This is a genomic window from Pelomonas sp. Root1444, from assembly GCF_001426885.1.
Taxonomy (GTDB): domain Bacteria; phylum Pseudomonadota; class Gammaproteobacteria; order Burkholderiales; family Burkholderiaceae_C; genus Pelomonas.
The window spans coordinates 1-112,935 of record NZ_LMFP01000010.1 but is presented as its reverse complement, the minus strand read 5'-3'; the positions used below and the strand labels follow the sequence as shown (position 1 = coordinate 112,935).

The following is a 112,935-nucleotide window of genomic DNA, read 5'->3' as shown; positions in this document are numbered from 1 at the left end:
CCGGCCTGCTCCCCTTTCTCTGGTTCCTCGCCATCGTCGCGCTGATCCCCGTCGCGCTGTGGCTGCTCAAGCGCACGCCCATGGGTGGCGCGGCCGCGGCCGGCGTGCTGCGCGTGGTGGCTCAGCTACCGACTGCGCCCAACCAGCGCCTGCTGGTCGTCGAAGTCGGCCAGGGCGACGACCGCCGCTGGCTGGTGCTGGGCGCCACGGCGCAGAACATCACGACGCTGCACGTGATGCCGCCGCAGGCCGAACCCGTGCCGCCGGCCACGTTCGCCAAGCTGCTCAGCAAGGAGCGGGGCCAGGAGAACACCCGTGAGGCTTAAGCCGCTGCTCGTCGCCGCCGCGCTGTTCTCGGCGGGCACGGTCCTCGCGCAAGGCCAGACACCGCCGCCGGCCACGCTGCCGCTGCTGGTCGGCCAGGGCGCCGGGGCCAGCTATTCGGTGCCCATCCAGACGCTGCTGTTCTTCACGGCGCTGGGCTTCCTGCCTGCGGTGCTGCTGATGATGACGGCCTTCACGCGCATCGCCATCGTGCTGAGCCTGATGCGCCAGGCGCTGGGCACGCAGGCCGCGCCGCCCAACCAGGTCATCGTGGGCCTGAGCCTCTTCCTGACCTTCTTCGTCATGAGCCCGACGCTGGACAAGGTCTATGCCGACGCCTGGCAGCCCTACAGCGCAGGAACGATCCAGTTCGACGAGGCCTTGAAGCGGGCCGAGGTGCCGATGCGCGGCTTCATGCTCAAGCAGACGCGCCAGGCCGACGTGGCCCTGTTCTCGCGCCTGGCCAAGGTGGACCCCAGTGTCAAAGCGGAGGACGTGCCTTTCAAGGTGCTGGTGCCGGCCTTCGTGACCAGCGAGCTCAAGAGCGCCTTCCAGATCGCCTTCCTGATCTTCATTCCCTTCCTCGTCATCGACATGATCGTGGCGAGCGTGCTGATGAGCCTGGGCATGATGATGCTGTCGCCGGTGCTCGTCGCCCTGCCCTTCAAGCTGATGCTGTTCGTCCTGGCGGACGGCTGGAACCTGTTGCTCGGCTCGCTCGCCGCAAGCTTCGTCACCTGATGAACTTGCGAGACGGATCGAGCGTAGCGCGTAGCGCTGTCCCCAACCGATTGAGACCTATGGACGCACAACAAGTCTTCACTTTCGGCCAGCAAGGCCTCTACATGATGATGCTCGTGGCCGCGCCCATCCTCATCGTGGTGCTGCTCGTCGGCGTGGTCATCAGCATCATCCAGGCGGCGACGCAGATCAACGAGGCGACGCTGTCCTTCGTGCCCAAGGTCATCGCCGCCGTGCTGACGCTGGCGGTGGCCGGGCCGTGGATGATGACGACGCTGGTGGAGTACATCCAGCGCACGTTGATGACGATTCCGTCGGTGGTGGGGTGAGCGGGCCCCTCGCCCAGCCTCGCCTCGCTGAACGCGGGCGTGCCTGGTCGGTCCCCCGAGGGGACGGCGATGCTTGCGGTAGTGGGCCGCAAGCACATCGCCACGACGGGCCGGCTTGGGAGCGGCGCGGCGCTCGGCCCGAAGCCGCATGCATGGCGCACAGCTGACATGTTCTCCGTCACCGAATCCCAGCTTCTGGAGTGGCTGAACCCGCTCCTGTGGCCGTTCATCCGCACGCTGGCGCTGTTCGCCGGCATGCCCACCTTCAGCCAGCGCAGCGTGCCGCTGCGCCTGCGCATCGGCCTGGCCCTGTTCATCTCGGTCGCCGCACAGCCGTCGCTGCCACCGATGCCCGTCACGCCGCTGGACTCGCTGCCCGCATTGACGCTGCTCGTCGCCCAGCAACTGCTGATCGGCCTGGCGATGGGCTTCGCCGTGCGCATCGTGTTCGCCGCGTTGGAGTTCGCGGGCGAGATCATCGGCCTGCAGATGGGCCTGAACTTCGCCGGCTTCTTCGACCCCAGCACCGGCGCCCAGGGCACCGCCAGCGCGCGCTTCTTCGGCAGCATGGTGGCCTTCCTGTTCATCACGATCAACGGCCACCTGCTGCTGATCAACGCGCTCATCCAGAGCTTCCACGCCTTCCCGGTCGGCGGGGAGCCGTTTGCCTTCCTGCGCGTGGCCACGCCTCAGCAATGGGGCGCGGAGATCTTCAGCATCGGCCTGTGGATCGCGTTGCCGCTGATCACGATGCTGATGTTCGTCAACCTCGTGCTGGGCGTCATCTCCCGCGTCGCGCCGCAGATCGGCGTGTTCTCGGTCGGTTTCCCGCTGACGGTCAGCGTGGGCCTGATCGGCATGGTCGCGACGCTGCCGCTGATGCAGACGCCGTTCACCGTGGCGCTGGAGCGTCTGCTGGCCGCGTTCAGCTGATCGCCGGCCGGGCGCAGCGCCGGCGGATGCCAGGCACCGGGCGAGGGCGGCCCGCGACAAAGCGAAGGTTTGCAAGGAACGCGTTCGCCCACCCCTCATCGATCACCGCCGCCCGATACACCCGCGGCGGCGGGGCGCTCACTGTCCGCCAGCGGCCGGGGAATGGCATCGCCGGCCTGGCGGCGCCGGAAAAGCGCGGCGCGGGCCAGCAACAGGGTGGTCACCGGCGCCGTGATGGACAGCAGGATGATGATGGCCCACACCTGCAGCGACAGGCCGGACCCGTGCACCGAGAAGTGCACGACAAAGCCAGCCGCGACCAACCAGGCCGCAAGGGTGGACGCCAGGGCCGGCGCATGCATACGCGTGAAGAAGTCCGGCAGGCGCCACAGGCCGAGGGCAGCGACGAGCACGAGGCAGCCGCTGGCCAGCAGCAGCGTCGCAACGATGAGGTCGCTCATTCGATCACCTCGCCGCGCAACAGGAACTTGGCCAGCGCCACCGAGCCGACGAAGCCGAACAGCGCCATCAGCAAGGCGGCCTCGAAATACATGCTGCTGTCGTAGCGGATGGCCAGCACCAGCATGATCAGCAGGGCCACGACGAACAGGAAGTCCAGCGCCAGCACGCGGTCCTGTGCGCTCGGGCCGCGCATCAGGCGCAGCAGGCCCACCACCATCGCCAGCCCATAGAGCACCAGCGTGACGGTGATGGCGATGGCGAGAAGGGGGCTCATTCGAAGATCTCCCGCAGCGGCTGCTCGTAGCGCGACTTGAAGTGGGCGATGAAGGCGGCCTCGTCGTCGAGGTCGAAGACGTGCAGCAGCAGCGCGCTGCGGTCGGGCGCCAGTTCCGACCAGACGGTGCCCGGCACGACGGTGGTGATCATGGCCAGGGCCGCCAGCGCCTGGGGCTCGCGCAGGTCCAGGGGCACGACGACGAAACGGCTCCGCGGCGACCGCGCACCGGCACGCAGCACGCCGCGGCCGACGTCCAGCGCCGACATGACGACATCAGCGCCGACATGCAGGATCAGCCGCGCGAGCACGCGGGGCTGATGCAGCGGGCCGGCAGCCGGCCGCAAAGGCGCCAGCAGCACCGGCATGGCCAGCGCGACGACGGCGCCCAGCAGCAGCGGGCCCGGGCCGAGCGGCGGGTTCAGCAGCAGCCAAAGCGCGAGCAGGCCGGCGGACAGCAGCGGCGCAGGCAGCCAGCGCTTCATGGCGGCGCTCCTTCGGCAACACCCGGCACCGGGCGGGCGGCAAAGACGGCGTCGATGTAATGCTGCGGCCGGTGCAACGCCTGCGCCGTGGCGCGCGCATAGGCCAGCGCGGGCTCGCCACACACGACGAGCCCCGTGCAGGCCGCGAGCAGCAGGGCGATGGGCACGCATTCGGTGACGCGCAGCCGCGGCGAGGGCCGGTTCTGCGGCGCCCAGAAATGGCGGATGCCCACGCGCATCAGCGCCGTGGTCGCGAGCAGCCCCGAGACGATGAGCAGGACGAACAGCGTTCGCCCCGCGACCGTGCCTTCGCCCGGTGCCAGGTCAAGCAGCGCGGACAGCATCGCCAGCTTGCCGATGAAGCCCGACATCGGCGGCAGCCCGGCAACCACCAGCGTGCACAGCAGGAAGGCCAGGCCGAGGAAGGCCAGCGCCGCGGGAATGGCGCGGCCGATCAGCGCCTGTTCTTCATCGTCGAGGTTAGCGTCGCCAGGCGCCGGGGCGTCGCTGAAGTGCGGCAGGTCGTCATCGTCGTCCGACCGCGGTGCCAGCTCGACCTGGCGCGCCCGCTCGATCAGTTCGACGAGCAGGAACAGCGCGCAGCCGGCCAGCGTCGAGCTGGCCAGGTAGAACAGCGCACCGGCACTGAGGGCCGGCGCGTCGAAGCCGGTGGCGGCGAGCAGCGTGCCCGAGGAGGCGATGACGCTGAAGCCGGCCAGCCGGTCCAGCCGTTGCGAGGCCATCATGCCCAGCGCGCCGAAGGCCAGCGTCACCAGCCCACCCCAGACCAGCACCTCGCCGCCGAACAGCGCCCACGGCCCGGCGCTGGCGGGAAAGCACAGCGTCCACAGCCGCAGCACGGCATAGACGCCGACCTTGGTGAGGATGGCGAACAAGGCGGAGACCGGCGCGCCCGCCGCGGCATAGGCGGGCGGCAGCCAGAAGTTCATGGGCCACACGGCCGCCTTGGCCAGGAAGGCGATGGACAGGATGGCGGCACCGGCGCCCAGCAGGCCGCGGTCGCTGTCGGGGACCTGGGACAGCTTCTGCGCGATGTCGGCCATGTTCAGTGTGCCGGTCACGCCGTAGATCAGCGCCACGCCGATCAGGAAGAGCAGCGAGGCCACGAGGTTGACGGCGATGTAGTGCAGGCCGGCCCGCACGCGGTCGCCCCCGCCACCGTGCAGCAGCAGGCCGTAGGACGCGGCCAGCAGCACCTCGAAGAAGACGAACAGGTTGAACAGGTCGGCGGTGAGGAAGGCGCCGTACAGGCCCATCAGCTGCAGCTGGAACAGCGGATGGAAGTGCACGCCGGCGCGGTGCCAACGCGCCAGCGAGAACAGCAGCGCCGCGAGGCCCGCGCCGCCGGCCAGCACCATCATCAGGGCCGAGAGGCGGTCGACGACCAGCACGATGCCCACGGGCACGGGCCAGTTGCCGGGCAGGTAGACGCCAAAGGCCGTGGCGGCGTCGCGCTCGTTGACCCACAGCAGCAAGGCCACCGCCAGCAGCAGCCCGGCCAGCGTGGACGTCAGGTTGAGGGCTGCGGCCGCCACCCGCCGCTTGTCCCCGAGCAGCAGCAGCGTGGCCGCCGTGGCCAGCGGCAGCAGCACGGGCGCGATGATGAGCTGCTGCATCGGCAGGGCCGCCCACCCGCTCATTGGTGCACCCTTCGGCCTGCGGCCTGTCCCGCCAAGCGGGAGCGAGCTTGCTTGGGGCGGCCCGGCGCGGCGCTCATGGCCGCTCCTCCTGGCCATCCACGTGGTCGCCGCCGCTCAGGCCGCGCAGGGCAAGCAGCAACACCAGGAACAGGGCCGTCGTGGCAAAGCCGATCACGATGGCCGTCAGCACCAGGGATTGCGGCAGCGGGTCGGTGTAGTGGTGCAAGTCTGCGGCGAGGCCGGGCTTGACGATGGGTTCCTTGTCGACGGACAGGCTGCCGACGCTGAAGATGAAGAGGTTGACCGCATACGACAGCAGCGACAGGCCGATCAACACCTGGAAGGTCCGCGGCCGCAGCAGCAGCCAGACGCCGGCACTGGCGAGCACGCCGATGGCCAGGGAGATGACGATTTCCATCAGCGGGCTTCCCCGGCGGCGGACGTGTTGGCCGGCTTGCGCCGCACGCGCAGCGACTGGTGAGCCAGCGACGTGAGCAGCAGCAACGTCGACCCCAGCACCACCGCAAACACGCCGAGGTCGAACAGCGCTGCCGTGGGCAGGTGGATCAGCCCGATGCCGGGCAGCGTGACATGCGCGGTATGCGTCGTGAGGAAGGGATGGCCGACGACCAGCGCGCCCGCGCCGGTGGCCAGCGCAATCAGCAGCCCGATGGCGATCCAGCGCGGCGGCTGCAGCGGCATGCGGTCCTCCACCCAGCGGGTGCCGCCAACCATGTATTGCGCGATGAAGGCGATGGCCATCACCAGGCCTGCCACGAAGCCACCGCCGGGTTCGTTGTGGCCGCGCATGAAGAGGTGGAAGGCAAACACGCCCGCCACCGGCAGCAGCAGTTGCACGAGCACCGCGGGCACCAGCAGATAGCCGGTGGCCGCGTCGCTGGTGTCGGGCCGGTCCGGCAGGTCGCTCTGCTCGCCTTCGGGAACGACGCGCTGCTGCGGTGGCCGCCCGATGACCTCGCGCGGCGGGCGAAAGCGCCGCAGCAGCGCATACACGGTCAGGCCGACGATGCCGAGCACCGTGATCTCGCCGAGCGTGTCGAAGCCGCGGAAATCGACCAGCATCACGTTGACGACGTTGGTGCCGCCGCCCTTGGGCAGCGCCTGCTCGATGAAGAAGGGCGAGATGCTCTGCGGCGCCTGGCGCGTCAGCATGGCATAGGACAGCGCGGCCAGGCCGGCGCCGACGAGCAGCGCCAGCACGAAATCGCGCCCGCGGCGCCACTGCGCGCGGCGGCGTGTGCGGGGATCGTCCTGCTCCCTCCGCCTGGGCAGCCAGCGCAGGCCCAGCAGGAAGAGCACGGTGGTGACGACCTCCACGGCCAGCTGGGTCAGCGCGAGGTCGGGGGCGGAGAACCACGCAAAGGTCAAGCACATCACCAGCCCGGTGACGCTGAGCATCGCCAGCGCGGCCAGGCGGTGGAACTTGGCCTGCCAGGCCGCGCCGACGGCGGCGGCGCCGCCGATCAGCCACAGCAGCACGAACTCGGGCGTGACCGGCACGCGGGCCCGATCGCCCCAGGCCAGCGGCACGACGAGGGCCGAGCCGAGGGCAGTCGCACCGGCGATGACCAGCATCCACAGCAACTGCGGCTGCAGGCGGCGGGTGCTCGCCAGGCGCAGACCGCGGCGTGCGAGGGCCGTCGCCAGGGCAAGCGCGCGCTCGAAGAGGCGCTTGCCGTCCAGCCGGTGGATCAGGGGCGTGCTGCGCAGCGCACGCGCCTTGAAGCGGGCCGCAAAGCGCCGGTAGATGACGATGCCGCCGGCCAGCGCCACCAAGCTCATCAGCAGCGGCGTGTTGAAGCCATGCCAGACCGCCAGGCTGTAGGCCGGCAAGGTGCTGCCGACGACGGGCGCCGCGGCAACGGCCAGCACCGGGCCGACCGACCAGGCCGGCGCGCTGCCCACCACGACGCAGGCCAGCACCAGCAGTTCGACGGGCACGCGCATCCAGTGCACCGGCTCGTGCGCCTGGCGCGGCAGCCCCTGGGCCGGCGGGCCGAAGAACACGTCATGCCCGAAGCGCAGCGAATAGACGACGGCGAACACGCCTGCCAGCGTGGCGGCCAGCGGCAGGCCGAACTCCACCCAGGGATGCGCGCTGATGAACACCGTCTCCGCAAAGAACATCTCCTTGGACAGGAAGCCGTTGAGGAGCGGCACCCCGGCCATCGCTCCGCAGGCCACGATGGCCAACGTGCCAGTGATGGGCATGCTTCGGAACAGCCCGTCCAGCCGCCGCATGTCGCGCGAGCCGGTCTCGTGGTCGATGATGCCGACCGACATGAAGAGCGACGCCTTGAAGGTGGCGTGGTTCATCATGTGGAACACCGCGGCGACGGCGGCGAGCGGGCTGTTCAACCCCAGTAGCAGCGTGATCAGGCCCAGGTGGCTGATCGTGGAATAGGCGAGCAGCCCCTTCAGGTCGTTCTGGAACATCGCGGCATAGGCGCCGAGCAGCAGCGTGACCAGGCCGGCGCCGCCGACGATCCAGAACCATTCGTCCGTGCCGGCCAGCACCGGCCACAGCCGCGCGAGCAGGAAGACGCCGGCCTTCACCATCGTGGCCGAATGCAGATAGGCCGACACGGGCGTCGGCGCCGCCATGGCATGGGGCAGCCAGAAGTGGAAGGGGAACTGCGCGCTCTTCGTCAGCGCGCCCAGCAGCACCAGCACCAGCGCGGCGGGGTAGAGGGCGTGGCCGCGGACGACGTCGCCCGCCTTCAGCACGGCGTCGAGTTCGTAGCTGCCGACGATATGTCCCAGCAGCAGCACACCCGCCAGCAGCGCCAGGCCACCGGTGGCCGTGACGGTGAAGGCCATGCGCGCGCCGCGGCGCGCGTCCTGCCGGTGGTGCCAGTAGCCGATCAGCAGGAAGGAGAAGACGCTGGTCAGCTCCCAGAACAGCACGAGTTGCAGCAGGTTGCCGGACACCACGACGCCCAGCATGGCGCCCATGAAACCGAGCAGCAGCGAATAAAAGCGCGCCGCCGGGTCCTCTGGCGACAGGTAGTAGCGGGCGTACATCACCACCAGCACGCCCATGCCGGCGACCAGCATCGCGAACATCCACGCGAAGCCGTCCAACCTCACCACCAGGTCCAGCCCCAGGCTGGGCAGCCAGACCAGGCGTTCGGACACGACGCCGGCGTCGCGCACATCCGGGTACAGCAAGGCCAGCGGCACGGCGACCGCCAGGGCCACCAGCGCCGCCCAGGTCGATTCGATGTTGCGCGCCCCGGTCGGCAGCAGGGCCGCCACGGCGCTGCCCACGAAGGGCAGCAGGAGCAGAAGCAGGAGGGACATGCGCCGCAGTCTACGGAGTCATGGACGCCTGCCGCCGTAGCAAGGCCAGGAAGGCTAGTAAGGCAGGCGCGGCAGGATGCCGGGCAGGTCCTGCATCCAATGGGTGCCTGCCGAGGCCTTGCCGTGGGGTGCACGCCGGTTGAGCAGGAAGGCCGCCTTCGGCGTCGCCCTTGGCGGCGGCACGATCAGCATGTCGCAGGCGGACTCGGCCAGCACCTTGCCGCTGACGCTGCCGAGCAGGAAGGCACCCAGCGTCGATTGGCCGTTCTTGCCGGCAATGATCAGGTCCGGGCCGAGCGTGCGAGCGAGTTGCAGCGTTGCGATGTCCGCCGGGCCGCGGCCCACCGAGAAGAACAGCGGCCGGGTGTCCACGCCGAGCCGGGCGAGGGAGCGCCGCATGCGGGCGAGGGTGCCGGCTTCCTCGCGCGCCACGACATCGAGGATGACGGCGCGTTCCACGCCGGCGCGGCGCAGCATGGATTCCATGAAGGAGTCGGCGGCGTGAAAGACATGCGTTCGCGCGCCGCCCGCCATCGCCATGCCGACCTGAGCGGCGGCGTCGGAACCGGGGGTGAAGTCCAGCGCCAGCAGCGCCTTGCGGTAGCGCGCGTCGGCGGGCTTGCGAACCACCAGCACGGGCTGCCGACCGACCCGCAGCATGCGTTCCACCGTCCTGCCGACCCGCAGGGTTCCCAGCCGGCCGTGGCCGCGGCGCCCCAGCACCACGAGGTCGACATGTGCAGCCGCCTGCACCAAAGCCTGCAGCGGGTCGCCGACCTTGACCTCGACGGTGGCCGTCACGTCGTAGGCGCCCGCGATCTCGACCGCGACGCGACGCAGTGCAGCACGCGCCAACGCGGCCTTCAGGTCGATGTCCGCCAGCGGCGTGAACCATTCGCGCAGCGGCCTGCAGGCCGGCTCCTTCAGCACATGCAGGATGTGCAGGCCGGCACCGTGCTGATGCGCCAGCAGCGCTGCACGCCGGACGGCGTTGTTGCCATCGATAGAGAAATCGGTGGCGACCAGGATGGCGTTGAAAGGAGTCATCGTCTTGCCCTCAAAGTCGTAAGCATTGAATGGGTGCGGCCAGCCGCCGGGTCACCTTGAGCGCGTCAAGGGGTCCACGGCAAGAAGGTCGGCGGTGCTCGGCGAATGCGCCGAGGTCGGCAGCGGCAGCTAGGCCGCGTAGTCGCCGCTCGCCTCGGGCTGGAAGAGGATGGCCAGCACCACCGCGGCCTTCAAGTCACCGGTGGGGGTGGACCATTCGGCGGTGCCGCCCGCCCGCAGGCCGAGCAGCGCGGCGCCCACCGGTGACAGCACCGACACGCGGCCCAGTGCGGGCTCGGCGTCGGCGGGGTAGCAAAGCGTCAGCGTCGATCGCTGGCCGGTCTGGGGGTCTTCGACCAGCACTTCGGACCCCATGGTCACCACATCGGCAGCGACTTGCCGCGAGGGCACGATGGCACAGGCGTCCAGCAGGTCGCCAACGGCCTGCAATTGCGCCGGGAGCCGGTCGCCGGTCGCATCGCGGCGCAGCAGGTTCAACAGGCGGACGTGGTCCAGTTCAGTGAGCGTTCGCTCGAGGGCCATTGCTTCCATGAGGCGTTCTCCAATTTGCGGCCTGCCTCTCGACGAGAGGCGGCACGCCACCGCGCGGGCTGAGGGCCCGGCGATCTGAAGTTGCGCAAATGGGGTGAAGGTGATCGCCGGGCTCAGTGATGTGCGGCCGGCTGTCGGATAGTTGCCAGCATGCCGGTGTGCCTGCGAGGCACGCGCGCTCGGCACGTGCAAGCACGGTGCAGGGCGCGGCTCGGCGCGGCAATGGCATGGATGGAACACATGCCCTGAAGTCTATAGACGACGGCCTTGCGCGCAAACCGGCTTCAACAAGTCGCACTGAAGTGTGGGCGTATTGGATTCAGGTCGACTGAGCTTCCGGATTCCCGAAGTCCCTCTCAGCCGGAGCCTGCTTCCATGCGTGCCGACGCGTCGCGATCATCCCGGGTCGACTTGGAGGGTCCAATGACTTCTTTGACTCTTTCGCTGGCCATGCTGGCCTTCGTTGTCACCCTCGCGGCGTGGCACGGTCACAGGCTTCGCAATGAGCCGCGCGACGTCGCCCTGCTGGCCGTGGCGGCCGCATTGCTGGGCAGCGGCTCAGTGGCGTCGGCCGTCGGTTGAGCCCATCGCCAAGCGGCGCTGCCGCCTGAGCGAACACTGCGAGCGGCAGTTCCTACTCTCAGGCCTCTCGCAGCGCCGTCGTCACCGGCAGCGACGCCGCCCGCACCGCGGGGAACAGCCCGCCGACGAAGCCGATGGCCAGCGCCCACTTGATGCCTTCCCACAGCAGGGCCGGCGACACGGCCAGGTTGAAGCTCAGCTTGCCGACCGAGCCGGCCGCCATCGTCGAGGCCTCGAAGCCGTTGAACAGCAGCCAGGCGATGAAGCCGCCGATCAAGCCGCCCACCAAGGCCAGCAGCGTGGTCTCCAGCATCACCGCGACGACCACCGGCAGGCCACGGAAGCCGATGGCGCGAAGCGTGGCGATCTCGCGGGCCCGGGCCGCGACGGCCGCGAACATCGTGTTGAGCGCGCCGAACACCGCACCCACCGCCATGATGGTGCCGACCGTGATGCCGATGATGCGCAGGATCTTGGTCATCTGCTCGGACTGCTTGGCGAAGAAGTCCAGCGTCGTGCTGGCCGTGACCTTGAGCTGCGGGTTGCCTTCCAGTGCGGCCTTGAAGTCCTTGAACGCGGCCGCGCTGGTCAGCTTGACGGTGGCCGAGTTGCGGCCGCTGCCGCGCTGGTAGGTGTCGTTGACGACATTGGCGTCGGCCCACAGCTCGGACTCCATCGCGTCGCCCGACGCGAAGATGCCCACCACCGTCCAGGGCTGGTTGCCCAGCTTGAGCGTGGCGCCCACCGTCAGGCCGGCGAACTGCCGCACCGCACCCTTGCCGACGACCAGCTCGCGCAGGCCCGGCTGGAATTGCCGCCCCTCGACGATCTTGACATTGGGTCGCACCGCGAACGCCGCGGCGCTGACGCCGCGCACCTGGGCGCTGCCTTCCTCGCCCGCCTTGGCGCTCTTGACCGGCAGGTTGGCGGCCACCACCGTTTCAGCCGAGACGATGGGCTCGCCCTTGTCGTTGCGCGCAATGCCGGGGGTCTGCTCGATCTGCACGATCTCCTCGCGGGTGAGCGACGAGGTCACCTCCGCGGCGGATGCGCCGCGCATGACGATGGCGGTGTCCTGGCTGCCCGAGTTGCGCAGCGTCTGCGCATAGCCCTCGGCCATCGCCAGCAGTGCCACCAGCACGCCGACGACGCCGGCGATGCCGACCACGATGACGGCCGATGACCCGAGCCGCTGGCTCAGCGTGCTGATGCCGACCGAGGTCACCGAGCGCGCCTGCGCACCGCTGCGGAACAGGAACAGCCACAGCGCCAGCAGCAGCACCAGCGCGATGGCGCCCTGCCAGGGCAGCATGACCCACGCAGCCAGCACGATCAGCGTCAGCAGGATGAGGCCCAGGTTCTTCAGGAACTTCATGGTCAGGCCCTCCCTGCGAGCGCGTCGGTGATGTTCAGCCGCATGGCGTTCATGGCCGGCAGCGCGCCGACGAGCAGGCCGAACAACAGCATCAGCCCGATGCCGATGGCCCAACTCGCCACGCCCGCCGCCGGAAGATTCAGGGCGCCATTGCTGGCCGCCCCGACGGCCGGGCCGATGACGCTGGCCAGAGCCAGCCCGATGCAGCCGCCGATGAACAGCAGCAGCACCGCCTCCGCCAGCACCATCGCCAGCACGCTCTGGCCCGAGAAGCCCAGCGTCTTCAGCACGGCGATCTCGCTGGTGCGTTCGCGCACCGCCTGCATCATGGTGTTGCCCGCCAGCAGCAGCAGCGTGAAGAACACGGCACCCATGATGGACGTGACGATGAGGTTGATGTCCGCCAGCTGCTTCATCCACGCGGCCGTGGCGGCCTGCTCGGTCAGCGTGCGGGTTTCGTGGTCGGAGTTGGCCGAGATGGCGTCGATGGCCTTGGCGATGCGGTCCGCCTGGTTCACGTCCGCCACCCGGGTCACGTACCAGCCGACCTTGCCCTGGTTCCACGGTGTCGTGTCGTCGAAGTACTTCCAGTTCAGCAGGAACATCTGGTCGAACCAACCGGCCGTCTTCTTGTCGGACACATGGATGAAGCCGACGATCTTGAACGGCCAGTTCTGGCTGCCGTTCTTGTCCGGGAAGATGGTGGACTGCATCGGAACTTGGTCGCCCACCTTCCAGCCGAAGCGCTTGGCCAGGCCCTCACCGACCAAGGCGCCGTCCTTGGTCTCGGCGAAGGCCTTGCGGTGCTCGGCCGAGACTTCCATCTCGGGATAGATGTCCAGGTAGTTGGACGCGACGGCGAAGCTGAAGACCTGGTTCTCCGGCTTTTGATAGGCGCCGCCGAACCAGTTGGCGAAGGTCGTGTCCTTGACGCCGTCGATCTGCGCGATGCGCGCGCCCAGCGACATCGGCAGCAGCTGGATGAAGCTGAGCTTGGCACCGGTCTGCAGGCGCTGCGCGCCGTTGGCGCTCTGGCCCGCCTGGTCGAAGCCGACGCGCACGGCGTCCAGCAGGCCGAACAGCAGGAAGGCCGTGATGATGGACACCAGGGTCAGGAAGGTCCGCAGCTTGCGCCTGAACAGCGCCGCCCAGATGAGGTGGAGGTATTTCATGGCGAGCTCCTGCCTTTCAGGCCATCGCTTCGGCGGCGGTCACCAGGGTGCCCTTGTCGAGGTGCAGCGTGTGGCTGGCGCGAGCCGCGGCGCGCGGGTCGTGTGTGACCATGACGATGGTCTTGCCGTGCTCGCGGTTGAGCGCCTGCAGCAGCGTCAGCACGTCCTCGGCGGACTGGCGGTCCAGGTCGCCGGTGGGTTCGTCGCAGACCAGCAGCGTGGGGTCGGACACGATGGCCCGCGCGATGGACACGCGCTGCTGCTGGCCGCCCGACAGCTCGGTGGGCTTGTGCGCGGCGCGGTCGGCCAGGCCGACCAGCTGCAGTGCGATGGCCGCGCGCTTCTTGCGCTCGGCGGCCGACAGCTTGGTCAGCAGCAGCGGCAGCTCGACGTTCTTCTGCGCCGACAACGTGGGCATCAGGTTGTAGAACTGGAACACGAAGCCGACGCGGGATGCACGCCACTTGGCCAGCGCCGCGCCGCCGAGCTGGTCGATGCGCTCCCCGCCCACGGTGATCGCGCCGCCGCTGGGTGCGTCCAGCCCGCCCATCAGGTTCAGCAGCGTGGTCTTGCCCGAGCCCGACGGCCCCATCAACGCGAGGAAATCGCCCTGCTGCACATCGAGGTCGATGTGGTGCAGCACCTCCACCTTCTGCTTGCCGCGCGTGTAGACCTTGGACAGATCGCGGACTTCGATCAAAGCGCTCATGCTCATTCCTTGGACGTGACGGTTGAACCCTGCTTCAGCTCGGCGGGTGGCGAGACGACGACGGTTTCACCCGCCTTGAGGCCGGCCGTGGCCAGCTTGAACTTGCCGACATCGGCACCCAGCTGGACCGCACGCTGCTCGGCGCGACCCTCTTGCACGACGAACACGACCGCGGCGCCATCGCGCTGGGCCACGGCATCCGGCGGCACCAGCACGCCAGGCACCGGCTTGACATCCGCCTTGGGCTGGGCGGCCAGGAAACTCACACGCACGCCCATGTCGGGCACGACACGCTCGTCCTTCTTCTCCAGCGCCACGCGCACCTTGACGGTCGCCTTGCCGCGGTCGGCGCTCGGGATGACGGCCACGACGTGCGCGGGGATCTTCCAGTCGGGGTAGGCGTCCAGCACCGCCTCGCAGGGCATGTCGGGCTTGACCTGGGCGATGTAGGCCTCGTTGACGTCCACGTTCACCTCCAGCGAGTCCATGTCGACGATGGTGCCCACGCCGGTGCGGGTGAAGCCGCCGCCGGCCGACAGCGGCGAGATGATCTCGCCCACCTGCGCCGCACGGGCCGTAACGACACCGTCGAACGGCGCGCGCACGGTGGCGTAGTCGAAGTTGACGCGCGCCTGGCGCACCTGGGCCTGGGCCACCTCCACCTGACGCTGCGCGGCGTCGATCTGGGCCTTGTAGGACTTCACGGCGGTGGCGGTCTGCTCCTGGCTCTGCCGCGTCGTCATGCCGCTGGCGGCCAGCTCGGCCTGCCGGCGCGCGTCGGCCTCGGCCTGCGCCAGCTGGGCGCGCAACTGTCCCGTCGAGGCCTCGGCACTGCGCACCTGGGCTTCGGCCGCGGCCATGCCGGCCTTCAGCCCCGTGTCGTCCAGCCGCGCGAGCACCTGGCCTTTCTTGACGCGGACACCCTCGTCGATCAGCACTTCGGTCAGCGTGCCGGTCATCTGGGCCGAGACGGTGGCCATGCGCCGCGCGGTCACGTAGCCCGTGGCCTGCAGCACGGCGTTGGCCGACGGCCCTTGCCCGTTGGCGCGCACGGTCGTCGTCTGCACGGCGATGGGCTTGTTGCCGGCCCAGTACCACCACGCCGCAGCGCCCGCCAGCGCCAGCGCGACGATGGCCGCCACCACACCCCACACCCACTTCGGCGGGCCACCGCCATGGTCGTCGCGTTGCGCACCCTCGATGCGCAGCTCCTTCAGCAATCCGGTATCGATGACTCGCTCCCTGAAAATGACTGCACCAGTTTGGAACCCGGGCGCATTGTGCACAGTCAGCGCTGTCAGGCGATCCCATTTTTCGATGGGCGGTCGCCAGCGCCCGCCAATCGACGGCTGGCAGGGATGAACGGCGGATCAGCTGGCCACGAGCCCGTTGCGGATTGCGTAGACCGTCAGTTCGGAGTTGTTGGTCAGGCCGAGCTTTTCCAGCACGCGGGCGCGGTAGACGCTGACCGTCTTCGGGCTGAGCATCAGCTCCTCGGCGATGTCCGACAGCCGTTTGCCCGAGGCGATCATCACCAGCGTCTGCAGCTCGCGGTCGGAGAGCTTGTGGTGCGCCTGCTCGGTGACGGGCGTGGTCAGGCTCTCCACCAGCATCTGCGCGATCTCGGGCGTCACGTACTTGCGGCCCTGGGCTACCGTGCGTACCGCCTGCACCAGCGTGGCGGGGTCGCCACCCTTGTTGACGTAGCCGTAGGCGCCGGCCTTCAGCGCGCGGATGGCGTACTGGTCCTCGGGGTACATGGAGACGATCAGCGTGCGCACCGCGGCGCCCTCGTCCTTGAGCACGTGCAGCACGTCCAGGCCGGAGCGGCCTGGCATGTTGATGTCCAGCACCAGCACGTCACAGGGGTTGTCCTTGCCCAGCTTGTGCAGCAGGCCGCGCAGCTCGGTGTAGTCGCCTGCCTCGCCGACGACCTCGATGTCCTGCGCATCGGCCAGCGTGTCACGGATGCCGCGACGGATCAGCGCATGGTCGTCGCAGAGGATGACGCGGATCATGCGCGGCCCCAGATGGAGTTGCCGATGTCCTTGCCGAAGTCGGTGGCGTCGTCCAGGGCGTCGATGGCATCCTGTGCCAGCGGCACGGTCAGGATGAGGCTGGTGCCGTGGCCGGGCGTGCTGCTGAGGTCCACCCAGCCGCCCACCGTCGCCGCCCGCTCGTGCAGGCCGCGGATGCCGAAGGAGCGCTCCTTGGCCAGGTCGCCGGCGGCGATGCCCTTGCCGTTGTCGCAGATCTCCAGCGTCAGCACGCCGGAGTCCAGGCTGAGCTCGATGCCGACCTTGGAGGCCTGTGAATGCTTGGATACATTGGTCAGCGCCTCCTGCGCCGTGCGATAGGCCACCAGCGGCACGCCCGGTGGGAGTGCCAGGCGCTCGTCGCCGACCCGCAGGCTGGCCTCGATGCCGGTGCGGCGCTCGAAACGCGCCGTCATCCACTGCAGCGCGGCCACCAGGCCTTGCTCCAGGATGGCCGGCCGCAGGTTGTGCATGATGCGCTGGCTGGCGTCGATGGCCGAGCTGACCGTCTCCAGCGCCGCGGCCACGCGCTGGCGCACCTCGGGCTCCTGGGCATGGCGGTCGATCCAGGCGAGGTCGAACTTGAGCGCGGTCAGCGAGCCGCCGACGTCGTCGTGGATCTCACGCGCGATCGCGGCGCGCTCCAGCTCGACGCTGGTCTGGAGATGGCCGGCCAGCTCGTGCAGCCGTTGCTTGGACTTGACCAGCTCATGGTCGGCCGCAGCGCGGGCGCGCTCGTTCTCGGCCGCTTCGATGGCGTGCAGCAGCGCGGGGGCCAGGCGGTTGAGGTTGTTCTTCAGCAGGTAGTCGGAAGCGCCGTTGCGCATGGCCGCCACCGCGGTGTCCTCGCCGATTTCACCGGAGACGAGGATGAAGGGCGTCGCCAGTTGGCGAGCCTTCACCGCCTCCAGCACCTGCAGGCCGGAGAAGCCGGGCAGGTTGAAGTCCGAGATGATGGCGTCCCAGGGGCGGTCCAGTGCCGCCAGCACAGCGGCAAAGGCGTCCAGGCGCTCCAGCTCCACCCGCAGCCCGGCCCGGCCGAGCTGTGCCAGGATGAGCTGATGGTCGAGCTCGGAGTCCTCGACATGCAGCACATGCAGGATGCGTGCTGCCTGCTCCACACCAGAAGTCGTCATGGGCACACAGTATGCCGCGCCCGACGCGCGGGCCTGGCGCCACACTCAACGCACTTCAGAGCGGTAATACGGCTCGTTCTCGACACATCTCCAGATCGACACCTGCCGAAAAACGGGTGAACATGCCATGATGTATTCGCCCTGAAACAATTGACAGGGCATCTGGACAAGAAGCGGCATCCCCTCGCGGAGACACGATGCAGACAGACCCCTCCACCGCCGACCTCGATGGCGCCATAGCGCCCATGCCACTGCTGGCGGCTGCGGAGCTGCAAGACCACCTGATGACGGTGACGAACGACCTGGAGCGCCTGCAGCGCCTGCTCGACGACGCCGGCGAAACCCTGTCCACGCATTTCTACAGCGCGTCCAACCAGGCCATGTCGCTGCTCAGCGGCACCGACGGCAGCCCCGTCTCGCAGGGGCTTCAACAGATCATGCAAGACATCGCCGGCGCCATCACCGCCCTGCAATTCCACGACATGGCGACACAGTTGATCGCCCACACCAGCCAGCGCCTGCGCAACTGCGCCGACCAACTGGCCCGCGACACCTTCGGCGCGGACGACGAGGACGGCGCCGCCGTCGTCGAGATCGCGCCGCTGCGCCCCAATCCCGTCACGCAGGACGAGATGGACGCGGGCTCCATCGAGCTTTTCTGAATCCCCCCGGTCCACTCGCCCCAGGCAAAAACGTTCTCTCGGAGAAAACTCAAATGCACTCAATCCTCGCTGTCGACGATTCGGCCTCGATGCGCCAGATGGTGGCTTTCACGCTCAAGAACGCCGGCTTCAACGTGGTGGAAGCGGTGGATGGACAGGACGCCTGGGAAAAGTCCGGCACGCGCGACTTCGACCTCGTGCTGACCGACCAGAACATGCCGCGCATGGACGGCATCAGCCTGACCAAGAAGCTGCGCGAGAACCCCAAGTTCAAGACCACGCCCATCCTGATCCTGACCACCGAGTCCAGCGACGCGATGAAGCAGGCCGGCCGCGCCGCGGGCGCCACCGGCTGGCTGGTCAAGCCTTTCGACCCGGCCAAGCTGATCGAAGTGATCGGCAAGGTCATCCGCTGAAGTAGCGCGTCAGGGGAACCAGCCATGGGTGACATGACCTCCGAAGGCGCCAGCATCAGTGCCGGCATCGATCTCAGCCAGTTCTACCAGGTCTTCTTCGAGGAGGCCGGCGAGAACCTCGACAACATGGAGCAGCTGCTGCTCAACGTGAACGTCGACGCGGCGGACGATGAAGAACTGAACGCCATCTTCCGCTGTGCCCACTCCATCAAGGGCGGCGCGGCAACCTTCGGCTTCAGCGACGTCGCCGAGCTGACCCACCAGATGGAGACGCTGCTGGACAAGCTGCGCCGCCACGAGCTGCAGCCCAACGCGGCGATGGTCGACGTGCTGCTGCAGTCCGGCGACGCGCTGCGCGCCCAGCTCGGCCGCCACCAGGGCTCCGGGGCCGACCCGTTCGACACCAGCGATCTGCTGGTCAGCATCAAGAGCTTCGTCGAAGGCGGCGGCGCGCCCGCGGCCGCCGCGCCCGCACCGGCACCCAAGGTGGCGGCCGCAGCCCCGGCGCCCTCGCCTGCACCTGATGCCCCTGCGACGCCCGCCAGGCCCGGCGCGCGCCTGCTGGAGCTGCAAGTCGGCCCGCTGACCGACCTGAGCCTGGCCGACAACCTGGTCGAGCTGTTCAAGGAGATCACCGACCTCGGCAACATCGAACCGCTCGACGCCGGCCAGAGCTCCGACGGCATGCGCCGCTTCAAGGTGCTGACCAGCTCGACCGACAACGACCTGCTGGACCTCTTCACCTTCCACGTCGCGCGCGAGCAGGTCAAGCTCATCCCCCTCGGCCCCGGCTTCGGTTTCTATGACGGCGCGCCCGGCGCGCCGCCCGCCGAAGCGCCGTCCAACGACCCCGGCTACGGCTTCTTCGACGACGCCCCCGGCCTGCCCGCCGATGCCGCACCGGAGCCCGCGCCGGCCGCCGATGCCGCCCCCGCTGCGGCGACCGCGGCCATCGTGCCGGCCCGCCCCGCCGTGCCCGCCAAGACCGAGGCCAAGCCGGCCGCCGGTGGCATGGACCAGACGACACTGCGCGTCTCCATCGAGAAGGTCGACCAGCTCATCAACCTCGTCGGGGAGCTCGTCATCACCCAGGCCATGCTGGCCCAGAACAGCCGCGAGCTGGACCCGGCGATGTACCAGCAGCTGACCTCCGGCCTGGCCGACCTGGAGCGCAACACGCGCGACCTGCAGGAATCGGTGATGTCGATCCGGATGATTCCGATGTCGACCGTCTTCAACCGCTTCCCGCGCATGCTGCGCGACCTGGCCGCCAAGCTCGGCAAGAAGGTCGAGCTGGTCACGCAAGGCGAAGCGACCGAGCTGGACAAGAGCCTGGTCGAGAAGATCACCGACCCGCTGACGCACCTGGTGCGCAACAGCTGCGACCACGGCATCGAGATGCCCGACGAGCGCACCGCACGCGGCAAGCCCGAGCAGGGCACCATCACCCTCGTCGCCTCGCACCAGGGCGGCAGCATCGTCATCGAGGTGCGCGACGACGGCCGCGGCCTGAACCGCGAGAAGCTGATCAAGAAGGCGCGCGAGAAGGGCATCGACGCGCCGGACAGCATGTCCGACGCCGAAGTCTGGAGCCTGATCTTCGCGCCCGGCTTCTCGACCGCGGACGTGGTCACGGATGTCTCCGGCCGCGGTGTCGGCATGGACGTCGTGAAGAAGAACATCACCTCGCTGGGCGGCACGGTCGAGATCGACTCTGCCGAGGGCTACGGCATGAAGGTGTCCGTGCGCCTGCCGCTGACGCTGGCCATCATGGACGGCATGAGCGTGGGCGTCGGCGACGAGTGCTACATCCTGCCGCTGTCGTCGGTCGTGGAGTCCTTCCAGGTGCAGTCCAACACCATCAAGACCGTCGCCGGCTCGGGCCGCGTCGTCGAGGTGCGCGACGAGTACATGCCAGTCATCGAGCTGGAGAAGGTCTTCGAGGTGCCGCGCTTCGACTTCGAGCATGTCAGCTCCATCATGGTCGTCGTCGAGGCCGAAGGCGGCCGCGTCGCACTGCTGGTGGACGAACTGCTCGGCCAGCAGCAGGTCGTCGTCAAGAACCTCGAAGCCAACTACCGCAAGGTCAACGACGTGTCGGGCGCCACCATCATGGGTGACGGCCGCGTGGCGCTGATCCTGGACGTCGGCAGCCTGGTGCGCCGTTCGCGCCACTGAAACCATTTCAACAAACACGGAAGAGGCCCCCATGGAAGCCAGCAACGTCCCAGCCCTGCGCCAGCAAGGTGCCGTCAGCGCCAAGGCCCACGGCCCCAAGAGCGGTGAATACCTGACCTTCCGCCTCGGCTCGGAGGAGTACGGCATCGACATCCTGAAGGTCCAGGAGATCCGCTCTTACGAGCAACCCACGCGCATCGCCAATGCGCCGGACTTCATCAAGGGCGTCGTCAACCTGCGCGGGGTCATCGTGCCCATCGTGGACCTGCGCCTGAAGCTGAACTGCCCGAGCGCCGAGTACAACAGCTTCACGGTCGTCATCGTGCTGAACGTGAAGAACCGCGTCGTCGGCGCCGTCGTCGACTCCGTCTCCGACGTGCTGGAACTCAACCGCGACGCGATCAAGCCCGCGCCGGAACTCAGCGCCGCCTCGGTGGACACAAGCTTCATCACCGGCATCGGTTCGGTCGGCGAACGCATGCTGATCCTGATGGACATCGAAGGCCTGATGAGCAGCGCCGAGATGGGCCTGATGGACGCGGCCGTCGCGGCCTGACGCCCGGCCGCCATTTCTTGAACGCATCCCCGCAATGCGGCGGGGCTTGCGCAGCCTTGCCCGCTTAGGTCCTTGGAGAGTCGCATGAGCCAGCCCGTCCACTCCATCGCCCGCCAGGTGTCGGTCACCGGTGCCGTCGCAGTCGCCGTGGTGCTGCTCGGCGTCAGCCTGGTCGTCGGCACGATGCTGAAACGCTCGACCAACGAACAGGCGCAGACCTGGGTCGGCGACAAGGCTGCCTCGCTCGTCGACGCCATGCAGGCGATGGACGACGTCGCGGCCAAACAGATCCAGCGCAGCTTCGGGTCATTTCGCCAGGAGTTCGGCCCCAGCTTTGCGCTGGACGAGGCCACCGGCGAGCTGCGCGACTGGGGTCCCAAGCTCAACGGCAACTTCACGCAGGTCGACAAGTTCACTGCCGTCACCGGCGGCGTGGCCACGGTGTTTGCGGCCAAGGGCGAGGATTTCGAGCGCATCACCACCTCGCTGAAGAACGAGAAGGGCGAGCGCGCCATGGGCACGCTGCTCGACAAGCAGGGCGCGGCCTACGCGGCCGTCAAGTCCGGCAAGCCCTACACCGGCCGCGCCACGCTGTTCGGCCGCGCCTACATGACGCACTACGAGCCGATCAAGAGCGACGCCGGCAAGGTTGTCGGCATCCTCTTCGTCGGCTACGACCTCGACGCGTTCGAAGCAGCCATGGACCGCATGGCTGCCAGCGCCAAGTTCTTCCAGCACGGCGGCACCTACATCGTCACGATGCCTAAGGACCCGGCCAAGGCCCAGCTCGCGGCCCACCCGAGCGCCAAGGGCAAGCTGCTGTCCAGCGTCGCGCCGGGTTTCGAGAAACTGCTGGCCGAGCAGACCGCCAGCACCGTCGTGCTGGACGATGTGCCGGATGTGCTCGGCAACGGCCAGGGCGACAACTTCGCCGTCGCGCGAAAGAGTGAGAAGACCGGCCATTGGGTGGTCGCCCAGGTCTCGCGCAGCGAGGCCGGCGCTGCCGGGCGCAACATGCTGTGGTTCTTCGGCGGCGCACTGGCGCTGACGGCCGTGGGGCTGGGCTTCGGGCTGATGTGGATGATGCGTCGCTGGGTCGCCCAGCCGCTGGCCTCGCTGCAACGCGCCGTGGGCGCCATCGCGGAGGGCGACCTCAGCCACCCCGTCAGCAGCAACCGCAACGACGAGATCGGCGCGCTGATCCAGGACACCGAAGCCATGCGCCAGCGCCTGGCCACGACGATAGGCACGGTGCGCAACTCGGTCGACAGCATCGGCACGGCCAGCACCGAGATCGCCACCGGCAACCTGGACCTCAGCCAGCGCACCGAACAGACCGCCAGCAACCTGCAGAACGCCGCCTCGTCGATGAGCCAGCTGACCGGTACGGTGCGCCAGACGGCCGACTCGGCCCGCACCGCCAACCAGCTGGTGCAGTCCGCCGTGTCCGCCGCCACGCGCGGCGGCGAGGTGGTCGGCCAGGTCGTCACGACGATGGACGAGATCAATGCGGCCAGCAAGAAGATCGCCGACATCATCGGCACCATCGACGGCATCGCCTTCCAGACCAACATCCTGGCGCTGAATGCCGCGGTGGAAGCGGCACGTGCCGGCGAGCAGGGGCGCGGCTTCGCGGTCGTCGCGGGCGAAGTGCGCTCGCTGGCGGGCCGCAGCGCCGACGCCGCCAAGGAGATCAAGGCGTTGATCGGCAACAGCGTCGAGCGCGTCGACAACGGCGCCCGCCTGGTGCAGGCGGCCGGCACGACGATGGGCGACATCGTCTCCAGCGTGCAGCGCGTGCAGGACATCATCGGCGAGATCAGCTCGGCCGCCAGCGAGCAGAGCGAGGGCATCGCCTCGGTCAACACCTCGGTCGTGCAGTTGGACCAGATGACGCAGCAGAACGCCGCGCTCGTGGAAGAGTCCGCCGCGGCGGCCGAGAGCCTGAAGGAGCAGGCGCAGCGCCTGGTCGAGGCCGTCGCGGTGTTCCGCGTGGCAGGCAGCGAGCCCCGGCGCGCCGCGCCCGCGTTTGCCGCCCCGCCCAAGCCCGCTCCCGTCGTGCCGCGCTCGCCCGCAGCAGCCAAGGCAGTGACGGCAGCGCGCCCTGCCCCACCGGCCGCCAGGCCCTCGCCCGCGGCCGCGCCGCGGCCGGCACCGGCGCCCACGCCCGCGGCCACCGCCAGTACCGACGAAGGCGATTGGGAGACCTTCTGAACGTAAAAAAGGCCCGCTGATCGCGGGCCTTGCTTTATCGGGGCGCGGGCGTCAGACGCGTTCCGCCACCCAGCCCGCGACGCTGGCCAGCGCCGCCGCCACGCCGGCCGGCTGGGTGCCGCCGGCCATGGCCAGGTCGGGCTTGCCGCCGCCCTTGCCGCCGACCTGCTGCGCCACGAAGTTGACCAGCTCGCCGGCCTTCACCTTGCCCACGCTGTCGGCGGTCACGCCGGCCGCGATCTGGACCTTGTCGCCATCCACGGCGGCCAGCACGATGGCCGCCGTCTTGAGCTTGTCCTTGAGCTTGTCCATGGTCTCGCGCAGCGTCTTGGCGTCGGCGCCTTCGAGCTTCGCGGCCAGCACCTTCAGGCCCTTGACGTCGACGGCCTGGCCCATCAGCTCGTCGCCCTGGGCAGACGCCAGCTTGCTCTTGGCCGCGGCGAGTTCCTTCTCCAGCGCCTTGACCTGGTCCAGCACGGCATGCAGGCGGCCTTCCAGCTCGGCGGGCGCGGTCTTGAGCGTCTGTGCGGCGGACTGCACGGTGGCTTCCAACTGCTGCAGGTAGGCCAGCGCGTTGTCGCCGGTGACGGCCTCGACGCGGCGGATGCCGGCGGCCACGCCGCCCTCGGCCACGATCTTGAACAGGCCGATGTCGCCGGTCGCCTTCACGTGGGTGCCGCCGCAAAGTTCCTTGGAGGAGCCGATGGACAGCACGCGCACGTTGTCGCCGTATTTCTCGCCGAACAGCATCATCGCGCCCGACTTCTGCGCGTCCTCCAGCGCCATGACCTGCGCATTCGCGCCGGCGTTGCCGAGGATCTCGGCATTGACGATGGCCTCGATCTCCTTGATCTGCTCGGCGGTCATCGGCGCGTTGTGCGCGAAATCGAAGCGCGTGCGCTCGGCGTTCACCAGCGAGCCCTTCTGCTGCACATGCGCGCCCAGCACCTCGCGCAGCGCCTTGTGCATCAGGTGGGTGGCGCTGTGGTTCCGCACGGTCTTGGCACGGCGCTCGGCGTCGACGCGGGCGGTGAAGACGTCGCCCACCTTGACCGAGCCTTCCACCACCTGGCCGTGGTGACCGAACACGTCGGCCTGGATCTTCAGCGTGTCGGCGACGACGACGCGCGTCGTGCCGTTGCGCAGCTCGCCGGCGTCGCCCACCTGGCCGCCGCTCTCGGCGTAGAAGGGCGTGTGGTCCAGCACGATGACGGCGTCGTCGCCGGCTTGCGCCTGGTCGACCTGCGCGCCGTCGACGTAGATGGCCGTGACCTTGGCGGCCTCGACGACGAGGTCGTCATAGCCATGGAACTCGGTCGGCGCGCCGCTGTAGGCCAGGCCTTGCGCCATCTTGAACTTGCCGGCGGCGCGGGCGCGGTTCTTCTGCTCTTCGAGCAGCTCGTTGAAGCGCGCCTCGTCCACGGACACGCCGCGCTCGCGGCAGACATCGGCGGTCAGGTCGACCGGGAAGCCGTAGGTGTCGTGCAGCTTGAAGGCCGTGTCGCCGTCGACGTTGCCGCCTTTGGCGAGCGCTGCTTCGAGGATCTCCATGCCGGTCGCGATGGTCTGGAAGAAGCGCTCTTCCTCCTGCTTCAGCACGTCCGTCACACGGGCCTGGCCGGTGCGGATCTCGGGATAGGCATCGCCCATCTCGGCGGCCAGCGCGGCGACCAGCTTGTGGAAGAACGGCGTGCGTGCGCCCAGCTTGTAGCCGTGGCGGATGGCGCGGCGGGCGATGCGGCGCAGCACATAGCCGCGGCCGGCGTTGCCGGGGATGACGCCGTCGACGACGGTGAACGAGCAGGCGCGGATGTGGTCGGCAATGACCTTCAGCGACGGGCTCGTGGCATCGCAGTCGCCACCGCCGGCGGCGTCCACCGCCGACTTGGCGGCGGCGAGCAGGTTCACGAAGGTGTCGATCTCGTAGTTGGAATGCACGTGCTGCAGCACGGCCGCCAGGCGCTCCAGGCCCATGCCGGTGTCCACGCTCGGCTTGGGTAGCGGGTGCATCACGCCGTCTTCAGTCCGGTTGAACTGCATGAAGACGTTGTTCCAGATCTCGATGTAGCGGTCGCCGTCCTGCTCGGCCGAACCCGGGGGGCCGCCAGCCACGTCGGGGCCGTGGTCGTAGAAGATCTCGGTGCAGGGGCCGCAGGGACCCGTGTCGCCCATCATCCAGAAGTTGTCGGACATGTAGCGCGCGCCCTTGTTGTCGCCGATGCGCACGATGCGCTCGGCGGGCACGCCCACGGTCTTGTTCCAGATGTCGTAGGCCTCGTCGTCTTCCTCATAGACGGTGACCCAGAGCTTGTCGGCCGGCAGCTTGAAGTGCACTGTCAGCAGCTCCCACGCGTAACTGATCGCGTCCTTCTTGAAGTAGTCGCCGAAGCTGAAGTTGCCCAGCATCTCGAAGAAGGTGTGGTGGCGGGCGGTGTAGCCGACGTTGTCCAGGTCGTTGTGCTTGCCGCCGGCGCGGATGCACTTCTGGCTGGTCGTCGCGCGCGTGTAGGCGCGCTTGTCGAAGCCCAGGAACACGTCCTTGAACTGGTTCATGCCCGCGTTCGTGAACAGCAGCGTCGGGTCGTCGCCCGGCACGACAGGGCTGGACGCGACGATCTGGTGTCCTTTCGACTCGAAGAACTTCAGAAACGTCTGGCGGATCTCGGCGGCTTTCATCCCGGGGCTTCCTGGAAAGAGTCAGTGACAAAGAGGGGCGATTGTAGGGAGAGGGCTTTACCTGCCGGCAGTAGAGTGCCGGGCAATTCGACTGGAGATCCCCGATGGACGCGAATTCCCCGCTGGACGCGCTGGACAACCCCGGCCTGCTGCGCACCCAGGCGCTGATCAACGGCGATTGGGTGGGCGCCGCCGCCACCTTCGCGGTGACCGACCCCGCCACCGGCCGCGAGCTGGCCCAGGTGCCCAACCTCGGCCGCGCCGAAGCGCAGGAGGCCATCGCCGCCGCCGCCAACGCGCTGAACGCATGGCGCAGCAAACCCGCCAAGGAGCGCGCCGCCGTGCTGGTGCGCTGGCAGCAGCTGCTCGTCAAGCACGCCGACGACCTGGCCCGGCTGATGACGGCCGAGCAGGGCAAGCCGCTGGCCGAGGCGCGCGGCGAGGTCGTCTACGGCGCCAGCTTCCTCGACTGGTTTGCCGAGGAAGGCAAACGCGTCTACGGCGAGACCATCCCCACCACCGACCCGACCAAGCGCTACCTGGTGCTCAAGCAGGCCGTCGGCGTCTGCGCAGCCATCACGCCGTGGAACTTCCCGCTGGCGATGATCACCCGCAAGGTGGCGCCGGCGCTTGCCGCCGGCTGCACCGTCATCATCAAGCCGGCCGAGGCCACGCCGCTGACGGCACTCGCCGCAGCCGAGCTGGCCCAGCAGGCCGGCATGCCATCGGGCGTGCTGAACGTGTTGACGGCGGACGCGGCCCAGTCCATCGAGATCGGCCAGGTGCTGTGCGAGAGCGACGTGGTGCGGCACCTGTCCTTCACCGGCTCCACGGAGGTCGGCCGCATCCTGATGAAACAGTGCGCGCCGACGGTCAAGAAGCTCAGCCTGGAGCTGGGCGGCAACGCGCCCTTCATCGTCTTCGACGACGCCGACCTCGACTCCGCGGTGGAGGGCGCGCTGGCCAGCAAGTACCGCAACGCCGGCCAGACCTGCGTCTGCGCCAACCGCATCTACGTGCAGGCGGGCGTGTACGAGGCGTTCCTGGAGAAACTTTCGGCCAAGGTGGCGACGCTGAAGACCGGCAACGGCTTCGAGAGCGGCGTCAACGTCGGCCCGCTGATCGACGAGGCCGCCTTGCAGAAGGTGGAGGCCCACGTGGCCGACGCGATCGCGCTGGGCGCCAAGCTGCTGGCCGGCGGCAAGCGGCTGGCGACGGAAGCCGGCAACTTCTTCGAGCCCACGCTGCTGGCCGACGCCACGCCGCAGATGCTGTGCTCGCGCGAGGAAACCTTCGGCCCGGTCGCGCCGGTGTTCAAGTTCCAGACCGAGGCGGAGGCCATCACGCTGGCCAACTCGACGGAATTCGGCCTGGCCAGCTACTTCTACAGCCGCGACATCGGCCGCATCTTCCGCGTCGGCGAGGCGCTGGAGTACGGCATGGTGGGCGTCAACACCGGGCTGATCTCGACGGCCGAGGTGCCGTTCGGCGGCGTCAAGCAGTCGGGCCTCGGGCGCGAGGGCGGGCGGCAGGGCATCGAGGACTATGTGGAGGTCAAGTACCTCTGCCTGGGAGACATCCAGAAGTAGCAGTCGTCCTGCGCTCGGCACAAAAAAGGGGCCCTTGTGGGGCCCCTTTGCTTTGGCAGAGTCGCCGATGAGGCGGTCCTGCCAGTTGCTCTTTGCGATCAGAACTCGTACTTGGCCGTGATCTGCATGGCCCACTGCGATTCGCCACGGGTCTGCTTGGTCGTGTAGTCGGTCGGGTCGTTGACCGAATAAATCATCTTGCCCGTCGTCGCATCGATACCGGCGTAGTTGATCCAGCGGCGGGTGTTGCCACCGGTACCGAAGGCGACTTCGTCGACGCGGCCCCAGCGCTTGTTGACCAGATTACCGAAGTTCAGGATGTCCAGCGTCAGCGTGCCCTTCTGCTTGCCGAAGATGCCCGGGACTTCCTGGCTCACGCGCACGTCGAAGCTGTTGGTGAACTTCGAGTAGGACGTGTTGCGGCCGACCACGCCGCCCTTGCTGTCGCGCAGGCCCTTGTTGTTGTTGACGATCTCCCAGAACTTCGCCTCGGCGGCAGCGGCAGTCTGCTGCTGATAGGCAGTAAGCGCCGCGGACTGCTGAGCGGCCGGCAAGCCAGTGATGGCCGTACCGTTGACGGGCGAGCGGAACAGCACTTCACCCGAGCCGGGGGCCTTGGGGATGTAGAGCAGGTCGTTACCCGCCACGCCGTCCCCGTTCACGTCGTTGTTGAAGGTCCAGCTGTAGGGCCTGCCTTCGCGGCCTTCGTAGACAACGCCCAGCGTCGTCTTGTACTTGCCGAAGAAGGCCTTCGAGAAGTTCATCTGAGCCGAGAAGCGATCGCGGATCATCGTGGCCGAGTTGGCGGCGACTTCCTCGTTCGGATTGAAGACCGCGCGGTTCAGCCAGCCGGAATTGGCCGTCGAGGAGGTCAGGCCGCTGACTTCCGTTGCGCGGGTGCGGGTGTAGGCCACACCCCAACCGAAGCCGCCGCGGTTCGGGCCAGACAGCGACAAGGTCAGCACGTCGCCGCTGCCCTTGCTGGTGTTCTTCAGCACCGTGACGTTGTTGTACAGCTGGTTGTTCAGCGCCTTGGTTTGGCGACCGCAGGTCGTCGGGCTGGAATCGTTGCCGCCCGCGTAGCACAGCGGGTTGCGGCCGGCGGCGTTGTAGTACATCTCGCGACCATCGATCGGCGACGTCGAGGTGACGGGGCCGAGGTTCAGGTACTGGTAGTACAGACCCTTGTCGACTTCGGTGTGCAGCCATTCGGCGCCAGCCACCAGGCCGTACCACGGCAGTTCCTTGTCCAGCGCAAGGTTCATCTTCCAGACCGTCGGCTGCTTCACACCCGGGGCGACGAAGTCGACGTTGGCCGCCGGCGGATTGGTGGCAGGTAGCGGAGGTTGATTGCTCGGATCGGCGGAGAACTGGATCGTCGAGCAGGCGACGGTGCCGCTGCCGCAGGACAGGTTGGCCGTCGTGACCCCGGTGTTCTGGTACGGGTTGGTCAACCAGACCGACGCCGCGGAGCCCATGAACAGACCCACGCCGCCGCGAAGCTGCGTCTTGAGGTTGTCGACCGGGTCAAACTGGTAGTTGAAGCCAAAGCGCGGCTGCACGATCTTCTGGCCGTCCAGCGTGTAGCTGTTGTCGTAGCCAAAACCGCCACCCGCACGACCGTTCGCGAGGATGGTCGGGGCGCCTGATGCGCCCGAGTTGAACTTCGGCTTGTCGTCCGTCTGCAACATGTCCACGCGCAGGCCGCCGACAAAGCTCAGCTTCTTGCTGACCTTCCAGGTGTCCTGAAGGAAGACACCGATGTTGGACAGCGTCCAGTTTGCCGCACCGTCCTGCAGCGTGCTGCCGGCCAGCGGCATCTGCGCTTGGTAGGACGACGGCACGCCGGTGGCCCATTGCGCGACCGGATCGCTGCTGCTGAAGGTGTAGGTACCCTTGGTGTTCTGCAGGAAGGCGTTGAAGATCTGGTTGCGTTCGATATCGACGCCGGCCTTGATCTCGTGGTTGTCCAGGAACAGGTTGCCGGCGAAGAAGCCGTTGAACGTCTTGGTATGCAGGCTGTTGAAATGGCGGCTCTGCTCGGTACCGAAGACCAACGAGCGATTCCCGGTAGCGGAGCCCGCCGGTGCAGGCGTCGTCCAGGACAGCGTGACCTGCGGCAGGTTGCTGTTGTTCTTCGGGTCGCTCTTGTAATCGCGCTGCGACAGCTTCAGTTCGGTCGAGAAGTTGTCCGTCCAGTCGGCGAACCACTGGCCCACCACGGTCTCCAGCGTCTTGCTCTGGGTATACCAGTTGGACGACAACGCCAGCTGGTTGGCGGTGAAGTTCGGGAAGATGGGGTTGTCTTCGGTGGACTTCGTGTAGCGGACGTTGACCTTGTGGTTGTCGCTGACGTTCCAGTCGAGCTTCAGCAGGGTGTCCTTGGCGATCAGGTCGACGCCCGTGGGAATGCTCAAGCCGCCGATGTCAATCTTGTAGAGGCTGGATGCAAGATCCTGTGCCGCCTTGATCTGTGCCTCGGTGATGCCCACGTTGACACTGTCCGTGCCCATCGGGCCGAAGGCCGGCACGGAGCGGCTGCTCTTCAGCTCTTCGTAGCTGGCAAAGAAGAACAGCTTGTCTTTGATGATGGGGCCGCCGAGGGTGAAGCCCTTCAGGTCTTCCATGAATCCCGGCGTGCGGAAGGTGACGTTGCGCACGCGGTCATAACGGTCACCGCTGAGCTTTTCATCGCGATAGGCGTAATAGACGCTGCCGGCAAACTCATTGGTACCCGACTTCGTCACCGCATTGATGTTGGCGCCGGTGTAGCCCTGTTGCGTGACGTCGTAGTTGGAGATATTGACCTGGACCGCCTGGATGGCGTCGATGGAAATCGGCTGCTTCAGCGTCGGCAGGCCGTTCAGTTCCAGACCGAAGGTGTCGTTGACCTTCACGCCGTCGATCGTGACCGTGTTGAAACGTCCGTTCTGGCCGGCGACGGAGATTTCGCCATTGCCCTTGTCGGTTTGGACGACACGCGGGTCGGTGCGGGCGTAGTCCTGGAGGCTGCGCGAGATCGATGCGTACGCGGCGAGTTCGTCGCGACCAAGGCTGGTGCCCGCGCCCATGGCCGTGCTGTCGAACTTGCTGGCGGTAGCACGGCCGGTGGTGACGACGGTTTCCAGCACATTGGCGCTGCGGACGCGCAGTTCAAGATTGAGCGCCTCAGCAAGCGCCAAGTAAATGTCGTTCTGCACTTCACGCTCGCTACCCTTGACGGCGGTGACCGTGTAGGGGCCGCCGACGCGCAGGCCACGCGCCGAGAAGCGACCGTCGGCATCGGTCGTGAGGGTGTTGGTCGAACCCGATTCCCGGTGCAAGACAGTCACCGAAGCGCCGGCCAACGGCTTGCCATCGGTACCCAACACCTGGCCGCTGATCGCCGCCGTCGTGTTCTGCGCCATCACCGGCGCTGCAGCCACGATGGCCACGGCGGCGCAGAGCGCCGAAAGCGGGAATCCGGACCCAAACCTGTTGCTCATCCCAATCACTCCTGTTGTGCGCGCAGCAGACGCGCGGCTGGTATCGAAATCGTCACGGCGCCGTCATGTGACGGCGCGCGGTTGCGTTGGCGCGATCTCCAGAAGAGGCGCGGGGCGCAACGGTGACGGAATTGTCATGACTTTCTGTGACAGAACTTTACGGGTAAGTCAGAAGTGGCCCGTTTCAAACAGCCGGCGCCTCACCAAGGCACTACGCCAGTGCATCGCGCCATGCGGCTGCCTCCGCCGATGTCCGCCGAAGCAATCCTAGTTTTGCACCAACAAAGTGCATTTTTTCGACTTTGTAAACATCTCCAAGCACGGTACTTTCTTGTAGTGAAATCGCGACACACCCGCAGTCCATCTTCTCCATCGCGCTCGCTCCCGGCGCCCCGGCACCTCCTCCACATGGCTCAACCCTTCCCTTTCCGCATCGCGACCCGCCCCATGCTGGGCGCCCTCATTGCCGCCTTGCTCGCCGGTTGCGCAACGCAGCAGGCGGGCAAGACCAGCGAACTGACGCTGCTGTCCATCAACGACTTCCACGGCAACATCCAGCCGGCCAAGCCGACGCCGTTGATGCCCCGCCTGCCCGACCCCGCCACGGGCGAGGTGAAGCCCCAGCCGGCGGGTGGCGTGGCCTATCTGGCGACAGCGCTGGCGCAGTTGAAGGCCAAGAACCCGGACGCTCTCGTCGTCGCCGGGGGCGACCTGATCGGCGCGTCGCCGCTGATCTCCAACCTGCTGCGGGATGAACCGACGCTGGCGGCCCTGTCGGGATTCGGCATCTCGGCCAGCGCGCTGGGCAACCACGAGCTGGACGCCGGCCTGCCCGAGCTGCTGCGTCAGGCGCGCGGCGAATGCGGCCCGAACGGCTGCCTGTGGCCGGGCTACAAGGGCCCGGGCTTTCCTTACCTCGGCGCCAACGTGCTGGACGCCAACACCGGCAAGCCCCTGCTGCCCACCCATGTGATCCAGCAGGCGGGCCGTCTCAAGGTGGCCGTGGCCGGCGTGGCCACGAAGGACACCCCTTCAGTCATCGTCGCCCGCGCCATCCAGGGCATCCGCTTCGCCGATGAGGCCGACACGCTGAACGCGCTGGTGCCGCAGCTGAAGGCCGCCGGCGCGCAGGTGCTGGTGGCCGTCATGCACGAGGGCGGCGTGCAGGCCCAGGGCGCCAGCGCCAATGACCCGAGCTACGCCTGCCCGACGCTGACCGGCCGCGTGCAGGACATCGCCAAGCGGCTGGACCCGGCCTACGCCGTCATCATCGGCGGCCACACCCACCAGGCGTACACCTGCAAGATCAACGGCCGCCTGGTTGTGCAGGCCGGCAGCTACGGCGGCTGGATCACCGAGACGCACCTCAAGCTGGACGCTGACGGCCGCGTGCTCGACGCCCAGGCCGTCAACCATCCGGTGCTGCAGTCGGTCTACGCGCCCAACCCCGCGCTGGCGGAGCTGGTCGCCCGCGCCGCCGCGATGACCGAGGCCGCGCGCAACAAGCCCGTGGCGACGCTGCCCAGCGGCGCGACGCGCCACGCCAAGGAGCCCAACGGCGATGCCCCGCTGGGCAACCTCATCGCCGACAGCCAGCTTGCCTTCGCGCGCAAGCAGGGCCCGGCCGACGTCGCCTTCATGAACCTCGGCGGCATCCGCTCGGACCTGGTGGTGGAGCGCGGCAAGCCGACGACGATGAGCGACCTGCTCGCCATCCAGCCCTTCGGCAACGACATCATTGCGCTGACGCTGAATGGCCAGCAACTCTGGGACATCCTGCAGCGCCAGCTGCCCAAGGCCGGCGCCGCACCGCGCATGCTGCAGCCGTCCTCCACGCTGCGCTACCACTGGCGCGCGGGCGCCGACGGCAAACCGGAACTGGGCGAGATCCTGCTCGACGGCCAGCCGCTGAACCGCACGCGCGAGTACCGCGTCATCGTCAACAACTTCTTGTCCGAAGGCGGCGACGAAGGCGGCGGTTTCAAGCACGGCCGCGACCGCGCCGTGCTGGGCACCGACATCGACGCCCTCGTCGACTGGCTGCGCAGCAACCCGCAGGCGCTGGAGCAGGCCGCCCCCGGCCGCATCGTTCGCGAATGAGGGGGCGGCGGCCGGTCAGCGCGCGCGTGCAGCCGGCCCCGCGGCGCCTGCGTCATCGGTGCGCACCACACCTAGGCGGTACGCCGCGCTCACCGCCTCGGCCCGGGTGCTGACGCCCAGCTTGGCGAAGATCGCCTGCAGATGGTGGTCGACGGTGCGCGGCGACCGGTTCAGTCGCGTGCCGATGTCCCTGCTGCGCAGGCCGGCCGCCAGCAGTTGCAGCACCGACAGTTCCTTGGTGGTCAAACCCGCCTCGTTGCGCAGCGTCGACGCCCGCGGCCCGCGAGGCAGGCCGCCGACGCCAGCGGCGCGCAGTTGGCGGGCGACGCGCTCGGCCATCGGCCGGGCGCCCAGCGACTGGAAGATCGCCAGCGCCTCGCGCTGCGCCGCCACGTCGCCGTCGGCCAGGCAACGCGCCCGTTCGTAGGGGCAGTCCAGCGCGGCCCAGGCCTGGGCCGCCGCAGGCCACGCGCCGCCGGCCTCCACGGCGTGCACCTGCGCCGAGCAATGGTCGGGCAGCGCGACATCCTGCCCCGCCCGCCGGCACCACATGACCAGCTCCGCCGCATGGCGCGCATGCCGCTTGGCCAGCGCCAGCGGCAGCGCGGCGGCGGCTTCGAGCGCGGCGGCGTCCGGGCGCCCTTCCAGCCACGCGGCTTCCGCACGTGCCGCATGGACCGGCGCCAGCCGCTGCAGCGCCGCGGCGCCGGCCGCGAGGCCCGACGCGCGGTCCAGCGCCGCCCACGCCGGCGCCGTTTCGCCGCGCCTGGCGTGCAGCCGGCCGAGCGCGATCAGCGCCATGATGGTGGCGATGGGCGCGGCGCGGCGCTCGCCGATCACCTCTTGCGCGGCGGCGCCTGCGTCGTCCCAGCGGCCCTGCAGCAGCCGCACATGGGCCAGCCACGACAACTGGTACATGCGCTGCGAGTCGAGGTCGCGCTCGCCGCAGAACGCGATGCCACGCTGCAGCAGCGCATCGGCCTGCGGCAGCCGCAGCATCTCGGCACAGGCCGAGCCGAAATTCGCCAGCGCCATGCCCAGCATCTGGTCGTCGCCGACCGATTCGGCCAGCGCCACTGCACGGGCCAGCGCCCGCATGCCGTCGTCGACCTGGTCCAGCGCCATCTGCGCGCTCCCGAGCGTCACCAGCGCATGCACGAGGCTCGTGCGGTCCTGGCGGTGTTCGGCGTCGGCCAGCACCGGCGCGACGAGGCGGATCGCCTCGTCACTGTCCTGCACCAGCATGCGCAGGCCCGCCGCCGCCCGTTGCACCAGCAGCGCCGCGTCCGTCGCGGCGCCGGCGGGCAGCAGCGCCCGGGCCTGCTCGAGGGCGACGTCACCCTCCGCGCTGCGGCCCGCCATGACCAGCAGCAAGGCCAGGCGCGACTGTGACACCGCCGCCTGCGCCGCCTCGCCCGCTTCAAGCCACAGCGCGACGGCCTGCCGCCGTGCTGCCATGGCCTGCTCCAGCTCGCCGACCATCTGCACCTGGATGGAATGCTGCTCCAGGCTATGCGCGCGCCCGGCAGCCGTGGCGGCGCGGTCGGCCGCAAGGCGCCAATGCGCCGCGGCCTCGCGGTGCGCGCCCCGGCGGGCCGCCTCCTGGGCCGCCATTGGCGCGAATTGCCGGATGGCCGCAGCGTCATCCGCGCCAGCGGCGTGGTGCACCAGCCGTGCCGCGTCGGCATGCGGCGCGTCCGGCGCCTGTAGCGCCAGCAGGCAGCGGCGGTGCAGCGCCGCGGCTTGCGACGGCGTCATCGCGCCGCAGATCGCCAGCCGCGCCAGCTCGTGCCTAAAGCTCAACGACTGCCCGTCGGCGCGCAGCACACCCGTGGCCAGGCATTCACCCATCGCGCCGCGGTCCTGCGGCACCAAGGCCTGCAGCAGCGCAGCCTCCACACGCGGGCCCGCCACCGCCGCGGCATCCAGCACCGCACGCGCCGCGGGCGACAGCCGCGCCGCGCGGGCCAGCACCGCATCGGCGACATGCGGCGGCACGCTCAGCTGCCCGGTCGGCACGGCGGCCAGCACCTCGGTGATGAAGAACGGGTTGCCCGCCGTGCGCCGGTGCAGTTCGGCAGCATCCACCGTGCGGTCCCCGCACAGCACCTGCACCGCCTGCAGCGACAGCGGCGCCGGCGCAAGGCGCAGCACGCCGGTCGTGGCCAGGTCACCCAGCACGCCGCGCAGCGGGTGCGACGGCACCAGCTCGTCGTTGCGGAAGCTGGCGACGAGCAGCGAGCGGGTGCGCTGCATGCGGCGGCCGGCATAGCGCAGCAGGTCCAGCGTCGCGCCGTCCGCCCAGTGCAGGTCTTCGATGATCACCAGCGCCGAACGCTCGGTCATCAGGTCGAGGAAGGCGACGAACTGGCGGTGGCGGTCGCCGCCAGCCGCCGTGCCGGAACGGCCGAGGATGTCGTCCAGCGCGCCGAGCGGGCGCGGCGTGGCGAGCGCATCGCAGCCGCCCCAGTAGACCGGCAGGGTCTCGAGTTGCGCGCGCGCCAGGCTGCGCAGCAGCGTGGTCTTGCCGATGCCGGCTTCCCCCTCGACGAACACCAGCCGCCCGGCGCCGCTGACCGCAGCATCGAGCTGGGCCTGCAACTGCGCCAGCAACCCATCGCGTTCGAGCAGCTTCATCGATCGATGCTAGCAGCGCGGTCAGGCGGCAGCGATGCCGCGCACGGCCCAGGCACGCGCACCCAGCTCGAAGGCGTCGCCCGCCCGCGCCGCGAAACGCTGCCGCAGCCGCTCGCGCAGCTGCTCGCGCTGGGGTGCCGGCAAGCCCATCGCATGCGCGGGCGCCGGTCCCTGGCCGCGCAGGAAGGGTTGCCAGTAGTCGTCGAAGTTGGCGAAATGCATGGCGATGTCGACCGCGCGCGTGGCGACCTGCGCCAGCCCGCATTGCTCGAACAGTGCGGCGAGCGCCTCGGGCCGGCACAGCGCCACGCGCGGCCCGGTGTCCTGGCTTGGCACGGTCGGGTCCAGCTCGCGCGCGGCGTCCCAGTAGCCGCGGATCAAGTCCATGCGCCCGCCATAGTCCCAGACATAGGCGGCGACGCAGCCGCCCGCGGCGGTGACGCGTGCCATCTCCTTCACGACGGCGGCCGGGTCGGCAGCGAAGTTCAGCATCAGCGCCGCCACCGTCGCGTCGCTGCAGCCGCCGGCCAGCGGCAGCGCATCGCCCGACGCGCAGTGCAGCTCGGCACGGTCGCCCAGCTGTTCGCGCGCCTTGCGCAGGAAGCCTTCCGAGGGGTCGACGCCGGTCACACGGGCCGGCGCGCAGCGCGCCAGGACGGCCGCGCTCAGGGCGCCGGTGCCGCAGCCGACGTCGACCCAGCGCTGCCCGGCGGGCCGGTCGAGCCAGCGCAGGAAGGGCGGCGCCACCTGGCGGCTCCAGCGGCCCATGTAGCGTTCGTAGGCGTCGGCATGCAGCCAGACGGGCTTGGCAAGCAATGCGTCTTGCATGTCAGCCTCCGAGATGGCGTGCCGCAGCGAGCGCACCGATGCGGCGGCCCAGCTCGGCGCCCGCCTCGGTCGAGAAGCGGAAGTGCATGCCGCCATAGACGCGGGCGTTGCCGACCTCGCGCACGAAGTCGTCCAGCGTCGCCCAGCCGCGCTCCGCGCCGTTGGCCGAGGCGCTGCGGGTGCGCAGTGGCGTCGCCGCGCCCCTGGCCATCTCCGCCTGCAGTACCGCGGCCACGACGCCCGACTGCACGCAGTGCGCGCAGGGGTACTCCGGGTGCATGGGCGTGGCCAGCAGCGGCTGCCAGGACGGGTCCTGCGGCGTCGCGGCGTTGCCGTCCTGGTCGGCGTTGCGAATGGCGGTGATGGGTCGCCACGCCGCGTGGTGGTACTTGGCGTCGAAGACCGCGATCATGGCGTCGTCCATGCCCTGCGTCAGCGCCACGAAGAGCCGGGCGTTGCGCAACAGGTCGCGGCCGGGCTGCTGGGCCAGGCTCCGCGCCAGCATGTGATAGATCGGCGGCACGGTGGTTTCCCAGAAGCGCGCAATCTCGGTCTGCTCGGCGCTGCGTCGGCTGCCGGTGCGCGCGCCGAGGGTGCGCGTCTCGTTGAAATCGCGCGCCCAGCGCTCGCTGGCCAGTGTGGGCGGCGGGCCGGGCCGGAAAGCGTTGCCACTCGGCATCACCCATGGGCGGCGCTGCGACCACTGGGGCACGGCCGGCACCGTCGTCGGCACATAGCGTCCGGGCGTGGTGAACGGACGGTAGGCCTCCTGCGTGGCGGCGCCGTCGTCCTCGCGCTGGGCGATCAACGTGGCGGCCGCCTGATCGCCCGCGCGCGTGCCCGCAGTCTTGGCGGCTCCGTCGGGCAGGGCGGCCATCGCCGCCTGGTAGGCGCCATCGATCAGGGGCTGCTGGACGGGCAGCAGCTTCAGCAGAGCGGTGCGGTGGGCAGCGGCGATGGCGGCCTCCATCGCGACGCGCTTGTCCTGGACCGCACCGTCCGATGCGACGCCCTCGGCGGCTTGCAGGGCGGCCGTGTGCGCGATGGCCATGATGCGGTTGGCCGGCTGGGCAGGCAGGCCGGCCGCGACGACCGCGTCGCAGCTGCGCTCGTTCCAGTCGGTGACGGCGTCGGCGCGGGCGGCGGGGGCCGACAGTGCGGCCAGTACGACGAGGATGGCGGGAAGCTTGGGTTTCACGAAGACCTCCTGGGATGAGAGGCTGTGAAGGTAGGCGGCCGTGGCACGACGCCATAGGGCGGAGTTGCCTAGATTGCGGGGGTTCGCCGGCCAGGGACGGGGTGCTTGCCACCGCTGAAGGGAATGCTCGGAATCCGCTGGGGCGGATTCCTCGGCCTCGCTGGCACTCGGCCCGTGCCTGCGGCACGTCCAAGGACAGCCACTGGCTGGCCTTGAGCGAACCTGTGGGTCTCATCCCAAGGCCCTTTCCAAATGCGAACGGCCCCTGATGGGGCCGTCTGCATTTGGAGCGGGTGATGGGAATCGAACCCACGTAGTCAGCTTGGGAAGCTGAAGTTCTACCATTGAACTACACCCGCATCGGGCCGCGAGTTTACAGGCCCGCGCCGGCCGGCCGGCGAACCTCGGGCGCGACCCGCGGCTACAGTCGCGCGAATGCCGCCCCCCGCTGTCGCCGCCCACCACCCGCCCGCCACGCTGTTGATCGCCTGGCGCCAGTTGCTGAGGGATTGGCGGGCCGGCGAGTTGCGCCTGTTGATGCTGGCCGTGGCGCTGGCCGTCGCGGCGCTGTGCGCCGTGGCGTTCCTTTCGGACCGGCTCGACCAGGGCCTGCGCCGTGATGCGGCCCAGCTGCTGGGCGGCGATGCCGTCGTGGCGAGCGACCAGCCGACGCCGCAAGCCCTCGTCGACCTCGCCGCCGAGCTGAAGCTGACCACCGTGCGCAGCGCCAGCTTCCCGAGCATGGCGCGTGCCGAGGAGGCGCAGGGCGGCGAAAGCCGGCTCGTGTCGGTCAAGACCGTCAGCAGCGGCTACCCGCTGCGCGGCCGCATCGTGTTGCGCAGCAGCCTGCCCGGCCCCGGCAGTGCCCCCGCGGCCGGCGAGGTCTGGGTCGACCCTGCCGTGGCCGACGGCCTGGGCCTGAAGCTGGGCGACATGCTGCTGCTGGGCGACAGCCGCCTGAAGCTGGCGGCCCTCATCGAGACCGAGCCGGACCGCGGCGCCGGCTTCATCAACTTCGCGCCGCGCGTCATGCTGACCGAGACCGACCTGGCCGCGACGCACCTGGTGCAGCCGGCCAGCCGCATTACCTACCGCCTGGCGCTGGTGCCCGCCCCCGGCGCGGCGCCGGATGCAGTGAAGCGCTTCGTCACACGCGCCGAGCAGCTGGTCGAGCAGAACAAGCTGCGCGGCGTGCGCCTGGAGTCGCTGGAGTCGGGCCGGCCCGAGATGCGCCAGACGCTGGACCGTGCGGCACGCTTTCTGCGGCTGGTCGCGATGCTGTCGGCGCTGCTGGCCGCCGTGGCGGTGGCGCTGGCGGCGCGCGATTTCGCGGCGCGGCACCTGGACGCCTGCGCGATGCTGCGCGTGCTGGGCCAGCCGCAGCGCCGCATCGCCTGGGCCTACGGGCTGGAGTTCCTGCTCGCCGGCTTGGCCGCCAGCCTGGCCGGGGTGTTGATCGGCCTGGGGCTGCACCAGGTGTTCGTGTCGCTGCTGGCCGGCCTCATCAACGTGACGCTTCCGGCGCCCAGCATCTGGCCGGCACTGCTCGGATTGGGCCTGGGCCTGTCGCTGCTGCTGGGCTTCGGGCTGCCGCCGGTGCTGCAGCTGGCGGCGGTGCCGCCGCTGCGCGTGATCCGCCGCGACCTGGGCGCGCCCAAGGCGGGCTCGCTGCTGGTGCTGGGCGCTGGCGTGGCGGGCCTGGCGGCCATCCTGGTCGTGCTGGCGGGCGACGTTGTGCTCGGCGGCATCGCGGCGGCCGGCTTCGCGGGTGCGGTGCTGCTGTTCGCGCTGCTGGCCTTTGCCGCGGTCAAGCTGCTGCGCCGCGTCGTGCCGACCAACGTCAGCGGCGCCGGCGTGCCGCGCTGGCTGCTGCTGGCCACGCGCCAGGTCGCGGCGCGGCCGGGCTTCGCGGTCATGCAGGTGGCGTCGCTGGCGGTGGGCCTGTTGGCCCTGGCCTTGCTGGTGCTGCTGCGCACCGACCTCATCGACAGCTGGCGCCGCGCCACGCCGGCGGCGGCGCCGGACCGCTTCGTCATCAACATCCAGCCCGACCAGGGTGAGGCCTTCCGCAAGACACTGCAGGAGGCCGGCGTGAAGGACTACGACTGGTACCCGATGATCCGCGGCCGGCTGACCGCCATCAACGGCGAGGCCGTGCAGGCCAAGCGCTTCACCGAGGACCGCGCCCAGCGCCTGGCCGAGCGCGAGTTCAACCTCAGCCACACCGGCGCCCTGCCCGCGCACAACCAGCTGGTGGGGGGCGCCTGGGGCGCGGCACCGGCGGGCGAGATGGGCATGAGCGTCGAGGAAGGCCTGGCGCAGACGCTGGGCCTGAAGCTGGGCGACCAGCTGGCGTTCGACATCGCCGGCCAGCCGGTGCAGGGCCGCGTCACCAGCCTGCGCAAGGTGGACTGGTCGTCGATGCGGGTCAACTTCTTCGTGCTGTTCGAGCCCGCCAACCTGCCCGACCTGCCATCCACGCAGATCGCCGCCTTTCGGCTGCCAGCCGGCGCGAAGCTGGACCGCGAGCTGGCGCGGCAGTTCCCCAACCTCACCGTCATCGACGTGTCGGCCCAGCTCAACCAGGTGCAGGGCGTGCTGGACCAGGTCATCCAGGCGGTGCAATTCCTGTTCGGCTTCACGCTGGCGACCGGCCTGGTCGTCCTGCTGGCCGCCGTGGGCAGCACACGCGAGGCGCGCACGCGCGAGTTCGCGCTGATGCGGGCGCTGGGCGCGCCGTCGTCGCTGCTGGCACAGGTGCAGCGTGCCGAGCTGCTGGGCGTGGGCGCGCTGGCCGGCTTCCTGGCCGGTGGCGTGGCGCTGGTGCTGGCCGCGCTGCTGGCGCGCTATGTCTTCGAGTTCGACTGGGCGATCAAGCCTTGGGTGCCGTTCGTCAGCGCGGTCTGCGGTGCACTGCTGGCCTGGAGCGCCGGCTGGTGGAGCCTGCGCGGCGTGCTGCAACGGCCGGTGATGCAGACGTTGCGCGAGGCCCAGGCGGAATGAGCGTGGCGCGCGGGGTCAGCGCCCGCGACCTCGGCCGCTACCTGGCGCTGTCCGCGGGCATCACGGTCGTCTATTACCTGCTGGGCCGGTTGGGGCTGCTGATGGTGCTGCCGCCCTACCAGGTGGCGCCCATCTACCCGGCGGCAGGCTGGGGCCTGGCGGTGCTGCTGGTGCTGGGCCTGCGCTACCTGCCGGCGGTGGCGCTGGGCTCCTTCGTCGTGCAGGCGACGATGCTGGGCGAACTCAGCAGCCAGCCGGTGCAACTGGCACTGGGCATCGGCTGCGGCGCCGCGGCCCAGGCCGCGGCCGGCACGCTGCTGATGCGGCGCTGGTGCGGCCGGCCGCTGCTGCTGGCCTCGCCGCGCGAGATCGCGGGGTACCTGGTGGCGGCGACGCTGGCCGGTCTCATCAGCCCCAGTTGCGCGACGCTGCTGCTCAGGGCAACCGACGTCATCGCCACCGCTCAGATGGGCCTGGTCTGGACGATCTGGTGGACCGGCGACCTGATGGGCGTGCTGATCGCCACGCCCATCACGCTGGCGCTGATCGGCCACCCGCGCTCGGCGTGGGCGACGCGACGCTTCAGCGTCGGGCTGCCCATGCTGCTGACGACGCTGCTGGTCGGGCTGGGGGTGGCCGTGACGGTGGAATGGGACCGCCAGCGCGACCGCGCCGATTTCGTGCGCGAAGCCAGCAACGCCGCCCAGGCGCTGGCCGGCCGGTTGCGCGAGCCGCTGCTGGCGCTGGAGAGCGTGCATGGCCTGTTGAAGGTCAAGCCGCGGCCCACGCGCGAGGAGTTCGCCCGCGCGACTCAGGGTTTCCTGGCTCAGGACAGCCCGTTGATCGCGTTGGGCCAGTCGCTGCGCGTGGCGCGCGCGGACGTCGAGCGTTTCAATGCCGCCGCGGCGGCGGACGGCTTCCCGGGCGGCTTCCGGGCGCGTGACCGCACCCGGGCGGGCGACGTCAGCCCCCCGGCGGACGAGGACATGATGGTCATCCGCCTCGTCGAGCCGCTGTCGCGCAACGCCGGGGCGCTCGGCATCAATGTGCGCACCATCCCGAGCGCGCGCGCCGCGATCGCCCAGGCGGCGGCCTCGGGCCGGCCGGTCGCGTCGGCAGGTTTCCAGCTGTCGCAGGACAAGGAAGGCGCCGTCGGCGTCGTCGTCTACCAGCGCCTGTTCCGCGCCGCGGCAGGGCCCGGGGAGGATGCGCTAGACGGCGTGGCCTTTGCAACGCTGCGGCCGGACGTGCTGCTGTCGCGCCTGTCCGCCAACTGGCCCGAGCATCTGGGCGCCTGCCTCGTCGACCTGGAGCCGGGCGCGGCCTATCCGCGCCTGGGCGGCCGGCGCGGCTGCGAGGCCGTGCAGCGCGGCAGCGACGCCGTGTTGCCGCTCGTCAGGATGCCGCTGGAGTTCGGCGGCCGGCACTGGGAGGTGCGCATCTACGACCTACCCGGGATGGTCCACGCCCCAGGGCGCAGCTGGGCCTTCGCGCTGGTGGGCCTGCTGGCCACCGCCATGGTGGGCGCGTTGCTGCTGCTGATGTCGGGTCGCACGCAGCATGTCGAAGCGCTGGTCAAGAAGCGCACGGCGGAACTGGAGCGCGAGATCGCCAACCGCGCCGAGGGCGAGCAGGCGCTGCGCCAGAGCGAGCAGCGCTTTCGCAGCATCTTCGAGACGGCACCCATCGGCATCGCCTTCACCGACCTGGATGGCGGTTTCAAGGAGGTCAACGCGCATTTCTGCCGCATGGTCGGCTACCCGGCCGAGGCGCTGGCGGCCAAACGCTCCATCGACGTGACCCACGCGGACGACCGCCGCGAGGACGTTCGCCAGGCGCGCCGCCTGACACGCGGCGAGATTCCCTTCTACCGGCGCCTGAAGCGCTATGTGCGGCCGGACGGCACCATCGTGCACGCCCGCGTGCTCGTCAGCCTGCTGCGCGGTGACGATGGCCGGCCGCAGCGGCTGGTCGGTGTCGTCGAGGACATCACCGACCAGCTGCGCATCGAGGAACTGGACCGCGCGCGCGAGGCCGCCGAGGCGGCCAACCAGGCCAAGAACGAGTTCCTGTCGCGCATGAGCCATGAGCTGCGCACGCCGATGAACGCCATCCTCGGCTTCACGCAGCTGATGCAGATGGACGCCGCCGAGCCGCTCGCAGCCTCGCAGCGCGGCCGCGCCCAGCAGATCGCCCAGGCCGGCTGGCACCTGCTGGAGATGATCAACGACACGCTGGACCTGTCGCGCATCGAGGCCGGTTCGCTGCGGCTGGAGCCGGTGGCGCTGGAGCTGCCGCCGCTGCTGGCCCGGGCGCTGGCCCTGGTGCAGCAGGGCGCGGCCGAGCGCGGCCTGGCCATCAGCCAGCGGCTGGACCCGGGCTCCCTGCGCGTGGTCGGCGACCCGACGCGCGTCACGCAGGTGCTGACCAACCTGCTGAGCAACGCGGTCAAGTACAACCGGGACGGCGGCAGCGTCAGCATCACGGCGACCAGCCCAGAGCCCGGCTGGGTGGAGGTCGCGGTGCGCGACACGGGACTGGGTTTGACGGATGAGCAGCGCGCTGCCCTCTTCCAGCCCTTCAACCGCCTCGGCCGCGAGAGCAGCGGCCTGCCCGGCACCGGCATCGGCCTGGTCATCAGCCTGCGGCTGGCCGAAATGATGGGTGGCAGCCTGCGCGCCGAAGCGCAGGACGGCCCTGGCGCCTGCTTCGTGCTGCGGCTGCCGGCGGCGGGCGCTGCCGTACCCGCCGCCCCCGCCACCGCCGCGGACGGCCCCGCAGCGCCGCAGGCCGGCCCGCACCGGCGCGTGCTGTACGTGGAGGACAACCCGCTGAACGCCGAGGTCATGCGCGGCATCCTCGAGCAGCGCCCGGGGCTGGAGCTGGAGGTGGCGCCGACGGTCGCAGCCGGCCTGAAGGCCTTGCGCGAACGGCCACCGGCCCTGCTGCTGCTGGACTGGCAGCTGCCCGACGGCGACGGCCTGAGCCTGCTCGCCCGCCTGCGCGAGCTGGGCGGCGCCGCGCCGCCGGTCGTCGTGGTGTCCGCCAATGCCCAGCCCGATCAGATGGCGCTGGCCCGCACAGCCGGTGCCGACCACTACCTGACCAAGCCACTGGACGTGCGTGAACTGCTGGCCCTGGTTGACGAATTGTTGGCATCGCCGCCAAGGTCGGAGCGGGCAGAATGACGGCCTGACCCCACCCCGAAGCGCAGCGCCCGATGAGCTCCACCGATCTCGTACCCACCACCGGCGCCCAGGCCGTGCAGACCCTCGCGCGCGCCGACGGCCGCCAGTTCCTGACCTTCCGCATCGGCGAGGAGGAATACGGCCTCGACATCCTGCGCGTGCAGGAAATCCGCTCCTACGAAGCGCCCACCCGCGTGGCCAACGCGCCGGCCTTCGTCAAGGGTGTCGTCAACCTGCGCGGCGTCATCGTGCCCATCCTGGACCTGCGCATCCGCCTGGGCCAGCCCGGCGAGTACAACGCCTTCACCGTCGTCATCGTGCTGAACGTGGCCGGCCGCATCGTCGGCATCGTCGTCGACTCGGTGTCCGACGTGCTGGAGCTGAGCGCCGACGAGATCAAGGCCCGCCCCGAGGTGCCGGCGGCGATGGACGCCCGCTTCATCACCGGCCTGGGCAAGCTCGGCGAGCGCATGCTGATCCTGCTGGACATCGAGGCGATGATCAAAAGCCCCGATTTCGGCCTCGTCGACTGAACGAAGTTAGCGGCCGCCAACTGTTTCAGCCGCTGAAACACTGCGTTTTAGCCCAGACGGCATCATCCTTAGCACTCGGTATGGCGGAGTGCTAATATTCCCTTCGCCGCCGCATCCACACGCGGCGGTTCAGAAGGAATCAAGACGATGTCTGCCTCTTCCGCCATTGCCGTTCGCGACCCTTGGGCCCTCGTGCCCTCGCTGGGCAATCTGGACGCGTACATCTCCGCCGTCAACCGCCTGCCGCTGCTGACCGCGGAGGAGGAAAGTTCCGCCGCGCGCAGCCTGCGTGACGAGGGTGACCTGGAAGCCGCGGGCCGGCTGGTGCTGTCGCACCTGCGTCTGGTCGTGTCCATCTCGCGCCAGTACGTCGGCTACGGCCTGCCCCAGGGCGACCTGATCCAGGAAGGCAACGTCGGCCTGATGAAGGCCGTCAAGCGCTTCGACCCGGACCAGGGCGTGCGGCTGGTCAGCTATGCGATGCACTGGATCAAGGCCGAGATCCACGAGTACATCCTGAAGAACTGGCGCATGGTCAAGGTCGCGACGACCAAGGCCCAGCGCAAGCTGTTCTTCAACCTGCGCTCGATGAAGCACCAGCTCAAGGCGGGCCAGAGCGACGCTGCCACGCACCGCAACACGCTGACCGAAGCCGAAGTGGCCCATGTGGCCAGCACGCTGAACGTCAAGCGCGAGGAAGTGCTGGAGATGGAGACGCGCATGTCCGGCGGCGACGTGGCCCTGGAGCCGCAGACCGACGACGAAGGCGAGAGCTTCGCCCCCATCGCCTATCTGGCCGACGACAGCCACGAGCCGACGCGCGTCATCGAGGCCCGTTCGCGCGATGAGCTGGCCGGCGACGGCATCCACCGCGCGCTGGACGTGCTGGACCCGCGCAGCCGCCGCATCGTCGAGGAGCGCTGGCTGAAGGTGAACGACGACGCGTCCGGCGGCATGACGCTGCACGAGTTGGCGGCCGAGTACGGCGTGTCGGCCGAGCGCATCCGCCAGATCGAGGTGGCGGCGATGAAGAAGATGAAGAAGGCGCTGACCGAAGCGGCCTGATCCTCTTCCACCCTTTAAAAGGCCCCTGATGGGGCCTTTGTCATTTCTGCGCCTCGGCCAGCAGCAGCTTGATGTCGTCGGCCAGGGGCTTGGCGCCGGCGCCGTAGCGCACGTAGACGCGCACGCGGCCTTCCGTGTCGAAGATGAAGCTGGCGGCGGTGTGGTCCATCGTGTAGGTCTCGGGCGTCTTGCCGGGCACCTTGGCGTAGAAGACCTTGAACTCCTTGGCGGCGGCCTTGGTCTGCTCCTCGCTGCCGCGCAGGCCGACGAAGCTGGGATCGAAGCTGGCCAGGTAGGCCTTGAGCAGCGCCGCGGTGTCGCGTTCGGGGTCGACGGTGACGAAGACGCCTTGCACTTTGTCGCCGTCGGCACCGAGCGAGCGCTTGACCTCGGCGACCTCGGCCATGGTCGTCGGGCAGACGTCCGGGCACTGCGTGTAGCCGAAGAAGATCACCAGCACCTTGCCCTTGAAATCCGCCAGGGACCGGGCGCGGCCGTCCTGGTCGGTCAGGTTGAGCTGCTTGGCGTAGTCGGCGCCGGTGAGGTCGATGCCCTTGAAGGCGGGTTTGTCGGGCGTTGCCTTCTGGCAGCCGGCCAAGGTCAGCGCGGCCAGCACGGCCAGGGCGAAGCGACGAGTGTTCATGGCAGGTAGTGGTCGATCAGGAGGGCCGCGAACAGCAGCGACAAGTGCCAGATGGAGAACCAGAAGGTCCGCCGTGCCAGCTTCTCCGAATAGGAGCGCCAGAGCCGGAAGGCATAGCCGCAGAAACCCAGGCCCAGCGCGACGGCGCAGACCAGGTAGAACCACCCACTCATGCCGGCCAGGAAGGGCAACAGCGTGGCCGCGAACAGCACCCAGGTGTAGAGCAGGATCTGCAACCGCGTGTAGTCATTGCCGTGCGTGACCGGCAGCATGGGCAGGCCGGCGCGGGCGTAGTCCTCGGCGCGGTACAGCGCCAGCGCCCAGAAATGCGGCGGCGTCCACAGGAAGATGATGAGGCACAGCAGCCAGGGCTCCGGGCCCAGTTCGCCGCGCAGCGCCGCCCAGCCCAGCACCGGTGGCATCGCACCGGAGGCGCCGCCGATGACGATGTTCTGCGGTGTCGTCGGCTTCAGGATGACGGTGTAGATGACCGCGTAGCCGACGAAGGTGGCGAAGGTGAGCCACATCGTCAGCAGGTTGACGTAGAACCCAAGCAGCGCCATGCCGGCCGCGCACAGCAGCGCCGAGAAGGCCAGCGTCTGCGTGCGGCTCAGCTCGCCCTTGGCGGTGGCGCGCCAGGCGGTGCGCTTCATGCGCGCGTCGATGCCGTCCTCGATGAGGCAGTTGAAGGCGGCGGCGGCGCCGGCGACCAGCCAGATGCCGGCGATGGCCGCGAGCATCGTCAGCGCTTGCTGCAGGTCCGGCAGGCCGGGCACGGCCAGGGCCATGCCGATGGCGGCGCAGAAGACGATGAGCTGGACGACGCGCGGCTTGGTCAGCTGGTAGAACTGCTGCCAGCGCGGGCTGTGCATGAGGGCACTGGCGGTGGACGTGGAAGCCATGGTCAGGAATCAAGGCGCTGGGTACGCGCGAGCAAGGTGGTGAGCAGGGCCAGCAGCACGGCGGCGCCGGCGGTATGGGCCAGGGCCGCAATGATGGGCCAGTCGAGCACGACATTGGACAGCCCCGAGGCCAGCTGCCAGCCCGCCGCCGCCAGCAGCGCCTTGGACCAGCCCGGCGCAACTCGACGAAGGGCCCAGGCCAGCGCGAGGATGGCGGCGAAGACGAACGCCGCGCCGGCCCGGTGGGCCATGTGGATGGCGGCCAGCGCCTCGAAGCCCAGCCAGCCGCCGTCGGCGCGCTGGCCCAGTTCGCGCCAGAGCTGGAAGCCCTGGCCGAAGTCCATATGCGGCCACCATTGGCCGCCGTGGCAGGTGGGGAACTCGTCGCAGGCCAGCACGGCGTAGTTCGTGCTGACCCAGCCGCCGAGGGCGACCTGGACCAGCGCGAGCGCCAGGACCGCGATCACGGCGCGGCGCAGCGCCGCCGGCACGGGCAGCGGCCGCGGCTCATAGGCCTCGTGCTGCCAGGCCAGCAGCATCAGCAGGCCCAGGCCGAACAGCAGGTGCAGCGTGACGATGGCCGGGAAGAGCTTCATCGTCACCGTCAGCGCGCCGAAGGCGCCCTGCACGCAGACCCAGACCAGCGTCAGCGTCGGCAGCCAGGGCGACGGCGCCGCCTCGCCCGCTCGGCGCTTGAGGCGCCAGCCCAGCACCGTCATGACGAGGATGAGCAGGCCCACGCCGCTGGCCAGGTAGCGGTGCAGCATCTCGATCCAGGCCTTGCCATGGGTGACGGGGCCGGTCGGCATCGCCACCTGCGCCGCCTCGATGTGGTCGCGGGCGCCGACCGGGCTGGCCGAGGCGTAGCAGCCGGGCCAGTCGGGGCAGCCCAGGCCGGAGTCGGTCAAACGGGTGAAGGCACCGAAGACGATCAGGTCGAAGGTGAGGAACAGCGTCAGCAGCGTCAACGCGCGCAGCCGGCCCACTGGCGCGGCATGGCGCGAGCGCTGGCGCCACCACAGCAGCGGGCCGATGGCGACCACGCCGCCGATGGCGGCGACCTGGCCGAGCGGAAGCAGGGCTTCGTTCATCGTCCGGGGTTGTCCCAGCCGGCGCTGGCCTTGAGCAGCTTGTCGAGGTCGCCCTTGAGCTTCTTGGGATCGGGGTCGGCGGGCGCGCGCAGCATCCAGCGGCCCATCGGGTCGACGAGGAAGAAATGGTCGGACAGCGCCTTGCCGGTGGCCGGCTTGAGCCAGGCGGCCAGGCGCTCGCGCGGCACGCGCAGCACCGTGACCTCGACGCCCTTCTGGCTCAGCGCCGCCAGCAGCTCGGGCCGCGGCGCCGGTTCGTCCTGGCCGATGAGCCACAGCTTGTCGACGCGGTCGCGGTTCTTGCCGAGCATCTCGCGCAGCTGGCGCTGCACGTACAGCTGGCGCTCGCAGGCCTCGCCGCAGGCGGCGGGCTGCACCACCGTCAGCAGCCACTGGCCGTGCAGCGACGCCGCGCTGACCGGGCGGCCCTGCAAGTCGGTCAGCGGCAGGTCGGCCGGGATCTCCACCGTCGGCACGATCAGCTCGCCATAGGCCGAGCCGCTGGGCTTGATGACGTAGAAGGTGAAGTAGGAGGCGACGACCGGCGCGGCGCACAGCGCCAGCAGCAACAGCATCTTCCAGCGGCCGGCGCGCTGGCGCGTGGCCGAGCGCGGGTCGGGCAGGCTGTGCACCGCGAAGCTCAATGGCTCAGGGCTGCTGCTGGCGGCAGAGCCGGGGGCGGAGGAGTTGGAACCAGACATAGAGGATCAGGATCAGCGCGCAGAGCGCGAACCATTGGAAGGCGTAGCCGTAGTGCTTGTGAAGGCCGAGGTCCGGCGCCGGCCAGTGGCGCAGCAGGCCGTCGCCGGTGCCGGGGCTGGTCTGCACGACGGTCAGCGGCAGCAGTTTGAGGCCGGCTTCCGCGGCGAAGGCGACAGGGTCGAGATTTTGCCGGATCGCTCCAGTGGCCCCTTCGCCGAGCTCGTAAAGCCGTGACGGCGAAGCGGCGAGGCGGCCGGCCACCTCGACCTCGCCGGCCGGCGTGGCGAGCGGCGGCAGCCGCCTCGGGTCGACCGCGTCGCGCGGCGCCCAGCCCCGCTGCACCAGCACGGCATCGCTGCGGCCGGCGAGCCGCAGCGGCGTGACGACGTAGAAACCGGCGCGGCCGTCCATGGGTCGGTTGTCCAGCCACACCGTGTGCTCGGCGACCCAGGTGCCGCGCAGCGCGACGCGGCGGTGCAGCTGCGCCTGGCCGATGTCGGCATTGGCGAGGGCGGGCCGCTGGCCCTCCGCGTCGATGGCGGCCTGCAGCGCGAGCTTCTGCGCGGCGCGGTCGAGCTGCCACAGGCCCAGGCGCGCGGTCAGCGCGGCGCACAGCAACGCTGCGGCGAGCACCAGCCAGCCGTGCCGCGTCATGCACGGCCCCGCGGCGGATAATCCCAGCCCATGAAATTCGTGTTCCTGATTGCCTTCATCGGCATCCTCGGTGCGCTTGCGGCCGCTGGATTTTTCATGCTTCGCCACGGCCGCGGCAACGACAAGCGCGGCTCGAACATGGCGCGGGCACTGGCGGTGCGCGTCGCGGTCTCGGTGGCCTTGTTCGCCTTCATCCTGTTTTGCTGGTGGATGGGCTGGATCGAGCCCAAGGGCGTGCCCGTGGGCCGCTGACGAGCGCCGAGGCCGTCAAAAAAAAGCGCCGCTTCCGCGGCGCTTTGCTTTTGGGCTGGGCGCCCCGTCACATCCAGTAGACGACGACGTACAGGCCCAGCCAGACCACGTCGACGAAGTGCCAGTACCAGGCCGCACCTTCGAAGCCGAAGTGGCGCTCGGGCGTGAAGTGGCCCTTCATCACGCGGATGGTGATGAACAGCAGCATCAGCATGCCCACGAACACGTGGAAGCCGTGGAAGCCCGTCAGCATGAAGAAGGTCGAGCCGAAGATGCCGGAGCTGAGCTTGAGGTTCAGGTCCTTGTAGGCGTGGGCGTACTCGAAGCCCTGCACGAACAGGAACACCAGGCCCAGCAGCACGGTGATCCACATGAAGGCGATGGTCTTGGCGCGTTGGCCGGCGATCAGCGCGTGGTGGGCGATGGTCAGCGTCACGCCCGAGGTCAGCAGCAGCGCGGTGTTCAGCGTCGGCAGCGGCCAGGGGCCGATGGTCGAGAAGGGCTCGACCGTGCCACCCGGCGCGGCGGTGAAGCCGGCGGCGGTGCTGGGCCAGATGGCCTTGAAGTCCGGCCACAGCAGTGCGTTCTCCAGGCTGCCCAGCGTGGGCACCGAGTAGACGCGGGCCCAGAACAGCGCGCCGAAGAAGGCGGCAAAGAACATCACCTCCGAGAAGATGAACCAGCCCATGCTCCAGCGGAAGGAGACGTCGATGCGGTCGCTATAGAGGCCCGTCTCGCTCTCATGGATGGCCTCGCGGAACCACTGCTGCAGCACGAAGGCCCAGAACAGCAGGCCGCCGAACAGCGAGTACATGCCCCAGCCATGGCCGTTGACCCACTGGCCCGCGCCGAGGATGACGAAGAACAGGCCGATGGCGGCCATCACCGGATGCCGCGAGGGCGCCGGGACGTAGTAGTACGGGGCCTTGCCCGGGGTCGTCGTTGCCGACATGTCGTTCTCCTGGTTCTACTCTGCGTTCTGAACTTCGTTGTGACCGGGCCGTCAGGCACCAGCCACGCCGCTGCCGATGACCCAACGGACCACCAGCACCAGCACCAATACAAACAGGGCCGCGCCAAGCACGCCCGCGATCAACACATGCACCGGGTTGAGCTTGGCGATGTCCTGCTCATGATCCTTGCCCCGGCGCACGCCGAAGAAACCCCAGGCCACGGCCGAGATCGTCTGACGCAGCGAGGCCTTGCGGCCCACGGCGTCCTTCAGGTCCTGACCCGGCTTGCTCACAGCGCGCCTTTCAGTGCCTGCACATCCGTGGGCGCCTGGCCCAACTTCACACCGCCCTTGCCCGCCACCTCGAAGAAGGTGTAGGACAGGGTGATGGTCTTCACATCCTTGGGCAGCTTGGGGTCGATGACGAACACGACCGGCCACTGCTTGCTCTCGCCCGGCTTCAGCGTGTACTCGTTGAAGCAGAAGCATTCCAGCTTGTTGAAATGCGCGCTGGCCTGCATGGGCGCATAGCTCGGGATGGCCTGCGCGGCCATGGTCCGGTCCTGCACGTTGCGGAACTCGTACATGACCTGGCTCAGCTGGCCCGGGTGCACCGTCATGTGGCGCACCGCCGGCTTGAAGTCCCACGGGCCGCGCGCATTGGTGTCGAACTCGACGGTGATCTCGCGGCTGTAGTCGATCTGGCCATTGCCGTTGGCCAGCCCCTTGTCGGTGGAGAGCGCCTGGCGCTCGGCCAGCGACAGCACGTTGATGCCCAGCGCCTCGCAGATCGACTTGTACAGCGGCACCAATGCATAGCCGAAGCCGAACATCAACGCCACGACAACCGCCAGCTTCACCAGAAGCTGCCGGTTGTCGCGGCGAAGGGCGTCCAGCAGCCGCATGTCAGTGCGCAAACAGCGTCATCTTGGCGATGAAGCCGACGCCGAAGGCCAGTGCGATCGTCAGCAGGATCAGGCCCAGCCGACGGTTGCTCTTGCGCTGCTCGGGTGTCATGTCGCGATCAGCCGATGACCTTGGTGGCCGAGGCGTCCAGCTTGGGCGGCTCTTCGAAGGTGTGGAAGGGCGCCGGCGACGGGATCTCCCACTCCAGGCCTTCGGCGGCTTCCCAGGGCTTCTGCGAGGCCTTCTCACCCTTGCCGCGCATCATCGGGACGACGATGAACAGGAAGAAGTAGACCTGCGCCAGGCCGAAGGCGAAGGCACCGATGGAGGCCAGTTGGTTGAAGTCGGTGAACTGCATCGGGTAGTCGGCGTAGCGACGCGGCATGCCGGCCAGACCCAGGAAGTGCATCGGGAAGAAGGTCACGTTGAAGGCGATCAGCGACCACCAGAAGTGCAGCTTGCCGCGGAACTCCGAATACATGACGCCGGTCCACTTCGGGCCCCAGTAGTAGACGCCGGCGAACAGCGCATACAGCGAGCCAGCCACCAGCACGTAGTGGAAGTGGGCCACGACGTAGTAGGTGTCCTGGATCTGGATGTCGATGGGGGCCATCGCGCAGATCAGGCCGGTGAAGCCGCCCATCGTGAACACGAAGATGAAACCCACGGCCCACAGCATCGGGGTCTCGAAGGTCATCGAGCCGCGCCACATCGTCGCCAGCCAGTTGAAGATCTTCACGCCCGTGGGCACCGCGATCAGCATGGTCGCGTACATGAAGAACAGCTGGCCCGTCACCGGCATGCCGGTGGCGAACATGTGGTGGGCCCAGACGATGAAGGACAGGATGGCGATGGAGGCCGTCGCGTACACCATGGACGCGTAGCCGAACAGGCGCTTGCGGGCGAAGGCCGGCACGATCTGGCTGACGATGCCGAAGGCCGGCAAGATCATGATGTAGACCTCGGGGTGGCCGAAGAACCAGAAGATGTGCTGGTACATGACCGGGTCGCCGCCGCCTGCGGGGTTGAAGAAGGCGGTGCCGAAATGGCGGTCGGTCAGCGTCATCGTGATGGCACCGGCCAGCACGGGCATGACGGCGATCAGCAGGTAGGCGGTGATCAGCCAGGTCCACGCGAACATCGGCATCTTCATCAGCGTCATGCCGGGGGCGCGCATGTTGAGGATGGTCACGATGATGTTGATCGAGCCCATGATGCTTGATGCGCCCATGATGTGCATCGCGAAGATGCCGGCGTCCATCGACGGGCCCATCTGCAGCGTCAACGGTGCGTACAGCGTCCAGCCCGCGGCGGGCGCGCCGCCGGGCATGAAGAAGCTGCCCACCAGCATGATGGCCGCGGGGATCAGCAGCCAGAAGCTGAAGTTGTTCATCCGCGCGAAGGCCATGTCGCTCGCGCCGATCTGCAGCGGGATCATCCAGTTCGCGAAGCCCACGAAGGCCGGCATGATGGCCCCGAACACCATGATCAGACCGTGCATGGTCGTGAACTGGTTGAACAGCTCGGGGTTGAAGAACTGCAGGCCGGGCTGGAAGAGTTCCGCGCGGATGCACAGCGCCAGGATGCCACCGACCATCAGCATCGTGAACGAGAACAGCAGGTACAGCGTACCGATGTCCTTGTGGTTGGTCGCGAACACCCAGCGGCGCCAGCCGTGGGGTGCGTGGTGGTCGTGATGGTCGTCGTGGGCGTGGTCGCCAGCGTGGCCACCGTGAACGCCGTGGGGGGGGAGCACTGCACTCATGTGATTTCCTCTGATTCGGCGTTCGGTATTACTTGCGGGCAGCGACGATTTCAGCCGGCTGCACGGTCTGGCCCGTCTTGTTGGACCAGCTGTTCTTCGTGTAGGTCACGACGGCGGCGATGTCGGTGTCGCTGAGCTGCTTCCAGGCGGGCATGCCCTTGTCCATGCGGCCGTTCAGCACGACCTGGATCTGCTCGAGGTGGTTGTCGGACAGCACGACGGGCGACTTGTCCAGCGCCTTGATCGGGCCGGCGCCGGAGCCGTCGGCCTTGTGGCAGACCGCGCAGTTGGCGGCATAGACCTTCTCGCCGCGGGCGACCAGCGCCGCCTGCTCCCAGACCTTGCTCGGATCGTCGGCCTTGGCGGCCATTTCCTTCTTCTTGCCGTCGACCCACTTGGTGTAGTCCTCGGCGGACACGACCTTCACGTGGATGGGCATGTAGGCGTGCTCCTTGCCGCACAGCTCGGCGCACTGGCCGTAGTAGTCGCCGATCTTCTCGGCCTTGAACCAGGTGTCGCGCACGAAGCCGGGGATGGCGTCCTGCTTCACGCCGAAGGCCGGCACCATCCAGGCATGGATGACGTCGTTGGCGGTCGTGATGATGCGGACCTTCTTGTCCACCGGCACGACCAGCGGGTTGTCGACCTTGAGCAGGTAGTTGTCGACCGGCGCGGGCTTGCCGGAGTTCGAGGCCTCGCGCTGCTCGGTGTCCAGCGTGGCCAGGAAGCCGATGCCCTCGCCCTCGCCCTTCAGGTAGTCGTAGCCCCACTTCCACTGGTAGCCGGTGGCCTTGATGGTCACGTCGGCATTGGTCGTGTCCTTCATCGCGACGACGACCTTGGTGGCCGGCAGCGCCATGCCGATGACGATGAGGAAGGGCACGACGGTCCAGGCGATCTCGACGGCCACGCTCTCGTGGAAGTTGGCCGACACCGCGCCCTTGGACTTGCGGTGCTTGAAGATGGAATAGAACATCACCCCGAACACCGCCACGAAGATGACGAGGCAGACGATCAGCATGAAGTTGTGCAACCACATCTGGTCGGCCGCGATGCGCGTGACCGGCTCGTGCAGGTTGAGCTGATTGACGCCGGGGCCGCCTTTGAGGTCGTTCACCGCGAGGGCCGAACCCGTTGCCAGGGCCGCCGTCGCCGCCACGGCGGCCCGCTGGGCCCAGCCGCGTGAGGCGCTATGCACTCGTGCGTTCATCATCGTCATGGTTGTCACTTGGTTCTTTGAAGAGCGGGTCTTGCTGGCCCGGCGTTGCGGCAGGGCTGGAATGCAAGTTCCGTGGATTGAGCCGGGTTTTGCCCATGGCCCTCTTGGCGGCGCGGCATTTTAGCCCAGCACCCCCGCGCCTCCGCCCGGCCCGGGCCCCTGGGAATCACCTAGCGATCAGCGTTCCGGGCGCCCCTTGCGCAGCGTAGCGCGCATCGCGTCGACCGACACATGCGTCTGCGCCGCGACGGCCAGACGCGGCGCGGCCTTGAAGGCATGGCCGAACACCAGCTCCAGCGTCAGCACGAGGCGGCCCTCCGCGTCGCGCATGGTGTCGAGCTCGGCCAGCAGCCGCCGCTGCCAACCGCGGCCGCGCAATCCGGCGAAGCGCGCCGGCGCCACGTTGCCACCCAGGGCGCGCAGGTCGCCCAACAGGCTTTCGGGGCTGGCCCAGGTCAGGCGCAGCCGCTCCTGATCCATCACCGGGTCGGCGAAGCCCGCCTTCAGCAGCAGGTCGCCGATGTCATGCATGTCCCACCAGTCCGGCGCCGGGCGCCCCCAGCTGTTGCGGGCATACAGCGGCCGCAGCTCGACGAAGCTGTCGGGCCCCAGGCACGAGAACATGACGAAGCCACCGACGGCGATGCTGGCCTGCCATTGCCCCAGCAACGCCGGCAGTTCGGGGCAGGCGTGCAAGGCCATGTTGGACCAAAGCAGCTCGACCGCCGGCGTGGCCGGCAGCGCCGCCACCTGGCCCGAGCCGGCGCCGCGCAGCTTGCGCCACCAGTTCAGCGCCCGGGCGCTGGCCGCGCGCTCCACCAGCACGGGGTCGGCCTCGTGCCACAGCATTTCCGCGTTTGGATAGGCCAGCCGCAGCAGTTCGGCGCTGGCGCCGAGGGCCGGTGAGGTGTCCAGCACACGCGCCGGCTGCAATTTGATGAAGCTCAGCCGCTCGGCCATGCGGCGCGCGACCTCGGCATGCAGCCACGGCGGCTGCTCGGCGCGCGCCAGCCGTCGGACCTGGTGGCGCAGCGCGGCCGCATCGAGATCCTGAGGCCGCGGCCCCTTGTTTGAAGTAGGGGTCGATGCCGGCTCGCTCATGGGCCGGTCAGTATATTGAGCCGATGCCCGAGCGCGCCCTGGCGGCAACGAAGCCCCCGTTGATCGAGAAAGTGCTGATGCGCTGCGCCGGCCAGTGCGCGGTCTGCCGCGCCTGGAGCCACCAGACGATCTGCGGGACTTGCGTGGACCTTTACGCCCGGCCTCAGGCGCGCTGCTGGACCTGCGCGGCCCGGCTGCCACCGGAGCTGACCGGCCGGCCTCGGCCGCAGTGCGGGCGCTGTTTGCACGAGGCCCCGCCGCTGGACCGTACCGTGGCCGCGCTGGACTACGGCTTTCCCTGGGACGGCCTGCTGCAGCACTTCAAGTACCACCAGGGCCTGCAACTGCGCGAGAGCCTGCTGGAGCGGCTCAACGTCGCCCTCAGTGCCGCCGAGGTCGTCGAGCCCGACTGGCTGCTGCCCGTGCCGCTGTCCGCCGAGCGCCTGCGCGAGCGCGGCTACAACCAGTCGTACGAGCTGGCCCGCGCGTTGGCGCGCCGCCGCGGCCTGCGCTGCGACCCGCACCTGCTGCTGCGCGTGCGCCACAACGAGCGCCAGGCCGGCCTGAAGTTGCAGGCCCGGACGGCCAATGTGCGCGGCGTGTTCGCCGTCGAGCCGTTGCGTGCCCAGCGGCTGCGCGGCACCAGCGTCGCCCTGCTGGACGACGTGATGACCAGCGGCGCGACGCTGTACGAGCTGGCCCGCGTGCTGCTGCAGGCCGGCGTGATGAGCGTGCAGGCCTGGGTCATCGCTCGCACCCCGGAGCCCGGCCAGGAATGAGGCGGCGGGGATACTCCCGCCCATGTTTCACATCGTCCTCGTCCACCCCGAGATCCCGCCCAACACGGGCAACGTGATCCGGCTCGCGGCCAATACCGGCTGCACGCTGCACCTGATCGAACCGCTGGGCTTTTCGATGGAAGACCGGCTGCTGCAGCGCGCCGGGCTGGACTATCACGAGTACGCCCGCGTGCAGCGCCACGCCGACTGGGCCGCCTTCCTCACCGCCGAGTCCCCCGACCCGGCACGGCTGTTCGCCTTCACGACGCGCGGCAGCCGACCCTTCGGCGACGTGGCATGGCAACCGGGCGACTACCTGGTCTTCGGCAGCGAGACGGCCGGGCTGCCACCTGCGCTGCGTGACGGCTTTGCGCTTGAACAGCGCGTCCGGCTGCCGATGCGCGAGGGCCAGCGCAGCCTGAACCTCAGCAACAGCGTCGCCGTGGCCGTCTTCGAAGCCTGGCGGCAGAACGGCTACCAGGGCGGCAGCTGAGCCTATTCGGGCCGGGCCTCGCGGCCCATCAGGTGGTCGACCGCCTGGCCCGCGCGCAAGCGGCCTTCAAGCAGGGCCACCATGGCCTCGGTGATGGGCATCTCGACACCGGCTTCGCGGGCTCGCGCGAGGACCGTCGGCGCGCTGTAGACGCCTTCGGCCACATGGCCCAGCCGCTTCAGGATGTCCGGCACGGCCAGGCCCTCGGCCAGCATCAGGCCGACGCGCCGGTTGCGCGACAGGTCGCCCGTCGCCGTCAGCACCAGGTCGCCCAGGCCCGACAGGCCCATGAAGGTCTCGGCCTTGGCACCCAGCGCCAGGCCCAGGCGCAGCATCTCTGCCAAGCCCCGCGTGATCAGCGCGGCGCGGGCGTTCAGGCCCGGAGCGTCGGGCGCGACGTTCGAGAGCCCGTCGCAAACGCCGACCGCGATCGCCAGCACGTTCTTGACCGCGCCACCGACCTCGACGCCGATCGGATCGGTCGACGTGTAGACGCGCAGCCGCTCGCCGTGGAAGGCGTCGACCGCGGCCTGGGCCAGGCCGGCATCCTCGCTGGCCGCCACCAGCGCCGTTGGGCGGCCGGCAGCGACCTCCTGCGCAAAACTCGGCCCCGACAGCACGCCCACGCGCCTGCCCAGTTGCAGCTCGCGTGCGATCTCGTGGCCCAGACGCCCGCTGCCGGCCTCGAAGCCCTTGCACAGCCACAGCGTCCGGTGCGTCGGCGGCAGGGCGGCGAGCGTCTCGCGCAGGCCGGACATGGGCGTGGCGATGACGGTCAGGCCCTCGGCCGCATGGGCGATGGCCTGGCCCCGGTCGGCCGTCAGTGCGAGCGGCGCGGGCAGTTCGCTGTCCGGCAGATAGGCCGCGTTGCGGCGGCTCGCCCGCATCTGTCCGATGGCGGCGGCGTCGCGTCCCCACAGCTTCACGTCATGGCCTGCATGAGTGGCCTGGATGGCCAGGGCCGTGCCCCAGGCGCCGGCACCCAGCACGCTGATCTTCATCGTCGTCATGCGCAGAAGTGTCCACCAAGAAAAACGCCCCGCTCGGGGCGGGGCGTCGTCGCGAGGCGGGCCTCGATGTTCAGTTGACGGCCGAGCCGCCCTGCACTGCGCGCTGTGCCTGCTGGGCTTCGAACATCGCCTGGAAGTTCACTTCGGTCAGCAGCACCGGCGGGAAGCCGGCGCGGGTGCAGACGTCCGACACGATGGCGCGCAGGTAGGGGTAGACCATCTGCGGGCAGACGATGCCCAGGATGCCTTCGACCTGGTCCTGCGGCACGTTGCGGATCTCGAAGATACCGGCCTGCTTGGCCTCGACCAGGAACAGCGTCTTGTCGCCGACCTTGGTGTTGACGGTGGCCGTCACGCAGACTTCGAAGATGCCGTCGGTGACGTTCTCGGCCGACAGCGTCAGGTTGATGTCGACCTGGGGCTGCTGCTGCTCCAGCAGGATGTGCGGCGCGTTTGGCTGTTCCAGCGACAGATCCTTCAGGTACATGCGCTGGATCTGGAACACGGGGGTGCCTTCGGCGGCAGCTTGGATCTCGTCGGCCATGGAACTCTTTCTAGCGGAGCGTCAAACAAAAGCCCGCAGGCGGCGCGCTGCGGGCGGTGATGGATTATGGGCGAGGCCTCCTGACAGGCCGCCCGGGGCTTGCCCGGGCTTGAAATCAGGCCGCCTGGAGCAAGGGGGCGAGTTCGCCGCGCTGGTCCAGCGCTATCAGGTCGTCACAGCCGCCCACATGGGTGTCGCCGATGAAGATCTGCGGCACGGTGCGGCGGCCGGTCTTGTTCATCATCGCGTCGCGCTCGTCGGGGTTGAGGTCCACGCGGATCTCCTCGATCTGCTGCACGCCACGCTGCTTGAGCAGCATCTTGGCGCGGATGCAGAAGGGGCAGACCAGCGTGGTGTACATCTTCACGTGGGCCATCGTCATCTCCATGAAAAACCGCTCAAGCGGTTTCGGCGAAACGGCTTACGCCGTTTTTTGCCAAATGGAAAGCCGAATGCAGTCCAGTTTGGCGAAAGTCCGCTACGCGCACTTTTCCACCGGCAAATTTGCCTCCCGCCAGGCCTTGAGGCCGCCGGCAAGCACCTGGGCCTTTTCGTAGCCCAGCTTGCGCAGCATGCCCGCGGCGCGGCCGGCGCGCGCGCCGGTCGGACACACCACCACCAGCGGCAGGGCCTTGTTGGCCGGCAGGGACTTGTGGCCTTCCAGTTGGCCGAAGGGGATGTTGCGCGCACCGACCGCGTGGACCTTGGCGAACTCCTCGGGCTCGCTGACGTCGATCAGCACGCCCTTCTCGCGGTTGACGAGCCGCACGGCCTCGGCGGTACCGACGGCCGCACCCTGCGAGCCCGACACCACCATGGGCCAGATCAGCATGCCGCCGGAGACCAGCGCGGCGACGATCAAAAACCAGTTCTCGATCAGGAAGTTCAAGCAAGCATCCCGTGTAATTCAACGAAGCCGGTGATTATCGCCGGGTCCGATAATCCGCCGCTCCCACCACCTGTTGCGCCCCTGCCCCATGTACAAGCTCGTCCTCATCCGCCACGGCGAATCGACCTGGAACCTGGAAAACCGCTTCACCGGCTGGACCGATGTGGACCTGACGCCCACCGGTGTCGAGCAGGCCAAGACCGCGGGCCGCCTGCTGAAGGAAGCCGGCTACGACTTCGACATCGCCTACACCTCAGTGCTCAAGCGCGCCGTCTGGACGCTGTGGCACTGCCTGGACCAGATGGACCGCACCTGGCTGCCGGTGCGCCACGCCTGGCGCCTGAACGAGCGCCACTACGGCGCGCTGCAAGGCCTCAACAAGGCCGACATGGCCAAGCAGTACGGCGACGAGCAGGTGCTGATCTGGCGCCGCAGCTACGACACGCCGCCGCCGGCGCTGGAAGCGACCGACCCGCGCAGCGAGCGCAGCGACCGCCGCTATGCCGGCCTGGCCGAAGGCGACGTGCCGCTGACCGAATGCCTGAAGGACACCGTCGCCCGCGTGCTGCCGTTCTGGAACGAGACCGTCGCGCCGACGATCAAGAGCGGCCAGCGCGTCGTCATCGCCGCGCACGGCAACAGCATCCGCGCGCTGGTGAAGTACCTCGACAATATCGCGGACGACGCGATCGTCGGCGTCAACATCCCCAACGGCATCCCGCTGGTCTACGAGCTGGACGAGAACCTGAAGCCCCTCAAGAGCTACTACCTGGGCGATGCCGAAGCCGCCGCCAAGGCCGCGGCCGCGGTGGCCAATCAGGGCAAGGCCTGATCCACGGCTGACCGCACCTCGTCGACGCTGGGCCACCCGGGCCAGCGCCGCATGACGGTCACCGTCGTGCCCCACGGCGCCCAGCGCGCGGGGTCGGTGGGGCCGAGCACGCTCAGCAGCCTGGCCCCCACGCCAGCGGCCATGTGCGCCGGTCCGGTGTCGTTGGCGACGACGACGCCAGCGCCCTGCAGCAGCGCGTTGTAAACACCCAGCTGCACGCCGTCCAGGCGTATCGCGTCGGGGTAGAGCTGCTTCGCCCCCTCCACTTCGGCAGGCCCCGGCACGATGACGACCTGCCGGCCGGCGGCATGCAGGCGGCGCGCGAAGTCGGGGAAGGCCGGCCAGCTGCGGTCCAGAAACTCCACCTTGCCGTTCGCGAACGGGCAGATCAGCACGAAGCGCCCAGGCGCCACGCCATGCGCCGCGAGCAGTGCCCGCGCCTGCTCGTGCTGCGCGTCACTTACCTTCATGTGGATGTCGGCCGGCGGCTCGGCCTGGACGCCCAGGAAGTCGCACGCCAGCTCCCAGTACTCCACCAACGTGTGCCGCCCGTCGCGGCGCAGGTGGCCGCGCCGCATCAGCCAGGTGCGGCCGTCGCCCGCGTGGCCCTCGGCCTGCAGCCCGGCCAGCCGCGCGTCCAGCGCGGCCGAGAAGGCATAGGGGAAGAGCAGCATGTTGGCGCGCCGGTCGAAACCCGGCTCGCCGGCCTTGAAGCGCCGCCGCAGCTCGCGCAGCTGCGCGACGCGCTCACGCAGCCCGCCCGGCCGCACATGCACCGGCCACCCCTCGGCCTCCAGCAGCCCGCGCGCCCAGCCCTTGCCGACCAGCTCCAGCCGGTAGCCGTGCTGCGCCAGCAGGCGCAGCGCCGGCAGGCTCAGCACCGTGTCGCCGACGAAGTTGCGCAGGCGCACGATCAGGGGTCTGGCTTCTATCATCAGCGGTCTTTACAAAGTGGCGCGGGATTCTGCCAGCGCAGCCTCATGACCGACCTGCCCTCCTCGGCCGATGTGATCGCCGCCCACGACGCGGCGCTGGGCGCGCCGCCCGTGGCCGGCGATGCGAACGACCTGCGCGGCTGGATCGCCGCCAACCACTTCCACAACCGCAGCCTGTGGGCGCACGAAGACCTGGCCCGCCGCACCCAGGCGCCGAACGCCGAGATCGTGGCCAACAAGCGCGCCATCGACCGCCACAACCAGGCGCGCAACGACGCCATCGAACGCATCGACGAAGTCCTGCTGAGCGCCCTCGGCCTGGTCGACCCGGCGACGCTGGCGAGCGCCCTGCCCCGCGCCACCGCCGCGCCCGGCGCACGCCTGAACAGCGAGACCGCGGGCTCCATGCTGGACCGCATCTCCATCCTCGGCCTGAAGATCGCCGCGATGCGCGAACAGTCGCGGCGCACGGATGTCGATGATGCCCACCGCCGGATGTGCGGCGAACGCCTGCAACGCCTGGTGCAGCAGCGCGCGGACCTGGGCGCCTGCTATGACGAGCTGCTCGCCGACGCACGCGCCGGCCGCGCCTATTTCAAGGTCTACCGCCAGTTCAAGATGTACAACGACCCGCGGCTGAACCCGGCGCTGGTGGCGGAGGCGGGGTGACCGCACAGCGCTTCGCACCCAACCTCGACTGGCTCTATCCGGAGCACGCCTACCTCGACCGCATCGACGCCGCGCGCGCCGACGGCTTCTCGGCCGTCGAGTTGCAGCAGCCGCACCTGCATGACGCCGACGCACTGACGGCGCGATTGAGCGGCATGCGCGTCGTGCTGATCAACGCGCCGGCTGGCGACTGGGCGGCCGGCGAACGCGGCTTTGCGGCCCTGCCCGGCCGGGAGGCCGAGTTCCGCGACGCGACGCTGCGCGGCCTGGACCTGGCCGCACGCCTGGGCGCCGCGCGCGTGCACCTGCTGTCGGGCATGGCCGAGGACGGCGAGGCGACGCGCGCCACCTGGCTGGCCAACCTGGCCTGGGCCGCGGAACAGTCGGCGCTGCCGCTGGTCGTCGAGCCCATCAACCGGCGCGACATGCCGGGCTACTTCCTGCACCGCCAGGCGCAGGCGCTGGCGCTGCTGGCGGCGCTCGATTCCCCGCGCGTGCAGCTGCAGCTCGACCTCTACCACTGCCGCATCGCCGAGGGCGAATCGCTGAGCCACCTGACGCGCGCGCTCGATCTGGGCCGGCTCGGCCATGTGCAGGTGGCGGGCGTGGCCGGCCGGGGCGAACCGGAAGCCGGCGAGTACGCCGCCGAGTTCGCGCTGCTGCAGGCGCGCGCCTGGCCCGGTGCCATCGGCCTGGAATACCGGCCGCGGGGCGCCACGGCCGCCGGCCTGGCCTGGCTTACAGCCGCGCGCTGATCGCGCTGCGCAGCGCCTCGCCCAGCGCGCGGCGGTCCTGGCCCGCCGCCGCCACGCTCGGCAGGATCTGCACGTCTATGCCCAGGCCGCGCGCCGAGGCGATGCGCCACAGGCTCTGCGCCAGCGTCATGTCGCCAATGAAACGGGCGGACGTGCTGAAGCGTTCGCCGGGCTCGTGCCAGCGCAGCACCACCGGCAGCACCGGTGCCTCGGTGGCCACCGCCGCTTGCAGCAGGTTGGCGTGGAAGGGCAGCAACTCCGGGCCGGCGCCGGTCGTGCCCTCCGGGAAGACGGCCACGCAGTCGCCCGCCTGCAGGGCTGCGGCCGCCTGGTGCACGACGCGCAATGCGTCGCGTTTGCTGGCGCGCTCGATGAAGAGCGTGCCCGCGCCGTCCACCAGCGCGCCCACCAGCGGCCAGTGCTTCACGTCGGCCTTGGAGACGAAGCGCGCCTGCGGCAGCACCGCATGCACGGCCGCGATGTCCAGCCAGGAGACGTGGTTGGCGACGACGAGATGACCCGCGGGCAGCGCCTGACCGTCGCACTTCAGCGCGATGCCGAGCAGGCGCAGCGTCTTGAGCGACCACCACTGAATGAGCTGGTGCCGCTCGACGGCCGTCAGCAGCTCGAAGCGGCGCTTGACGATCCACAGGCCGTGCAGCACATGCGGCACCAGGCGCGCCAGGCGCCACACCGCCCTCATTCGGCCGGGGCTTCGTAGGCGATGTGGCCGGCCACCAGCGTGCAGCGCACCCGTGCTGGCAGCTCGAAGCCGCTGGACGCGAATGCGAAAGGCGTGTGCTTGCCCTGGCTGGCCAGGCGCTCGGGCGTGACGGCCCAACTGGCGCCCGCGTCGAACACGCAGACGTCGGCCACGCCGCCTTCGACGAGGCGGCCCGCGCTGGCGGACAGCGAGCCTAAAGCGCTGCCGAGCACGCGCACCGGTTCGGCGGTGACGACGGCAAGCGCCCGCTGCAGCGGCAGGCCGGAGTCCCGCGCCCAGCGCATGGCCAGGCTCAGCAACAGCTCAAGGCCGGTCGCGCCCGGCGTGGCCTCGGCGAAGGGCACGGCCTTCTCGTCGGTCGTCACGGGCATGTGGTCGGACACCAGCGCGTCGAGCGTGCCGTCGGCCAGGCCGGCGCGCAGCGCGTCGCGGTCACGGCCCTGGCGCAGCGGTGGCGTCAGGCGCATCGCGGAGTCGAAGTAGCCGATGTCCACGTCGCTGAGGTGCAGCGAATTGATGGACACGTCGGCCGTGATGGGCAGGCCTTCCTTCTTGGCCGCGCGCACAAGTTCGACACCGGCCGCGCTGGACAGGCGGCACAGGTGCACGCGGGCGCCGGTGGCGCGCACCAGCTCGAAGATGGTGTGCAGCGCGATGGTCTCGGCGCTGACCGGCACGCCGGACAGGCCCAGCCGCGTCGCCACCGCGCCACTGGCGGCCACGCCGCCGCCCAGCCAGGCGTCCTGCGGGCGCAGCCAGACCGTGTAGCCGTAGGTGGCGGCGTATTGCAGCGCGCGGCTCAGCACGACGGTGTCCTTGACCGGCACCTCGGCCTGCGAGAAGCCGATGCAGCCGGCCTCGGTCAGCTCGGCCATCTCGGTCAGCGCGGCGCCGCTCAACTGGCGCGTCAGCGCGCCGAGCGGGAACAGCCGGCAGCGGCTCAGCTTGCGGGCGCGGAACTTCAGCATCTCGACCAAGCCCGGCTCGTCCAGCACGGGGTCGGTGTCGGGCGGGCAGACCAGGCTGGTCACGCCGCCGGCCGCGGCCGCGGCAAGTTCGCTTTCCAACAGGCCTTCATGCTCATGGCCGGGCTCGCGCAGACGGGCGCACAGGTCCACGAGGCCGGGCGCGACGACGAGGCCGGTGGCGTCCACCGTACGCTCGGCGTTGAAGTCGCCGACGTCGCCCAGATGGACGATGCGGCCGTTGGCGATGGCGACATCACCGATGCGGTCGAGGTTGGATGCCGGATCAACAAGGCGGCCATTCTTGATGAGGATCTTCACTTGCAGCACTCCCGTGCAGAACCGTTCAAGGCGCGCGCAGCGTCGCCGTCCATCCAGTGACTCCCGCCGATCCGGCTTTGCCGGGCGGCCGGGAGTGCCTCCTTGAGGGGGTGGCGCGAAGCGCCGCGGGGGTGGGCTGCCCTCATGCTTCGTTCCCGGCGAGGATGGCCATGACCGCCATTCGGACAGCGATGCCGAATGTCACTTGGGGCAGGATGACGCTGCTCTTGCCGTCCGCCACCTCGGACGCGATCTCCACGCCGCGGTTGATCGGGCCCGGGTGCATGACGATGGCGTCGGGCTTGGCCAGCGCCAGCTTGTCCGGCGTCAGGCCGAAGTGCTTGAAGAACTCGCCGCTGCTGGGCAGCATGCCGCCGTTCATGCGCTCGTTCTGCAGGCGCAGCATGATGACGACGTCGGCGTCCTTCACGCCCTCGGCCATGTCGTGGCAGACGCGCACGCCCATGTCTCGCAGGTCGCCCGGCACCAGCGTCTTGGGGCCGACGGCGCGGATCTCCGGCACGCCCAGGATGTTCAGCGCGTGGATGTCGGAGCGGGCCACGCGCGAGTGCACGATGTCGCCGACGATGGCCACCGTCAGGTTGCGGAAGTCCTGCTTGAAGTGCCGGATCGTGTACATGTCCAGCAGGCCCTGCGTCGGATGCGCGTGGCGGCCGTCGCCGGCGTTGACGACGTGCACGTGCGGCGCGCAGTGCTGGGCGATCAGGTGCGGCGCGCCGCTCTCGCTGTGGCGCACGACGAACATGTCGGCATGCATGGCGCTGAGGTTGGCGACCGTATCCAGCAGCGTCTCGCCCTTGGCGGTGGAGCTGCGTGCGATGTCGAGGTTGATGACGTCGGCGGACAGGCGCTTGGCGGCGATCTCGAAGGTCGTGCGGGTGCGCGTGCTGTTCTCGAAGAACAGGTTGAACACCGATTTGCCGCGCAGCAGCGGCACCTTCTTGACCTCGCGGTCGTTGACGGACAGGAAGCTGCCGGCGGTGTCCAGGATCTGCTCGATGACCGCGCGCGGCAGGCCTTCGATGGACAGCAGGTGGATCAGCTCGCCGTGCTTGTTCAGCTGGGGGTTGCGCTTGCTCAGCATCACCGGACTCCTGCAGGGCCGCCCCAAGGGAGGCCGACGCCCCCTCGGGGGGCAGTGAACGAAGTGGACGTGGGGGCCATTACTTCACCTCGAAGCTGAAGCGGCCATCTTCACTGCGGGCCAGACGCAGGTGTTGGTCGCTGCCAAGCGCCACGCGCGCGGCCGAGAACGCCGCCTCGATGGGCAGCTGCCGCCCGCCGCGGTCCACCAGCACCGCGAGCTGCACGCTGGCCGGGCGGCCGAAGTCGAACAGCTCGTTGATGACCGCGCGCGTCGTGCGGCCGGTGTAGAGCACGTCGTCGATCAGCAGGATGTCGCGGCCATTGACGTCGAAGGGCAGCGTCGTGTGGTCGGCCTTGGCAAGGCCGCGCGAGCCGAAGTCGTCGCGGTGCAGCGCGCTGGAGATGACCCCGGAGGCGACGCCGAGGTCGGCCGCCAGCCGCTCGGCCAGCCAGGCGCCGCCGCTCCAGATGCCGACGAGGGCGGTGTCGGGCGTCAGCAGCCGCTGCACGCCTTTCTTGAGCACGAGGTACAGGGCCTCGGCATCCAGCTTGAGGTCGCTCATGGATGTTCTCTGAAGAATTGTTCAAGGATCAAAGCGGCGGCGGCGGCGTCCACGTCGTGGGCCCCTTCGGCCTCGGCCTCGACGCTGGTGTAGCGCTCGTCCACCTCGAAGACCGGCAGGTGGTGGCGCCCGGACAGGCGCCGGCCGAAGTTCTGTGCCTTGGCCGTCATCTCGTGCGGCGCGCCGTCGGGGTGGCGCGGCACGCCGACGACCAGGGCGTCGGGCTGCCAGGTCTTGACGAGTGCGGCGATGGCCGCGAAGTCGCCGCTCTTGACGGTGCCGCGCGGCTCCGCGACGCCGAGCAGGCGCGTGCCCGACGCCACGCCGATGCGACGGGTGCCGAAATCAAACGCAAGAAAAGATTGGAGCTGCGATGGCGCCAGGGCCACCATCACGCGTGCCCCGCGTCCGAGCTGAGCATGCGCGGGTCGATGCCCAGCAGGCCCAGGGCCTTCTCGTAGCGCAGCTCGACCGGCGTGTCGAAGATGATCTCGGGCGCCGCATCGACGGTCAGCCAGCCGTTGCGGCCGATCTCCTCTTCCAGCTGGCCGGCTGCCCAGCCGCTGTAGCCCAGCGTCACCAGGATCTTGCGCGGGCCGGCGCCGTTGGACAGCGCCTCCAACACGTCGCGGCTGGTGGTCATCTCCAGGCCACCGGGCACGGCCAGCGTCGCGTTGTAGTGGCCGCCCTGCTCGTCCAGCGGCTCGTGCAGCACGAAGCCACGGTCGGTCTGCACCGGGCCGCCGTAGAAGACGGGGCTGTCGGCCAGCGGCTCGGCCGGTGGGCTGAGCTCGACCTTCTCGAACAGGTTGCCCAGCGTCAGCGAGATGGGCTTGTTGATGACGAGGCCCAGTGCGCCGTTGTCGTTGTGCTCGCAGAGGTAGACCACCGTGCCTGCGAAAGCCTCGTCGGCCATGCCGGGCATGGCGATGAGGAACTGGTTGGTCAGGACGATCCGGTCGGCAGGCATGGGCGGCATTTTATTCTTGGGACCATGACCCAGCCTTTAGACCGCGCCCTCGTCTGGTTGCGCCGCGACCTGCGCGTGGATGACAACGCCGCGCTGTATCACGCGCTGAAGGCCGCGAAGCAGGTGTACTGCGCCTTCATCCTCGACCGCGACATCCTCGACGCCCTGCCCCGCGCGGACCGGCGCGTGGAGTTCATCCTCGGTGCGCTGCAGGTGCTGGACGAGGATCTGCGCCAGCTGGGCGGCGCGCTCATCGTGCGCCACGGCATCGCGGCGGACGAGCTGCCCCGGCTGGCCGCCGAACTGCGCGTACAGGCCGTGTTCGCCAACCATGACGACGAGCCGCAGGCGCTGACGCGGGATGCCCGGGTGGCCGAGCGGCTGGCGAGCTTCAACGCCGACCTGCGCACCTTCAAGGACCATGTCATCTTCGAGCGCCGCGAGGTCATGACCGCGGCGGGCGGGGCCTACAGCGTGTTCACGCCCTACAAGAACGCCTGGCTGCGCAAGGTCGACGCGTTCTATCTGAGCAGCTATCCCGTCGAGCGCCACGCAGCGGCGCTGGCCGGCAGCGAAATCGCCACCGGCGTGCCCGCACTGGCGGACATCGGCTTCCAGCCGGCCGGGCTGATCGCGCACGTCGGCCAGGGCAGCCGCGGTGCCGCGGCACTGCTGGACGACTTCCTCGACCGCATCACCGATTACGACCAGAGGCGCGACTTCCCCGCGCTCAAGGGCCCGAGCTACCTGAGCGTGCACCTGCGCTTCGGCACCGTGTCCATCCGGCGCCTCGCGCGCATCGCCCACCAGCTCATGCAGGGAGGCGACCATGGTGCCGAGGTCTGGCTGTCGGAGCTGATCTGGCGCGATTTCTATCACCAGGTCATGCACCACCACCCCCACGCGATGACGGCGGCCTTCCGGCCCGAATACGATCAGATTCATTGGGAAACCGGCACGCAGGCCGAGCAGCTCTTCAGCGCCTGGTGCGAAGGTCGCACCGGCTACCCGCTGGTGGACGCGGCGATGCGCCAGCTCAACCAGACCGGCTACATGCACAACCGCCTGCGCATGGTGACAGCCAGCTTCCTGACCAAGGATCTCGGCCTGGACTGGCGGCGTGGCGAGGCCTACTTTGCACGGCAGTTGCTGGACTACGACCTGGCGTCGAACAACGGCGGCTGGCAGTGGGCCAGCAGCAGCGGCTGCGATGCGCAGCCGTATTTCCGCATCTTCAACCCCACCAGCCAGAGCGAGAAGTTCGATCCGCAGGGTCACTTCATCCGCCGCTATTGCCCGGAACTGGCCGACCTGTCGCGCGCCGAGATCCACGCGCCGTGGCCAAGCGCGCCACTGCAGATGCAGGGCCGCGACTATCCGCACCCCATCGTCGACCATGCCGTGGCGCGGGAACGCACGCTGGCGCGCTACGCCGTCGTCAAGAGCCGGGCGATCTGAGCGGGCTCAGAACAGCTCGACGTCGCTCTGCTGCGTCGATTCCTTGATGACGCCGCTGGCCACCAGGGCCGCGTAGTTGTGGACCTGGTTCCGGCCATGCCCTTTGGCGTGGTAGACGGCCTTGTCGGCGCGCTCGAAGGCGCCGGCCGGCGAATCCCCGGCCCGCACTTCGGTGAAGCCGATGCTGACCGTGATGCGGCCCACCTGCGGGAAGGCGTAGCGCTCGGTGTTCACGCGCAGCCGCTCGAAGGCTTCGCCGGCGTGGATCTCCTCGTCGCAGCGCATCAGCACGACGAACTCCTCGCCGCCGAAGCGGTAGAGCAGGTCGTGGAAGCGGAAGGAGCCGCGCATCAGCCGCGACAGCAGCAGCAGCACCTCGTCGCCGATCAGGTGGCCGAAGCGATCGTTGACGGACTTGAAGTGGTCGATGTCGATGACGCCGAGCACGTAATGCGGCGTGGCCGTCTCGTGGCGGCGGTCCTCGGCCTCGTGCTGGACCGCGGGCCTGACCGGGATCTCGGAAAGCACCTTCAGGAAGCTCTCGTCGAAGGTCTTGCGATTGAGCAGGCCGGTCAGCGTGTCGCGCTCGGAGTAATCCAGCAGCCCCTGGAAGTTGTGATAGATGCGCAGCACGCTGCTGACCATGCGCTGCGCGCCGGTGCCCAGGCGGCGTGTGGACAGGATCTCGATGACGCCGACGACGTCGCGGTCGGTTGCGATCGGGAACAGGTAGAGCCACTGGCCGCCCTGCGCGACCTGGGTCACGCTGCGGCTGCGCATCGCTTCCAGGCGCAAGGGATGGTCCGCCACCTTGGGCAGCGCGTCGGGCTTGGCCCACAGCGGGTCGGCGGACGCGACCGCGTCGCCGGCGCGCAGGTGGGCGCGCGTCAGCCAGCGCTCGTCGCCCTGTTCGCCGACGCTGCGGTAGATGGCGACGGACTCGGGCTCCAGCAGGTCGCGCAACGCCATGACCAGCGTGACGTCCATGACGTCACGGTCGCGGAAACCGGTGAGCTCGGCAAGATGATCGACAACCTGGGACATGCCGTCAGGCTACCACTGCGGCCTGCGTGTACTGGCGGATCAGCGCCAGTACCTGCTCCTCGTCATAGGGCTTGCCAAGGTAGTGATCCACGCCGAGCTGTGCCGCGTAGTCGCGGTGCTTCTGCGCGATGCGCGAGGTGATCATGATGACCGGCAGCCCGGCCAGGCGCGAATCGGCCCTCATGTTGCGCACGAGGTCGAAGCCGTCCATGCGCGGCATCTCGATGTCGGACAGCACCACCGACGGCAGCTCGTCGCCGGACAGCTTCTCCATCGCATCCAAACCGTCCTTCGCCAGCAAGACGCGGTAGCCCACGCGCTCCAGCAGGCGCTGGGTGACGCGGCGCACGGTCAGCGAATCGTCCACCACCATCACCAGAGGTGCCTGCGCGGTTTCCTCGATGACCGGCACGACCGGCGCCGGTGCGGCGGACTGCGACTGCGCATGGGCCGCCACCAGGCGAGCCTGGGCGTCGACGCCGTACCAGTCGGCCAGCGCGACGACGTTGTAGATCAACGCCACCTCGCCCGAGGCCAGCAGGCTGATGCCCGCCAGGCCCGGCACGCGGTTGAGCTGCGCACCGAGGTTCTTGACCACGACTTCCTGGTTGCCGACGACTTCGTCCACGTGCAGCGCCAGGGCGCCCTGGGCGCTGCGCACCAGCACGATGGGCGCATGGCGGCCGTGCGTGTGGCCGCGACCGCCGTGGCCCAGCAGGCCACCCAGCCAGTAGAACGGCAGCTCGGCGCCGCCGTGCTGCAGCTTGCCCGTGGCGTAGGCCGTCTCCACCACGTCGACCGGCACGCGCTGCACCGACTCCATCAGCGCCGCCGGCACGGCGACCACCTGGTCACCGCTCTTGAGCAGCACGATCTGCGTCAGTGCCGTCGTCAGCGGCAGGCGCAGCAGGAAGCTGGTGCCCTGCCCCGCCGTCGAGGCGGTCTCGATGCTGCCGCCCAGCGTGCCGACCTCGGCGCGGACGACGTCCATGCCGATGCCGCGACCGCTCAGCTCGGTGATCTGGCTGGCCGTGGAGAAGCCCGGCGCGAAGATCAGGCGCTTGAGCTGGGCGTCATCGGGCTCGGCGTCCGCCGAGATCAGGCCCAGCTGCAGCCCACGCTCGCGAATGCGGGCGAGGTTGAGGCCGGCGCCGTTGTCCGCAAAGTTCAGCAGCACCTCGTTGCCATGCTGGCTGACCTCGATGCGCAGCGTGCCGACCGGGTCCTTGCCCGCCGCCGCGCGCACCTCGGGCGCCTCGATGCCGTGGGCGACGCTGTTGCGCAGCAGATGCTCGAAGGCGCCCGCGGTGCGTTCCAGCACCGAGCGGTCCAGCTCGGTCTGGCCGCCGCTGATCTCCAGCTTGACCTGCTTGCCGCTGTCGCGCGCCGCCTGGCGCACGACGCGGTGCATGCGTTCGCCGATGCTGTCGAAGTCGACGAGGCGGGTGCGCAGCAGGTCGTCCTGCAGTTCGCGTGTCAGCCGCGATTGCGCGGCCAGCTCGTCTTCGCCGGTCTGCACGTTGCGGCTCAGCGTGCGCTGGAGCGTGGCCACGTCGCCGACCGACTCGGCCAGCATGCGGGTCAGCTCCTGGAAGCGGGTGTAGCGGTCGAACTCCAGCGGGTCGAACTCGCGGCCGCCCTGCTGCGCCAGCTCCTGCTGGGTGTGCATCTGGGCTTCGGCCTGCAGCTCCAGCTCGCGCAGCTGGGCACGCAGGCGTTCCAGGTTGTCGTCGAGATCGAGCAGCGCGCCCTTCATCTGGGCCAGCTCGGACTCCATTCGCGCGCGGCGGATGCTGACCTCCCCGGCCTGCGTGGCCATGCGTTCCAGCAGGCTGCCGCGTACGCGCACCAGGGCCTGGCCGATGGCCAGGTTCTCGGTGCCAGGCGCCACCTCGGCAGCGTCGGCGAAGCGGCTCCAGTCGATCTCGCGGGCCGGCTCGGCCGTGGCCTCCTCGGCGACCGGCGCGGCAGCGGCCTTGGCGAAGCGGGCCAGCGGTTCGGGCCTGGCCTCGGGCTCCGGCCTGGGCTCTGGCTTGGGCTCGGGCACGGCCACGGGAGCGGGCGCATTCAGACTGCGACCCAGTGCCTCGAAGGCCTGCTCCAGCGCGTCGCCGTCATGCTGCAGCGCCTGCACCTGGCCGATATCGGCGGTGCCGGCGCGCAGCAGCGCTTCGATGGCGGATTCGAGGTGGTGGGCCTGCTCGCCCAGGCGCATGGCGCCGGCGAGACGGGCGCCGCCCTTGAACGTGTGCAGGGCCCGCATGCAGGCGTCCGAGCGACCCATGTCGGCCGGGTCGGCCAGCCAGTCGCGCAGCGCGGCGTGCAGCTGCTGCAGCAGGTCGCGACCTTCCTCTTCGAAGATCGGGTAGAGCTCGGGCTCGATGGCGTCCGGCAGGCCGGCCTCAGGCTCAGGTTCGGGTTCCGCCGGTGTGGCGGCGGCGAGCACCGGTTCGGGTTCGACTGGCGCCGGCTCGACCGGCTCCGCCAGCGGGGCGGGCTCGGTCGGCGGAGCGTCCTGGTGAACTTCGTCGAGATGCCCCACCAGGGTGTCGTCGTGCAGTTGCGGTACCGGCAGTTCATCCAGCGCCGCGCTCGCCGTGGTGGATTCCTCCTGCGGCTGGTAGGCGTGCAGGCGGCTGAGAACGTCGGGGTCGTTGGGCTTCAGGAAGCCGGCGGCAAACTGGTGCAGCAGGCGACGGATGTCGTCGGCGGCGCGCACGAAAAGCTCGGCATCGGCCTCATCGAAGCCTGCCGCACGCTGCGCGCGGCCCAGGGCGTGCTCCAGTTCGCGGGCCAGGCTGGAGAGGTCCTCGTAGCCCACCGTGCCGGCATTGCCGGCCAGCGCATGCGCCTGCACCTCGCAGCTCTGCGGCACGGGCTGGCTGAGGTCGGCGGCCCATTCGGCCAGGCCGATGGACAGCTTGCGCGACAGTTCGTCGGCCTCGTTCAGGAAGATGTTGAACAGCGCGATGCTGATGCGCAGCGGACCGATGAGCTTGAAGCCTTCATCGGGGTCCGAGAACTCGGGCTCAGGTTCCGGCGGCGCGGTTTCGACGAGGTGCAGCGAGGGCACGGCGGGTGCCACAAACGCTTCAGGTTCGGCGGGTTCCAGCGCGGGAAGGACCAACGTGGTCTCCTCCGGCCGCGCGGGCGGTTCGCCGCCGGGTTCGGGCTGCGGCGGCGCGAGCACCGGCTCGTCCAGGTCCAGTTCGAGACGGAAGTTGGCCAGCGTCTCCTCGTCGGGCGCGGCCAGCGGCATCGGCTCGGTGGGCGGGTGTGCCGGCACCAGCGCGCCGAGATCCAGCGTGATCTCGTCGGGCACGCCGGCGATCGGCGGCGCCGGCTCGGCAAGCTCCAGCACGAAGGCAGGTTCGAACGGCTGCGTGTCGGCCGCCGCCGGGTCGACCGGAACGGTGGGGGCGAAATCGATGACTTCGACCTCGACTTCGTTCTCGTCCTCCAGCGGCAGGTCGATCGCGGGCGCGGCGGCGGCCGCCGGCCAGTCCAGCGGCAATGGCTGGCCCTGCAGGCGCAGCGAGTCGGCACTGCGGCGCAGCGGGTCGGACACGCTGTGGCCCGGCTCGGCACCGGCGATCTGCTGGCGCCACTGGGCGAGATAGTCCAACGCCTCGGCGGTGAAGCCGAGCAGGGCCGCATCGGCCTGCGGCTGCGCCTCGGCCAGGCGGGCGTTGTAGAGCTGCTCACAGGCCCAGGCGCCTTCGCCGAAATCGTTCAGGCCCACCATGCGGGCACTGCCCTTGAGCGTGTGGAAGGCGCGGCGGACGATGGTGAGCTGCCCGTGGTCGGCCGGCTCCTCGCGCAGGGCCTCCAGCGCGGCGCGCGCGTTGCCGATGACCTCGTCGGCCTCCTCCAGGAAGATCTCCCGCATTTCCGGGTCGTCCGCGACGCTGGGCTCGAGCGGGGCGACCCGCACGGGTGCAGGTGGTGCGGCGGCCGGTTCGGTCAGGTCGAGGTCGGGCAGGCTGAGGTCGGGCAAGTCCAGCGTGGCCAGGTCCACACGCAGCGGCTGCGTCCGCTCATGCGCCGGCGCGCCTTCGGGCGATTCGTCGCCCAGGTCGACGTGGAAGCCGCTGGCTTCGAAGCTCGGCAGCTCGACGGCGCCGTCGCGGCGGCCCATGACGGCGTCCAGGCGGCCGCTGGCTTCGTCGAACTGGAACATGCGCTTGGCCAAGGCCGGCTGCACGCTCAACATGTCGATAAGGAAGCCCAGCGCGCCGAGGTTGTTGGCCAGGCGCTCGAAGGCACCGCGGGCGCTGGCGCGCTCGAAATCGATCTCGGTACTGGCCAGGCCGTCCACCTCGTCGCGCATGCGCACGGTGGCATGTGCGGCCTGGTCCAGGCCCAACACGCTGAGCACGCCGCGCATGGCCTGCAACTGGCCGGGCACGGGGATCAGCAGCTCACGCTGGGTCGGGTTGCGGAAATACTCGTCGCACTGCTTCTCCACCTCGGACAGGCTGGCGCGCAGCTCGTGCACGACGCTGCCCAGCGTCTGGCGGTCGGAGACCCGGCGGTAGAGGTCCTCCATCCAGTCTTCCAGCGGCTCGGCCGGCTGGCCATGGGCGACGGCTTCCACGCGGCGCGCCAGGCGGCGCACGCGGTCGGCCTGCTCGGGCTGGTCGAAGGCGGCGTCTTCCAGCGCGGCTTCGACGTAGAGCAGGCTGGTGGCCACCTCCATCGCCAGCGCGGGCGTGGGCGCGGCACGCGAGCGCAGCGTCGCCACGATGGCGCGCTGCAGCGTCTGCGCCAGCACCTCGCCGCTCGGGAACAGGCGCGTCAGCGAGTCGGCGAGGGCCGCGAACTGCTCGTCCAGGCCCGTCAGGCGATGCTGGTCACCCTCGGCAGCGCTCGACCAGCTTTCCTTGGCGGCCAGCACACGGCGCTTGGCCTGCGTGACCCAGGCGGGGTCGATGCGGCCGAGGCTGGCGTCTTCATAGTCGCCGGCCTGCTCGTCGGTCAGCCGGTAGGCCTCGTGCACGGCCTGCAGGCGCGGCCCGGCGCCCTGGGTGAGGCGGCACTGGGCGCAGAAGAACAGCAGGTCCTGCGCGAGGCGTTCGGACACCTCGCCCTGGCCGAGCACGCGCAGCTCATGCAGCAGCTTGGAGCCCAGGCGCTTGGTGTAGGCATCGCTGCCGATCAGCTTCAGCGCCTGGCCTTCGAAGACGGCGGCGGCGAGTTGCCACAGCGTGCGCGACGTGCCGGCCGGCAGCGCGGCCGCGAGGCCGGCGCACAGCCCGGACAAGTTGGCCGCATGGGCGGAGCTGGGCTCGCGCATCTGGCGCAGCAGCGCGGTTTCGAAGGGCGCACGCACGGCATCGGGCGAACGCGGCAGCACGCCGGATTCGAGCGGGATGGAGCGCCAGGCCCAGTCGTAGGGCCACAGGTCGGCGGGGTGGATGCGCTCGGCCCCGTTGAGCTGCTGCAGGGCGCGGTAGCCGGGGTAGAGGGCGAGCGACGAGGTCTTGTTGCCGGCCAGCAGGCGGGCGACATAGGCGAGCAATGCGAAGTCCGCGCGCTCGATGACGTCGACGGTGCTGGCATCGACCTCCAGCGGGTGCTCGGCCAGGCGGGCCACGGCCGTCTCGGCGGCGCGCAGCACGGCAGCGCCGGCCGGCAGGCCGACGAGCGACAGCACGCCGCTGACCTGGTGCAGCTGGGCGGCCGCCTGCTGCAAAGGCGGGCTGGGCTGGGCGTCGGCACCGAAGGCCGTGAGCCGGTTGTCGCTGCCGTCCCGCACGAGGCGGCGCAGGGTCTTGTGCACCGACTCCAGCGAGCGGCGCAGTTCCTCCTGCACCCAGGCCAGTGGGCTGAGGTCGGCCGGGAGTTCGGAGTCTCGCAGGGAGCTGTCCATATCAGTGCTTTACAGCGCCGCGCGCCATGCCGACGGCTGAAGTGTGGGTGTTGCGGGCCGAGCGCCGGGCCGCTCCCAAGCCGGACCGCGTTGGGCGATGTGCCTGCGGTTCGATACCGCAGGTATCGCCGTCCTCCGGGAGGACCGACCGGGCTTGCCCGTGTCCAGCGCGGCAAGACTGGGCGAGGGGCTCCATGTCAGGCGACCTTGAATCGCGACACCGACGCGCGCAGCGCCTCGGCCGAGCGCGACAGCTCATGGACCATCTGCGCCGTGGAGCGCGTGCCTTCGGAGGTCTGCTCCGTCACCGCAAAAATGTGCTGGATGTTGGAAGCCACCTCGTTGGCGGATTCGGCTTCCTGGCGCGCTTGCGCCGAGATGCGCACGATCAGCTCGTCCAGCTGGCGCGACACGTTGTCGATGTCTTCCAGCGCGCGGCCGGCGGCGTCGGACAGCTGGGTACCTTCCACCACGCCGCGCGTCGAGCGCTCCATGGCGGCCACGGCGTCGTGGGTGTCGGTCTGAATGGTCTTGACCAGCGCGGCAATCCGCCGCGTCGCATCGCCGGAGCGTTCCGCCAGCCGCTGCACTTCTTCCGCAACGACCGAGAAGCCGCGGCCCGCTTCGCCGGCCGACGCGGCCTGGATGGCGGCGTTCAAGGCCAGCACGTTGGTCTGCTCGGTAATGTCCGAGATCAGCTCGGTGATCTCGCCGATCTCCTGAGATGACTCACCCAGGCGCTTGATGCGCTTGGAGGTCTCCTGGATGGAGTCGCGGATGGCGTTCATGCCGGCGATGTTGTTCTGCATCGCGGCCAAGCCTTGCTCGGCGGCCTGGCGGCTCTGGCGCGCCACCGCAGCGGTCGTCTGCGCCTGGGCCGACACGTCGTTGATTCGGCCGGCCATGCCCAGCACCGCCTCGCCGGTCGCACGGATCTCGTGCAGCTGTTCCTTGGACGCGGCCAGCAGGTCGGTCGAGGTCTGGTCGACCGCGCCGGTCGTGTCCGTCACGCGGGCTGCCGTGGCCTGCACCTGGCCCACCAGGTTGCGCAGCTCTTCCACCGTGTAGTTCACCGAGTCGGCGATCGCACCGGTGATGTCCTCGGTCACGGTGGCCTGCTGCGTCAGGTCACCTTCAGCAACCGTGGACAGCTCGTTCATCAAACGCAGAATGGCGGCCTGGTTGGCGTCGTTGACGCGCTTGGCCTCCTGCTCCTGGGCCTCGGCTTCGCGACGCTGGGCTTCCGCCAGCGCGGCGCGTTCGGACTGGTCCGCAACGAAGAGGCGCAGGAAACCGATCGCACCGCCCACCAAGGCCGCGAGCGACGCGACCAGGAAGAGGATCAGGCCCCAGCCAGCGCCACCGGACTTTTCCAGCTCGGCAGCCGCCTGCTCCAGGCCTTTGCGCAGCGGCTCGGAGTCGTTCAGGATGGCTGTCTGGGCCTCGCGCGCCGACACCAGGCCCTGCAGGTTGCCCAGAATCGCCGACGCCTGCGTGCGGGTCTGCTCGTACTGCTTCAGCAAGGTCTGCAGCCGTTCCTTCAACTGCGGGTCACGCGCGGCGTTCAGGCGCAGCTCGGGGCTGCCACTGATCAGCGCTTCGGTGATCAGCTTGAAGGAGTTCAAGTCCTTGCCCAGCAGGAAGACGGCCTCGGGGCTCACGCCCTCCTGCGTCAGGAACTCGTTGGCGCTCTTGCCGATGCGCTGCGTCAGCATGACCAGCTGGCCGACCGCCGAGACCTCGCCCGCTGAGGCGCCGATCTGCAGGGCCTGCGAGGACACCGCCTCGGCGGATTCCAGCAGGTCGCTGGATTGGCGGTTGATGGCGCGCAGCGCCTGGCCAACCTGCGTCAGGATCTTTTCCTGGGCCTGCACCACCTTGCCGTTCTTCTCGGCGCGCTCGACCAGCGGCATCAGCGTGTCCAGCGTCGGCTGCACGCCCGTCGGCGCGACGGCCAGTTCACCCTCGCCCGTACGCAGGTTGTGGACAACGCCGCTCAGCGTGCCGACGGATTCGCGCAGTTCCGCGAACGCGGCCGGGTTGCCCACCAGCGCGGCAGACACCGACTTGGCCATCCGCTGCGAGTGCATCAGCGCCTGGCCGGTGGCGCGGACCTGTGCGGCGCTGCGGTTGGAACTGTTCAACACCAGGAAGACGGAAAACGCCGTACCCAGGATGCCCAGTGCGACCAGGCCGGTCAGCACACGCTGGCGGTGGCGGCCGAACAGGTCGCCGAGCTGCTCCGCGCCGGTGGCGGGCTGCGGCGGCAACATCGTCGGGTCGGCGGCCTGCGTCGTCGGCGCGAAGTTGATCGTGCTGGGCGGGAATTCGCTGTTGGGGCCGGGCTCGGTCGGCACCGCGGGCGAGATGATGGACGGCGTCTCGTCACGCATGAAAGCCTCGGCGCGCGTCGACATCTCGACGCCGGCAAGCGTCGAATCGGCGGTACGCGTCGTGTCGAAAGCACCGGGTTGCGAGTCGATGGTCGTATCGACGCCTTCCCTCGCTGACAGCGGCAGCGCATCGGCTTCGGACTTTCCCCTCATCTTGTCCAGCAGGCTCATCTCACCCTCGTCCTTCAGTGTTTGTGATGTCCGCCGCCTTTTGGGCGCGGACCTTGGGGCTCATTGGTTCGCTTCACGCGACGATGTGCAGGAAGTTCTCCTGCCTCGACAGCGCTTCGAGATTGATTTCCTGCCAATGGCGACCGGCCTCGTCGCGGCGCAACGCGCCGGCAAACCGGGGCAGCGGTCCGGCGGGCTGCTCGGCGGCCAATGGCAGTTGTTCGTCGCTGCGCAGGCCGGCCAGGCGGTCGACCAGCAGCGCGCAATTCAGGTTCAGCTCGGTGCCCAGCGACACCAGCCGAGCCTGCGGCGCGAAGGCCCGGCCCAGCGAAGGCTCGCGCAGGCCGAGGTAGACGGCGAGGTCGACGACGGTGAACAGGCCGCCACGCAGGTTGGCCACACCAGCCAGCCAGGGCTTGGCATAGGGCACCGGCTTGATCGGCACGGGCGCGAAGATCTCGCTGGCCTGCTTCAGCGAGAACAGCAGGCCGACACCGGCGCACTCCACGGCCAGCCAGCTGGCGATCAGCGTCGTCTCGCGGGCGGCCTGCATGCGCTCGGCCAGGCGCTGCTGCAGCTCACGGAGGGCCGTCTTGTTTGCCATGGCCGGCTCAGCCCAGGGCCTTGATCTTGGCCAGCAGCTCCTCGGCCTTGACGGGCTTGACGACGTAGTCGCTGGCGCCCTGGCGCATGCCCCAGACCTTGTCGGTCTCCTGGCCCTTGCTCGTGCACATGATGACGGGCACGCCGACGTAGCGTTCGTCGCGCGTGATGGCGCGGGTCAACTGGAAGCCGTTCTGGCCGGGCATGACGACGTCCATCAGGATCAGGTCGGGCTTGGCCTCGGCCAGGCGCTTCATCGCCTCTTCGCCGTTCTCGGCCGTGCGCACGCTGTAGCCGCGCTTGACCAGCATCTCGGACAAGGCGTGCAGTTCGGTCTTCGAATCGTCGACCAGCAGGATGTTGTGGATGCTCATGGCAGTTCTCTTTAGGTACGTGCTTCTTGGCGCCGGTGCTGCAACACCGCCTGAAGCAGCTGGTCCTTGGTGAAAGGCTTGGTCAGGTAGTCCTGCGAGCCCACCATGCGCCCGCGGGCCTTGTCGAAGAGGCCGTCCTTGGACGACAGCATGATCACCGGCACCCCCGAAAACTGCGGGTTGCGCTTGATGATCGCGCAGGTCTGGTAGCCGTCCAGGCGCGGCATCAGGATGTCGCAGAACACGAGGTCGGGATGGAAATCTCCCAGCTTGGCCAGCGCGTCGAAACCGTCCTCGGCCAGGGCCACCTCGTGGCCGCCCTGTTTCAGGAAGATCTCCGCGCTGCGGCGGATCGTGTTGCTGTCGTCGATGACCAGGATGCGGGTCGGCGCCGCGCCGGAAACTTGCTCGTTCAAACCTCGTCTCCTCGGAACTTCAGCTCGGGGCCTGGCCGCTCGTGAGGCCGAGTCAGATGCGAACCATCTCGAAATCTTCCTTGCGTGCGCCGCAGTCGGGACAGGTCCAGTTCATGTCGACGTCGGCCCACTTGGTGCCGGCTGCGATACCGTGCTCGGGATCGCCCGTTTCTTCGTCATAGATCCATCCACAGATCAGGCACATCCAGGTACAGGGTTCGCTCACGGTGCTTAGAGTTTGCTCACTACAATCGATTCATTCTAGCCAGGGCCTAGGGCGCAATGCTGAGGGCAAACGCCTGTGCCCAAGGCCTCGGAATCGCCCATTTAGCGGCAGACTCCACGCTTTGCGGCAACTCTTTGGCCGCGACCGCCACGACTCCCCATGAGCCCAACACCCACTCCCACCGACACCGAGGTCGATCAGCCTCAAGACGAGCAGGAAAGCCCGCCGCCGGCCTGCGTGCTGAGCTTCAATGCCAGCGACGCTTCCGGCGCCGGCGGCCTGGCTGGCGACGTGGCCACGATCGCTGCGATGGGCGCCCACTGCCTGCCCGTCGTCACCGCCGTGGTGCTGCGCGACACGGCCGAGGTCTTCGAACACGAGAACCTCGACCCCGACACCATCGCTGAGCAGGCCCGCCACATCCTTGAAGATGTGCCCATCACCGCCTGGAAGGTCGGCTTCCTCGGCAATGCTGAAGGCGTCAGCGCCGTCGCCGAGGTGCTGAGCGACTACCCGGATGTCCCTCTGGTCACTTACCTGCCGTCGGTCGCCTGGATCGACGAGGACGAGCAGCAGCAATACCTGGACGCGCTGCGCGAGCTGGTGCTGCCGCAGACGGTCGTGCTGGTCGGCAACCACAAGACGCTGACCGACTTCCTGCTGCCCGACTGGGACAACGAACGCAGCCCATCGGCCCGCGAGCTGGCGGTGGCCGCCGCACAGTCGGGCGCCCAGCATGTGCTGGTAACGGGCATGCAGTTGCCCAACCAGTACGTGGACAACGTGCTGGCCAACGCGCAAGGCCCCATCACCGGCGAGAAGTTCGAGCGCTTCGAGACCGCTTTCGTCGGCGCGGGCGACACCTTGTCCGCAGCGCTCGCCGCGCTGCTGTCGGTCGGTGCCGAACTGCATTCGGCCGTCAGTGAGGCGCTGTCCTTCCTGGACCAGTCGCTCGATGCCGGCTTCCGCCCGGGCATGGGCAATGTAGTGCCCGACCGCTTCTTCTGGGCGCTGCCCCCGGCCGACGAGGACGGCGCCGAGCCGGCCTTCGAAGAGGTCGAAGCAGAACCCGAGCCCGCGCCGAAGACGCCGCGGCGCATGCACTGACTTTCTCCGATCCTGTCCCATGGCCAGCAATAACGAGCTTTTCGAGCGCGCCGCGCGCGTCATTCCGGGCGGGGTCAACTCCCCGGTGCGCGCCTTCCGCGCCGTGGGCGGCACGCCGCGCTTCATCGCCCGCGGTGAAGGCGCCTACATCGTCGACGCCGAAGGCAAGCGCTATGTCGACTACATCGGCTCCTGGGGGCCGATGATCCTGGGCCACGGCCACCCGGCCGTGCTGGATGCGGTGCAGAAAGCCGCCGTCGAAGGCTTCTCTTTCGGCGCACCGACCGAGCGCGAGATCGAGCTGGCCGAGGAGATCTTGAAACTCGTGCCGAGCATGGACCAGGTGCGCCTGGTCAGCTCCGGCACCGAGGCGACGATGAGCGCCATCCGCCTGGCACGCGGCGCGACCGGGCGGCCGAAGTTCATCAAGTTCGAGGGCTGCTACCACGGCCACACGGACGCGCTGCTCGTGAAGGCCGGGTCCGGCCTGGCGACCTTCGGCCACCCGACCAGCGCCGGCGTCACGCCCGGCGCCGCAGCGGACACGGTCGTCCTGGAATACAACAACGTCGAGCAACTGGAAGCCGCATTTGCCCAGTACGGCAGCGAGCTCGCCTGCGTCATCGTCGAGCCGATCGCCGGCAACATGAACTTCGTGCGGGCTTCCGTGCCGTTCATGACCGCGATGCGCGCACTCTGCACGCAGCATGGCGCACTGCTCGTGCTGGACGAGGTGATGACGGGCTTTCGCGTCGGGCTGGGCTCGGCGCAGGCCCACTACGCCAAGCTCATCCCGGGCTTCGCGCCGGACATCTCCGTGTTCGGCAAGGTCATCGGTGGCGGCATGCCGCTCGCGGCTTTCGGCGCCCGGCGCGAGGTCATGCAACACCTGGCGCCGCTGGGCGGTGTCTACCAGGCCGGCACGCTGTCGGGCAACCCGGTGGCCACGGCCTGCGGGCTGGCCACGCTGCGCGAGATCCAGAAGCCTGGCTTCTTCGAGGCCCTGTCCGCCAGAACGCGCCAGCTCGTCAATGGCTTGAAGGCGGTCGCCGCGGAGAACGGCGTGCCCTTCAGCGCCGACGGCGAAGGCGGCATGTTCGGCTTCTTCCTGCTGCCGGAGCTGCCGCAGAACTACACCCAGGTGATGACGACCGACAAGGAGCGCTTCAACCGCTTCTTCCACGCGATGCTGGACGCCGGCATCTATCTTGCTCCGGCCCTCTACGAGGCGGGCTTCGTATCGGCGGCGCACAGCCAGGCCGACATCGACGCCACTCTCGCGGCCGCGCGCACCGCCCTGCGCTGATCCCACGCCCTGCGGGGCTGACCGATATGCATCTCCACATCCTTGGCATCTGCGGCACCTTCATGGGTGGCCTCGCAGCGCTGGCACGCGAGGCCGGCCATCGCGTGACCGGCTGCGACGCCAACGTGTACCCACCGATGAGCACCCAGCTCGAGGCGCTGGGCATCGAGCTGATCGAAGGCTTTGGCGCCGAGCAGCTGGAGTTCAAGCCCGACGTCTTCGTCATCGGCAACGTCGTCACGCGCGGTGAGCGCTTCGCGTTGATGGAAGCCATCCTCGACGCCGGCCTGCCCTACGTCTCCGGCCCGCAGTGGCTGGCCGAGCATGTGCTGCAGGGCCGCCATGTGCTGGCCGTCGCCGGCACGCATGGCAAGACGACGACGACCTCCATGCTGGCGTGGATCCTGGAGCACGCCGGACAGAAACCCGGCTTCCTGGTCGGCGGCGTGCCGCAGAACTTCGGCGTGTCGGCGCGCCTTGGCGAGGGCGCGCCGTTCGTCATCGAGGCCGACGAGTACGACACCGCGTTCTTCGACAAGCGCAGCAAGTTCGTCCACTACCGGCCGCGCACGGCCATCCTGAACAACCTCGAGCACGACCACGCCGATATCTTCCCGGACCTGGCGGCCATCGAGACGCAGTTCCACCACCTCGTGCGCACGGTGCCCGCCAGCGGCCGCCTCGTCGTCAACGCCCGCGAGGAGGCGCTGCAGCGCGTCATCGCGCGCGGCTGCTGGAGCGACGTGCAGCGCTTCGGCGCCAAGAAGGAAGAAGCCGGCATGCTGCGCGCCCGCGGCGAGCCGCAGGCTTTCGACGTGCTGCGCGGCAGCTTGAAGGTCGCCCGCGTGGAGTGGGCGCTGATCGGCGAGCACAACCAGCTCAACGCGCTGGCCGCGATCGCGGCAGCGGAGCATGTCGGCGTGTCACCCGAACAGTCGGCTGCTGCGCTGGCCGAGTTCCAGAATGTGCGTCGTCGCATGGAACTGCGCGGCGAAGTCAACGGCATCAAGGTCTACGACGACTTCGCCCACCACCCGACCGCCATCCGCACCACCATCAACGGCCTGCGCCGCCGCATCGCGCCCGCCGACCGCATCCTGGCCATTTTCGAGCCGCGCTCCAACACGATGAAGCTGGGCACGATGAAGGCGCAGCTGCCGTGGGCTCTGGAGGAAGCGGACCTGGCCTTCTGCAACCAGCAAGGGCTGAGCTGGGATGCGAAAGAGGTGCTCGCGCCGATGGGCGCGCAGGCCGTTGTAGGTACTGACGTTGACGCGCTGGTGGCGGCGGTCGCGAAGGTCGCAATGCCAGGTGACCACTTGCTGTGCATGAGCAACGGCGGGTTTGGCGGCATTCACGATAAGCTGCTGGCCGCGTTGACCAGATAGGGCTTGTCACGCCGACTGGCGGCGCCGGGCCAGCACAAACAGGCCGATTCCTGCGGCCATCAGCATGCTGGTTGCCGGCTCAGGCACCGGCGCCAACATCACATCGATCGAGTAGTCCATCGATTCGGCCCCCGCAAGGCCCAGCGGGCTTACCGTCATTCGGTAGAGGCGGTTGTCGAAGACGAAGGCCGGGTCCGTGTAGCTAGGTTGAGCGGCGTTGAGATTGATCGTTCGAATCAGGCTGCTCGACTGCGCGTCGACGATGACGATTTGCAATTGCTGCCCGGATGAGAGCGCAGTACCGCCAACTGCGGCACGAACCGAGAAGCTGGATGAGATCTGCTCGCCGCGAGTCAGCGCCGGCCACGAGAAGTTGATCGTGTCACTGTTGTCACCGGCCTTGCCTACATTGCCGATGAAGACGCCCGCGTACTCGTAGAACCTCGAGTCGTCCAGACCGAAGGCCACCGGTGCCGACGGCTCATCGAAATCAGGGAAGAACAAGCCTTCTTGCCACGGCATGAATGTCGCGTGCGCAGACCCCATTCCAAACAAGAGAGAGGCGCTCGCGACGCAGCGGGTGACGATCTTCATGACACGCCTTCGTAGTTCGACAGTGACGTTACGCCCGTCCCTTCGTTCCGTAGATGCCAAGCCTTAGGGGGTCCACCAGCCCGCTCGACCACATAAGAGGGAATGGGCGGACACCAATGCCCTCACGTTTGTCTACCGCGAATGGCGTCGCGCATTGAACACAGTCAACTCGTTAGGGATTCGACCTTTCCGAGCCGCGTGGGATTCTGCGCACCATCGCCAACTTGAGTGCATTGGGAGAAGTCATGAAAAAGATCGCGTCCGTAGCGCGGTGCCTAGCCTTGTCCGCCTGCGCGGCCGCTCTGCCGGTGCAGGCGGCCATGTGGAATTTGACATTCAACGACGTCCGCCATCTATATGAAGCCAGTGACGGAATACCCATTGACTATGGAAATGTCACGATCAGCGGCCATCTGTTAGGTGAGGATTACAACCACGATAACCGGATCAGCAAAGATGAGGTTTGGTCACTCAGCATTGCGGGTTACTCATTTGGTCCGGATGAGATTTCTCACTTCTCAATCACCGGCAATGTGATCAATGTGAGTGCAATCGGCTTCCGAAGCAAACTAGATTCCACCGGCCTCTTTTATATTAGCGGCGGATATAACGACAGCTACTACGCGGGGCCAACGAGCAGAATTACATTCGTGGCATCGCCAGTGCCCGAAGTCGCCTCTACGACGATGCTGATAGTGGGGCTCGTTGGGTTCTCGGGATTCTTGCGAGCATCACGTAGGCTTCGTTCGCCGACACCTTGAACCTCCCACCGGCGGCTGGTGGGGAAACTGCCCGCCCGCCAACTTGCCACCTCAACGAAAACCTGCAGACGCGGGTTCTCCGTAACCAGAGCGGGCTCCTGGAGTCACATGACGAGACCGCATAAAGCAGCTCCCTCGCCTGCTCTTCGCCCACCAAGCGGAGCACACGAGAAGCTGGTATCGCATTTCACGCCCCGCACTCAATCGCTGCGTTAGGGATTGACTGCATTTCGGTTCGATGCAATCGTGGAGCCCCAAACTTGGACATCGCCTATGAAACGCCCTCTAGTTGCCGTAAAACTTGTGTTGCTCGCCAGCTGCGCAGGCATTTCAGCCGCGTACGCCGACCAGTGGAATTTCACTTTCCATAATCTGCATCATACCTACACAGATCTGATGACTGACGAAACCATCGATTATGGTTTTGCGTCTATCGATGGTTACTTCACCGGGTTTGACGATAATAACGACGGCGTCATCAGTCGTAATGAACTCGACCAGCTGTACTTTGGTGGCGGCGAACCCTACGAAGTTGGGTCGTTTACCTACGGCGGCGGGAACCAGCTCAGCTTCCAGGCTTACGGCTACCGAAGTTACGTTGATACGACGTCCGGATACTATGGCGGGAGCGGAGGCTATACCGTCGCATACAGGCTAGGTCCGACCAGCTACATCACCGCTGCTTCCGCGCCCGTGCCGGAGCCCGGGTCATCAGCGCTTCTGTGCGTAGGTTTTATTGCACTCGGGGGTGTGCATGTCCTGCGCCCTAAAAGGGCCGGATGACAACAGTTTGCAAACGTCGTGGTCTTCGAATGAATCGCCCCTGCTTTCGTGGAGGCAAGTTGGTGTGAGTCAGAACGTAACGGCCTGACGTTCGGCGACTTGCCGGTAGTGGTTTGCCTCGGCCTCGGCAGGTTGATGTAGCCATGGGCTCAAGCAAGCGATGGTGAACCACGAGACCCATTCGAACGTGGCGAATTCGACGCCCTCCTTGGTCTTCCAAGGACGGCGGCGGTAGATCAGTTCGGTCTTGAACAGACCGTTGATCGTCTCGGCCAGCGCGTTGTCGTAGCTGTCGCCCTTGGAGCCAACCGAGCCCTGGATGCCCGCCTCGGCCAGCTGCTCGCTGTAGCGGATGCTGAGGTACTGCGACCCGCGATCCGAGTGATGGATCAGCGCGCCGTCGCGCTCGGGCTTGCGCTCGTACGGCGCCTGCTCCAGCGCATCCAGCACGAAGTCAGCCCGCATGGAACTGCTGACCTGCCAGCCGACGATGAAGCGCGCGTACACATCGACGACGAAGGCCACGTAGACCACATGCCCTGCCAGGTTGAGACGTAGGTGAAGTCGCTCACCCACGACTGGGTTCGACCGCTCGGCCTTGAACTGTCGATTGACGCGGTCCAGCGGGCATGGCGCCTTGGCGTCGAGCACCGTGGTGCGCACCCACTTGCCGCGTCTGGCCCCTTGCAGGCCCTGCAGCCGCATCAGCCGCTGGACCGTGCGCGCCACCGTCACGTCCTCGCGACGCAGTTGGTGCCAGACCTTGCGATGGCCATAGACCTGCAGGTGGCTCGTCCATACGCGCTGAACCTGTGGCGCCAGTTGGGCATCACGTTGCGCTCTGGCGGGCAGCAGCGCTGGCTTGCGCTGGCGCGCGGCGTGGCGTCAGTAGCCCGACGGGGCGACATCCAGTACGTTGCAGATCAACTCGACCCCGAAGTGCTCGCGCTGCACGTCGATGAAGCGCCTCACTTCTTGATGTGGCGGTCGAGCTCCGCCTTGGCAAAAACGCGCTGGCCAGCTTGAGAATCTCGTTGATCTGGCGCAGCTCTCGCACCTCGCGCTCCAGCTCGGTGCGCTGCTGCTCGGCAGTGGTGGGATCTGGCGAAGGCCCTCGTCACGCTCGGCTTGGCGCACCCAGCGCCGTAGTGTCTCGGATGTGCAGCCCATCTTGGCCGCAAATGAGACGATCGCCGCCCACTGCGACTCATGCTCTGGCCCTGCGACTCCAGCGTCATGCACACTGAGCGCTCAACAAACTCCGAGGGGAACTTCGGGGAGTTTCTCTTCATGGTTCCATGTTCTCAAACGAAGGAGCCTCCTCGGAAGTCGGTGCGATTCAGAGAACCCTTCACCGCCATTTTTGAGCAAATGGGAGATTCGGTTGGCTGAGCCCGGCCAAGCCGCACCGTTCATAGCGCAGCTTGACGCTGATCGGTGACGCCACACATGTCAAGACGTGGTCAGGCCGCGCGGCGGACCGCTTGAGGCTCAAACCAAATCAGACGAGCGGCGTCGCGTTGCGCAGCCGGATGTGCAGCTCGCGCAGCTGCTTCTCGTCCACCAGCGACGGCGCGCCGGTCAGCAGGCACTGGGCGCGCTGGGTCTTCGGGAAGGCGATGACGTCGCGGATGGACTCGGCCTTGGTCATCATCGTGACGATGCGGTCCAGGCCGAAGGCCAGGCCGCCGTGCGGGGGCGCGCCGTACTGCAGCGCGTCCAGCAGGAAGCCGAATTTGATGCGCTGGTCTTCCGCGCTGATGTTCAGCGCCTCGAAGACCTTCGCCTGCACTTCGGCGCGGTGGATACGCACCGAGCCACCACCCAGCTCCCAGCCGTTGAGCACCATGTCGTAGGCCTTGGCGATGCACTTGCCCGGGTCGCTGGCCATCAGGTCCTCATGGCCATCCTTGGGTGCCGTGAACGGGTGGTGAACGGCCGCCCAGCGGTTGTTCTCCTCGTCGTGCTCGAACATCGGGAAGTCGACCACCCACAGCGGCGCCCACTTGTCCTCGAACAAGCCGTTGGCCTTGCCGAAGTCGCTGTGACCGACCTTCAGGCGCAGCGCACCGATGGCGTCGTTGACGACCTTGGCCTTGTCCGCACCGAAGAACAGCAGGTCACCATCCTGCGCGCCGGTGCGCTTCAGGATTTCGGCGACGGCTTCGTCATGCAGGTTCTTGACGATGGGCGACTGCAAGCCTTCGCGGCCCTTGGCCACTTCGTTGACCTTGATCCAGGCCAGGCCCTTGGCGCCATAGATCTTGACGAACTCGGTGTAGGCGTCGATCTCGCCGCGGCTCATGGCGGCACCCTTGGGCACGCGCAGCGCGACGACGCGGCCACCCGGTGTCGTGGCCGGGCCGCTGAAGACCTTGAAGTCCACCGTCGTCATCGCGTCGGTCAGCTCGGTGAACTCGAGCTTGACGCGCAGGTCGGGTTTGTCGGAACCGAAGCGATGCATGGCCTCCGCATACTTCATGACGGGGTAGTCGCCCAGCTCGACGTTCAGCGCCTTGCGGAAGACGTGGCGGATCATGCCCTCGAACATCGAACGGATCTCTTCCTCGGTGAGGAACGATGTTTCGATATCGATCTGCGTGAACTCAGGCTGGCGGTCGGCGCGCAGGTCCTCGTCGCGGAAGCACTTGGTGATCTGGTAGTAGCGGTCGAAGCCCGACACCATCAGCAGCTGCTTGAACAGCTGGGGCGACTGCGGCAGCGCGAAGAAGTGACCGTCGTGCACGCGGCTGGGCACGAGGTAGTCGCGCGCGCCTTCGGGCGTGCTCTTCGTGAGCATCGGCGTCTCAATGTCGACGAAGCCATGCTCGTCCAGGAATTTGCGCACTTCCATCGCGACGCGGTAGCGCAGCATCAGGTTGTTCTGCATGTACGGGCGGCGCAGGTCCAGCACGCGGTGCGTGAGGCGGGTCGTCTCGCTGAGGTTGTCCTCGTCGATCTGGAAGGGGATGGGCACCGACGGGTTCAGCACCTCGATCTCGTGGCACAGCACCTCGATCTTGCCGCTGACGAGGTTGGCGTTCTCGGTGCCGGCGGGGCGCGAGCGCACCTTGCCGACGATCTTCAGGCAGTACTCGCTGCGAACGTCCTCGGCGATCTGGAAGCTGTCCGCGCGGTCGGGGTCGCAGACGACCTGCACGAGACCTTCGCGGTCACGCAGGTCGATGAAGATGACGCCGCCGTGGTCACGGCGGCGATGGGCCCAGCCCATCAGGGTCACGGTCTGGTCGAGCAGCTTCTCGCTGACTTGGCCGGCATAGCAGGTACGCATGGTGTTCTTCTCCGAATTCTTTGCGGGGTGTTCTGTGGGGCGCTGACGAGCTCGCTCGGCTCTCAGGATTGAACGCCTGCCGGGGCGCTCAACCCGGTCGATTTGACTGGCCCGCCGGGTCGGCCGGACCCCGCAGGTTGGGCTTGGCATCGAGCGCCACCGCCGGCGCGACCGCCTGGCTGGCATGGGCCAGTTCGCCCGCGTGCGGCAGCGGCGCCACGGTGCCCATCGAAATGATGTACTTGAGCGCCTCGTCCACCGTCATGTGCAGCGGTCTGACGTCGGCACGCGGCACGATGAGGAAGAAGCCTGATGTGGGGTTGGGCGTCGTCGGCACGTAGAGACTGAGATGCTCGTCCTCGAGATGCCGGGCGACCTCCCCGCTGGGAGAACCGGTGACGAACGCGATGGTCCAGCTGCCGGCACGCGGATACTGCACCAGCACGGCTTCGCGGAAGGCGTTGCCGCTGCTGGAAAACAGCGTGTCCGACACCTGCTTGACCGAGCTGTAGATGCTCTTGACGATGGGGATGTGGGACATCAGCCGGTCCCACTGCGTCAGCAGCCACTGACCGAAGATGTTGGCCACGAAAACGCCCGTCGCCAGCAGGCCGCCGGCCAGGATGACGAGACCCAGGCCCGGCACATGCTGCAGGCCCAGCAAGCCCTCGCGCAGCGAGGCCGGCATGACCAGGGCCAGCGCCGCCAGCAGGGAGCCGAAGACGCCGTTGACGACGTCCAGCACCTGGCTGAGCACCCAGACCGTGATGGCCAGCGGCAACCAGACCAGCAGGCCGGCGACGAGGTATTTGCGTAACGAAGCGCCCACGAAGATACCGGTTCAGTGGCAGGCGCAGGAGCCGCCGCAGGGTGTGGACGAGGCCGACGAGGCCTCCGTCGTGCCTGACGACTCGCTCTTGGCCGGCTCGGCGGCAGTAGAAGCCGCAGCGCCCGCGGCGGGCGCCGCAGCGGCGCCGGCGCCACTGTTGCCGCCGCGGAAGTCGGTCACATACCAGCCCGATCCCTTGAGCTGGAAGCCCGCGGCAGTGATCTGTTTGGAAAACGTCTCCGCCGCGCAGGCGGGGCAGGTGGTCAGGGGTGCGTCGGAAAGCTTCTGCAGCACGTCCTTGGCGTGGCCACAGGCGCTGCAGCGGTAGGCGTAGATCGGCATGGTGGGCTCTCGTGAGTCTCGGGAGGCGAAAAGCCCAGCATTTTAGGGGAGGCTCAGCGATGGGGCTGCAGATGGTGGCTGACGTGCTCGTGCCGGTCGGTCAGCACCTGGGGCGCCAGCGAGCCCGCCACCATGCCGACGAGGGCGGCGAGCAGGCCCGCCAGCTGGCCCGGGAAGAACTCGCCCCAGGTCGTCACCTGCGGGAAGAAGGCCACCCAGACGGCGATGCCGGCGAAGATGGAAAACACGGCGCCCTGCGTCGTCGCGCGCCGCCAGTAGAGGCCGAAGACCAGCGGGATGAAGGCGGCCACCAGCGTAACCTGGTAGGCGGCGCTGACCATCTCATAGATGGGCGTGCCCTGCAGCGCGATGGAATACGCCAGCACGCACAGCGCGAAGATGACCAGCGTGACCCGCATGGCGACGAGCGCCTGCCGGTCGCTCATGCCGGGGCGGATCTGCTTGAGGATGTTCTCGACGAAGCTGGTCGTCGGCGCCAGCAGCGTGGCCGAGGAGGTGCTCTTGATGGCAGACAGCAGTGCGCCGAAGAACAGGATAGAGAAGACCAGCGGCATGTGGCCCATGATGAAGGTGGGCAACAGGCGCTGGTAGTCGTTCTGCGCCAGATCCAGCGCCTTGTCGCCCATGACGGCGACGGCGGCCAGCACGATGAACATCGGCACGAAGGCGAAGGCGATGTAGCTGAAGCCGCCGATGATGGCGCCGCGCTGGGCGGTCTTGGCGTCCTTGGCGGACATGACGCGCTGGAAGACGTCCTGCTGCGGGATGGAGCCCAGCATCATGGTCAGCGCCGCGCCGAGGAACATCGCGATCTGGGTGAACGTGGGCTCGGGGAAGAACTTGCCGAGGTCCTTCTGCACGGCCAGGTCCAGCACGACGCCCGCGCCGCCGGCCAGATCGGCCGAGAACACGGCAATCACGGACAGGCCGATGACCAGCACGATCATCTGGATGAAGTCCGTCCAGGCCACTGCCAGGAAGCCGCCGATCACCACGTAGACCAGCACCGCCAGCAAGCCCACGATCATGCCCATCTCGGTGCTCATCGCGCCGTTGGTCAGGATGTTGAACACCAGCCCCAGCGCCGTGACCTGCGCCGCCACCCAGCCCAGGTAGCTGAGGATGATGGCGAGCGAGCAGACGATCTCCACGCCCTTGCCATAGCGCTGGCGGTAGAAGTCGCCGATGGTCAGCAGGTTCTTCTGGTACAGCTTGGCGGCGAAGAACGCGCCCACCAGCACCAGGCACAGGCCGGCACCGAAGGGGTCCTCGACGATGGCGCCCAGGCCGCCCTGCACGAACTTCGCCGGGATGCCCATCACCGTCTCGGCACCGAACCACGTCGCGAAGGTCGTCGTGATGACCATCACCAATGGCAGGCTGCGGCCGGCGATGGCGAAGTCCGCGGTGTTCTTGACCCGTGTGCCGGCCCAGACGCCGATGCCCAGCGTGCCGAGCAGGTAGAGCACGACGAAAACGATCAGCGTGGTGTTCATGGGAGGCGGGTGGTGGGCCGGAAAAATTGGCGCGGATTATGAGGTGCGCGCCAGCGCCCTTCAGTAGAAGCCGAGATCGAGAAAGCGCACCGTCAGCCACGCCAAGGCGATGCCGATTGCGAAGCCCGCGGCGCCCCAGAGCAGGCCGGACAGCAGGCGGTTGGTGCTGCGCAATTCGCGCACCAGGGCGCGCATCTCGGCATCGCCGCCGCGCTGGGCCTGGTGCTTCAGCGCGTCATGCAGCAGGCGCGGCAGCGCCGGGATGAGCTGGGCAAAGCGCGGCGCCTCCTTCTGCAGCTGCTTGTTCAGCGCGGGCCAGCCGACCTGCTCGTTCATCCAGCGCTCGAGGAAAGGCTTGGCCGTGGCCCACAGGTCCAGCTCAGGGTCGAGCTGGCGGCCCAGGCCTTCGACATTGAGCAGCGTCTTCTGCAGCAGCACCAGTTGGGGCTGGATCTCGACGTTGAAGCGGCGCGAGGTCTGGAACAGCCGCATCAGCACCTGGCCCAGCGAAATGTCCTTCAGCGGCCGGTCGAAATGAGGCTCGCACACGGCCCGGACCGCGCTTTCCAGCGCATCCACCCGGGTCTCGGGCGGCACCCAGCCGGACGCGATGTGCAACTCGGCCACCCGCTTGTAGTCGCGCTGGAAGAAGGCGATGAAGTTCTGCGCGAGGTAGTCCTTGTCCACCTCGGTCAGCGTGCCGATGATGCCGAAGTCCAGCGCCACGTAGCGGCCGAAGGTCTCGGGCGCCAGGCTCACCTGGATGTTGCCGGGGTGCATGTCGGCGTGGAAGAAGCCGTCGCGGAACACCTGCGTGAAGAAGATGGTCACGCCGTCGCGGGCCAGCTTCTTGATGTCGATGCCGGCCTCTTCCAGCATGGCGCGCTGCGAGATCGGCACGCCCTTCATCCGCTCCATGACGATGACCTCGGAGCTGCACAGGTCCCAGTGCATCTCCGGCACCAGCACCAGGTCCAGGCCGTCCATGTTGCGGCGCAGCTGCGCGGCATTCGCCGCCTCGCGAACGAGGTCCAGCTCGTCGTGCAGGTACATGTCGAACTCGGCCACCACCTCGCGGGGCTTCAGCCTGCGGCCGTCGGCCGAGAAGCGCTCGATCCAGACCGCCAGCCGGCGCATCAGCGACAGGTCGTCATCGATGACATCCAGCATGCCAGGACGCAGCACCTTGACGGCGACTTCGCGACCGTCCTTCAGCGTCGCGAAATGCACCTGGGCGATGCTGGCGCTCGCCACCGGTTCGGCGTCGAAGCTGGCAAAAAGTTCTTCCAGAGGCTGGCCGAACGCCCGCTCCACCATCTCGCGCGACAGCGCCGCCGGGAACGGCGGCACGCGATCCTGCAGCCGGGCCAGTTCAACAGCCACATCGTTGGGCAGCAGGTCACGCCGCGTCGACAGCACCTGCCCGAACTTCACGAAGATGGGGCCCAGCCGCTCCAAGGCGAGGCGCAGGCGCACCCCGCGCGGCTCCTGCCAGCGTCGGCCCAGGCGGGTCAGGCGTCGCAGCAGCTGAAAACGCCGCCGGCGCAGGCCGGACAGCGCCAGGTCATCGAGACCGAAGCGCCAGACCGTCCACAGAATGACCAGCAGCCGTGAGACAAACCTCATGCGCCGCTACCGGCAAAGCGCTGGGCCATGCCCGACAGGCTGCGGCGCAGCGCCCGGCCGAACTGCGCGAGCTGGCGCGCCGGCAGCGGGCCCACGACGGCGGCGAGGTCATCCTCGATGTCCCAGCGCAGGTTGTCCATCAGCCAATGCATCTCGCCGGCAAAGGCCGCATCGCCCTGCACGCTGACGCCCGGGGCACCGCCACTGAGCGCACCGAGCGCCAGCTTCGCGGGATTGGAGGCGTCGATCTCGATGCGCAAGCCACCCGGACCGGGCGGCGGCGCGTCGAGCCGCTCGAACAAGCCAGCAGGTGTAACACCGAGTATCAGATCGGGCGCGGCCGGCAGCAGTGCCGGCCAGCCCGAGAGATGCACAACCAGCCCACGCCCGGCCAGGGGCTGGAGCCGCCTCGCAGCAATCGGCTCGCGCGACACGACATGGTTGATCAGCAGCACGAGGCGGTCCTGCAGCGCGGGCATCAGCAGCGGCGACAGGGCGGGCAAAGGCGGGAACGGCCAGGGGGAAGACATGTTCAAGATTGTAGGCAGCGGACCCTGAACAGGGGACGAGGCGCAGGCGCTTGTCAAATTTGTTGGTGGAGAATCCCGGATCGCTTTTTGCAAGCCCATCCCTACCTGGGCCACAGATATTCCACGATGTTCGAGGATCGCAGCTACAAGAGAACGTTCTACAGCGCACCGCAGTCGGTCGAGTCGCTGATAGCAGCCTTCCTCGAGCCGGGCATCATCGTGCTGACCTTCCTGCTGGTGAACGGCCACTTTGAAGAGCCGGTCATGCGGCCGACGCTGACGCTGTGCCTGCTGGTGTTCGCCCTGACCTTCCCGGGCCGCAACCGCTTCAACGACCACCCGGCCAGTGCGCTGGTGGACGTGGTGTCGTCCTGGCTGGTGCTGCTGGGCATCCTGCTGCTGTGCGGCTATGCGACGAGCAGCCTGCACTACTTCGAAAACGAGGTGCTGCTGTGGTGGGCGGTCATCACGCCGGTGCTGCAGATGGCGGCGATCGCCATCGGCCGCCGCATCCAGAAGTGGCGGGCCCGTGACCCCAGTGCGCGCCGCACGGCCGTCGTCGTGGGTGCCGGCACGCTGGGCCACAAGGTGGCCCGCGCGCTGCGCGATACGCAGGGCGTCATCTGCCTGGGCTACTTCGACGACCGCAACCGCGAGCGCCTGCATCCGGACGCCGGCGCGGAGCTGCTGGGCACGCTGCCGAAGCTGAGCGAGTACGTGCGCGACAAGGGCGTGCGGGAGGTCTACATCACGCTGCCACTGGGCTCCCAGCCGCGCATCGTGGAGCTGCTGGAACAGGTGCAGGGCACCACCGCGTCGCTCTTCTTCGTGCCGGACGTGTTCGGCATCAGCATCATCCAGGGCCGCCTACAGGACATCAGCGGCGTGCCGGTCGTGGGCATCTGCGAGACGCCCTTCACCGGCACCAACCAGCTCGTCAAACGCATCAGCGACATCGTGCTGGCATCGCTGATCCTGGTCCTGATCTCGCCGGTGCTGCTGGCGCTGGCCATCGGCGTCAAGCTCAGCTCACCCGGCCCGGTCATCTTCAAGCAGCGCCGCAACGGCCTGGATGGCGAAGAGATCATCGTCTACAAGTTCCGCTCCATGCGCACGCAGGACAACGGCAACGTCGTCAAGCAGGCCACCAAGGGCGATCCGCGCATCACGCCCTTCGGCGCCTTCATCCGCCGCACCTCGTTGGACGAACTGCCGCAATTCATCAACGTGCTGCAGGGCCGCATGAGCATCGTGGGCCCGCGCCCGCACGCCGTGGCGCACAACGAGGAATACCGCAAGCTCATCAAGGCCTACATGGTGCGACACAAGGTCAAGCCGGGCATCACCGGCTGGGCGCAGGTCAACGGTCTGCGGGGCGAGACCGACACCATCGACAAGATGATCGCGCGCGTCGAATACGATCTGGAATACCTGCGCAACTGGTCACTGGCCCTCGATCTGCAGATCATTCTGCGCACCGTGAGGCTGGTGGTGTTCGATCGCCATGCCTACTAAGCCCTTCCAAATTCCACGCCCGGTCTGGGTTGCAGCGCTCGCCATGATGGCTGCGGCCGCCCAGGCGCAGACGGACGACACGACGCCCTTCTACGTGGGTGGCACGCTGGGCGTGTCGCGGGTGTCCAACGTCTACCGGGAGCCGAACGCGACGAATGACGACACCGTCACGAGTGTGGGCTTGCTGGGCGGCATCGACCAGCGCCTGGGGCGGCAGCACCTGACGGTGGACGGCTCGCTGCAGAACAACCGCTATGCGACCAACAGCGACCTGAACTACCGCTCCTACAGCCTGCGCAGTGCGCTGAACTGGCAGACGGTCGGCAACCTGTCCGGCGTGCTGAGCGCCAAGTCCGACCGTTCGCTGGCCGACTTCAACATCGGCAACGGCATTGATCCGGACGACCTGGTCCGAAAGAAGAACATCGAGCGCAACGACGAATACCAGGCCATCGCCCGCCTGGGCGTCACCACGCGCTACACGCTAGAAGGCGGCTGGACGCAGCGCCGCCGTGACTTCAGCGCCGAGGAGTACGCCCGCTTCGTCTACCGCCAGAACACCGGGTCGCTGGGCCTCTACGCCACACCGGCCGGAAACGTGAGGCTGGGTCTCGTCGCGCGGCATACCAAAGGCACGAATCCACGCTATCCCGTCGGGCTGGCGATCGACCCAGACACGTCTGAAGTGGTCGTGGTCAATGCCATCAATGACTTCACCCGCGACGACATCGATTTCACGACCCGCTGGACCGTCGGCGGCCACAGCACGCTGAATACCCGTATCAGCCGCAGCAAGACCCGCAACAGCCTGGACCTGCTGCGCGACTTCAGCGGGACGACGGGCGCCATCGGCTGGAACTGGCGGCCCACCGGCAAGCTGCAGTTCGACCTGAACTATTCGCGCGACACGGGCCAGGAGAGTGTGGTCCGCGCGGCGGACCTGAACCGGGTCTACACCACGTGGCAACTGGGAAGCAGCTATTCCCTGACAGGCAAGCTGAGCCTTAGCGCCAGGGCAAGCAGCAATCGAACACGACGCAACGGCGAGTCCGGTGTCAATCTCGCCAATGCGTTCGACGACACCAAGCTCTACAACATTGGCGTGCGCTGGGCCATTTCGCGCGGCTTCAGCCTGAACTGCCAGTACGACCACGCCAGCCGCGACAGCAGCGTGCCGCAATACGTCTACAGCGCCAGCAGCTACGGCTGCACCGGCCAGGCCATCCTGTTCTGAGAGGCTGAGAGCCGATGACCACCGTCCTGCTGACCGGCGCTGCCGGCTACATCGCTTCGCACACCTGGCTCGCCTTGCAACACGCCGGTTATCGCGTCGTCGGCGTTGACAACTTCGTCAACAGCTCACCCATCGTGCTGGAGCGCCTGGCGGAACTCGCTCCGGCGCCCATCGAGTTCGAACGCGCGGACGTTGGCGATGCCGCGGCGATGGACGAAATCTTCGACCGCTACCGGCCGGCCGCGGTCGTGCATTTCGCCGCCTACAAGGCAGTGGGCGAATCGGTCAGCCAGCCATTGGCCTACTACCGCAACAACCTCGGCGGCCTGGTCAACACCTGCGAGGCGATGAAACGCCACGGCTGCCTGCGCATCGTGTTCAGCTCCAGCGCCACGGTCTACGGCGCGCCGGAACAGCTGCCACTGCGCGAGGATGCGCCGACCTCCGCGACCAACCCGTATGGCGCCACCAAGCTGATGGGCGAGCAGATCCTGCGCGACCTCGGCATCGCCGAGCCGGCCTGGCAGACCGCCTGCCTGCGTTATTTCAACCCGGTCGGCGCCCACGAGAGCGGCCGCATCGGTGAGGACCCGCGAGGCACGCCCAACAACCTGATGCCTTACGTCGCCCAGGTCGCTGTCGGCCGGCGCGCCAAGCTGTCGGTCTTCGGCAACGACTACGCCACGCCCGATGGCACCGGCGTGCGCGACTACATCCATGTGACCGACCTCGCCGAAGGCCATGTCGCGGCGCTGCGCCGGCTGCTAGACCAGCCCGGCTCGCTGACCGTCAACCTTGGCACCGGGCAGGGCTACAGCGTGCTGGACCTCGTCCGCGCCTACGAGGCCGCCAGCGGCCGCAGCGTGCCTTACGAAATCGTCGCGCGCCGCCCCGGCGACGTCGCGGCCTGCTGGGCCGACCCGACCTCGGCCCGTGAATTGCTTGGCTGGGAGGCTAAGCTCGACCTGACCCGCATGTGCGAGGACAGCTGGCGCTGGCAGCACCTCAATCCCCAGGGCTTCAATTGATCCGAACCGACATGTCCATCCACAAGACCCCCGTTCTGCCCGTCATCATGGCTGGAGGCTCCGGCACCCGCCTTTGGCCGCTGTCACGCGCCGGTTATCCGAAGCAGTTCCTCGTGCTGTCAGGCAATGAGAGCCTGTTCCAACTGGCCGCCCGGCGTCTTGCCGCCCTCGCCTCGCCCGAGTTCGAACTGGCAGGACCCTGCATCGTCGGCAACGACGAGCACCGCTTCCTGGTGCTCGACCAGCTGCGCGAAACGAAACAGGAGCCAACCAGTGTGTTGCTGGAGCCGCTGGGCCGCAACACTGCACCGGCGCTGACACTGGCGGCACTGGCCGCGCTTGAAGGCGGCAATGACCCCGTCCTCGTCGTCACGCCGGCCGACCAGACCGTCACCGATGGTGCGGCCTTCACGGCCGCACTGCAGGAGGCGATCCGGATCGCCGCCGAAGGCGCCATCACCATCCTCGGCATCACGCCCGACCGTCCCGAAACGGGCTATGGCTACATCCGCACCCAACCCGACGCCGGCGGGCTGAGCGTCGCCCAGTTCGTCGAGAAGCCGAATCTGGAAACCGCCCAGCGCTATCTGGCCGAGGGCGACTATTACTGGAACAGCGGCATGTTCGTGCTGCGTGCCAGCGTCTGGATGAAGGCGCTGGAGCGCTTCCGCCCCGACATCGCCGAAGCCACCCGCGCCGCCTGGGCGGCTCGCAAGACCGACGCCAAGTTCGTGCGCCCCGGCAAGGCCGAGTTCGCCGCCGTGCCGAGCGAGTCGGTCGACTACGCTGTCATGGAGCGCTGCCCGGGCACCGACATCCCGCTGCGCATGGTCGCGCTGGACGCCGGCTGGAACGACCTCGGCGCCTGGGAGGCTGTGTGGCAGGTCGCCGAGAAGGACGAGAGCGGCAATGCCTTCGTCGGCGACGCGCTGTTCGCGGACAGCAAGAACACGCTGGTGCATGCCACCAGCCGCCTGGTCGGCGTCGTCGGCCTGACCGACATCGTCGTCGTCGAGACGGCCGATGCCGTGCTGGTGAGCGACCGCTCGCGCAGTCAGGAAGTCAAGCAGATCGTCAACCGCCTTGGCGCCGACCAGCGTGGCGAGCATGCGCTGCACCGCAAGGTCCACCGCCCCTGGGGCTGGTACGACAGCATCGACCAGGGCGAGCGCTTCCAGGTCAAGCGCATCATGGTCAAGCCAGGCGCGTCCCTGAGCCTGCAAATGCACCACCACCGCGCCGAGCACTGGATCGTCGTCAGCGGCACCGCCGAGATCGTCAACGGCGACAAGACCATCCTGCTGACCGAGAACCAGAGCACCTACATCCCGCTGGGCCAGACCCACCGCCTGGCCAACCCCGGCAAGGTGCCGCTGGAAATCATCGAGGTGCAGTCCGGCTCCTACCTGGGCGAGGACGACATCGTCCGCTTTGAAGATACTTACGGCCGGACCTGACGATAGGCAGGCGCCGAGCAACAGGCCCGATCATTCGGGCCTGTTCTGTTTCTCGCGCCAGCTGCAGTTGCGCGACACTGTCCCGCTCAGACCGCACATCACCATGACCATCCTTGTCACCGGCGGCGCCGGCTTCATCGGCAGCAACTTCGTGCTCGACTGGCTGGCGCAAATCGACGAGCCCGTCGTCAACCTCGACGCGCTGACCTACGCTGGCAACCTCGAAAATCTCGCATCACTGGACGGCGACGCCCGCCACGTCTTCGTCAAGGGCGACATCTGCGACCGCGCCCTCGTCGACAGCCTGCTGGCCGCGCACAAGCCACGCGCCATCGTCCATTTCGCGGCCGAGAGCCATGTGGACCGCTCCATCAGCGGCCCCGGCGCCTTCATGAAGACCAATGTCGACGGCACCTTCACGCTGCTCGAAGCCGCCCGCGCCTATTGGGGGGCGATGGAGGCCGAGGCCAAGGCGGCCTTCCGCTTCCACCACGTCTCAACCGACGAGGTCTACGGCTCGCTGAAGGCCGACGACCCGCCGTTCGCCGAAACCAACCCCTACGAGCCCAACAGCCCCTACTCGGCCAGCAAGGCAGCCAGCGACCACCTCGTGCGCGCCTGGCACCACACCTATGGCCTGCCGGTCGTCACGACCAACTGCTCGAACAACTACGGGCCTTATCACTTTCCTGAGAAGCTGATCCCGCTGATGATCGTCAATGCGCTGGCCGGCAAACCGCTGCCCGTCTACGGCGACGGCCAGCAGATTCGCGACTGGTTGTACGTGACCGACCATTGCAGCGGCATCCGCGCCGTGCTGGCCGGAGGCCGGCTGGGCGAGACCTACAACATCGGGGGCTGGAACGAGCAGGCCAACATCGACATCGTCAAGATCGTCTGTGCGCTGCTCGACGAACTGCGACCCGACCCGGCCGGCAAGTACGAGCGCCTCATCACCTATGTGAAGGACCGCCCCGGCCACGACCGCCGCTATGCCATCGACGCGCGCAAGATCGAGCGTGAACTGGGCTGGCGGCCGGCGGAGACCTTCCAGACCGGCATCCGCAAGACCGTGCAGTGGTACCTCGACCATCCGGACTGGGTCGCCCGCGTGCAGAGCGGTGCCTATCGCGACTGGATCAGCCAGCAGTACACCGCGGCATGAAGATTCTGCTGCTCGGCAAGAACGGCCAGCTCGGCTGGGAGCTGCAGCGGTCGCTGGCCGTGGTCGGCGACGTGGTGGCGCTGGACCGGCACAGCGGCGCAGACCTCGCCAACGCAGAGTCGCTGCTCGCGACCGTGCAGGCGGTGGCGCCGCAAGTGATCGTGAATGCGGCGGCCTACACGGCCGTCGACAAGGCCGAGAGCGAGGTCGAGGCGGCCCGCGCCATCAATGCGCGGGCACCGGCGCTGCTTGCCATCGAAGCCCGGCGCACCGGCGCGCTGCTCGTTCACTACTCGACCGACTATGTCTTCGACGGCAGCGGCGACCGGCCTCGCGATGAGGAAGCCGCCATCGCGCCCCTGAGCGTCTATGGCGCCACCAAATCCGAGGGCGAGGACGCCATCCGCGCAAGCGGCTGCCAGCACCTGGTCCTGCGCACCAGTTGGGTCTACGCGGCACGCGGCGGCAACTTCGCCAAGACCATGCTGCGCCTGGCGCGCGAACGCGATCAGCTCAAGGTCATTGCCGACCAGATCGGCGCGCCAACCGGCGCTGACCTGCTCGCCGACCTGTCGGCCCACATGCTGCGCGCGGCGCGGGCGAATCCGGCGCTGAGCGGCACCTATCACGCCGTGGCGGGCGGCGAGACCAGTTGGCATGCCTACGCCCGCCACGTCATCGAGTTTGCCCGCAGCCGCGGCGTGGACATCAAGGTGGCGCCGGACCAGGTCCTCGCCATTCCGACCAGCGACTACCCCACGCCCGCCACACGGCCGCTGAACTCGCGCATGTCCACCGCCAAGCTGCAGCAGCGCTTCGGCCTGACGCTGCCGACGTGGCAGCAAGGCGTCGACCGCATGCTTGAAGAAATCCTCTGAAGGGACCGACCGTCATGAAGAACCGCAAGGGCATCATCCTCGCCGGCGGGTCCGGCACGCGCCTGCACCCCGCCACGCTCGCCGTCAGCAAGCAACTGCTGCCCGTCTACGACAAGCCGATGGTCTATTACCCGCTGAGCACGCTGATGCTCGCGGGCATCCGCGACATCCTCCTGATCAGCACGCCGCAGGACACACCACGCTTCGAGGCGCTGCTGGGCGACGGCGCGCGCTGGGGGCTGAACATCAGCTATTGCGTGCAGCCCAGCCCCGACGGTCTGGCGCAGGCCTTCATCCTCGGCCGCGACTTCGTCGGCGGCGCGCCCAGCGCGCTGGTGTTGGGCGACAACATTTTCTACGGCCATGACTTCGCCGGCCTGCTGGGCAACGCCACCACCCGCGACGGCGGCGCCAGCGTCTTCGCCTACCACGTGCATGACCCCGAGCGCTATGGCGTCGTCGAGTTCGGCGCCGACAAGCGCGCGTTGTCCATCGAAGAAAAGCCAAAGGCCCCCAAAAGCAACTACGCCGTCACCGGCCTGTACTTCTACGACGAGCAGGTCTGCGACATCGCCGCCAACATCAAGCCGAGTCCGCGAGGCGAGTTGGAGATCACCGACGTCAACGCCGAGTACCTGAAGCGCGGCCAGCTCAACGTGGAGATCATGGGCCGCGGCTACGCCTGGCTAGACACCGGTACGCATGACAGCCTGATGGAAGCGGGCCAGTTCATCGCGACGCTGGAAAAGCGCCAGGGCCTCAAGGTGGCCTGCCCCGAGGAGATCGCCTATCGGGCCGGCTGGATCGACGCCGCGCAGCTGGAGGCGCTGGCCAAGCCACTGGCCAAGAACGGCTACGGCCAGTACCTGCTCAAGGTGCTGACCGAGAAGGTCTTCTGAAGCCATGACAGTCACCATGTTCACGTCGTTTACTGCCCCTCGCGAAGGCGCCAATGGCCCCACGGGTGGCGAGCGAGGCCTTTGATGCAAGTCACCGCCACCGCCCTGCCCGAAGTCCTGCTGATCGAGCCCAAGGTGTTCGGCGACGCTCGCGGCTTCTTCATGGAAAGCTGGAACGAGGCGCGCTTCAATGCGGCGCTGGGCCGCGAAGTGCATTTCGTGCAGGACAACCATTCCCGCTCGTCGCGCGGCGTGTTGCGCGGTCTGCACTACCAGCTCGATCCGCACCCGCAAGGCAAGCTGGTCCGCTGCGTGTCCGGTGCCGTGTTCGACGTCGCTGTCGACATGCGCCGTTCCAGCCCGAATTTCGGGCGCTGGGTGGGCTTCGAACTGACGGCCGACAACCAGCGCCAGCTGTGGATCCCACCAGGCTTCGCCCATGGCTTCGTCGTCGTCAGCGAGACGGCCGACTTCCTCTACAAGACCAGCGGCCGTTATGCGCCCGAATGTGAGGGCGCCGTGCGTTGGGACGACGCCAGCATCGGCATCGAATGGCCGCTGGAGGGCATCACGCCGCAGCTGTCCGCCAAGGACCTCACTGCACCTCCGCTGGCTGACGCCAGAACGTTCGATTGACCTTTCCGCGCGACCATCGCGAGGGCAGCACAGGCGAGCTGCAGTAAAAAGCGCCGAAAGTGCAAAATTGCCGCCCAGGCGATCTATCACTTCCGCCGAAATTATCAATTCGCGCATTTGACCTTCTAGACTGCGGCCATCAATAGGCCTCGGACGCTGATGAACCCCTGACCGGGTTCCGGGGCCTTTACCAGTGCCCCGCCAGCGTCGGCGTAGGGCACTGCAACGCTAAAGGTCCGCGATGAAGCTTCAAGTCACTACCCTTCGCGCCAAGCTTGGCACGGCATTCGGCGGCCTGGCGCTGCTGGTGCTGCTGGTCGCTGGCTTGTCCATCAAGGCCCTGCAGGACGGCAACGCGCGGTTCGATAACTACGTGCACGGCATCAACGCGCGGGCCACGCTGGCCATGCAGGTGCGTGCGGCCGTGGATGATCGGGCGATCGCGGCGCGCAACCTCGTACTGCTGACGAACGACGCCGACCGCGAAAACGAGCGCTTGCGGGTGCTCGACGCGCACCGCCGGGTCGGCGAGCAGTTGGCGGAGCTGCGCCGCCTGGCCCAGGCCGAAGGCACGAGCGAGAAGGCCCGCGAGCTGATCGGCGGCATTGCCCAAGTCGAGGAGCGCTACGGCCCTGTCGCGGTGGCCATCGTCGACCTCGCGGTGCGCAAGCAGACCGAGGCCGCCGTGACCCAGATGAACAATGAATGCCGCCCGCTGCTCGATGCGCTGATCAAGGCGGCGCGCGCATACAGCGAGCACACGCAGATGCGCGCCAACCAGCTCATCGAGGCCGCCGCTCACGACTACGCACTGCAACGCAACCTGCTGCTCGCCGCCTGCACGGTGGCCGTGATCGCCGCCGTGCTGGCCGGGTGGGGGATCATGCGCCGGCTGCGTCTGGACCTGGGCGCCGAACCGGCCGAACTGGGCGCCACCGCCCAACGCGTGGCGCGCGGCGACCTGAGCCCTGTCGAAGGTGCGAACGCCGCTGCAACAGGCAGCGTGCTCGCTTCGCTGGGCACCATGCAGGCCAGCCTCGCATCCATCGTTCGACAGGTGCGCGACGCGTCGGACTCCATCGCCACCGGTTCCGCCGAAATCGCGACCGGCAATGCCGACCTCAGCCAGCGGACCGAAGCACAGGCCAGCGCATTGGAGGAAACGGCCGCCACGATGGACGAGCTGGCTGGCACCGTGCGCAGCAACGCGGACAACGCCAAGCAGGCGAACCAACTCGCGCTGTCGGCCTCACAGATCGCCGAGCGTGGCGGTAGCGTCGTCGGGGACGTCGTCACGACGATGAAGGGCATCGACGAAAGTTCCAAGCGCNCGCCGACATCATCGGCGTCATCGACGGCATCGCCTTCCAGACCAACATCCTGGCGCTGAATGCCGCCGTCGAGGCGGCCCGCGCTGGCGAACAAGGGCGTGGCTTCGCAGTCGTTGCCGGAGAGGTGCGCAACCTCGCCCAGCGCAGCGCGCAGGCCGCCAAGGAGATCAAGTCGCTGATCACCGCGAGCGTCGAGCAGGTCAGCCAGGGCGGGGAACTGGTCGACCGCGCGGGCCAGACGATGCAGCAGGTCGTCGGCGCGATCCGCCGCGTCAGCGACATCGTCGGGGAGATCAGCGCGGCCAGCCTGGAACAGAGCGCTGGCGTCGCACAGATCGGCCAGGCCGTCTCGCAGCTCGACCATGCGACGCAGCAGAACGCCGCGCTGGTCGAGGAAAGCGCCTCGGCCGCCGAGAGCTTGAGGACGCAGGCCCAGCAACTGGTGCAGACGGTGGCTGCGTTCTCGCTGGGTGAGGGCAAGGCCACGGCCCGCACTGTCATCAGCCAGCCGGCGGCCGCGCGCGCGCCCGCCCCGGCTCAGGCATCTCGCCCGACACGCCCCGCACGCCAGACCAGCCTCAAGCCTGCCCCTGCTCCCGTCGCTCCCACCCTCGCCAAGCTCCAACTCGAAGCCGTCGGCGGCGACTGGACGAGCTTCTGAGCGTTCGTGGCTAGGCGCGTGCGTCGCCCCACCGGAGCGGGGTGACCTCGTCACCAACATAGCTCGTGTGGCCGCTGCGGTCGACACAGTACTGGGGCGAGATGATCATCTCCCGCACCGTCATGCCTTCGCCAATGCGGGTGTGCTCGATCAGCACGGAACGCTCAACCACCGAACCAGCGCGCAGGTGGGAGCCATGCCCGATCCACGTCGGACCGACGACTCGAGCTCCGGGCTCGATGCGCACATTCGAGCCGATATAGACCGGCCCTTCGATCTGGACCTTGTCCCAATCCACCGAAGTATTGAGGCCGACCCAGACTTGCGGCCGCACCTCGCGGCCCGGCATGTCCATCTGCGCCACGCCGCCGGCCATCACCTGCTGCGTCACCGCCCAGTAGTCCGTCACCCGCCCGATGTCGATCCAGTTGAACGGCCGGTTCTGTGCAAAGAAGGGCAGGCCTTTCTCCACAAGCAACGGAAACAGCTGGCTGCCGATATCAAACTCGACGCCGGACGGGATCAGGTCAAGCACCGCCGGTTCGAAGATGTAGATGCCCGTCGAGGCCAGCGTGCTCCTGGCGTCTTCGGGCTTGGGTTTTTCCTGGAAGGATGTCACCCGGCCGTCCGCCTCAGCCACCACGATGCCGTAGTTCTTGGTCTGGTCACGCGGCACGTCGAGCGTCACGACGCTGGCAATGGCGCCCTTCGCCTTGTGCTCCGCAAGTGCCGCTCCGATGTCGAGATCGATCACCGCATCGCCGCACAGCACGATGAAGGTTTCATCGAAGAAGCCGCCAAAGTCCTGGATCTTGCGCATGCCGCCGGCCGAACCGACGGGCTTGCAGACCACCTCGCCCTGCTCCCGCACACCTTCGTAGGAATAGCCAAGTTCCACACCCCAGCGATGACCAGCGCCGAAGTAGTTCTCGATCTTCCAGTGCATGAAGGCGACGTTGACCATGATCTGCTTGACGTCATAACGCGCCAAATGCTCGACCAGGTACTCCATCACCGGCTTGCCCAGGATGGGCACCATCGGCTTGGGCGTGTGCTTCGTCAGCGGGCGGACCCGCGTCCCCTGGCCGGCCGCCAGAATCATCGCTTTTGCCACTTGTACTTCCTAACCTTCGCCAAAGACATCCCGAGTCAAGCAAGCTTCAAGCCAGACTCACGCATTGAACGGTTATCCGCGGCCGATGCCGCTGTAGTCGATCCCCAGCGCCTTCATCAGCTTCGGGTCGTAGAGGTTGCGGCCATCCAGGACCATCGGCGTCTTCAATTTCGCCTTGATCGCATCGAAGTCCGGCGTGCGGAACTCCTTCCACTCCGTCACGATCAGCAGCGCATCGGCACCCTGCAGCGCGTCGTCCGCGCGTGCCACCAACTTCACGTCGTCGCGCGCACCCAGCACCCGCGCCGTCTCGATCATGGACACCGGGTCATAGGCCGCCACCGTCGCACCGCGCCGGGTCAGCTCGTCGATGATGACGAGCGATGGCGCCTCACGCATGTCGTCGGTGTTGGGCTTGAATGCCAGGCCCCAGATCGCGAAGCGGCGACCCTTGAGGTCGTCGCCGAAGCGCGCAACCACTTTGTCGACCAGCACGCGCTTCTGACGCTCGTTGGCCTCCTCAACGGCGGTCAGCACCTTCAGCGGGATGCCGGCGTCCGAGGCGGCCTTCACCAGCGCCTTGACGTCCTTCGGGAAGCAAGAGCCGCCGTAACCAGCGCCGGCGTAGAGGAATTGATAGCCGATGCGCGGGTCGCTGCCGATGCCGCGACGCACCAGCTCGATGTCGGCACCGACCTTCTCGGCCAGCAGGGCCAGCTCGTTCATGAAGCTGATGCGCGTCGCCAGCATCGCGTTGGCCGCGTACTTCGTGAACTCCGCACTGCGGACGTCCATGACCAGCATGCGGTCCTGCGTGCGATTGAAGGGCGCATAGAGCGCGCGCATCAGCAGCGTGGCCTGCTCATCGTCGGAACCGACGATGACGCGATCCGGCTTCATGAAGTCCTCGACCGCGGCGCCCTCCTTCAGGAACTCCGGGTTGGAGACGACGGCATAGGCCATGTCGCCGAGGCCGCGCTTGTCCAGCTCTTCCTTGACGGCGGCGCGCACCTTGTCGGCCGTGCCGACGGGCACCGTGCTCTTGTCGACGATGACCTTGTAGTCCGTCATGCGCTGGCCGATCGAGCGGGCCGCTGCGACGACGTACTGCAGGTCAGCGGAACCGTCCTCGTCGGGCGGCGTGCCAACGCCGATGAAAAGCAGCGTGCCGTGCTGCACGGCGAGGTCGACATCGGTTGTGAATTGCAGGCGGCCGGCGGCGACGTTACGACGCACGATCTCCAGCAACCCGGGTTCGTGGATGGGGATCTCTCCCGACTGCAGGATGCGGATCTTCCCGGGATTCACGTCCAGGCAGATCACATGGTTGCCCATCTCGGCCAGGCAAGCACCCGTGACCAAGCCCACATAGCCGGTGCCTATGGCGGTGACTTTCATTGCTTATCCTTCATCAGGGTCTGAACACGTTTTGTACCGCACCCGCAGGAAGCGGCCGTGGCAGTCACACCTTGTAGTAGTCCCGATACCAGGCCACAAAGCGCTGGATGCCTTCAGGGACTGGCATGGCGGGGCGGAAGCCTGTCCAAGCGGCGAGTTCCTCCACGTCGGCGTGCGTCGCCGGCACATCGCCGTCCTGCATCGGCATGAAGTTCTTCACCGCCTCGCGGCCGACCGCCTGCTCGATGGCCTCGATGAAGCTCATCAGTTGGATGGGCGCGTGGTTGCCGATGTTGAATACGCGATACGGGGCACTCGAACGCGCCGGGTCGGCCTGGTTCGGGTCGTAGTCCGCATCGGCCGTCGCCGTGCGGTCCAGCACGCGGACGACGCCTTCGGCGATGTCGTCGATGTAGGTGAAGTCGCGGATCATCTTGCCGTGATTGAACACGTTGATGGGCCGGCCTTCGAGGATCGCCTTGGTGAACAGGAAGAGCGCCATGTCCGGCCGGCCCCAGGGGCCATAGACGGTGAAGAAGCGCAGGCCCGTCGTCGGCAGGCCGAACAGGTGCGAGTAGGTGTGCGCCATCAGCTCGTTGGCCTTCTTCGTCGCGGCGTACAAGCTGATCGGGTGGTCGACGCTGTGATGCTCGGAGAACGGCATCAACGTGTTGCCGCCGTAAACGCTGGAGCTTGACGCGTAAGTCAGGTGCTGCACGCCGTTGTGACGGCAGCCTTCCAGGATGTTGGTGAACCCGACGATGTTGCTGTCGATGTAGGCGTGAGGGTTCTCGATGGAGTAGCGCACCCCGGCCTGGGCGGCCAGATGCACGACGCGGTCGAAGCGCTGCTCCGCAAAGAGCTTGGTGATCCCGTCGCGGTCAGAGACGTCCATCTTCACGAAACTGAACGCTGGATTTGGCGTCAGCCGCGCCAGCCGGTCACGCTTGAGCTTCGGGTCGTAGTAGTCGTTCAGGTTGTCCAAACCAACAACCTGGTCGCCGCGAGCGAGGAGGATCTGGCCGACGTGCATGCCGATGAAGCCGGCCGCGCCGGTTACGAGAACTCTCAATGCAAATCTCCCATGGGACTAAGCTTCAAAACAGTGGCGGCGCGTGGCGTCATGACCCCTGCGAGGGTCAGCAGAGGTCACGTATTCTGGCTCACCGCGCGAGACATGCATCCCCGCGGACGTTTGTGGTGTCGGTGGACGCTTGCCGACACGGCGTGCAAAATTTGGCAAATCGCGGTAGGACCGCAAGACGACCTGCGCCGTTGTTGCAATGGCTTACGCCAAGCACCACTTAACTGAGAGTTATCGCACTGCGGTTTCCGCGGGCAGTGACCAAAATTCAAGGCATCCGCGACCAAGCAGTCAAGGCCGCGATCAATCCAAGGGTTACTGACATGAAGCACTCTCTCGTTCACCATTCGCGCGCATCTGCCTTGGCAAGCTTGGTGCTGACCAGCGCTTGCCTAGTGGCTTGCGGCGGTGGCGGCGGTGATAAGGCGCCTGAAAGAACGCTTGCTTCGGAGACGCCTTCCACGCCCGCATCTGCGACTGCGGAAGCCGCCTCGGGGCCCGCAAGTGCGCCCGCCAATGAGGCGAGCGCAGCTGCTGCTTCTGCCTCGGCGCCCGAGGCTTCGTCTGCTGGTATACCGTCGATTGGCGGCTCGCCCGCCGCAACAAACACTCAACCAATCACAACCACCCCCGCGGACGTAAAAGCGTTGGCGGGCAGCGGCATTACGGACGGAACGTCTGTTGTATCGATCGGCGCAAGCATGGCAGCGTCGCTCGCCAAAGCAATGGGCACATTGGGCACTGTCCCAACTTCCGGTTCGACGACGGCCTCACTTAACGCCACAGCATCCGAAACGGCAGTGACCGAACTGAGGTTCTATGTGGAAACGACTGGCGACGATGCCGCGAATGGCGCTGCACAGACGCCAACAGGCAACAGTGGCCCCGTAAAAACGCTAGCGCGAGCGCAGCAACTAGTGCGGTCAAAGATTGTCGCTATGCAGGCCGGCACGATCCCTCGCGCGCCCGTCAGGATCCTTGTCGGACCGGGTGAATACAGGCTCGCTGATACCTTGTACTTCGGCCCTTCCGACGGAGGTGCAAGAGATGCTCCGGTCGTCTATGAGGCTCGGCAGCTCGGTACCGTTTTGATAAGCGGTGCCGTCGACCTGGGAAGCAAGAGCGCACCCTCGACGGCAACTCCCGTTGACTTCGCCACGCCCGTTAATGGCGACGCCATTAACGGTGGAGGGCAGTTCTTTATCAACGGTCGGCGCGCCGTCCTCGCCCGCCAGCCGAACGCGGGTTCCGCGTGGTTCGTACAAAAGCCCGTTGTGCTCAGCACGGATGTTGCTGGCAGCCAAGGTAGCGAAGCGTTTGCTCCAGCAGCTAGCGATCTGGCTTGGATTACGGGCTTGAGCGCTGCAGACAAGAAGCGTGCAGTGGTCGAAGTTATGCAGGCTTGGTCAAGCGGGCGCCATCGTATTTCGACTCAAACCACGCCAGCGGGCAGCTTGAGAATTGCTCCAAAAGCTAGATGGCCTTTTCTACAGTTTGGCGTTTCGCAGCGCTATTACGTCGAGAACGCGGTAGCAGCGTTCGACGCCCCTGGCGAATGGATTCAAGACGCGGGAATGGTCCGGTATATCCGCCGTAACGATGAAGCCGGCGCAACAATCCGGGCTACATTGCCTACGCTGGAAAAGCTGCTGGTCATCACCGGAACAGCGAGCGCAAACGTCCAGAGTTTGTATTTCAGAGGAATTTCTTTTGGCTACACTCGCTACCTAACTCCTGACGTAGGCTTTACGGATGGTCAGGGCACCCTAACAGTCAACGCCGCAGTAACCATCGATAAGGCTCGTGACGTTGTATTCGATGGCTGCACTGTCTACCGTACTGGTGGGTGGGGCATCTGGCTTCGCGAGAGCGTTCGCGACTCCAAGATTATCAATTCTAACCTCCGTGATCTCGGGGCCGGCGGTATCAAAGTCGGGTTGCCGAACCAATCTCCTTCGAACACCAGCGCCACCGGCAACATTATTATTGCCAACAATGTCGTGGCTGATACGGGTCAAGTATTCCCAGGGGCCGCGGCCCTCTGGCTCGGCCAAACATGGGACAACCAAATCCTGCGCAATACTGTCTACAATACGTCATATACGGCAATTTCCGTTGGATGGAGCTGGGGATATCAAACCGCCAGTTCCGGGCGAAATATTATTCAAGGAAATCTTCTCTACAATATTGGCCAACGCGAGCTATCTGATATGGCGGCGATTTATACGCTCGGCGTCTCTCCGGGCACGGTAATCTCCAATAATGTTATTCGCTCGGTTCGCGGCTACATTGGATACGGCGCCGGCGCTTGGGGTATCTATAATGATGAAGGCACAACCGGCGTCATCATGGAGAACAATGTAATTTTAGGCACGGACTCGGGCGCGTACCATTTACATTACGGAAAAGATAACACCCTGCGTAGCAACATCATGTCGGGTGGCGACTCCGCAGAAATTCGCGTTACCAACTTCGAGTCAGGCACGAACCTCGCAATACTCAACAATTTGCTCGCACCCAAAACTCTACAACCGTTTGATAGATATGCTGAAGCACCTGGAGTAACGTTTAAATCCAATGAAGCGACGCCTACACTCAGCGGACCGGGACTGATCTTGGACAAATGCGGCACCGGGTGCGCATTGAGTAGTTCTTCTATTCAATCGAGCACGAAACCTACAGACGTACGTTCATCGAATGCCACTTTTAGCGGCGTGATTGCGAGCGCCACGACCGCTTGGGCGGGCACGACCGACAGCGCGCAGCAAGCTGCGAGAATTGGGTCGCTCGGCCTGCCGCCTGTGGACGATGCTCCGACCGCAGTCATCGTTCCGTTTGTTGCCGATATCGCGGGGGCCGCTGAAGGTGCGCGACCGAGCAATCTGGTTTACATCCCGCGCGATAACACCACCTCCATCAGGGTGGAGGCTCGGCCAGACATGCCAGCAGGCAAATGCCTGGTGTTCAATGACGCTGCAACCTATGCCAACCGATACGAACCATTCGCGTACGCGCAGCTGATGCACCTTTCCGGCACGACCGTTGTGGAATTCGAGGTAAGGATCGATTCGACCACCAATCTGCGAAACGAGTGGCGCGACAACGCCGCCGCTTATCTCACCGGGCCTACGATGCAGATCACGGCCAACGGCGTAGATATCGGGGGCACCATCGTTGCACCGATGACCGTCGGAGTATTGACGAAATTCAAGATCACCACTTCACTGGGGTTAAACAGCACGGGGAAATGGAAGCTTGAGGTGACCCGCGCCGGTGGAACGACCACCGTGGTGGACAATCTCAGCTTCAAGAATGAGGGATGGCGAAAACTGCATTGGCTTGGGTTTGTGTCAGATGCCTCCACGACTTCTAAGCCCTGCCTGGCTTCCCTCAAGGCCACCAACACGCCGCCTGACCTCTGACAAATAACGCGCGCTCAAGTTCATTGTTCCCGTAACCTGCACCCGCCCATCCGTACCAAGGCGCAACGCGCGCAGAGCCGAGAGAAAGCGCGATGCGCAAGAGCAGATTTACAAACGAGCAGGACATCGGGTTTATCAAGCAGGCCGACGAGGCTCCGCCACTCGCCACCTCTGCAGTTGCCACGGCGGATGTTTATATTCTCGCCCGCAGGAGAAAACCCATGTCCAAAGCCGTGCTATGTATCAAAACTTATTGCGCTTTGCTAGCGGCATACGCGCCGATTTGCCTCGCATCGACGACATTCGACATTCGCTTTATCCAAGATCAGGATACGAGCAACCTGCTTGGCTTTGCGCTGAATCCGATGACTGGGAATATGGTGCTGACTTCACTGAGTTACGGCGGTCAGAGCAATGTATGGATACTGTCACCTATAGGCGCTCTTCTTCATTCGACGCGTGCACCGTTTGATACTGGCCCGTATGGAAATCTCGCTAGCATTTCTTTTGGTGCAGGGAACAGCTTCTACGCCTATGCCATCAAGTACGATGGTGTTCACTACGATCAAATCGAGAGGAGCGTAGTCCATTTTGACGCCGGAGGCGACGTGGCCCTTTCGTCTTTCAACGCTGCAAACTACGGGGTTGATGGCGACGGTATGACCTATGATCCAGCCAACGGGACGCTCTTGATCTCGAGCTTTGGTGGGGCTGTAGATGAAGTCTCGCTCACCGGTACCCTCATGCGCACCTGGAATCTTTCTTACCGAGTCTATGACGTTGCCATTGACCCAATGAACGGCAACCTGTTCGCCTTGCGCGACGAAGGGCGACTCATCGACGAGTATGTCCGCAATGCGGATGGCACGACGATACTTCAGAACACGTACTCGCTTGGCGGCGGCAGTTACTTCAATGTTGAATTTGATCGCACCTCGCGAGCGTTATACGCTCAGAGTAACATCGCAATCACGGTCTTCGGCCGTGACGAATTGGTGCCGATCCCCGCTGTTCCGCTACCCCCAACGGCATGGATGCTGACTGTGGGGCTGGTCGCGCTCGTTCCAGCGATTCATCGCAAGCAGCCGGTGAAGGCAGGCGTGTTTACGGCGGCCCGAAGTGCTTGAACTTCTCTGGGGCGATGCCGTCAGAGTGCCTGCGTCGGTCGAGCCGTGTTTCGCTAAAGCTAAAACGCGCTAGCTCTTGTGAACCGCCCCGGATTTCGCAGAGGCTCCAACTCTAGAGAATGGAGCCATGAGAAAGTCCCC

At 67.9% G+C, this 112,935-nt stretch carries 100 protein-coding genes, 1 tRNA gene, 1 pseudogene and 1 other annotated feature (1 of these 103 only partly in view); of the genes and pseudogenes, 41 read left to right on the top strand and 61 right to left on the bottom strand.

The window, feature by feature from the left end; translation table 11 throughout:
- From ASD35_RS11530 to fliR, 4 genes are all read left to right on the top strand, one after another.
- Nucleotides 1–326, top strand: partial view of a flagellar biosynthetic protein FliO gene (locus ASD35_RS11530; RefSeq protein WP_056875079.1) — the 3' portion only. Its footprint begins 10 nt before the window's first position; the window shows 326 of its 336 coding nt (coding positions 11–336); the start codon falls outside the window, past its left edge; its stop codon occupies nt 324–326.
- Nucleotides 316–1,065 carry a flagellar type III secretion system pore protein FliP gene (gene fliP / locus ASD35_RS11525; protein ID WP_369819205.1) on the top strand — a complete coding sequence of 250 codons (750 nt, stop codon included), beginning with the start codon at nt 316–318 and terminating at the stop codon, nt 1,063–1,065. Before ASD35_RS11530 ends, fliP begins: the two co-directional genes overlap by 11 nt.
- 59 nt (nt 1,066–1,124) lie before the next feature.
- Nucleotides 1,125–1,394, top strand: coding sequence for a flagellar biosynthesis protein FliQ (gene fliQ / locus ASD35_RS11520; RefSeq protein WP_056875078.1), 270 nt, complete (start codon nt 1,125–1,127; stop codon nt 1,392–1,394).
- 168 nt (nt 1,395–1,562) lie between these two features.
- Nucleotides 1,563–2,327: a flagellar biosynthetic protein FliR gene (gene fliR / locus ASD35_RS11515; RefSeq protein WP_056875102.1), complete on the top strand. Its 765-nt coding sequence runs from the start codon at nt 1,563–1,565 to the stop codon at nt 2,325–2,327.
- A gap of 95 nt (nt 2,328–2,422) precedes the next feature.
- Here fliR and mnhG read toward each other — a convergent pair whose 3' ends face one another.
- The 8 genes from mnhG to ASD35_RS11475 form a co-directional block, all read right to left on the bottom strand.
- Nucleotides 2,423–2,788: a monovalent cation/H(+) antiporter subunit G gene (gene mnhG, locus ASD35_RS11510; protein WP_056875077.1), complete on the bottom strand. Its 366-nt coding sequence runs from the start codon at nt 2,786–2,788 to the stop codon at nt 2,423–2,425.
- On the bottom strand, nt 2,785–3,063 hold the full coding sequence (locus ASD35_RS11505) for a K+/H+ antiporter subunit F (RefSeq protein WP_056875076.1): 279 nt from the start codon (nt 3,061–3,063) through the stop codon (nt 2,785–2,787). Before ASD35_RS11505 ends, mnhG begins: the two co-directional genes overlap by 4 nt.
- Nucleotides 3,060–3,548, bottom strand: coding sequence for a Na+/H+ antiporter subunit E (locus ASD35_RS11500; RefSeq protein WP_056875075.1), 489 nt, complete (start codon nt 3,546–3,548; stop codon nt 3,060–3,062). Before ASD35_RS11500 ends, ASD35_RS11505 begins: the two co-directional genes overlap by 4 nt.
- Nucleotides 3,545–5,209, bottom strand: coding sequence for a monovalent cation/H+ antiporter subunit D (locus tag ASD35_RS11495; RefSeq protein WP_056875074.1), 1,665 nt, complete (start codon nt 5,207–5,209; stop codon nt 3,545–3,547). Before ASD35_RS11495 ends, ASD35_RS11500 begins: the two co-directional genes overlap by 4 nt.
- A 73-nt stretch (nt 5,210–5,282) precedes the next feature.
- Nucleotides 5,283–5,627, bottom strand: a complete 345-nt coding sequence (locus tag ASD35_RS11490; RefSeq protein ID WP_056875073.1) for a Na+/H+ antiporter subunit C — start codon at nt 5,625–5,627, stop codon at nt 5,283–5,285.
- On the bottom strand, nt 5,627–8,533 hold the full coding sequence (locus ASD35_RS11485; protein WP_056875072.1) for a monovalent cation/H+ antiporter subunit A: 2,907 nt from the start codon (nt 8,531–8,533) through the stop codon (nt 5,627–5,629). The genes ASD35_RS11490 and ASD35_RS11485 overlap by 1 nt, the downstream gene beginning before the upstream one ends.
- A gap of 54 nt (nt 8,534–8,587) precedes the next feature.
- On the bottom strand, nt 8,588–9,580 hold the full coding sequence (locus tag ASD35_RS11480; protein WP_056875071.1) for a universal stress protein: 993 nt from the start codon (nt 9,578–9,580) through the stop codon (nt 8,588–8,590).
- Between the two features lie 129 nt (nt 9,581–9,709).
- Nucleotides 9,710–10,132 carry a GreA/GreB family elongation factor gene (locus ASD35_RS11475; protein ID WP_056875070.1) on the bottom strand — a complete coding sequence of 141 codons (423 nt, stop codon included), beginning with the start codon at nt 10,130–10,132 and terminating at the stop codon, nt 9,710–9,712.
- Nucleotides 10,133–10,555: 423 nt separating this feature from the next.
- On the opposite strand from ASD35_RS11475, the gene ASD35_RS27150 reads away from it, so the two are divergent.
- Entirely contained in the window at nt 10,556–10,714 is a 159-nt protein-coding gene (locus ASD35_RS27150; RefSeq protein ID WP_157275505.1) for a hypothetical protein, read from the top strand.
- A 58-nt stretch (nt 10,715–10,772) separates the two neighbouring features.
- On the opposite strand, the gene ASD35_RS11470 is transcribed toward ASD35_RS27150, so the two are convergent.
- The 6 genes from ASD35_RS11470 to ASD35_RS11445 all read right to left on the bottom strand — a co-directional run bounded on the left by ASD35_RS11470 (nt 10,773) and on the right by ASD35_RS11445 (nt 17,142).
- Nucleotides 10,773–12,089, bottom strand: a complete 1,317-nt coding sequence (locus ASD35_RS11470; protein ID WP_056875069.1) for an ABC transporter permease — start codon at nt 12,087–12,089, stop codon at nt 10,773–10,775.
- Nucleotides 12,090–12,091: 2 nt separating this feature from the next.
- Nucleotides 12,092–13,261, bottom strand: coding sequence for an ABC transporter permease (locus tag ASD35_RS11465; RefSeq protein WP_056875068.1), 1,170 nt, complete (start codon nt 13,259–13,261; stop codon nt 12,092–12,094).
- Nucleotides 13,262–13,277: 16 nt separating this feature from the next.
- On the bottom strand, nt 13,278–13,976 hold the full coding sequence (locus tag ASD35_RS11460) for an ABC transporter ATP-binding protein (protein WP_235538315.1): 699 nt from the start codon (nt 13,974–13,976) through the stop codon (nt 13,278–13,280).
- A complete protein-coding gene (locus ASD35_RS11455; RefSeq protein WP_200956037.1) occupies nt 13,973–15,190 on the bottom strand; it encodes an efflux RND transporter periplasmic adaptor subunit in 1,218 nt (405 codons plus the stop codon). Before ASD35_RS11455 ends, ASD35_RS11460 begins: the two co-directional genes overlap by 4 nt.
- Before the next feature lie 150 nt (nt 15,191–15,340).
- Nucleotides 15,341–15,988 carry a response regulator transcription factor gene (locus ASD35_RS11450; RefSeq protein ID WP_056875066.1) on the bottom strand — a complete coding sequence of 216 codons (648 nt, stop codon included), beginning with the start codon at nt 15,986–15,988 and terminating at the stop codon, nt 15,341–15,343.
- Nucleotides 15,985–17,142, bottom strand: a complete 1,158-nt coding sequence (locus tag ASD35_RS11445) for a response regulator (RefSeq protein ID WP_056875065.1) — start codon at nt 17,140–17,142, stop codon at nt 15,985–15,987. The genes ASD35_RS11450 and ASD35_RS11445 overlap by 4 nt, the downstream gene beginning before the upstream one ends.
- 197 nt (nt 17,143–17,339) lie before the next feature.
- On the opposite strand from ASD35_RS11445, the gene ASD35_RS11440 reads away from it, so the two are divergent.
- The 5 genes from ASD35_RS11440 to ASD35_RS11420 all read left to right on the top strand — a co-directional run bounded on the left by ASD35_RS11440 (nt 17,340) and on the right by ASD35_RS11420 (nt 23,168).
- The gene (locus ASD35_RS11440; protein WP_056875064.1) at nt 17,340–17,804 is read left to right on the top strand and encodes a hypothetical protein; all 465 of its coding nucleotides are present in this window, start codon (nt 17,340–17,342) and stop codon (nt 17,802–17,804) included.
- Between the two features lie 53 nt (nt 17,805–17,857).
- Nucleotides 17,858–18,220, top strand: coding sequence for a response regulator (locus tag ASD35_RS11435; protein ID WP_056875063.1), 363 nt, complete (start codon nt 17,858–17,860; stop codon nt 18,218–18,220).
- A gap of 24 nt (nt 18,221–18,244) precedes the next feature.
- A complete protein-coding gene (locus ASD35_RS11430) occupies nt 18,245–20,398 on the top strand; it encodes a chemotaxis protein CheA (protein ID WP_056875062.1) in 2,154 nt (717 codons plus the stop codon).
- A gap of 31 nt (nt 20,399–20,429) precedes the next feature.
- Nucleotides 20,430–20,954, top strand: a complete 525-nt coding sequence (locus tag ASD35_RS11425) for a chemotaxis protein CheW (RefSeq protein ID WP_056875061.1) — start codon at nt 20,430–20,432, stop codon at nt 20,952–20,954.
- 84 nt (nt 20,955–21,038) lie between these two features.
- Nucleotides 21,039–23,168, top strand: coding sequence for a Cache 3/Cache 2 fusion domain-containing protein (locus ASD35_RS11420; protein WP_082580095.1), 2,130 nt, complete (start codon nt 21,039–21,041; stop codon nt 23,166–23,168).
- A 51-nt stretch (nt 23,169–23,219) separates the two neighbouring features.
- Here the strand turns inward: ASD35_RS11420 and alaS are convergent, their stop codons facing one another.
- Nucleotides 23,220–25,844, bottom strand: a complete 2,625-nt coding sequence (gene alaS / locus ASD35_RS11415) for an alanine--tRNA ligase (protein ID WP_056875060.1) — start codon at nt 25,842–25,844, stop codon at nt 23,220–23,222.
- A 104-nt stretch (nt 25,845–25,948) separates the two neighbouring features.
- Here alaS and ASD35_RS11410 point away from each other — a divergent pair, with 104 nt between their 5' ends.
- Nucleotides 25,949–27,433 (top strand): NAD-dependent succinate-semialdehyde dehydrogenase, encoded by a 1,485-nt coding sequence (locus ASD35_RS11410; RefSeq protein ID WP_056875059.1) that lies wholly within the window; start codon nt 25,949–25,951, stop codon nt 27,431–27,433.
- 98 nt (nt 27,434–27,531) lie between these two features.
- Here the strand turns inward: ASD35_RS11410 and ASD35_RS11405 are convergent, their stop codons facing one another.
- Nucleotides 27,532–30,918 carry a TonB-dependent receptor gene (locus tag ASD35_RS11405; RefSeq protein ID WP_056875058.1) on the bottom strand — a complete coding sequence of 1,129 codons (3,387 nt, stop codon included), beginning with the start codon at nt 30,916–30,918 and terminating at the stop codon, nt 27,532–27,534.
- Between the two features lie 408 nt (nt 30,919–31,326).
- Between ASD35_RS11405 and ASD35_RS11400 the strand changes: the two genes are divergently transcribed.
- Nucleotides 31,327–33,018 carry a bifunctional UDP-sugar hydrolase/5'-nucleotidase gene (locus ASD35_RS11400; protein ID WP_162254448.1) on the top strand — a complete coding sequence of 564 codons (1,692 nt, stop codon included), beginning with the start codon at nt 31,327–31,329 and terminating at the stop codon, nt 33,016–33,018.
- 15 nt (nt 33,019–33,033) lie between these two features.
- On the opposite strand, the gene ASD35_RS28395 is transcribed toward ASD35_RS11400, so the two are convergent.
- The 4 genes from ASD35_RS28395 to ASD35_RS11380 all read right to left on the bottom strand — a co-directional run bounded on the left by ASD35_RS28395 (nt 33,034) and on the right by ASD35_RS11380 (nt 38,040).
- Nucleotides 33,034–35,655 carry an AAA family ATPase gene (locus ASD35_RS28395; protein WP_056875056.1) on the bottom strand — a complete coding sequence of 874 codons (2,622 nt, stop codon included), beginning with the start codon at nt 35,653–35,655 and terminating at the stop codon, nt 33,034–33,036.
- Nucleotides 35,656–35,676: 21 nt separating this feature from the next.
- Nucleotides 35,677–36,483: a class I SAM-dependent methyltransferase gene (locus ASD35_RS11390; protein ID WP_056875100.1), complete on the bottom strand. Its 807-nt coding sequence runs from the start codon at nt 36,481–36,483 to the stop codon at nt 35,677–35,679.
- Nucleotide 36,484: 1 nt separating this feature from the next.
- A complete protein-coding gene (locus ASD35_RS11385; RefSeq protein ID WP_056875055.1) occupies nt 36,485–37,681 on the bottom strand; it encodes a vanadium-dependent haloperoxidase in 1,197 nt (398 codons plus the stop codon).
- 285 nt (nt 37,682–37,966) lie between these two features.
- A tRNA-Gly gene (locus ASD35_RS11380) sits at nt 37,967–38,040 on the bottom strand.
- 76 nt (nt 38,041–38,116) lie between these two features.
- Here ASD35_RS11380 and ASD35_RS11375 point away from each other — a divergent pair.
- The 4 genes from ASD35_RS11375 (at nt 38,117) to rpoH (ending at nt 45,470) form a co-directional block, all read left to right on the top strand.
- Nucleotides 38,117–40,684, top strand: a complete 2,568-nt coding sequence (locus ASD35_RS11375) for an ABC transporter permease (protein ID WP_056875054.1) — start codon at nt 38,117–38,119, stop codon at nt 40,682–40,684.
- Nucleotides 40,681–43,872 (top strand): PAS domain S-box protein, encoded by a 3,192-nt coding sequence (locus ASD35_RS11370; RefSeq protein WP_056875053.1) that lies wholly within the window; start codon nt 40,681–40,683, stop codon nt 43,870–43,872. The genes ASD35_RS11375 and ASD35_RS11370 overlap by 4 nt, the downstream gene beginning before the upstream one ends.
- Nucleotides 43,873–43,904: 32 nt before the next feature.
- A complete protein-coding gene (locus tag ASD35_RS11365) occupies nt 43,905–44,405 on the top strand; it encodes a chemotaxis protein CheW (RefSeq protein ID WP_056875052.1) in 501 nt (166 codons plus the stop codon).
- Nucleotides 44,406–44,552: 147 nt separating this feature from the next.
- Nucleotides 44,553–45,470 (top strand): RNA polymerase sigma factor RpoH, encoded by a 918-nt coding sequence (rpoH, locus tag ASD35_RS11360; RefSeq protein ID WP_056875051.1) that lies wholly within the window; start codon nt 44,553–44,555, stop codon nt 45,468–45,470.
- Nucleotides 45,471–45,510: 40 nt separating this feature from the next.
- Here the strand turns inward: rpoH and ASD35_RS11355 are convergent, their stop codons facing one another.
- From ASD35_RS11355 to ASD35_RS11335, 5 genes are read right to left on the bottom strand one after another with little or no spacing between them, the layout of a single operon-like run.
- Nucleotides 45,511–46,113, bottom strand: a complete 603-nt coding sequence (locus ASD35_RS11355) for an SCO family protein (RefSeq protein WP_056875050.1) — start codon at nt 46,111–46,113, stop codon at nt 45,511–45,513.
- The gene (gene cyoE, locus ASD35_RS11350) at nt 46,110–47,015 is read right to left on the bottom strand and encodes a heme o synthase (RefSeq protein WP_056875049.1); all 906 of its coding nucleotides are present in this window, start codon (nt 47,013–47,015) and stop codon (nt 46,110–46,112) included. Before cyoE ends, ASD35_RS11355 begins: the two co-directional genes overlap by 4 nt.
- A gap of 2 nt (nt 47,016–47,017) precedes the next feature.
- Nucleotides 47,018–48,106 carry a heme A synthase gene (locus ASD35_RS11345; RefSeq protein WP_056875048.1) on the bottom strand — a complete coding sequence of 363 codons (1,089 nt, stop codon included), beginning with the start codon at nt 48,104–48,106 and terminating at the stop codon, nt 47,018–47,020.
- Nucleotides 48,103–48,738: an SCO family protein gene (locus tag ASD35_RS11340; RefSeq protein ID WP_369819204.1), complete on the bottom strand. Its 636-nt coding sequence runs from the start codon at nt 48,736–48,738 to the stop codon at nt 48,103–48,105. Before ASD35_RS11340 ends, ASD35_RS11345 begins: the two co-directional genes overlap by 4 nt.
- Before the next feature lie 16 nt (nt 48,739–48,754).
- Nucleotides 48,755–49,462: an SURF1 family protein gene (locus ASD35_RS11335; RefSeq protein ID WP_056875046.1), complete on the bottom strand. Its 708-nt coding sequence runs from the start codon at nt 49,460–49,462 to the stop codon at nt 48,755–48,757.
- Nucleotides 49,463–49,492: 30 nt separating this feature from the next.
- Between ASD35_RS11335 and ASD35_RS11330 the strand changes: the two genes are divergently transcribed.
- On the top strand, nt 49,493–49,714 hold the full coding sequence (locus ASD35_RS11330) for a DUF2909 domain-containing protein (protein WP_056875045.1): 222 nt from the start codon (nt 49,493–49,495) through the stop codon (nt 49,712–49,714).
- 67 nt (nt 49,715–49,781) lie between these two features.
- Here the strand turns inward: ASD35_RS11330 and ASD35_RS11325 are convergent, their stop codons facing one another.
- The 7 genes from ASD35_RS11325 to ASD35_RS11300 form a co-directional block, all read right to left on the bottom strand.
- On the bottom strand, nt 49,782–50,666 hold the full coding sequence (locus ASD35_RS11325; protein ID WP_056875044.1) for a cytochrome c oxidase subunit 3: 885 nt from the start codon (nt 50,664–50,666) through the stop codon (nt 49,782–49,784).
- Between the two features lie 51 nt (nt 50,667–50,717).
- Entirely contained in the window at nt 50,718–50,960 is a 243-nt protein-coding gene (locus ASD35_RS11320) for a DUF2970 domain-containing protein (protein ID WP_056875043.1), read from the bottom strand.
- Nucleotides 50,957–51,571, bottom strand: a complete 615-nt coding sequence (locus ASD35_RS11315; protein WP_056875042.1) for a cytochrome c oxidase assembly protein — start codon at nt 51,569–51,571, stop codon at nt 50,957–50,959. Before ASD35_RS11315 ends, ASD35_RS11320 begins: the two co-directional genes overlap by 4 nt.
- A gap of 1 nt (nt 51,572) precedes the next feature.
- Nucleotides 51,573–51,683 (bottom strand): cytochrome oxidase small assembly protein, encoded by a 111-nt coding sequence (locus tag ASD35_RS28030; RefSeq protein ID WP_235538314.1) that lies wholly within the window; start codon nt 51,681–51,683, stop codon nt 51,573–51,575.
- A gap of 7 nt (nt 51,684–51,690) precedes the next feature.
- Nucleotides 51,691–53,337: a cytochrome c oxidase subunit I gene (gene ctaD / locus ASD35_RS11310; protein ID WP_056875041.1), complete on the bottom strand. Its 1,647-nt coding sequence runs from the start codon at nt 53,335–53,337 to the stop codon at nt 51,691–51,693.
- 28 nt (nt 53,338–53,365) lie between these two features.
- The gene (coxB, locus tag ASD35_RS11305; RefSeq protein ID WP_369819203.1) at nt 53,366–54,550 is read right to left on the bottom strand and encodes a cytochrome c oxidase subunit II; all 1,185 of its coding nucleotides are present in this window, start codon (nt 54,548–54,550) and stop codon (nt 53,366–53,368) included.
- 183 nt (nt 54,551–54,733) lie between these two features.
- Nucleotides 54,734–55,657, bottom strand: coding sequence for a methyltransferase domain-containing protein (locus tag ASD35_RS11300; RefSeq protein WP_056875040.1), 924 nt, complete (start codon nt 55,655–55,657; stop codon nt 54,734–54,736).
- Between the two features lie 23 nt (nt 55,658–55,680).
- Here ASD35_RS11300 and ASD35_RS11295 point away from each other — a divergent pair, with 23 nt between their 5' ends.
- Together ASD35_RS11295 and trmL are read left to right on the top strand one after the other, a co-directional pair.
- Complete coding sequence (locus tag ASD35_RS11295; RefSeq protein ID WP_157275504.1) at nt 55,681–56,436, top strand: ComF family protein; 756 nt, start codon at nt 55,681–55,683, stop codon at nt 56,434–56,436.
- A gap of 22 nt (nt 56,437–56,458) precedes the next feature.
- A complete protein-coding gene (gene trmL / locus ASD35_RS11290; RefSeq protein ID WP_056875038.1) occupies nt 56,459–56,929 on the top strand; it encodes a tRNA (uridine(34)/cytosine(34)/5-carboxymethylaminomethyluridine(34)-2'-O)-methyltransferase TrmL in 471 nt (156 codons plus the stop codon).
- A 2-nt stretch (nt 56,930–56,931) separates the two neighbouring features.
- Here the strand turns inward: trmL and ASD35_RS11285 are convergent, their stop codons facing one another.
- The 4 genes from ASD35_RS11285 to ASD35_RS11270 all read right to left on the bottom strand — a co-directional run bounded on the left by ASD35_RS11285 (nt 56,932) and on the right by ASD35_RS11270 (nt 59,372).
- Nucleotides 56,932–57,930 (bottom strand): NAD(P)H-dependent glycerol-3-phosphate dehydrogenase, encoded by a 999-nt coding sequence (locus tag ASD35_RS11285; protein WP_056875098.1) that lies wholly within the window; start codon nt 57,928–57,930, stop codon nt 56,932–56,934.
- Between the two features lie 79 nt (nt 57,931–58,009).
- On the bottom strand, nt 58,010–58,483 hold the full coding sequence (gene secB, locus ASD35_RS11280) for a protein-export chaperone SecB (RefSeq protein WP_056875037.1): 474 nt from the start codon (nt 58,481–58,483) through the stop codon (nt 58,010–58,012).
- A 115-nt stretch (nt 58,484–58,598) separates the two neighbouring features.
- Entirely contained in the window at nt 58,599–58,859 is a 261-nt protein-coding gene (gene grxC / locus ASD35_RS11275) for a glutaredoxin 3 (RefSeq protein ID WP_056875097.1), read from the bottom strand.
- Between the two features lie 102 nt (nt 58,860–58,961).
- Nucleotides 58,962–59,372 carry a rhodanese-like domain-containing protein gene (locus ASD35_RS11270; protein WP_056875036.1) on the bottom strand — a complete coding sequence of 137 codons (411 nt, stop codon included), beginning with the start codon at nt 59,370–59,372 and terminating at the stop codon, nt 58,962–58,964.
- 88 nt (nt 59,373–59,460) lie between these two features.
- Here ASD35_RS11270 and gpmA point away from each other — a divergent pair, with 88 nt between their 5' ends.
- Nucleotides 59,461–60,204, top strand: coding sequence for a 2,3-diphosphoglycerate-dependent phosphoglycerate mutase (gene gpmA / locus ASD35_RS11265; protein ID WP_056875035.1), 744 nt, complete (start codon nt 59,461–59,463; stop codon nt 60,202–60,204).
- On the opposite strand, the gene ASD35_RS11260 is transcribed toward gpmA, so the two are convergent.
- Nucleotides 60,189–61,139 carry a glycosyltransferase family 9 protein gene (locus ASD35_RS11260; RefSeq protein ID WP_056875034.1) on the bottom strand — a complete coding sequence of 317 codons (951 nt, stop codon included), beginning with the start codon at nt 61,137–61,139 and terminating at the stop codon, nt 60,189–60,191. The genes gpmA and ASD35_RS11260 overlap by 16 nt on opposite strands.
- Nucleotides 61,140–61,184: 45 nt before the next feature.
- Between ASD35_RS11260 and ASD35_RS11255 the strand changes: the two genes are divergently transcribed.
- Nucleotides 61,185–61,808 carry a DUF4254 domain-containing protein gene (locus tag ASD35_RS11255; protein WP_056875033.1) on the top strand — a complete coding sequence of 208 codons (624 nt, stop codon included), beginning with the start codon at nt 61,185–61,187 and terminating at the stop codon, nt 61,806–61,808.
- Nucleotides 61,805–62,563, top strand: a complete 759-nt coding sequence (locus ASD35_RS11250; protein ID WP_056875032.1) for a hydroxypyruvate isomerase family protein — start codon at nt 61,805–61,807, stop codon at nt 62,561–62,563. Before ASD35_RS11255 ends, ASD35_RS11250 begins: the two co-directional genes overlap by 4 nt.
- On the opposite strand, the gene ASD35_RS11245 is transcribed toward ASD35_RS11250, so the two are convergent.
- The 6 genes from ASD35_RS11245 to ASD35_RS11220 form a co-directional block, all read right to left on the bottom strand.
- Nucleotides 62,547–63,266 carry a 1-acyl-sn-glycerol-3-phosphate acyltransferase gene (locus tag ASD35_RS11245; protein ID WP_056875031.1) on the bottom strand — a complete coding sequence of 240 codons (720 nt, stop codon included), beginning with the start codon at nt 63,264–63,266 and terminating at the stop codon, nt 62,547–62,549. The genes ASD35_RS11250 and ASD35_RS11245 overlap by 17 nt on opposite strands.
- The gene (locus ASD35_RS11240) at nt 63,263–64,573 is read right to left on the bottom strand and encodes a dihydroorotase (protein WP_056875096.1); all 1,311 of its coding nucleotides are present in this window, start codon (nt 64,571–64,573) and stop codon (nt 63,263–63,265) included. The genes ASD35_RS11245 and ASD35_RS11240 overlap by 4 nt, the downstream gene beginning before the upstream one ends.
- Nucleotides 64,574–64,715: 142 nt before the next feature.
- Nucleotides 64,716–65,678, bottom strand: coding sequence for an aspartate carbamoyltransferase catalytic subunit (locus tag ASD35_RS11235; protein ID WP_056875030.1), 963 nt, complete (start codon nt 65,676–65,678; stop codon nt 64,716–64,718).
- 79 nt (nt 65,679–65,757) lie between these two features.
- On the bottom strand, nt 65,758–66,243 hold the full coding sequence (pyrR, locus tag ASD35_RS11230; RefSeq protein ID WP_056875029.1) for a bifunctional pyr operon transcriptional regulator/uracil phosphoribosyltransferase PyrR: 486 nt from the start codon (nt 66,241–66,243) through the stop codon (nt 65,758–65,760).
- Complete coding sequence (ruvX, locus tag ASD35_RS11225; protein ID WP_056875028.1) at nt 66,240–66,635, bottom strand: Holliday junction resolvase RuvX; 396 nt, start codon at nt 66,633–66,635, stop codon at nt 66,240–66,242. The genes pyrR and ruvX overlap by 4 nt, the downstream gene beginning before the upstream one ends.
- A complete protein-coding gene (locus tag ASD35_RS11220; RefSeq protein ID WP_056875027.1) occupies nt 66,635–67,213 on the bottom strand; it encodes a YqgE/AlgH family protein in 579 nt (192 codons plus the stop codon). Before ASD35_RS11220 ends, ruvX begins: the two co-directional genes overlap by 1 nt.
- Nucleotides 67,214–67,237: 24 nt before the next feature.
- On the opposite strand from ASD35_RS11220, the gene ASD35_RS11215 reads away from it, so the two are divergent.
- The gene (locus tag ASD35_RS11215) at nt 67,238–68,671 is read left to right on the top strand and encodes a deoxyribodipyrimidine photo-lyase (protein WP_056875026.1); all 1,434 of its coding nucleotides are present in this window, start codon (nt 67,238–67,240) and stop codon (nt 68,669–68,671) included.
- 6 nt (nt 68,672–68,677) lie between these two features.
- Here ASD35_RS11215 and ASD35_RS11210 read toward each other — a convergent pair whose 3' ends face one another.
- The 7 genes from ASD35_RS11210 to ASD35_RS11180 all read right to left on the bottom strand — a co-directional run bounded on the left by ASD35_RS11210 (nt 68,678) and on the right by ASD35_RS11180 (nt 79,749).
- Nucleotides 68,678–69,715, bottom strand: coding sequence for a GGDEF domain-containing protein (locus tag ASD35_RS11210; RefSeq protein WP_056875025.1), 1,038 nt, complete (start codon nt 69,713–69,715; stop codon nt 68,678–68,680).
- A 4-nt stretch (nt 69,716–69,719) separates the two neighbouring features.
- On the bottom strand, nt 69,720–75,587 hold the full coding sequence (locus ASD35_RS11205) for an Hpt domain-containing protein (protein WP_056875024.1): 5,868 nt from the start codon (nt 75,585–75,587) through the stop codon (nt 69,720–69,722).
- Between the two features lie 197 nt (nt 75,588–75,784).
- Nucleotides 75,785–78,151, bottom strand: a complete 2,367-nt coding sequence (locus tag ASD35_RS11200) for a methyl-accepting chemotaxis protein (protein ID WP_056875023.1) — start codon at nt 78,149–78,151, stop codon at nt 75,785–75,787.
- 73 nt (nt 78,152–78,224) lie between these two features.
- Nucleotides 78,225–78,755 carry a chemotaxis protein CheW gene (locus ASD35_RS11195; protein WP_056875022.1) on the bottom strand — a complete coding sequence of 177 codons (531 nt, stop codon included), beginning with the start codon at nt 78,753–78,755 and terminating at the stop codon, nt 78,225–78,227.
- Nucleotides 78,756–78,762: 7 nt separating this feature from the next.
- Nucleotides 78,763–79,128: a response regulator transcription factor gene (locus ASD35_RS11190; RefSeq protein WP_056875021.1), complete on the bottom strand. Its 366-nt coding sequence runs from the start codon at nt 79,126–79,128 to the stop codon at nt 78,763–78,765.
- An 11-nt stretch (nt 79,129–79,139) separates the two neighbouring features.
- Nucleotides 79,140–79,544 (bottom strand): PleD family two-component system response regulator, encoded by a 405-nt coding sequence (locus ASD35_RS11185; protein WP_056875020.1) that lies wholly within the window; start codon nt 79,542–79,544, stop codon nt 79,140–79,142.
- A gap of 52 nt (nt 79,545–79,596) precedes the next feature.
- Nucleotides 79,597–79,749 (bottom strand): rubredoxin, encoded by a 153-nt coding sequence (locus ASD35_RS11180; RefSeq protein WP_056875019.1) that lies wholly within the window; start codon nt 79,747–79,749, stop codon nt 79,597–79,599.
- Nucleotides 79,750–79,929: 180 nt separating this feature from the next.
- Between ASD35_RS11180 and ASD35_RS11175 the strand changes: the two genes are divergently transcribed.
- Genes ASD35_RS11175 through mpl form a run of 3 tightly spaced genes read left to right on the top strand, consistent with a single transcriptional unit; the run spans nt 79,930 to nt 83,571 of the window.
- Nucleotides 79,930–80,877, top strand: coding sequence for a bifunctional hydroxymethylpyrimidine kinase/phosphomethylpyrimidine kinase (locus tag ASD35_RS11175; protein WP_082580092.1), 948 nt, complete (start codon nt 79,930–79,932; stop codon nt 80,875–80,877).
- A gap of 19 nt (nt 80,878–80,896) precedes the next feature.
- Nucleotides 80,897–82,183: a glutamate-1-semialdehyde 2,1-aminomutase gene (gene hemL, locus ASD35_RS11170; protein WP_056875017.1), complete on the top strand. Its 1,287-nt coding sequence runs from the start codon at nt 80,897–80,899 to the stop codon at nt 82,181–82,183.
- A 26-nt stretch (nt 82,184–82,209) separates the two neighbouring features.
- Nucleotides 82,210–83,571: a UDP-N-acetylmuramate:L-alanyl-gamma-D-glutamyl-meso-diaminopimelate ligase gene (mpl, locus tag ASD35_RS11165; protein WP_056875016.1), complete on the top strand. Its 1,362-nt coding sequence runs from the start codon at nt 82,210–82,212 to the stop codon at nt 83,569–83,571.
- 6 nt (nt 83,572–83,577) lie between these two features.
- Here the strand turns inward: mpl and ASD35_RS11160 are convergent, their stop codons facing one another.
- Complete coding sequence (locus ASD35_RS11160) at nt 83,578–84,165, bottom strand: PEP-CTERM sorting domain-containing protein (protein WP_056875015.1); 588 nt, start codon at nt 84,163–84,165, stop codon at nt 83,578–83,580.
- 245 nt (nt 84,166–84,410) lie between these two features.
- Here ASD35_RS11160 and ASD35_RS27145 point away from each other — a divergent pair, with 245 nt between their 5' ends.
- Complete coding sequence (locus ASD35_RS27145) at nt 84,411–84,926, top strand: hypothetical protein (RefSeq protein ID WP_157275503.1); 516 nt, start codon at nt 84,411–84,413, stop codon at nt 84,924–84,926.
- A 396-nt stretch (nt 84,927–85,322) separates the two neighbouring features.
- Nucleotides 85,323–85,709, top strand: coding sequence for a hypothetical protein (locus tag ASD35_RS27140; RefSeq protein WP_157275502.1), 387 nt, complete (start codon nt 85,323–85,325; stop codon nt 85,707–85,709).
- A 69-nt stretch (nt 85,710–85,778) separates the two neighbouring features.
- Here ASD35_RS27140 and ASD35_RS28025 read toward each other — a convergent pair whose 3' ends face one another.
- Nucleotides 85,779–86,531 (bottom strand): IS3 family transposase, encoded by a 753-nt coding sequence (locus tag ASD35_RS28025; RefSeq protein ID WP_235538318.1) that lies wholly within the window; start codon nt 86,529–86,531, stop codon nt 85,779–85,781.
- On the opposite strand from ASD35_RS28025, the gene ASD35_RS28020 reads away from it, so the two are divergent.
- Nucleotides 86,478–86,735 carry a hypothetical protein gene (locus ASD35_RS28020; RefSeq protein ID WP_056875014.1) on the top strand — a complete coding sequence of 86 codons (258 nt, stop codon included), beginning with the start codon at nt 86,478–86,480 and terminating at the stop codon, nt 86,733–86,735. The genes ASD35_RS28025 and ASD35_RS28020 overlap by 54 nt on opposite strands.
- Nucleotides 86,607–86,722, bottom strand: a sequence feature (AL1L pseudoknot). (Overlaps the previous gene by 116 nt.)
- 475 nt (nt 86,736–87,210) lie before the next feature.
- On the opposite strand, the gene aspS is transcribed toward ASD35_RS28020, so the two are convergent.
- From aspS to ASD35_RS11120, 6 genes are all read right to left on the bottom strand, one after another.
- A complete protein-coding gene (gene aspS, locus ASD35_RS11145; RefSeq protein WP_056875013.1) occupies nt 87,211–89,001 on the bottom strand; it encodes an aspartate--tRNA ligase in 1,791 nt (596 codons plus the stop codon).
- An 88-nt stretch (nt 89,002–89,089) separates the two neighbouring features.
- Nucleotides 89,090–89,830, bottom strand: coding sequence for a DUF502 domain-containing protein (locus ASD35_RS11140; RefSeq protein ID WP_082580091.1), 741 nt, complete (start codon nt 89,828–89,830; stop codon nt 89,090–89,092).
- A gap of 12 nt (nt 89,831–89,842) precedes the next feature.
- Nucleotides 89,843–90,172: an FmdB family zinc ribbon protein gene (locus ASD35_RS11135; RefSeq protein WP_056875012.1), complete on the bottom strand. Its 330-nt coding sequence runs from the start codon at nt 90,170–90,172 to the stop codon at nt 89,843–89,845.
- A gap of 53 nt (nt 90,173–90,225) precedes the next feature.
- Nucleotides 90,226–91,689: a sodium:solute symporter family protein gene (locus tag ASD35_RS11130; protein ID WP_056875011.1), complete on the bottom strand. Its 1,464-nt coding sequence runs from the start codon at nt 91,687–91,689 to the stop codon at nt 90,226–90,228.
- Nucleotides 91,690–91,749: 60 nt separating this feature from the next.
- On the bottom strand, nt 91,750–93,315 hold the full coding sequence (gene ubiB / locus ASD35_RS11125; protein WP_056875010.1) for a ubiquinone biosynthesis regulatory protein kinase UbiB: 1,566 nt from the start codon (nt 93,313–93,315) through the stop codon (nt 91,750–91,752).
- Complete coding sequence (locus ASD35_RS11120) at nt 93,312–93,845, bottom strand: hypothetical protein (RefSeq protein WP_157275501.1); 534 nt, start codon at nt 93,843–93,845, stop codon at nt 93,312–93,314. Before ASD35_RS11120 ends, ubiB begins: the two co-directional genes overlap by 4 nt.
- A gap of 126 nt (nt 93,846–93,971) precedes the next feature.
- On the opposite strand from ASD35_RS11120, the gene ASD35_RS11115 reads away from it, so the two are divergent.
- The 10 genes and pseudogenes from ASD35_RS11115 to ASD35_RS28010 all read left to right on the top strand — a co-directional run.
- Nucleotides 93,972–95,360, top strand: coding sequence for an undecaprenyl-phosphate glucose phosphotransferase (locus ASD35_RS11115; protein WP_157275500.1), 1,389 nt, complete (start codon nt 93,972–93,974; stop codon nt 95,358–95,360).
- A gap of 43 nt (nt 95,361–95,403) precedes the next feature.
- Complete coding sequence (locus tag ASD35_RS11110; RefSeq protein WP_056875008.1) at nt 95,404–96,594, top strand: outer membrane beta-barrel protein; 1,191 nt, start codon at nt 95,404–95,406, stop codon at nt 96,592–96,594.
- A 14-nt stretch (nt 96,595–96,608) separates the two neighbouring features.
- Nucleotides 96,609–97,622: a UDP-glucose 4-epimerase GalE gene (gene galE / locus ASD35_RS11105; RefSeq protein ID WP_056875007.1), complete on the top strand. Its 1,014-nt coding sequence runs from the start codon at nt 96,609–96,611 to the stop codon at nt 97,620–97,622.
- A gap of 11 nt (nt 97,623–97,633) precedes the next feature.
- Entirely contained in the window at nt 97,634–99,079 is a 1,446-nt protein-coding gene (locus ASD35_RS11100) for a mannose-1-phosphate guanylyltransferase/mannose-6-phosphate isomerase (RefSeq protein ID WP_056875006.1), read from the top strand.
- Between the two features lie 103 nt (nt 99,080–99,182).
- Nucleotides 99,183–100,244 (top strand): dTDP-glucose 4,6-dehydratase, encoded by a 1,062-nt coding sequence (gene rfbB, locus ASD35_RS11095; protein WP_056875005.1) that lies wholly within the window; start codon nt 99,183–99,185, stop codon nt 100,242–100,244.
- On the top strand, nt 100,241–101,122 hold the full coding sequence (gene rfbD, locus ASD35_RS11090) for a dTDP-4-dehydrorhamnose reductase (protein WP_056875004.1): 882 nt from the start codon (nt 100,241–100,243) through the stop codon (nt 101,120–101,122). The genes rfbB and rfbD overlap by 4 nt, the downstream gene beginning before the upstream one ends.
- Before the next feature lie 14 nt (nt 101,123–101,136).
- Nucleotides 101,137–102,021, top strand: coding sequence for a glucose-1-phosphate thymidylyltransferase RfbA (gene rfbA, locus ASD35_RS11085; protein ID WP_056875003.1), 885 nt, complete (start codon nt 101,137–101,139; stop codon nt 102,019–102,021).
- Between the two features lie 84 nt (nt 102,022–102,105).
- Nucleotides 102,106–102,657, top strand: a complete 552-nt coding sequence (gene rfbC, locus ASD35_RS11080) for a dTDP-4-dehydrorhamnose 3,5-epimerase (protein ID WP_056875002.1) — start codon at nt 102,106–102,108, stop codon at nt 102,655–102,657.
- A gap of 241 nt (nt 102,658–102,898) precedes the next feature.
- Nucleotides 102,899–103,987, top strand: a pseudogene (locus ASD35_RS28015) (MCP four helix bundle domain-containing protein); the annotation flags it as partial.
- 1 nt (nt 103,988) lies between these two features.
- Nucleotides 103,989–104,649: methyl-accepting chemotaxis protein (locus tag ASD35_RS28010; RefSeq protein ID WP_235538313.1), on the top strand; the 661-nt coding region annotated here is incomplete at its 5' end.
- 10 nt (nt 104,650–104,659) lie between these two features.
- Here the strand turns inward: ASD35_RS28010 and ASD35_RS11070 are convergent.
- From ASD35_RS11070 to ASD35_RS11060, 3 genes are all read right to left on the bottom strand, one after another.
- On the bottom strand, nt 104,660–105,751 hold the full coding sequence (locus tag ASD35_RS11070) for a sugar phosphate nucleotidyltransferase (protein ID WP_056875001.1): 1,092 nt from the start codon (nt 105,749–105,751) through the stop codon (nt 104,660–104,662).
- An 84-nt stretch (nt 105,752–105,835) separates the two neighbouring features.
- Nucleotides 105,836–107,161, bottom strand: coding sequence for a UDP-glucose/GDP-mannose dehydrogenase family protein (locus ASD35_RS11065; RefSeq protein WP_056875000.1), 1,326 nt, complete (start codon nt 107,159–107,161; stop codon nt 105,836–105,838).
- 64 nt (nt 107,162–107,225) lie between these two features.
- Nucleotides 107,226–108,233: an NAD-dependent epimerase gene (locus tag ASD35_RS11060; protein WP_056874999.1), complete on the bottom strand. Its 1,008-nt coding sequence runs from the start codon at nt 108,231–108,233 to the stop codon at nt 107,226–107,228.
- A 335-nt stretch (nt 108,234–108,568) separates the two neighbouring features.
- On the opposite strand from ASD35_RS11060, the gene ASD35_RS26570 reads away from it, so the two are divergent.
- Together ASD35_RS26570 and ASD35_RS27135 are read left to right on the top strand one after the other, a co-directional pair.
- Nucleotides 108,569–111,667, top strand: coding sequence for a right-handed parallel beta-helix repeat-containing protein (locus ASD35_RS26570; protein ID WP_082580090.1), 3,099 nt, complete (start codon nt 108,569–108,571; stop codon nt 111,665–111,667).
- Between the two features lie 92 nt (nt 111,668–111,759).
- Nucleotides 111,760–112,794, top strand: coding sequence for a hypothetical protein (locus ASD35_RS27135; RefSeq protein WP_157275498.1), 1,035 nt, complete (start codon nt 111,760–111,762; stop codon nt 112,792–112,794).
- The last annotated feature ends 141 nt before the right edge of the window (nt 112,795–112,935 follow it).

Coding starts and splice junctions, on each gene's coding strand:
- fliQ (WP_056875078.1), top strand. CDS start 1,125: ATGGACGCACAACAAGTCTTCACTTTCGGCCAGCAAGGCCTCTACATG.
- fliR (WP_056875102.1), top strand. CDS start 1,563: ATGTTCTCCGTCACCGAATCCCAGCTTCTGGAGTGGCTGAACCCGCTC.
- mnhG (WP_056875077.1), bottom strand. CDS start 2,788: ATGAGCGACCTCATCGTTGCGACGCTGCTGCTGGCCAGCGGCTGCCTC.
- ASD35_RS11505 (WP_056875076.1), bottom strand. CDS start 3,063: ATGAGCCCCCTTCTCGCCATCGCCATCACCGTCACGCTGGTGCTCTAT.
- ASD35_RS11500 (WP_056875075.1), bottom strand. CDS start 3,548: ATGAAGCGCTGGCTGCCTGCGCCGCTGCTGTCCGCCGGCCTGCTCGCG.
- ASD35_RS11495 (WP_056875074.1), bottom strand. CDS start 5,209: ATGAGCGGGTGGGCGGCCCTGCCGATGCAGCAGCTCATCATCGCGCCC.
- ASD35_RS11490 (WP_056875073.1), bottom strand. CDS start 5,627: ATGGAAATCGTCATCTCCCTGGCCATCGGCGTGCTCGCCAGTGCCGGC.
- ASD35_RS11485 (WP_056875072.1), bottom strand. CDS start 8,533: ATGTCCCTCCTGCTTCTGCTCCTGCTGCCCTTCGTGGGCAGCGCCGTG.
- ASD35_RS11480 (WP_056875071.1), bottom strand. CDS start 9,580: ATGACTCCTTTCAACGCCATCCTGGTCGCCACCGATTTCTCTATCGAT.
- ASD35_RS11475 (WP_056875070.1), bottom strand. CDS start 10,132: ATGGAAGCAATGGCCCTCGAGCGAACGCTCACTGAACTGGACCACGTC.
- ASD35_RS27150 (WP_157275505.1), top strand. CDS start 10,556: ATGACTTCTTTGACTCTTTCGCTGGCCATGCTGGCCTTCGTTGTCACC.
- ASD35_RS11470 (WP_056875069.1), bottom strand. CDS start 12,089: ATGAAGTTCCTGAAGAACCTGGGCCTCATCCTGCTGACGCTGATCGTG.
- ASD35_RS11465 (WP_056875068.1), bottom strand. CDS start 13,261: ATGAAATACCTCCACCTCATCTGGGCGGCGCTGTTCAGGCGCAAGCTG.
- ASD35_RS11460 (WP_235538315.1), bottom strand. CDS start 13,976: ATGAGCATGAGCGCTTTGATCGAAGTCCGCGATCTGTCCAAGGTCTAC.
- ASD35_RS11450 (WP_056875066.1), bottom strand. CDS start 15,988: ATGATCCGCGTCATCCTCTGCGACGACCATGCGCTGATCCGTCGCGGC.
- ASD35_RS11445 (WP_056875065.1), bottom strand. CDS start 17,142: ATGACGACTTCTGGTGTGGAGCAGGCAGCACGCATCCTGCATGTGCTG.
- ASD35_RS11440 (WP_056875064.1), top strand. CDS start 17,340: ATGCAGACAGACCCCTCCACCGCCGACCTCGATGGCGCCATAGCGCCC.
- ASD35_RS11435 (WP_056875063.1), top strand. CDS start 17,858: ATGCACTCAATCCTCGCTGTCGACGATTCGGCCTCGATGCGCCAGATG.
- ASD35_RS11430 (WP_056875062.1), top strand. CDS start 18,245: ATGGGTGACATGACCTCCGAAGGCGCCAGCATCAGTGCCGGCATCGAT.
- ASD35_RS11425 (WP_056875061.1), top strand. CDS start 20,430: ATGGAAGCCAGCAACGTCCCAGCCCTGCGCCAGCAAGGTGCCGTCAGC.
- ASD35_RS11420 (WP_082580095.1), top strand. CDS start 21,039: ATGAGCCAGCCCGTCCACTCCATCGCCCGCCAGGTGTCGGTCACCGGT.
- alaS (WP_056875060.1), bottom strand. CDS start 25,844: ATGAAAGCCGCCGAGATCCGCCAGACGTTTCTGAAGTTCTTCGAGTCG.
- ASD35_RS11410 (WP_056875059.1), top strand. CDS start 25,949: ATGGACGCGAATTCCCCGCTGGACGCGCTGGACAACCCCGGCCTGCTG.
- ASD35_RS11405 (WP_056875058.1), bottom strand. CDS start 30,918: ATGAGCAACAGGTTTGGGTCCGGATTCCCGCTTTCGGCGCTCTGCGCC.
- ASD35_RS11400 (WP_162254448.1), top strand. CDS start 31,327: ATGGCTCAACCCTTCCCTTTCCGCATCGCGACCCGCCCCATGCTGGGC.
- ASD35_RS28395 (WP_056875056.1), bottom strand. CDS start 35,655: ATGAAGCTGCTCGAACGCGATGGGTTGCTGGCGCAGTTGCAGGCCCAG.
- ASD35_RS11390 (WP_056875100.1), bottom strand. CDS start 36,483: ATGCAAGACGCATTGCTTGCCAAGCCCGTCTGGCTGCATGCCGACGCC.
- ASD35_RS11375 (WP_056875054.1), top strand. CDS start 38,117: ATGCCGCCCCCCGCTGTCGCCGCCCACCACCCGCCCGCCACGCTGTTG.
- ASD35_RS11370 (WP_056875053.1), top strand. CDS start 40,681: ATGAGCGTGGCGCGCGGGGTCAGCGCCCGCGACCTCGGCCGCTACCTG.
- ASD35_RS11365 (WP_056875052.1), top strand. CDS start 43,905: ATGAGCTCCACCGATCTCGTACCCACCACCGGCGCCCAGGCCGTGCAG.
- rpoH (WP_056875051.1), top strand. CDS start 44,553: ATGTCTGCCTCTTCCGCCATTGCCGTTCGCGACCCTTGGGCCCTCGTG.
- ASD35_RS11355 (WP_056875050.1), bottom strand. CDS start 46,113: ATGAACACTCGTCGCTTCGCCCTGGCCGTGCTGGCCGCGCTGACCTTG.
- cyoE (WP_056875049.1), bottom strand. CDS start 47,015: ATGGCTTCCACGTCCACCGCCAGTGCCCTCATGCACAGCCCGCGCTGG.
- ASD35_RS11345 (WP_056875048.1), bottom strand. CDS start 48,106: ATGAACGAAGCCCTGCTTCCGCTCGGCCAGGTCGCCGCCATCGGCGGC.
- ASD35_RS11335 (WP_056875046.1), bottom strand. CDS start 49,462: ATGACGCGGCACGGCTGGCTGGTGCTCGCCGCAGCGTTGCTGTGCGCC.
- ASD35_RS11330 (WP_056875045.1), top strand. CDS start 49,493: ATGAAATTCGTGTTCCTGATTGCCTTCATCGGCATCCTCGGTGCGCTT.
- ASD35_RS11325 (WP_056875044.1), bottom strand. CDS start 50,666: ATGTCGGCAACGACGACCCCGGGCAAGGCCCCGTACTACTACGTCCCG.
- ASD35_RS11315 (WP_056875042.1), bottom strand. CDS start 51,571: ATGCGGCTGCTGGACGCCCTTCGCCGCGACAACCGGCAGCTTCTGGTG.
- ASD35_RS28030 (WP_235538314.1), bottom strand. CDS start 51,683: ATGACACCCGAGCAGCGCAAGAGCAACCGTCGGCTGGGCCTGATCCTG.
- ctaD (WP_056875041.1), bottom strand. CDS start 53,337: ATGAGTGCAGTGCTCCCCCCCCACGGCGTTCACGGTGGCCACGCTGGC.
- coxB (WP_369819203.1), bottom strand. CDS start 54,550: ATGATGAACGCACGAGTGCATAGCGCCTCACGCGGCTGGGCCCAGCGG.
- ASD35_RS11300 (WP_056875040.1), bottom strand. CDS start 55,657: ATGAGCGAGCCGGCATCGACCCCTACTTCAAACAAGGGGCCGCGGCCT.
- ASD35_RS11295 (WP_157275504.1), top strand. CDS start 55,681: ATGCCCGAGCGCGCCCTGGCGGCAACGAAGCCCCCGTTGATCGAGAAA.
- trmL (WP_056875038.1), top strand. CDS start 56,459: ATGTTTCACATCGTCCTCGTCCACCCCGAGATCCCGCCCAACACGGGC.
- ASD35_RS11285 (WP_056875098.1), bottom strand. CDS start 57,930: ATGAAGATCAGCGTGCTGGGTGCCGGCGCCTGGGGCACGGCCCTGGCC.
- secB (WP_056875037.1), bottom strand. CDS start 58,483: ATGGCCGACGAGATCCAAGCTGCCGCCGAAGGCACCCCCGTGTTCCAG.
- grxC (WP_056875097.1), bottom strand. CDS start 58,859: ATGGCCCACGTGAAGATGTACACCACGCTGGTCTGCCCCTTCTGCATC.
- gpmA (WP_056875035.1), top strand. CDS start 59,461: ATGTACAAGCTCGTCCTCATCCGCCACGGCGAATCGACCTGGAACCTG.
- ASD35_RS11260 (WP_056875034.1), bottom strand. CDS start 61,139: ATGATAGAAGCCAGACCCCTGATCGTGCGCCTGCGCAACTTCGTCGGC.
- ASD35_RS11255 (WP_056875033.1), top strand. CDS start 61,185: ATGACCGACCTGCCCTCCTCGGCCGATGTGATCGCCGCCCACGACGCG.
- ASD35_RS11245 (WP_056875031.1), bottom strand. CDS start 63,266: ATGAGGGCGGTGTGGCGCCTGGCGCGCCTGGTGCCGCATGTGCTGCAC.
- ASD35_RS11235 (WP_056875030.1), bottom strand. CDS start 65,678: ATGCTGAGCAAGCGCAACCCCCAGCTGAACAAGCACGGCGAGCTGATC.
- pyrR (WP_056875029.1), bottom strand. CDS start 66,243: ATGAGCGACCTCAAGCTGGATGCCGAGGCCCTGTACCTCGTGCTCAAG.
- ruvX (WP_056875028.1), bottom strand. CDS start 66,635: ATGGTGGCCCTGGCGCCATCGCAGCTCCAATCTTTTCTTGCGTTTGAT.
- ASD35_RS11220 (WP_056875027.1), bottom strand. CDS start 67,213: ATGCCTGCCGACCGGATCGTCCTGACCAACCAGTTCCTCATCGCCATG.
- ASD35_RS11215 (WP_056875026.1), top strand. CDS start 67,238: ATGACCCAGCCTTTAGACCGCGCCCTCGTCTGGTTGCGCCGCGACCTG.
- ASD35_RS11210 (WP_056875025.1), bottom strand. CDS start 69,715: ATGTCCCAGGTTGTCGATCATCTTGCCGAGCTCACCGGTTTCCGCGAC.
- ASD35_RS11205 (WP_056875024.1), bottom strand. CDS start 75,587: ATGGACAGCTCCCTGCGAGACTCCGAACTCCCGGCCGACCTCAGCCCA.
- ASD35_RS11200 (WP_056875023.1), bottom strand. CDS start 78,151: ATGAGCCTGCTGGACAAGATGAGGGGAAAGTCCGAAGCCGATGCGCTG.
- ASD35_RS11195 (WP_056875022.1), bottom strand. CDS start 78,755: ATGGCAAACAAGACGGCCCTCCGTGAGCTGCAGCAGCGCCTGGCCGAG.
- ASD35_RS11190 (WP_056875021.1), bottom strand. CDS start 79,128: ATGAGCATCCACAACATCCTGCTGGTCGACGATTCGAAGACCGAACTG.
- ASD35_RS11180 (WP_056875019.1), bottom strand. CDS start 79,749: ATGTGCCTGATCTGTGGATGGATCTATGACGAAGAAACGGGCGATCCC.
- ASD35_RS11175 (WP_082580092.1), top strand. CDS start 79,930: ATGAGCCCAACACCCACTCCCACCGACACCGAGGTCGATCAGCCTCAA.
- hemL (WP_056875017.1), top strand. CDS start 80,897: ATGGCCAGCAATAACGAGCTTTTCGAGCGCGCCGCGCGCGTCATTCCG.
- mpl (WP_056875016.1), top strand. CDS start 82,210: ATGCATCTCCACATCCTTGGCATCTGCGGCACCTTCATGGGTGGCCTC.
- ASD35_RS11160 (WP_056875015.1), bottom strand. CDS start 84,165: ATGAAGATCGTCACCCGCTGCGTCGCGAGCGCCTCTCTCTTGTTTGGA.
- ASD35_RS27145 (WP_157275503.1), top strand. CDS start 84,411: ATGAAAAAGATCGCGTCCGTAGCGCGGTGCCTAGCCTTGTCCGCCTGC.
- ASD35_RS27140 (WP_157275502.1), top strand. CDS start 85,323: ATGACTGACGAAACCATCGATTATGGTTTTGCGTCTATCGATGGTTAC.
- ASD35_RS28020 (WP_056875014.1), top strand. CDS start 86,478: ATGGCCATAGACCTGCAGGTGGCTCGTCCATACGCGCTGAACCTGTGG.
- aspS (WP_056875013.1), bottom strand. CDS start 89,001: ATGCGTACCTGCTATGCCGGCCAAGTCAGCGAGAAGCTGCTCGACCAG.
- ASD35_RS11135 (WP_056875012.1), bottom strand. CDS start 90,172: ATGCCGATCTACGCCTACCGCTGCAGCGCCTGTGGCCACGCCAAGGAC.
- ASD35_RS11130 (WP_056875011.1), bottom strand. CDS start 91,689: ATGAACACCACGCTGATCGTTTTCGTCGTGCTCTACCTGCTCGGCACG.
- ubiB (WP_056875010.1), bottom strand. CDS start 93,315: ATGAGGTTTGTCTCACGGCTGCTGGTCATTCTGTGGACGGTCTGGCGC.
- ASD35_RS11120 (WP_157275501.1), bottom strand. CDS start 93,845: ATGTCTTCCCCCTGGCCGTTCCCGCCTTTGCCCGCCCTGTCGCCGCTG.
- ASD35_RS11115 (WP_157275500.1), top strand. CDS start 93,972: ATGTTCGAGGATCGCAGCTACAAGAGAACGTTCTACAGCGCACCGCAG.
- ASD35_RS11110 (WP_056875008.1), top strand. CDS start 95,404: ATGATGGCTGCGGCCGCCCAGGCGCAGACGGACGACACGACGCCCTTC.
- galE (WP_056875007.1), top strand. CDS start 96,609: ATGACCACCGTCCTGCTGACCGGCGCTGCCGGCTACATCGCTTCGCAC.
- ASD35_RS11100 (WP_056875006.1), top strand. CDS start 97,634: ATGTCCATCCACAAGACCCCCGTTCTGCCCGTCATCATGGCTGGAGGC.
- rfbB (WP_056875005.1), top strand. CDS start 99,183: ATGACCATCCTTGTCACCGGCGGCGCCGGCTTCATCGGCAGCAACTTC.
- rfbD (WP_056875004.1), top strand. CDS start 100,241: ATGAAGATTCTGCTGCTCGGCAAGAACGGCCAGCTCGGCTGGGAGCTG.
- rfbA (WP_056875003.1), top strand. CDS start 101,137: ATGAAGAACCGCAAGGGCATCATCCTCGCCGGCGGGTCCGGCACGCGC.
- rfbC (WP_056875002.1), top strand. CDS start 102,106: ATGCAAGTCACCGCCACCGCCCTGCCCGAAGTCCTGCTGATCGAGCCC.
- ASD35_RS11070 (WP_056875001.1), bottom strand. CDS start 105,751: ATGATTCTGGCGGCCGGCCAGGGGACGCGGGTCCGCCCGCTGACGAAG.
- ASD35_RS11065 (WP_056875000.1), bottom strand. CDS start 107,161: ATGAAAGTCACCGCCATAGGCACCGGCTATGTGGGCTTGGTCACGGGT.
- ASD35_RS26570 (WP_082580090.1), top strand. CDS start 108,569: ATGAAGCACTCTCTCGTTCACCATTCGCGCGCATCTGCCTTGGCAAGC.
- ASD35_RS27135 (WP_157275498.1), top strand. CDS start 111,760: ATGCGCAAGAGCAGATTTACAAACGAGCAGGACATCGGGTTTATCAAG.